General features: G+C 61.7%; 101 protein-coding genes, 1 pseudogene and 1 riboswitch (2 of these 103 only partly in view). Of the genes and pseudogenes, 56 read left to right on the top strand and 46 right to left on the bottom strand.

What is annotated here, in order from left to right:
* Positions 1-723, bottom strand: the 5' portion of a protein-coding gene (locus B0G74_RS12465; protein WP_132375055.1) for a LysR family transcriptional regulator. Its footprint begins 189 nt before the window's first position; 723 of the gene's 912 nt are visible here — the first part of the coding sequence; its start codon is at positions 721-723; its stop codon lies off the left edge, out of view.
* A 187-nt stretch (positions 724-910) separates the two neighbouring features.
* Between B0G74_RS12465 and B0G74_RS12460 the strand changes: the two genes are divergently transcribed.
* Both B0G74_RS12460 and B0G74_RS12455 read left to right on the top strand, forming a co-directional pair.
* On the top strand, positions 911-1,897 hold the full coding sequence (locus B0G74_RS12460) for an ABC transporter substrate-binding protein (RefSeq protein ID WP_243658170.1): 987 nt from the start codon (positions 911-913) through the stop codon (positions 1,895-1,897).
* A gap of 22 nt (positions 1,898-1,919) precedes the next feature.
* Positions 1,920-3,110 carry an acyl-CoA dehydrogenase family protein gene (locus tag B0G74_RS12455; RefSeq protein ID WP_132375054.1) on the top strand — a complete coding sequence of 397 codons (1,191 nt, stop codon included), beginning with the start codon at positions 1,920-1,922 and terminating at the stop codon, positions 3,108-3,110.
* Between the two features lie 181 nt (positions 3,111-3,291).
* Here the strand turns inward: B0G74_RS12455 and B0G74_RS12450 are convergent, their stop codons facing one another.
* Complete coding sequence (locus tag B0G74_RS12450) at positions 3,292-3,489, bottom strand: hypothetical protein (protein ID WP_132375053.1); 198 nt, start codon at positions 3,487-3,489, stop codon at positions 3,292-3,294.
* 166 nt (positions 3,490-3,655) lie between these two features.
* Between B0G74_RS12450 and B0G74_RS12445 the strand changes: the two genes are divergently transcribed.
* The 12 genes from B0G74_RS12445 (at position 3,656) to astE (ending at position 16,209) form a co-directional block, all read left to right on the top strand.
* Complete coding sequence (locus tag B0G74_RS12445) at positions 3,656-4,207, top strand: hypothetical protein (RefSeq protein ID WP_132375052.1); 552 nt, start codon at positions 3,656-3,658, stop codon at positions 4,205-4,207.
* A gap of 28 nt (positions 4,208-4,235) precedes the next feature.
* Positions 4,236-5,189: a patatin-like phospholipase family protein gene (locus B0G74_RS12440; RefSeq protein ID WP_132375051.1), complete on the top strand. Its 954-nt coding sequence runs from the start codon at positions 4,236-4,238 to the stop codon at positions 5,187-5,189.
* A 269-nt stretch (positions 5,190-5,458) separates the two neighbouring features.
* A complete protein-coding gene (hisQ, locus tag B0G74_RS12435; protein ID WP_132375050.1) occupies positions 5,459-6,148 on the top strand; it encodes a histidine ABC transporter permease HisQ in 690 nt (229 codons plus the stop codon).
* A gap of 4 nt (positions 6,149-6,152) precedes the next feature.
* Positions 6,153-6,866 (top strand): ABC transporter permease, encoded by a 714-nt coding sequence (locus tag B0G74_RS12430; RefSeq protein WP_106285972.1) that lies wholly within the window; start codon positions 6,153-6,155, stop codon positions 6,864-6,866.
* Positions 6,867-6,947: 81 nt separating this feature from the next.
* Positions 6,948-7,739 carry an ABC transporter ATP-binding protein gene (locus B0G74_RS12425; RefSeq protein WP_132375049.1) on the top strand — a complete coding sequence of 264 codons (792 nt, stop codon included), beginning with the start codon at positions 6,948-6,950 and terminating at the stop codon, positions 7,737-7,739.
* A gap of 37 nt (positions 7,740-7,776) precedes the next feature.
* Positions 7,777-8,826: a GlxA family transcriptional regulator gene (locus tag B0G74_RS12420; RefSeq protein WP_132375048.1), complete on the top strand. Its 1,050-nt coding sequence runs from the start codon at positions 7,777-7,779 to the stop codon at positions 8,824-8,826.
* Between the two features lie 167 nt (positions 8,827-8,993).
* Positions 8,994-10,229, top strand: a complete 1,236-nt coding sequence (locus B0G74_RS12415; protein WP_132375047.1) for an aspartate aminotransferase family protein — start codon at positions 8,994-8,996, stop codon at positions 10,227-10,229.
* A 41-nt stretch (positions 10,230-10,270) separates the two neighbouring features.
* A complete protein-coding gene (gene aruF / locus B0G74_RS12410) occupies positions 10,271-11,329 on the top strand; it encodes an arginine/ornithine succinyltransferase subunit alpha (RefSeq protein ID WP_132375046.1) in 1,059 nt (352 codons plus the stop codon).
* Complete coding sequence (astA, locus tag B0G74_RS12405) at positions 11,326-12,357, top strand: arginine N-succinyltransferase (RefSeq protein WP_132375045.1); 1,032 nt, start codon at positions 11,326-11,328, stop codon at positions 12,355-12,357. Before aruF ends, astA begins: the two co-directional genes overlap by 4 nt.
* Before the next feature lie 2 nt (positions 12,358-12,359).
* Entirely contained in the window at positions 12,360-13,823 is a 1,464-nt protein-coding gene (astD, locus tag B0G74_RS12400; protein ID WP_132375044.1) for a succinylglutamate-semialdehyde dehydrogenase, read from the top strand.
* Positions 13,824-13,832: 9 nt separating this feature from the next.
* The gene (gene astB, locus B0G74_RS12395) at positions 13,833-15,173 is read left to right on the top strand and encodes an N-succinylarginine dihydrolase (RefSeq protein WP_132375043.1); all 1,341 of its coding nucleotides are present in this window, start codon (positions 13,833-13,835) and stop codon (positions 15,171-15,173) included.
* A complete protein-coding gene (astE, locus tag B0G74_RS12390; RefSeq protein WP_243658169.1) occupies positions 15,157-16,209 on the top strand; it encodes a succinylglutamate desuccinylase in 1,053 nt (350 codons plus the stop codon). The genes astB and astE overlap by 17 nt, the downstream gene beginning before the upstream one ends.
* A 63-nt stretch (positions 16,210-16,272) precedes the next feature.
* Here the strand turns inward: astE and gstA are convergent, their stop codons facing one another.
* Positions 16,273-16,893 (bottom strand): glutathione transferase GstA, encoded by a 621-nt coding sequence (gstA, locus tag B0G74_RS12385; RefSeq protein ID WP_132375042.1) that lies wholly within the window; start codon positions 16,891-16,893, stop codon positions 16,273-16,275.
* A gap of 127 nt (positions 16,894-17,020) precedes the next feature.
* On the opposite strand from gstA, the gene B0G74_RS12380 reads away from it, so the two are divergent.
* Both B0G74_RS12380 and B0G74_RS12375 read left to right on the top strand, forming a co-directional pair.
* Entirely contained in the window at positions 17,021-17,929 is a 909-nt protein-coding gene (locus B0G74_RS12380) for a LysR family transcriptional regulator (protein ID WP_132375041.1), read from the top strand.
* Between the two features lie 246 nt (positions 17,930-18,175).
* Positions 18,176-18,970: an ABC transporter substrate-binding protein gene (locus tag B0G74_RS12375; RefSeq protein ID WP_132375040.1), complete on the top strand. Its 795-nt coding sequence runs from the start codon at positions 18,176-18,178 to the stop codon at positions 18,968-18,970.
* Positions 18,971-19,100: 130 nt separating this feature from the next.
* On the opposite strand, the gene B0G74_RS12370 is transcribed toward B0G74_RS12375, so the two are convergent.
* Positions 19,101-19,859 carry an acetoacetate decarboxylase gene (locus B0G74_RS12370; RefSeq protein ID WP_132375039.1) on the bottom strand — a complete coding sequence of 253 codons (759 nt, stop codon included), beginning with the start codon at positions 19,857-19,859 and terminating at the stop codon, positions 19,101-19,103.
* A 261-nt stretch (positions 19,860-20,120) separates the two neighbouring features.
* Here B0G74_RS12370 and B0G74_RS12365 point away from each other — a divergent pair, with 261 nt between their 5' ends.
* Positions 20,121-21,491 (top strand): EAL domain-containing protein, encoded by a 1,371-nt coding sequence (locus tag B0G74_RS12365; RefSeq protein WP_132375038.1) that lies wholly within the window; start codon positions 20,121-20,123, stop codon positions 21,489-21,491.
* A 142-nt stretch (positions 21,492-21,633) separates the two neighbouring features.
* Here the strand turns inward: B0G74_RS12365 and B0G74_RS12360 are convergent, their stop codons facing one another.
* The 3 genes from B0G74_RS12360 to B0G74_RS46565 all read right to left on the bottom strand — a co-directional run bounded on the left by B0G74_RS12360 (position 21,634) and on the right by B0G74_RS46565 (position 25,501).
* Positions 21,634-23,091: an HDOD domain-containing protein gene (locus B0G74_RS12360; RefSeq protein ID WP_132375037.1), complete on the bottom strand. Its 1,458-nt coding sequence runs from the start codon at positions 23,089-23,091 to the stop codon at positions 21,634-21,636.
* A gap of 115 nt (positions 23,092-23,206) precedes the next feature.
* Positions 23,207-25,021 (bottom strand): sensor domain-containing phosphodiesterase, encoded by a 1,815-nt coding sequence (locus B0G74_RS12355; RefSeq protein ID WP_132375036.1) that lies wholly within the window; start codon positions 25,019-25,021, stop codon positions 23,207-23,209.
* Positions 25,022-25,228: 207 nt separating this feature from the next.
* Positions 25,229-25,501 (bottom strand): hypothetical protein, encoded by a 273-nt coding sequence (locus B0G74_RS46565; RefSeq protein ID WP_243658274.1) that lies wholly within the window; start codon positions 25,499-25,501, stop codon positions 25,229-25,231.
* On the opposite strand from B0G74_RS46565, the gene B0G74_RS12350 reads away from it, so the two are divergent.
* The 3 genes from B0G74_RS12350 to B0G74_RS12340 all read left to right on the top strand — a co-directional run bounded on the left by B0G74_RS12350 (position 25,403) and on the right by B0G74_RS12340 (position 27,998).
* Entirely contained in the window at positions 25,403-26,659 is a 1,257-nt protein-coding gene (locus B0G74_RS12350) for an EAL domain-containing protein (protein ID WP_243658264.1), read from the top strand. The two genes, B0G74_RS46565 and B0G74_RS12350, sit on opposite strands and share 99 nt — an antisense overlap.
* A 199-nt stretch (positions 26,660-26,858) precedes the next feature.
* Entirely contained in the window at positions 26,859-27,422 is a 564-nt protein-coding gene (locus B0G74_RS12345; protein WP_132375034.1) for a peroxiredoxin, read from the top strand.
* Between the two features lie 111 nt (positions 27,423-27,533).
* The gene (locus B0G74_RS12340) at positions 27,534-27,998 is read left to right on the top strand and encodes a hypothetical protein (protein ID WP_132375033.1); all 465 of its coding nucleotides are present in this window, start codon (positions 27,534-27,536) and stop codon (positions 27,996-27,998) included.
* 89 nt (positions 27,999-28,087) lie between these two features.
* On the opposite strand, the gene B0G74_RS12335 is transcribed toward B0G74_RS12340, so the two are convergent.
* From B0G74_RS12335 to tssI, 6 genes are all read right to left on the bottom strand, one after another.
* Complete coding sequence (locus B0G74_RS12335) at positions 28,088-28,339, bottom strand: PAAR domain-containing protein (RefSeq protein WP_132375032.1); 252 nt, start codon at positions 28,337-28,339, stop codon at positions 28,088-28,090.
* Positions 28,336-28,968 carry a hypothetical protein gene (locus B0G74_RS12330; RefSeq protein WP_132375031.1) on the bottom strand — a complete coding sequence of 211 codons (633 nt, stop codon included), beginning with the start codon at positions 28,966-28,968 and terminating at the stop codon, positions 28,336-28,338. The genes B0G74_RS12335 and B0G74_RS12330 overlap by 4 nt, the downstream gene beginning before the upstream one ends.
* 3 nt (positions 28,969-28,971) lie before the next feature.
* A complete protein-coding gene (locus B0G74_RS12325; protein ID WP_132375030.1) occupies positions 28,972-30,819 on the bottom strand; it encodes a hypothetical protein in 1,848 nt (615 codons plus the stop codon).
* 76 nt (positions 30,820-30,895) lie between these two features.
* Positions 30,896-31,588 carry a hypothetical protein gene (locus tag B0G74_RS12320; protein ID WP_132375029.1) on the bottom strand — a complete coding sequence of 231 codons (693 nt, stop codon included), beginning with the start codon at positions 31,586-31,588 and terminating at the stop codon, positions 30,896-30,898.
* On the bottom strand, positions 31,572-32,957 hold the full coding sequence (locus tag B0G74_RS12315) for an N-acetylmuramidase family protein (protein ID WP_243658168.1): 1,386 nt from the start codon (positions 32,955-32,957) through the stop codon (positions 31,572-31,574). The genes B0G74_RS12320 and B0G74_RS12315 overlap by 17 nt, the downstream gene beginning before the upstream one ends.
* A 38-nt stretch (positions 32,958-32,995) precedes the next feature.
* Entirely contained in the window at positions 32,996-35,728 is a 2,733-nt protein-coding gene (tssI, locus tag B0G74_RS12310; protein ID WP_243658167.1) for a type VI secretion system Vgr family protein, read from the bottom strand.
* Positions 35,729-36,305: 577 nt separating this feature from the next.
* Here tssI and B0G74_RS46560 point away from each other — a divergent pair.
* Positions 36,306-36,463: pseudogene (locus B0G74_RS46560) on the top strand (IS30 family transposase); the annotation flags it as partial.
* 178 nt (positions 36,464-36,641) lie between these two features.
* Here B0G74_RS46560 and B0G74_RS12300 read toward each other — a convergent pair.
* From B0G74_RS12300 to B0G74_RS12285, 4 genes are all read right to left on the bottom strand, one after another.
* Complete coding sequence (locus tag B0G74_RS12300) at positions 36,642-39,962, bottom strand: efflux RND transporter permease subunit (protein WP_132375025.1); 3,321 nt, start codon at positions 39,960-39,962, stop codon at positions 36,642-36,644.
* Between the two features lie 3 nt (positions 39,963-39,965).
* Positions 39,966-43,088, bottom strand: a complete 3,123-nt coding sequence (locus B0G74_RS12295) for an MdtB/MuxB family multidrug efflux RND transporter permease subunit (protein WP_132375024.1) — start codon at positions 43,086-43,088, stop codon at positions 39,966-39,968.
* An 18-nt stretch (positions 43,089-43,106) separates the two neighbouring features.
* Positions 43,107-44,507 carry an MdtA/MuxA family multidrug efflux RND transporter periplasmic adaptor subunit gene (locus B0G74_RS12290; protein WP_132375023.1) on the bottom strand — a complete coding sequence of 467 codons (1,401 nt, stop codon included), beginning with the start codon at positions 44,505-44,507 and terminating at the stop codon, positions 43,107-43,109.
* 364 nt (positions 44,508-44,871) lie between these two features.
* Positions 44,872-45,708, bottom strand: a complete 837-nt coding sequence (locus B0G74_RS12285; RefSeq protein WP_132375022.1) for an IclR family transcriptional regulator — start codon at positions 45,706-45,708, stop codon at positions 44,872-44,874.
* A 722-nt stretch (positions 45,709-46,430) separates the two neighbouring features.
* On the opposite strand from B0G74_RS12285, the gene B0G74_RS12280 reads away from it, so the two are divergent.
* Together B0G74_RS12280 and gcvA (B0G74_RS12275) are read left to right on the top strand one after the other, a co-directional pair.
* On the top strand, positions 46,431-47,177 hold the full coding sequence (locus B0G74_RS12280) for an SDR family oxidoreductase (protein WP_132375021.1): 747 nt from the start codon (positions 46,431-46,433) through the stop codon (positions 47,175-47,177).
* A gap of 238 nt (positions 47,178-47,415) precedes the next feature.
* Positions 47,416-48,330: a transcriptional regulator GcvA gene (gcvA, locus tag B0G74_RS12275; protein WP_132375020.1), complete on the top strand. Its 915-nt coding sequence runs from the start codon at positions 47,416-47,418 to the stop codon at positions 48,328-48,330.
* Between the two features lie 29 nt (positions 48,331-48,359).
* On the opposite strand, the gene catC is transcribed toward gcvA (B0G74_RS12275), so the two are convergent.
* The 3 genes from catC to B0G74_RS12260 form a co-directional block, all read right to left on the bottom strand.
* On the bottom strand, positions 48,360-48,638 hold the full coding sequence (gene catC, locus B0G74_RS12270; RefSeq protein WP_132375019.1) for a muconolactone Delta-isomerase: 279 nt from the start codon (positions 48,636-48,638) through the stop codon (positions 48,360-48,362).
* A 94-nt stretch (positions 48,639-48,732) separates the two neighbouring features.
* Complete coding sequence (locus B0G74_RS12265; protein ID WP_132376932.1) at positions 48,733-49,860, bottom strand: muconate/chloromuconate family cycloisomerase; 1,128 nt, start codon at positions 49,858-49,860, stop codon at positions 48,733-48,735.
* A gap of 105 nt (positions 49,861-49,965) precedes the next feature.
* The gene (locus B0G74_RS12260) at positions 49,966-50,889 is read right to left on the bottom strand and encodes a LysR family transcriptional regulator (RefSeq protein ID WP_132375018.1); all 924 of its coding nucleotides are present in this window, start codon (positions 50,887-50,889) and stop codon (positions 49,966-49,968) included.
* 174 nt (positions 50,890-51,063) lie between these two features.
* Between B0G74_RS12260 and catA the strand changes: the two genes are divergently transcribed.
* The 6 genes from catA (at position 51,064) to B0G74_RS12230 (ending at position 56,312) form a co-directional block, all read left to right on the top strand.
* On the top strand, positions 51,064-51,999 hold the full coding sequence (gene catA, locus B0G74_RS12255; RefSeq protein WP_132375017.1) for a catechol 1,2-dioxygenase: 936 nt from the start codon (positions 51,064-51,066) through the stop codon (positions 51,997-51,999).
* Positions 52,000-52,111: 112 nt separating this feature from the next.
* Complete coding sequence (locus B0G74_RS12250) at positions 52,112-53,470, top strand: Rieske 2Fe-2S domain-containing protein (RefSeq protein ID WP_132375016.1); 1,359 nt, start codon at positions 52,112-52,114, stop codon at positions 53,468-53,470.
* Positions 53,467-53,955, top strand: a complete 489-nt coding sequence (gene benB, locus B0G74_RS12245; protein WP_132375015.1) for a benzoate 1,2-dioxygenase small subunit — start codon at positions 53,467-53,469, stop codon at positions 53,953-53,955. Before B0G74_RS12250 ends, benB begins: the two co-directional genes overlap by 4 nt.
* A 39-nt stretch (positions 53,956-53,994) precedes the next feature.
* Positions 53,995-55,017, top strand: a complete 1,023-nt coding sequence (benC, locus tag B0G74_RS12240; RefSeq protein ID WP_132375014.1) for a benzoate 1,2-dioxygenase electron transfer component BenC — start codon at positions 53,995-53,997, stop codon at positions 55,015-55,017.
* A complete protein-coding gene (benD, locus tag B0G74_RS12235) occupies positions 55,014-55,790 on the top strand; it encodes a benzoate diol dehydrogenase BenD (protein ID WP_132375013.1) in 777 nt (258 codons plus the stop codon). The genes benC and benD overlap by 4 nt, the downstream gene beginning before the upstream one ends.
* Before the next feature lie 123 nt (positions 55,791-55,913).
* Entirely contained in the window at positions 55,914-56,312 is a 399-nt protein-coding gene (locus B0G74_RS12230; protein ID WP_132375012.1) for a RidA family protein, read from the top strand.
* 187 nt (positions 56,313-56,499) lie between these two features.
* Here B0G74_RS12230 and B0G74_RS12225 read toward each other — a convergent pair whose 3' ends face one another.
* Entirely contained in the window at positions 56,500-57,423 is a 924-nt protein-coding gene (locus B0G74_RS12225; RefSeq protein WP_132376931.1) for a carbon-nitrogen hydrolase family protein, read from the bottom strand.
* Between the two features lie 81 nt (positions 57,424-57,504).
* Here B0G74_RS12225 and B0G74_RS12220 point away from each other — a divergent pair, with 81 nt between their 5' ends.
* Positions 57,505-58,416 (top strand): LysR family transcriptional regulator, encoded by a 912-nt coding sequence (locus B0G74_RS12220; RefSeq protein WP_132376930.1) that lies wholly within the window; start codon positions 57,505-57,507, stop codon positions 58,414-58,416.
* 71 nt (positions 58,417-58,487) lie between these two features.
* On the opposite strand, the gene B0G74_RS12215 is transcribed toward B0G74_RS12220, so the two are convergent.
* Positions 58,488-60,479, bottom strand: coding sequence for an acyl CoA:acetate/3-ketoacid CoA transferase (locus B0G74_RS12215; protein ID WP_132375011.1), 1,992 nt, complete (start codon positions 60,477-60,479; stop codon positions 58,488-58,490).
* A 606-nt stretch (positions 60,480-61,085) separates the two neighbouring features.
* Between B0G74_RS12215 and B0G74_RS12210 the strand changes: the two genes are divergently transcribed.
* Positions 61,086-61,340 carry a hypothetical protein gene (locus B0G74_RS12210; protein ID WP_132375010.1) on the top strand — a complete coding sequence of 85 codons (255 nt, stop codon included), beginning with the start codon at positions 61,086-61,088 and terminating at the stop codon, positions 61,338-61,340.
* 104 nt (positions 61,341-61,444) lie between these two features.
* On the opposite strand, the gene B0G74_RS12205 is transcribed toward B0G74_RS12210, so the two are convergent.
* From B0G74_RS12205 to B0G74_RS12185, 4 genes are all read right to left on the bottom strand, one after another.
* Entirely contained in the window at positions 61,445-61,729 is a 285-nt protein-coding gene (locus B0G74_RS12205) for a hypothetical protein (RefSeq protein ID WP_132375009.1), read from the bottom strand.
* Between the two features lie 226 nt (positions 61,730-61,955).
* Positions 61,956-62,495, bottom strand: coding sequence for a fasciclin domain-containing protein (locus B0G74_RS12200; protein ID WP_207915639.1), 540 nt, complete (start codon positions 62,493-62,495; stop codon positions 61,956-61,958).
* A 682-nt stretch (positions 62,496-63,177) separates the two neighbouring features.
* Positions 63,178-63,399 carry a hypothetical protein gene (locus B0G74_RS12190; RefSeq protein WP_132375007.1) on the bottom strand — a complete coding sequence of 74 codons (222 nt, stop codon included), beginning with the start codon at positions 63,397-63,399 and terminating at the stop codon, positions 63,178-63,180.
* 350 nt (positions 63,400-63,749) lie between these two features.
* Positions 63,750-64,106 (bottom strand): hypothetical protein, encoded by a 357-nt coding sequence (locus B0G74_RS12185; RefSeq protein ID WP_132375006.1) that lies wholly within the window; start codon positions 64,104-64,106, stop codon positions 63,750-63,752.
* Between the two features lie 430 nt (positions 64,107-64,536).
* Here B0G74_RS12185 and B0G74_RS12180 point away from each other — a divergent pair, with 430 nt between their 5' ends.
* The 6 genes from B0G74_RS12180 to B0G74_RS12145 all read left to right on the top strand — a co-directional run bounded on the left by B0G74_RS12180 (position 64,537) and on the right by B0G74_RS12145 (position 71,552).
* Positions 64,537-65,025: a MarR family transcriptional regulator gene (locus B0G74_RS12180; protein WP_132375005.1), complete on the top strand. Its 489-nt coding sequence runs from the start codon at positions 64,537-64,539 to the stop codon at positions 65,023-65,025.
* 308 nt (positions 65,026-65,333) lie between these two features.
* Positions 65,334-66,113 carry an acetoacetate decarboxylase gene (locus B0G74_RS12175; RefSeq protein ID WP_132375004.1) on the top strand — a complete coding sequence of 260 codons (780 nt, stop codon included), beginning with the start codon at positions 65,334-65,336 and terminating at the stop codon, positions 66,111-66,113.
* Positions 66,114-66,131: 18 nt separating this feature from the next.
* Positions 66,132-66,914 (top strand): 3-hydroxybutyrate dehydrogenase, encoded by a 783-nt coding sequence (locus tag B0G74_RS12170; RefSeq protein WP_132375003.1) that lies wholly within the window; start codon positions 66,132-66,134, stop codon positions 66,912-66,914.
* A gap of 10 nt (positions 66,915-66,924) precedes the next feature.
* A complete protein-coding gene (locus tag B0G74_RS12165; protein ID WP_132375002.1) occupies positions 66,925-68,202 on the top strand; it encodes a patatin-like phospholipase family protein in 1,278 nt (425 codons plus the stop codon).
* A 599-nt stretch (positions 68,203-68,801) separates the two neighbouring features.
* On the top strand, positions 68,802-69,473 hold the full coding sequence (locus tag B0G74_RS12155) for a DUF429 domain-containing protein (protein WP_132375000.1): 672 nt from the start codon (positions 68,802-68,804) through the stop codon (positions 69,471-69,473).
* A 1,029-nt stretch (positions 69,474-70,502) separates the two neighbouring features.
* Entirely contained in the window at positions 70,503-71,552 is a 1,050-nt protein-coding gene (locus B0G74_RS12145; RefSeq protein WP_342960491.1) for a LysR family transcriptional regulator, read from the top strand.
* A 72-nt stretch (positions 71,553-71,624) separates the two neighbouring features.
* Here B0G74_RS12145 and B0G74_RS12140 read toward each other — a convergent pair whose 3' ends face one another.
* From B0G74_RS12140 to B0G74_RS12130, 3 genes are all read right to left on the bottom strand, one after another.
* Positions 71,625-72,596: an ornithine cyclodeaminase family protein gene (locus tag B0G74_RS12140; protein ID WP_132374998.1), complete on the bottom strand. Its 972-nt coding sequence runs from the start codon at positions 72,594-72,596 to the stop codon at positions 71,625-71,627.
* Between the two features lie 48 nt (positions 72,597-72,644).
* Positions 72,645-73,988, bottom strand: coding sequence for an MFS transporter (locus B0G74_RS12135; RefSeq protein WP_132374997.1), 1,344 nt, complete (start codon positions 73,986-73,988; stop codon positions 72,645-72,647).
* Between the two features lie 76 nt (positions 73,989-74,064).
* On the bottom strand, positions 74,065-75,621 hold the full coding sequence (locus B0G74_RS12130; RefSeq protein ID WP_132374996.1) for a M81 family metallopeptidase: 1,557 nt from the start codon (positions 75,619-75,621) through the stop codon (positions 74,065-74,067).
* Positions 75,622-76,051: 430 nt separating this feature from the next.
* Between B0G74_RS12130 and B0G74_RS12125 the strand changes: the two genes are divergently transcribed.
* Positions 76,052-76,855 (top strand): class II aldolase/adducin family protein, encoded by an 804-nt coding sequence (locus B0G74_RS12125; protein WP_132374995.1) that lies wholly within the window; start codon positions 76,052-76,054, stop codon positions 76,853-76,855.
* Positions 76,856-76,866: 11 nt separating this feature from the next.
* Here the strand turns inward: B0G74_RS12125 and B0G74_RS12120 are convergent, their stop codons facing one another.
* The 4 genes from B0G74_RS12120 to B0G74_RS12105 all read right to left on the bottom strand — a co-directional run bounded on the left by B0G74_RS12120 (position 76,867) and on the right by B0G74_RS12105 (position 81,613).
* Entirely contained in the window at positions 76,867-77,814 is a 948-nt protein-coding gene (locus tag B0G74_RS12120; protein ID WP_132374994.1) for a LysR substrate-binding domain-containing protein, read from the bottom strand.
* An 80-nt stretch (positions 77,815-77,894) separates the two neighbouring features.
* Positions 77,895-79,229 carry an MFS transporter gene (locus tag B0G74_RS12115; RefSeq protein WP_132374993.1) on the bottom strand — a complete coding sequence of 445 codons (1,335 nt, stop codon included), beginning with the start codon at positions 79,227-79,229 and terminating at the stop codon, positions 77,895-77,897.
* 231 nt (positions 79,230-79,460) lie between these two features.
* On the bottom strand, positions 79,461-80,348 hold the full coding sequence (locus B0G74_RS12110; RefSeq protein ID WP_132374992.1) for an amidohydrolase family protein: 888 nt from the start codon (positions 80,346-80,348) through the stop codon (positions 79,461-79,463).
* A gap of 11 nt (positions 80,349-80,359) precedes the next feature.
* Positions 80,360-81,613 (bottom strand): MFS transporter, encoded by a 1,254-nt coding sequence (locus B0G74_RS12105; protein ID WP_132374991.1) that lies wholly within the window; start codon positions 81,611-81,613, stop codon positions 80,360-80,362.
* Between the two features lie 172 nt (positions 81,614-81,785).
* Here B0G74_RS12105 and B0G74_RS12100 point away from each other — a divergent pair, with 172 nt between their 5' ends.
* A complete protein-coding gene (locus B0G74_RS12100) occupies positions 81,786-82,688 on the top strand; it encodes a LysR family transcriptional regulator (protein ID WP_132374990.1) in 903 nt (300 codons plus the stop codon).
* A 962-nt stretch (positions 82,689-83,650) separates the two neighbouring features.
* On the opposite strand, the gene B0G74_RS12095 is transcribed toward B0G74_RS12100, so the two are convergent.
* Positions 83,651-83,959, bottom strand: coding sequence for a DUF4148 domain-containing protein (locus B0G74_RS12095; protein WP_132374989.1), 309 nt, complete (start codon positions 83,957-83,959; stop codon positions 83,651-83,653).
* Positions 83,960-84,304: 345 nt separating this feature from the next.
* On the opposite strand from B0G74_RS12095, the gene B0G74_RS12090 reads away from it, so the two are divergent.
* The gene (locus B0G74_RS12090) at positions 84,305-84,706 is read left to right on the top strand and encodes a hypothetical protein (RefSeq protein WP_132374988.1); all 402 of its coding nucleotides are present in this window, start codon (positions 84,305-84,307) and stop codon (positions 84,704-84,706) included.
* A 97-nt stretch (positions 84,707-84,803) separates the two neighbouring features.
* On the opposite strand, the gene B0G74_RS12085 is transcribed toward B0G74_RS12090, so the two are convergent.
* Positions 84,804-85,529 carry a GNAT family N-acetyltransferase gene (locus B0G74_RS12085; RefSeq protein WP_132374987.1) on the bottom strand — a complete coding sequence of 242 codons (726 nt, stop codon included), beginning with the start codon at positions 85,527-85,529 and terminating at the stop codon, positions 84,804-84,806.
* A gap of 155 nt (positions 85,530-85,684) precedes the next feature.
* On the opposite strand from B0G74_RS12085, the gene B0G74_RS12080 reads away from it, so the two are divergent.
* The gene (locus tag B0G74_RS12080; RefSeq protein ID WP_132374986.1) at positions 85,685-86,647 is read left to right on the top strand and encodes a helix-turn-helix domain-containing protein; all 963 of its coding nucleotides are present in this window, start codon (positions 85,685-85,687) and stop codon (positions 86,645-86,647) included.
* Between the two features lie 149 nt (positions 86,648-86,796).
* Here the strand turns inward: B0G74_RS12080 and B0G74_RS12075 are convergent, their stop codons facing one another.
* Complete coding sequence (locus tag B0G74_RS12075) at positions 86,797-87,732, bottom strand: LysR family transcriptional regulator (RefSeq protein WP_132374985.1); 936 nt, start codon at positions 87,730-87,732, stop codon at positions 86,797-86,799.
* Between the two features lie 131 nt (positions 87,733-87,863).
* Here B0G74_RS12075 and B0G74_RS12070 point away from each other — a divergent pair, with 131 nt between their 5' ends.
* Together B0G74_RS12070 and B0G74_RS12065 are read left to right on the top strand one after the other, a co-directional pair.
* Positions 87,864-88,715 carry a class I SAM-dependent methyltransferase gene (locus B0G74_RS12070; RefSeq protein ID WP_132374984.1) on the top strand — a complete coding sequence of 284 codons (852 nt, stop codon included), beginning with the start codon at positions 87,864-87,866 and terminating at the stop codon, positions 88,713-88,715.
* Positions 88,715-89,545, top strand: a complete 831-nt coding sequence (locus tag B0G74_RS12065) for an MFS transporter (protein ID WP_132374983.1) — start codon at positions 88,715-88,717, stop codon at positions 89,543-89,545. Before B0G74_RS12070 ends, B0G74_RS12065 begins: the two co-directional genes overlap by 1 nt.
* A gap of 44 nt (positions 89,546-89,589) precedes the next feature.
* Here B0G74_RS12065 and B0G74_RS12060 read toward each other — a convergent pair whose 3' ends face one another.
* The 3 genes from B0G74_RS12060 to B0G74_RS12050 form a co-directional block, all read right to left on the bottom strand.
* The gene (locus B0G74_RS12060; protein ID WP_132374982.1) at positions 89,590-90,942 is read right to left on the bottom strand and encodes a dicarboxylate/amino acid:cation symporter; all 1,353 of its coding nucleotides are present in this window, start codon (positions 90,940-90,942) and stop codon (positions 89,590-89,592) included.
* Positions 90,943-91,367: 425 nt separating this feature from the next.
* Positions 91,368-91,889, bottom strand: coding sequence for a cytochrome b/b6 domain-containing protein (locus B0G74_RS12055; protein WP_132374981.1), 522 nt, complete (start codon positions 91,887-91,889; stop codon positions 91,368-91,370).
* Between the two features lie 15 nt (positions 91,890-91,904).
* A complete protein-coding gene (locus B0G74_RS12050) occupies positions 91,905-92,168 on the bottom strand; it encodes a PepSY domain-containing protein (RefSeq protein ID WP_132374980.1) in 264 nt (87 codons plus the stop codon).
* Between the two features lie 197 nt (positions 92,169-92,365).
* On the opposite strand from B0G74_RS12050, the gene B0G74_RS12045 reads away from it, so the two are divergent.
* Positions 92,366-93,091 (top strand): haloacid dehalogenase type II, encoded by a 726-nt coding sequence (locus B0G74_RS12045; protein WP_132374979.1) that lies wholly within the window; start codon positions 92,366-92,368, stop codon positions 93,089-93,091.
* A gap of 163 nt (positions 93,092-93,254) precedes the next feature.
* Here the strand turns inward: B0G74_RS12045 and gcvA (B0G74_RS12040) are convergent, their stop codons facing one another.
* A complete protein-coding gene (gcvA, locus tag B0G74_RS12040) occupies positions 93,255-94,139 on the bottom strand; it encodes a transcriptional regulator GcvA (protein ID WP_132374978.1) in 885 nt (294 codons plus the stop codon).
* 300 nt (positions 94,140-94,439) lie between these two features.
* Here gcvA (B0G74_RS12040) and B0G74_RS12035 point away from each other — a divergent pair, with 300 nt between their 5' ends.
* Both B0G74_RS12035 and B0G74_RS12030 read left to right on the top strand, forming a co-directional pair.
* Complete coding sequence (locus tag B0G74_RS12035) at positions 94,440-95,564, top strand: aminotransferase class I/II-fold pyridoxal phosphate-dependent enzyme (protein WP_132374977.1); 1,125 nt, start codon at positions 94,440-94,442, stop codon at positions 95,562-95,564.
* 15 nt (positions 95,565-95,579) lie between these two features.
* Complete coding sequence (locus B0G74_RS12030) at positions 95,580-96,002, top strand: tautomerase family protein (RefSeq protein ID WP_132374976.1); 423 nt, start codon at positions 95,580-95,582, stop codon at positions 96,000-96,002.
* A 189-nt stretch (positions 96,003-96,191) separates the two neighbouring features.
* On the opposite strand, the gene crcB is transcribed toward B0G74_RS12030, so the two are convergent.
* Positions 96,192-96,572, bottom strand: coding sequence for a fluoride efflux transporter CrcB (gene crcB, locus B0G74_RS12025; protein WP_132374975.1), 381 nt, complete (start codon positions 96,570-96,572; stop codon positions 96,192-96,194).
* 78 nt (positions 96,573-96,650) lie between these two features.
* Positions 96,651-96,712, bottom strand: a riboswitch (Fluoride riboswitch).
* Between the two features lie 147 nt (positions 96,713-96,859).
* Complete coding sequence (locus B0G74_RS12020; RefSeq protein WP_132374974.1) at positions 96,860-98,047, bottom strand: ammonium transporter; 1,188 nt, start codon at positions 98,045-98,047, stop codon at positions 96,860-96,862.
* Positions 98,048-98,448: 401 nt separating this feature from the next.
* Here B0G74_RS12020 and B0G74_RS12015 point away from each other — a divergent pair, with 401 nt between their 5' ends.
* The gene (locus tag B0G74_RS12015) at positions 98,449-100,197 is read left to right on the top strand and encodes a sensor histidine kinase (protein ID WP_132374973.1); all 1,749 of its coding nucleotides are present in this window, start codon (positions 98,449-98,451) and stop codon (positions 100,195-100,197) included.
* A gap of 3 nt (positions 100,198-100,200) precedes the next feature.
* On the opposite strand, the gene B0G74_RS12010 is transcribed toward B0G74_RS12015, so the two are convergent.
* Positions 100,201-100,524, bottom strand: a complete 324-nt coding sequence (locus B0G74_RS12010) for a hypothetical protein (RefSeq protein WP_132374972.1) — start codon at positions 100,522-100,524, stop codon at positions 100,201-100,203.
* 126 nt (positions 100,525-100,650) lie between these two features.
* The gene (locus B0G74_RS12005) at positions 100,651-101,232 is read right to left on the bottom strand and encodes a DJ-1/PfpI family protein (protein ID WP_132374971.1); all 582 of its coding nucleotides are present in this window, start codon (positions 101,230-101,232) and stop codon (positions 100,651-100,653) included.
* 120 nt (positions 101,233-101,352) lie between these two features.
* Between B0G74_RS12005 and B0G74_RS12000 the strand changes: the two genes are divergently transcribed.
* The 5 genes from B0G74_RS12000 (at position 101,353) to B0G74_RS11980 (ending at position 106,452) form a co-directional block, all read left to right on the top strand.
* Positions 101,353-101,844 carry a GNAT family N-acetyltransferase gene (locus tag B0G74_RS12000; protein WP_132374970.1) on the top strand — a complete coding sequence of 164 codons (492 nt, stop codon included), beginning with the start codon at positions 101,353-101,355 and terminating at the stop codon, positions 101,842-101,844.
* Positions 101,841-102,314 carry a hypothetical protein gene (locus B0G74_RS11995; RefSeq protein WP_132374969.1) on the top strand — a complete coding sequence of 158 codons (474 nt, stop codon included), beginning with the start codon at positions 101,841-101,843 and terminating at the stop codon, positions 102,312-102,314. Before B0G74_RS12000 ends, B0G74_RS11995 begins: the two co-directional genes overlap by 4 nt.
* 87 nt (positions 102,315-102,401) lie before the next feature.
* The gene (locus B0G74_RS11990; RefSeq protein ID WP_132374968.1) at positions 102,402-102,857 is read left to right on the top strand and encodes an Rrf2 family transcriptional regulator; all 456 of its coding nucleotides are present in this window, start codon (positions 102,402-102,404) and stop codon (positions 102,855-102,857) included.
* 144 nt (positions 102,858-103,001) lie between these two features.
* On the top strand, positions 103,002-103,649 hold the full coding sequence (locus B0G74_RS11985; protein ID WP_132374967.1) for an NAD(P)-dependent oxidoreductase: 648 nt from the start codon (positions 103,002-103,004) through the stop codon (positions 103,647-103,649).
* 178 nt (positions 103,650-103,827) lie between these two features.
* Positions 103,828-106,452 carry a mechanosensitive ion channel domain-containing protein gene (locus B0G74_RS11980; protein WP_132374966.1) on the top strand — a complete coding sequence of 875 codons (2,625 nt, stop codon included), beginning with the start codon at positions 103,828-103,830 and terminating at the stop codon, positions 106,450-106,452.
* Positions 106,453-106,555: 103 nt separating this feature from the next.
* Here B0G74_RS11980 and B0G74_RS11975 read toward each other — a convergent pair whose 3' ends face one another.
* On the bottom strand, positions 106,556-107,125 hold the full coding sequence (locus tag B0G74_RS11975) for a cysteine dioxygenase family protein (RefSeq protein WP_132376927.1): 570 nt from the start codon (positions 107,123-107,125) through the stop codon (positions 106,556-106,558).
* Between the two features lie 236 nt (positions 107,126-107,361).
* Here B0G74_RS11975 and B0G74_RS11970 point away from each other — a divergent pair, with 236 nt between their 5' ends.
* Together B0G74_RS11970 and B0G74_RS11965 are read left to right on the top strand one after the other, a co-directional pair.
* Positions 107,362-107,835, top strand: coding sequence for an Lrp/AsnC family transcriptional regulator (locus tag B0G74_RS11970; protein WP_132376926.1), 474 nt, complete (start codon positions 107,362-107,364; stop codon positions 107,833-107,835).
* Positions 107,836-108,038: 203 nt separating this feature from the next.
* Complete coding sequence (locus B0G74_RS11965; RefSeq protein ID WP_132374965.1) at positions 108,039-108,248, top strand: hypothetical protein; 210 nt, start codon at positions 108,039-108,041, stop codon at positions 108,246-108,248.
* Positions 108,249-108,381: 133 nt separating this feature from the next.
* Here B0G74_RS11965 and B0G74_RS11960 read toward each other — a convergent pair whose 3' ends face one another.
* The gene (locus tag B0G74_RS11960; protein WP_132376925.1) at positions 108,382-110,916 is read right to left on the bottom strand and encodes an FUSC family membrane protein; all 2,535 of its coding nucleotides are present in this window, start codon (positions 110,914-110,916) and stop codon (positions 108,382-108,384) included.
* Positions 110,917-111,119: 203 nt separating this feature from the next.
* Here B0G74_RS11960 and recC point away from each other — a divergent pair, with 203 nt between their 5' ends.
* Both recC and recB read left to right on the top strand, forming a co-directional pair.
* The gene (gene recC, locus B0G74_RS11955) at positions 111,120-114,503 is read left to right on the top strand and encodes an exodeoxyribonuclease V subunit gamma (protein ID WP_132374964.1); all 3,384 of its coding nucleotides are present in this window, start codon (positions 111,120-111,122) and stop codon (positions 114,501-114,503) included.
* A protein-coding gene (gene recB, locus B0G74_RS11950) for an exodeoxyribonuclease V subunit beta (protein WP_132374963.1) crosses the window boundary here: on the top strand, positions 114,500-115,343 show its start. It continues 2,849 nt past the right edge of the window; only the first 844 of its 3,693 coding nucleotides appear in the window; its start codon is at positions 114,500-114,502; its stop codon lies beyond the right edge, outside the window. Before recC ends, recB begins: the two co-directional genes overlap by 4 nt.

Below are 115,343 nucleotides of genomic sequence, written 5' to 3'. Positions count from 1 at the left end.
CGGCACGAGACCCAGACCGTTGCCGTCCGCGACGAGCTGCAATTGCAATTCGGTGCCAAGCGTTTCCAGGTTCAGCTTGAGGGCGAGCCCGAGCCCGGTGAGCGCGCGTTGCAGGCCGTCGCGGAAACCGCAGCCGTCCGGGTTCAACACCCAACCGATCGACTGGCATTCCGCCAGCGTATGCGCGCGCTTTTTCAGCAGCCCTTTCCGCGCGACCACCGCCAGTTTGATGCGACCTAGCGAGCGGGCCGACAGCGAGTCGTCGAAGGTCTTGTTGCCGGGCAGCAGGATCGCCGCCGCGTCGAGTTCGCCCTGTTCGACGCGTTGCAGCAGTTGACTGCCCCAACCGGTCGACGCGCGCGCCTGCAAGTCGGGATAGTCCGTCTTCAGAACGCGCATCGCCTCGGTCAGCGCGATATCCGCAATCGTCTGCGCGACGCCGAGCCGCAGCGTGCCGACTGGCGGTGTGTCGGTGGCGACGATCTCGCGCAGCACATCGAGTTCGCGCTGGATCACGCGACATTGTTCGTAGACGATGCGTCCCGTGGCCGTCGCGTTCAGCGGACGCGTATTGCGGTCGAGCAGTTCGACGCCGAGCGCTTCTTCGAAATTCTGCAAGCGGCGCGTGATCGCCGGTTGCGTGAGGCCGAGCGAGAGCGCTGCCTGCTGCAGCGATTGACAGCGAATCACGGTGACGTAGGCGTCGATTTCGTCGATCTTCATGATGAGCGGTGAGCGGATAGAGGCGCAAAAGAATGCGCTCGATGATACCCGCGTCGGCGCGTACCCGCATCGGCCGTGTAAGAAAATTTCGCATATTTGCTTAGCAGAATAATGCGTTTGTCTTATACAAGGGCCTGCCTTATCGTCGATGGCAAATCAACTCGCTGCCACGACACACGCGCTGCCCATGACGACTTCCCGTTTTTCTTTCGCAATCCGATCTGTTCTGCGACGTGCATGGTCTGTAACGCCCGGCGTTGCCGCGCTTGCTGCGTCAGCGTTGCTGTGCGCCGCGCCATCGTATGCCGCCGATCTGCCGGTGCTCAAGGTCGGCGATCAAGCCTTGCAAACGCGCGGCATTCTCGAAGCGTCCGGCCAGTTGAAAGACCTGCCGTACAAGATCGAATGGTTCAACTTCCCGGCAGCGCAGCCGCTTGGTGAAGCATTGAATGCGGGTGCGGTCGACGTCGGCGGTCTCGGTGACGCGCCGCTCGTCTTCGCGCTGGCCGCCGGCGCGCGGGTGAGGGCGGTCGCGGCGACGCGCTCTAATCCGCTGGATCTGGCGATCGTGGTCGGCGCACAGTCGCCGCTCAACGACGCGGCGAGTCTGAAGGGCAAGCGCATTGCCACGACGCGCGGCTCGATTGGCCACTACCTCGCGCTGGCCGCATTGAAAAAGGCCAACGTGCCGCTCACCGACGTCACCTTCGTATTCCTCGCGCCCGCCGATGCGAAAGCGGCGCTTGCCTCGGGCAGTGTCGACGCATGGTCGGTGTGGGACCCGTACACGGCGCTCGGAGAAGCGCGCGATCACGACCGCATCATCGCCAACGGCGTCGGTCTGTCGGAAGGGCTGAGCTATCAGGTCGCCACTGAACGCGCGATCACCGACAAACGCGAACAACTCGCCGACTTCCTGCGGCGCGTCGCGATCGGCCAGCGCTGGGCGCTCTCGCATCCCGACGAAGTCGCAGCGATGCAGTCGCGTGTCACGGGCCTGCCGACCGATGTGCTGAAGACCGTCTATCAGCGCGGCCAGGTGCATCCGGTAGTGATCGACGACAGCGTCGTGGCCGCACAGCAGCGCACGGCGGACACCTACGAAGCCGCCAATGTGATCCGCGCGCATCTGGACGTGCGCCCGAGCTTCGATCGCAGCTTCCCTTTGCCTTGACGAGGCCAGCCGGAGTGTCCGCATGAATGCCCCGATTGCCGACAGCGCCGTGACACGGCGTCATCCGCCGCTCGATAGCGATGCATTCGACGCATTGCTGGCGCAACTCACGAATGAGTTCGCCGCGAGCGCCGCGCACCATGACCGCACGGCTGAATTCCCGCATGCGAATCTCGCGCGCCTGCACGAGTTCGATCTGCTTTCGCTGACGGTGCCCGCAGCGTTCGGCGGCGCGGGCGCGAGCCTGCCGCAGGCCTTGAAGGTGGTGCGCGCGGTGGCGCGCGGCGAGCCGTCCACGGCGCTGGTGCTGGTGATGCAGTATCTGTTTCATCATCGCTTGCAGGGCAATCCGCACTGTCCGGTCGAACTGCGCGAACGCGTGGCGCGCGATGCGGTGCGTGAGGGCGCGTTGATCAACTCGCTGCGTGTCGAACCCGAACACGGCACGCCCGCGCGCGGTGGCTTGCCGTCGACGATCGCGAAGCGCCGCGCGGACGGCTGGGTGATCGACGGCAGCAAACTGTATTCGACCGGCAGTCCCGGTCTCACCTGGCTCGCGGTGTGGGCGCGCAGCGACGAGACGCCGCCGCGCGTCGGCGTGTGGCTGGTGCACCGCGACACGCCCGGCGTGCGAGTGGGCAACGAATGGAATCATCTTGGCATGCGCGCCACCGGCAGTCACGAACTGGTGTTCGACAACGTGTTCGTGCCGGCCGCGCAGGCAGTGGATGCGCATCCGCCGGGCGCGCCGGGCGCCGGGCTCGATGCGCTCGGCGTGGCGTGGATGAGCGTGCTGTTGTCGGCGGTCTACGACGGCGTCGCGCGGGCCGCGCGCGACTGGTTCGCGCAATGGGCCGTGGACCGCGCGCCCGGCAATCTCGGTGCGCCGCTGTCGAGCCTGCCGGCCTTCCAGCAGACGCTCGGCCGCATCGACGCGCTGCTGTTCAGCAATCGCGTGCTGCTCGACGCGAGCGCGCGTGCCGAACACGTGACGCTCGACGAGGCGCCGCTCGTCAAATACACGGTGACGAACCAGGCGATCGAGGCCGTGCAACTGGCGATCGAAGCGAGCGGCAACCCCGGTCTTTCGCGCGACAATCCACTCGAGCGTCACTATCGCGACGTGCTGTGCGCGCGGATTCACACGCCGCAAAACGACTCGGTGCTGCAGGCGGCGGGACGCGCGGGTTTTGCATCGATTTCGCGCGGTTGAAATGCCTCGTCGAAAGCTGTTGAAGGCCTCGCCGCCCAACGCAAATCATCTGCCAATTCGGTGTAAACGCGCTCTCGTCTAAACCCGCCAATCCGTTTAGATTAACTGCACTTGGAAGGCTTATCGAGGGACCAGGGCGGCCAATCAAGCAGCGGTTTGCCATTCCGGCGATGGCGCAAGGTCAGCAGCCAAGGTTGCTCACCGCTTCGTCCGGGACCAGACCGCTGCGCGTCGTCCGCGGTGCTTCGTTTTCAGGCGGCCAGTCGGCCGCTTTCACTTTCCGGTTGACCGTATCGACCGACCCGGCGACGCTTTGCACAGCGTCGCCTTTTTGCTTGTGGCACCGGTTTTTAACGTGCTTTGCCGTCTGCTTGGCCACTTTTCCTCCCGCCGTCCCAGCCTCTTGCCGCCATCACCGTGTACGACCGCGCACACCGCCGTGCCGCGTCCGCTCGCGGTTTTGCCCGTGCGCGGTTATCCTGTAGCAGACACTACACAACGGGATGCGGGCTTCGCAGCCTGCGTCCGTACAGGAAAAACTCGCTGTGAGCCTCAAACTGCTGACTGTCGCCATGCTGGCCGCGTGCATCGCGCTGACCGGTTGCGACGACCAATCGAGCGACCGAGCCGTGCAAAAACTCAAGGAATTTTTCAACGCCGTCAAACCGGATGCGTTGTTGCTTAAGGACATGACGCCGGGCGTCACGACCGAAGCGCAGATCCGCGACCAGATGGGCAAGCCGGAAACCGAGCGCACGTTCACCGACGGTTCCAAACGCTTCGAATATCCGCGCGGCCCGCAAGGCCTGAATACGTACATGGTCGACATCGATCGTGACGGCAAATTGCAGGCGATCACCCAGGTGCTGACGGCTGCCAACTTCGCGAAGATCCGCATGGGCATGAGCGAGGACGAAGTGCGCCGACTGCTCGGCAAGCCCGGCCAGGTCGCGGTGTTTCCGCTCAAGCCGGAAACCGTGTGGAGCTGGAAGTGGCGTGAAGGCGGCGTGACCGAAGAGGGCATTTTCAACGTGCATTTCGACCAGTATCAGAAGGTGTACACGACATCGCGTTCGGACGTGATCCGAGGGCGATAGAAGTTAGAAGAGAGAAGCGGGGAAGAAGATGATTCGTCGACGTCGATACAGCCGGATCGGGCTGGTGTTAGGGGGCGGCGCCGCGCGCGGCTGGGCGCATATCGGCGCGATTCGCGCGCTGCACGATGCGGGCATCAAGCCCGATGTGGTCTGCGGCACGTCGATCGGCGCGCTGGTGGGCGCGGTGTACGCAAACGGCGACCTCGACTGGCTCGAGGAGTGGGTCGCGCGGCTCACGTGGCAAACGGTGGTGCGCCTGCTCGATCTGCGTCTCTCGGGTGGGCTGCTCGGCGGGCGCAAGGTGATCCAGCTGTTCGCCGACAAATTCAATGGCCGTTCGATCGCGCAATTGAACATGCCGTTCGCGGCGGTCGCCACCGAACTCGATTCGGGCCGCGAAAGCTGGCTCCAGGACGGCAGTGTGGTCGACGCGGTGCGCGCGTCGATTGCGATTCCGGGCATTTTCACGCCGGTGTGGCACAACGGTGTCTGGCTGGTGGATGGCGGCTTGAGCAACCCGGTGCCTGTTTCGGTGGCGCGTGGCATGCGCGCGGACTGCGTGATCGCCGTCGATCTGAACAACGATATTCTGAACGGCCGCGATTTCGGCGGCGCGGTGGTCGACACACCCGCCATCGATCCGAGCGCGCCGCCGCCGCTCGCACTGCGCCGCAACGGCAAGCCGTGGCCGCGCTGGCTCGCGCCCGCGGAGGGGCGCGCCACGGACGACGTGCGCGTGCCGCCCGCGCCGAGCGCGCGCGTGCCGTCCATGCTGAGTTCGATCGCGCAAAGCATCGACATCATGCAAGTGCGGATTACGCGCAGCCGCCTCGCGGGTGAGCCGGCGGATATCCTCATCCAGCCGCGTTTGGGCGGCATGGGGATTTTCGACTTTCACCGCGCGGCGCCGGCCATCGAGGAAGGGCGCGCGGCGGTGGAACATATGCTGCCCGCGATTCGGGCAAGGTTGGGGATTGACTGACGTCTATCGAAAAAGCGACCCGAAACTTGCTAAATCGCGGCGGCGCTCGCCGCGTGTTCCCCGCCTAACAAATCCCAATTCCCCGCAAAACCAAGCCCTGCAAGCCGCACGGCACGCCAAAGCACGCTTTGCTGCGTCGCAACAAAGTGCCGGCGCGCCTTTGAGAAATTAATTTTCGCTTGCGAGACTCCGCGCCATGCTGGACGAGTGGGGCAGACACAAGCCGATACCGTCCGAGACATCCTCAAACAACCTGGATGGAGACACGCGTGTTCCTATACGGCTTTGGTCCGGTGTTGCTGGCCGGCACGATCCAGACAATCGAGCTGTCCGTCCTGTCGCTGGCGGCCGCCGTGCTGCTCGGCCTCGCGGGCGCGGCGGCGAAACTCTCGTTCAGCCGCCCGCTGCGGGCAATCGCGACCGGCTATACGACACTGATCCGCTCGGTGCCCGACCTCGTGCTGATGCTGCTGCTGTTCTACAGCATCCAGATCGCGGTCAACAATCTCACTGACGCGCTGAATCTCCCGCAATTCGATATCGATCCGTTCGTGGCCGGCGTGCTGACGCTCGGCTTCATCTACGGCGCGTACTTCACCGAGACCTTTCGCGGCGCCTTTCTGGCGGTGCCGCGCGGCCAGCTCGAAGCAGGCAGTGCGTACGGCATGAGCGGCGCGCGCGTGTTCACACGCATCCTGTTCCCGCAGATGATGCGTTTCGCGCTGCCGGGCATCGGCAACAACTGGCAGGTGCTGGTGAAGGCGACGGCGCTGGTGTCGATCATCGGTCTCGCCGACGTGGTCAAAGCCGCGCAGGACGCCGGTAAAAGCACCTTCAACATGTTCTTCTTCATCCTGGTCGCCGCGCTGATCTATCTGGCGATCACCACCGCCTCGAATCTCGTGCTGATCTGGCTGGAAAAGCGCTATTCGATCGGCGTGCGGCACGCGGAGCTCTAAGACCATGATCGACATCCTCAATCAATTCTGGCGCGCGTTCCTGTACTGGGACGGCCAGCGCATGTCCGGCCTCGCGGTCACGCTGTGGCTGCTGGTGGCGTCGATCGGCATCGGCTTCGTGCTGGCGATTCCGCTGGCAGTGGCGCGCGTGTCGAAGAAGCGCTGGCTCTCCACGCCGGTGCGTCTTTACACTTACGTGTTTCGCGGCACGCCGCTGTACGTGCAGCTGCTGCTGATCTATACCGGCATGTACAGCCTCGAATTCGTGCGCTCGCATCAAGTGCTGGACGCATTCTTCCGCAGCGGTTTTCACTGCGCGATTCTCGCCTTCGCGCTGAACACCTGCGCGTACACCACGGAGATTTTCGCCGGCGCGATCCGTTCGACCTCGCACGGCGAAGTGGAAGCGGCCCGCGCCTACGGCATGAGCTGGTTCACGATGTACCGGCGCATTGTGATACCGTCCGCGCTGCGCCGGGCCTTGCCGTTGTACAGTAACGAAGTGATCCTGATGCTGCACGCCACCACGGTCGCCTTTACGGCCACGGTGCCGGACATCCTGAAGGTGGCGCGCGACGCGAACTCGGCCACTTACCAGTCGTTCGACGCGTTCGGCCTCGCGGCGCTGATTTACCTCGTGGTGTCGTTCGCGCTGGTGGCTTTGTTCCGCCGCGCCGAGCGTCATTGGCTGGGTTACCTGGCGGTGCGCACGCATTGAAGCGCGCCGTGTTTGCAGTGGATGGCGCGTTATCCTCGCGTCGTCACGAAGATTGATCCGTATTTTCAAAGGGAGAGCATCTTGCTCCACACGACTCAAACCGAAGCTTGCAAGCTCGCCGTACAGGACATCCACAAGCGCTACGGCGACAATGAAGTGCTCAAGGGCGTGTCGCTCAATGCGAATAAGGGCGACGTGATCAGCATCATCGGCGCGAGCGGGTCGGGCAAGAGCACCTTCTTGCGCTGCATCAATTTCCTCGAGCGGCCGAACGCCGGGCAGATCGTCGTCGACGGCGAGACGGTGAAGACCAAAACCGACCGTGCCGGCAATCTCGAAGTCGCCGATCACAAGCAGCTGCAGCGCATCCGCACGAAGCTCGCCATGGTGTTCCAGCATTTCAACCTGTGGGCGCACATGAATGTGATCGAGAACATCGTCGAAGCGCCGATTCATGTGCTGGGTCTGAAGCGCAAGGAAGCCGAAGACCGCGCGCGGGAATATCTCGAGAAGGTCGGTCTCGCGCCGCGCCTCGAAAAGCAGTATCCGTCGCATCTGTCCGGCGGTCAGCAGCAGCGTGTGGCGATTGCCCGCGCGCTGGCCATGAACCCCGACGTAATGCTGTTCGACGAGCCGACTTCCGCGCTCGACCCCGAACTGGTCGGCGAAGTGCTCAAGGTTATGCAGAAGCTCGCCGAAGAAGGGCGCACCATGATCGTCGTCACGCACGAAATGGGTTTCGCGCGCAACGTGTCGAACCATGTGATGTTCCTGCATCAAGGCCGCACCGAAGAAGAAGGCTTGCCCGCGGAAGTCCTGACCTCGCCGCGCAGCGAGCGGCTCAAGCAGTTCCTCTCCGGCAGCCTGAAGTAACGCGCGGCTCGCGCCGTAGCGTTTGACTCGCTCAGCGATGGCTCGCACGTCCAGCCCGGCTCGGACCACGCAGGTCGCAATCGTCGCCTTGCCGCCCGTGTCGATGTCGGGCGTCGGGCCGATTGTGGACGCGCTCAATCTCGCCAATGAAATCGACGGCCGCGCGCTGTACCGCGTGCAGGTGTGTTCGTGGGACGGCCGCGCGGTGCCGCTCGCGGGCGGCGCGCACTGGCCGGCCGACGCCGCCTTCGGCGATGCGATCTCGTGCGACTGGCTGATCATCGTCAGCGAGCGCTTTCAGCAATTCGCCGATTATCGACTCTTTCTTGCCAGCCTCTCGCGTGTCGGCCAGCGCACGCCGCTCGTCACCGGCATTCATCACGGCGTATGGTGGCTCGCCATGGCAGGGCAGTTGTCCGGCTATCGCGTGAGCGTCAATTGGGAAACCTATCAGCAGTTCTCCGAGCAGTTCGAGCGCTCCATCGTCACGCAACAGATTTTCGAAATCGACCGCGATCGCGCGACCTGTGCGGGCGGCCAGGCGACCGTCGACTTCATGCTGGCGATGATCGGCCGCGAGCACGGTCCTGAACTCGCGGACCGGATTGCCGATACGCTCGGCGTCGGCGTGCTGCGCGCGGGTGAGGAACGTCAGCGCATTCCGTTCGTGACCGCGCCGGGCGAACGCCATCCGCGCCTGAACGACGCGTTGCTGCTGATGGAAGCGAATATCGAAGACCCGCTCACCACCGACGAGATCGCGGGTCTGGTCGGCGTATCGCGGCGGCAGTTGGAGCGCCTCTTTCGCCAGTATCTCGGCTCGATGCCGTCCAAATACTATCTGGGACTGCGGCTTTCGAAAGCGCGCACGCAATTGCAGCGCACCAGCAAGTCGGTGGTGCAGATCAGTCTTGCTTGCGGTTTTTCGTCGGCGGCGCACTTTTCGAATGCGTACCGCGAACGCTTTGGTGTCACACCGCGCGAGGATCGTCGGAACTGGATCGACAAGCAGACCGGCGCGAGCGGCGCCGCGGCCAGCGAGCCGCGGCCGGGCGCGCTGATCGAACCGCCGGATCAGGCGGATTGAAGCTGACTGAGACGCGGACTGAATCGCGGACAGAAACGCGCTGGCCAGGCGCTAAACCCGTCCCGTTCGCGTGGAACCTCATAGAAAGCGTCGCGTATGCGCAAGACGGATCGCGTGCGGTTTCCTACACTACCTGTATTACCTCTCACCTGTAACGAGGATTTGCCATGAACGACCTGACAGTGACACGCCAGACCTTCGACGAAGTCATGGTGCCGGTGTTTTCGCCCGCCGCCTTCGTGCCGGATCGCGGTCTCGGCTCGCGCGTCTGGGATACGCAAGGCCGCGACTACATCGACTTCGCCGGCGGCATCGCCGTCACCGCCCTGGGTCATGCGCATCCCGAACTGCTGAACGTGCTGCACGAGCAGGGCGGCAAGCTGTGGCACATCGGCAATGGTTACACCAACGAGCCGGTGCTGCGCCTCGCCAAACGCCTCGAAGACCTGACGTTCGCCGACCGCGCGTTCTTCGCCAACTCGGGCGCGGAAGCGAACGAAGCCGCGTTGAAGCTGGCACGCCGCGTCGCGTTCGACCGCCACGGCGCGGACAAATTCGAAATCATCTCGTTCACCCAGTCGTTCCATGGCCGCACGTTCTTCACGGTCAGCGTCGGTGGCCAGCCGAAGTATTCGGAAGGCTTCGGCCCGGTGCCGGCCGGCATTACCCACTCGCCGTACAACGACATCGAAGCCGCGAAGAAAGCCATCGGCGCGCAAACCTGCGCGGTGATCGTCGAGCCGATTCAGGGAGAAGGCGGCGTGATCCCGGCGGATCCGGCGTTCCTGAAGGCGCTGCGCGAAGCCTGCGATCAGCACGGCGCACTGCTGATTTTTGACGAGGTACAAACGGGTGTGGGCCGCAGCGGCTATTTCTACGCGTACGAGGAAACCGGCGTGACGCCGGACATCCTGACCACCGCCAAGGCGCTCGGCAACGGTTTCCCGATCGGCGCGATGCTGACCACCAACGAACTGGCCGCGCATTTCAAGGTCGGCGTGCATGGCACGACGTACGGCGGCAATCCGCTCGGCGCGGCGATCGCTGAAAAGGTGGTCGAGTTGGTCAGCGATCCGAAACTGCTCGAAGGTGTGCGTTCGCGCAGTGAAGCGTTGAAGGGCCACCTCGCCAAGCTGAACGAACGCTTCGGTCTGTTCACGGAAGTGCGCGGCCGGGGTCTTCTGATCGGTGCGGAATTGACCGACGCATTCAAGGGCCGCGCGAAAGACTTCGTCACGGCGGCAGGCCAGCATGGCGTGATCATGCTGATGGCCGGTCCTGACGTGCTGCGTTTCGTGCCGTCGCTGATCATGCCGCTCGACGACATGAACGAAGGCTTCGAGCGACTCGCGAAGGCCATCGAAACGATCGTCGGCGCGAAGGCTGAAGCGGCGTCGCATTGATTCACGGCATTGATCACGCGTCACATTCAACAGGAACGATGATGCTCTTCGTACGCCCAGGCCGCCTCGCCGATCTCGACGCGCTCGAACACATGGCGCGCACCGCGCAACCGGTGCTGCATTCCCTGCCGCACGACCGGCGTGCGCTCGAAGCGCGCGTCGCGTTGTCGGAAGACTCGTTTCGCGCGGAAGTCGATTTCCCGGGCGAGGAGTTCTATCTGTTCGTGCTCGAAGATGCGCTGAGCGGCAAGCTGATGGGCACGGCGAGCATCGTCGCCGCGGCCGGTTACTCGGACCCGTTCTACGCGTTTCGCAACGACGCGCTGATTCATGCGTCGCGCGAACTGCACGTGAACCGCAAGATTCACGCGCTGACCATGTCGCATGAGCTGACCGGCAAGAGCCGCCTCGCGGGCTATTACATCGACCCGTCGCTGCGTGGCGACGCCGCCGCGCATCTGATGTCGCGCGCGCGGATGATGTACATCGCCGCCAATCGCAAGCGCTTCACGCCCGAGGTGTTTTCGCTGTTGCTCGGCGTCACCGACGAGAACGGCGTGTCGCCGTTCTGGGAAGCGGTGGGGCGCAAGTTCTTCGGCCGCAACTTCGCCGACATCGAGATCGAATCGGGCGGCCGTAGCCGCACGTTCATCGCCGAAGTGATGCCGACGTATCCCGTGTATGTGCCGTTGCTGCCAGAGGCGGCGCAGCGCGTGCTCGGCGAGCCGGATTCGAAGGCTTTGCTCGCATACGACATTCATCTCGAGGAAGGCTTCGAGACGGATCGGTATATCGACATATTCGACGCGGGTCCGGTGTTGACCGCGCAAGTGGATCGCAGCGCCTGCGTCACGCGCAACGAAACGCGTGTGGTGCACGAGAACCATGCGGCCGCTGACGGTTCGACGTATCTGATCGCGCATAACGGCGCCGATGGCGAATTCCGCTGCGTGCTCGGCGAATTGCCGGCAGGTAAAGAAGCGGGCGCGTCGTTGCCGCACGCGGCGCGTGCCGCGCTCGGCGTGGAAGAGGGCGACACGGTGCGCTGCGTGCCGCTGCACCAGCCGCATCAGGAAGAACAATCGGGAGAGGCACGATGATCGTCGTTCGCGTTGTGCAACGAGGCGATGTGGACGCGCTCATGCGGCTCGCGCAGGAAACCGGCCCGGGTCTCACCACCTTCAAGCCGGACCGTGAGGCGCTCGCGGCACGCGTGGAACGCGCGCGCCGCACGATGGAAGACAAGGCCGAGCCGCATGAAGCCGGCTACTTCTTCGTGATGGAAGACACCGACACGGGCGACGTCGCCGGCGTGTGCGGAATTGAAACCTCGGTCGGCCTGCAGCAGCCGTTCTACAACTATCGCGTGAGCACGGTGGTGCACGCGAGCCAGGACCTCGGCATCTGGACGCGCATGCGCGCGCTGAACATCTCGCACGACCTGACGGGTTATGCCGAAGTGTGCTCGCTGTTCCTCAGCCCGCGTTATCGCACGAGCGGCGTGGGCGGCCTGCTGTCGCGTTCGCGCTTCATGTTTCTCGCGCAGTTTCGCGAGCGCTTTCCGCAGCGTCTGTGCGCGGAATTGCGCGGCCATTTCGACGCCGAAGGCACCTCGCCGTTCTGGCGCGCGGTGGGCTCACATTTCTACCAGATCGATTTCAACGCGGCGGACTACCTGAGTTCGCACGGCCGCAAGGCGTTTCTCGCCGAGCTGATGCCGCGCTATCCGGTGTATGTCGAGTTGTTGCCGGAAGAGGCGCAGCAATGCGTCGGCCTCACGCACAACGACACGATTCCGGCGCGCCGCATGCTCGAATCGGAAGGGCTGCGTTACGAGAACCACGTCGATATCTTCGACGCGGGGCCGGTGCTCGAATGCCATATCGCCGACTTGCGCACGGTGCGCGAGAGCGTGGTGGTGCCGGTCGAGATCGGCGCGTCGAGTGCGCCGCAGGATGGACCGAAATCGATGGTGTCGAATACGTCGTTGAGCGATTTTCGCGTCGGCGTCGTGGCGGGCGTGCCGCAGGACGGCGTATTCCGCCTGAGCGCGCTTGAAGCCGCGGCACTCGACCTCAAGGCGGGCGACCTCGTGCGCGTGCTGCCGCAGAAACACAAACAGGGATGATCATGAGCGAGCTTTTCATAGACGGCGAATGGGCCGCCGGCACAGGACCCGCATTCGCGTCGCACAACCCAGGCACGGGCGCGACGGTGTGGGAAGGCAACAGCGCCTCGGCGGACGACGTCGATCGCGCGGTGCGCAGCGCACGCCGCGCGTTCGCCGCGTGGTCGGCGTTGAGCCTCGACGAGCGTTGCGGCGTGGTGCGCCGCTTCGCCGCGCTCGTGACCGAGCGCAAGGAAGCGCTGGCTGAAGCGATCGGCCGCGAAACCGGCAAACCGCTGTGGGAAGCGCGCACCGAAGTGGCGTCGATGGCGGCCAAGGTCGAGATCTCGATTCAGGCCTATAACGAACGCACCGGCGAGAAGCGCTCCGCGATGGCGGACGGCACAGCGGTGCTTCGGCACCGTCCGCATGGTGTGGTGGCCGTGTTCGGGCCGTACAACTTTCCCGGTCATTTGCCGAACGGGCATATCGTGCCGGCGCTGATCGCGGGCAATGCAGTCGTGTTCAAGCCGTCGGAACTCGCGCCCGGTGTGGCCGCGCTCACCGTGCAGATCTGGCGCGATGCCGGTTTGCCGGCAGGCGTGCTGAATCTCGTGCAAGGCGAGAAGGACACCGGCATCGCGCTCGCGAACCATCGGCAGATCGACGGCCTGTTCTTCACGGGTAGTTCGGATACCGGAACATTGCTGCACAAGCAATTCGGCGGTCGCCCGGAGATCGTGCTGGCGCTGGAAATGGGCGGCAACAATCCGCTCGTGATCGGACCGGTGGCCGATGTCGACGCCGCCGTGCATCACACGATTCAATCGGCGTTTCTGTCGGCGGGTCAACGCTGCACCTGCGCGCGCCGCATTTTCGTGCCGAACGATGCATTCGGCGACCGCTTCATGGAACGCCTCACCGAGGTTACCTCGCGCATCACCGTTGGTGAATACAACGCCGATCCGCAGCCGTTCATGGGTGCCGTTATCTCGGCACGTGCTGCGTCGCGCCTGGTCGCGGCGCAGGAACGTCTGCTGGCCGATGGCGCCAAGGCGCTGCTGAAGATGGAACAACGCGACCCGAAGCTCGGGTTCGTGACGCCCGCGATTCTGGACGTCACAAGCGTGAAGAACCTGCCGGACGAAGAACACTTCGGGCCTTTGGCGCAAATCATCCGCTACGGCAGCTTCAACGAGGCGCTGGAACAGGCCAACGACACCGAGTTCGGCCTCTCCGCCGGCCTGCTCGCCGACGACGAAGCGCTCTGGACGCATTTCCAGCGCACCATCCGCGCGGGCATCGTCAACTGGAACCGGCCGACCAACGGCGCATCGTCGGGCGCGCCGTTCGGCGGGCCGGGCCGCTCGGGCAATCACCGGCCGAGCGCTTACTATGCCGCCGACTACTGCGCGTTCCCGATGGCATCCGTCGAAAGCGCGCAACTGCAAATGCCCGCGAGCGTCTCGCCGGGCCTTCAATTCTAAGGATCGACGATGCAAGCCACTGAAGCCAATTTCGACGGCCTGGTCGGCCCGACCCACAACTACGCGGGGCTCTCGTTCGGCAACGTCGCGTCGCAGAACAACGAGAAGTCGGTTGCGAATCCGAAGGCGGCCGCGCGGCAAGGCCTGCGCAAGATGAAGCAACTCGCCGATCTCGGCTTTCATCAAGGCGTGTTGCCGCCGCAGGAGCGTCCGTCGATGCGTCTGTTGCGCGAGCTCGGTTTCTCCGGCGACGACGCGACCGTGATCGCGCGCGTGGCCAAGGACGCGCCCGAGTTGCTGGCCGCGGCGAGTTCGGCTTCGGCGATGTGGACCGCGAATGCGGCGACGGTGAGTCCGTCCGCGGATACGCACGACGGCCGCGTGCATTTCACGCCGGCCAATCTGTGCAGCAAGCTGCATCGCGCGATCGAACATGAATCGACGCGCCGCACGCTGCGCGCGATTTTCAACGACGCCGACCGTTTCGCGGTGCACGAGGCACTGCCCGGCACGCCGGCGCTCGGCGACGAAGGCGCGGCGAATCACACGCGCTTTTGCGCGGAATATGCGGCACGTGGCGTCGAATTCTTCGTGTATGGCCGCAGCGAGTATCGTCGCGGGCCGGAGCCTAAGCGCTTCCCGGCGCGTCAAACCTTCGAGGCGAGCCGCGCGGTCGCGCATCGTCACGGCCTCGCCGATGCGGCCACGGTGTATGCGCAGCAGAACCCCGACGTGATCGACGCGGGCGTGTTCCATAACGACGTGATCGCGGTCGGCAATCGCAATACGCTGTTCTGTCATCAATTGGCGTTCGTCGAACAGAACGCGGTGTACGACGAATTGCGCGCGAAGCTCTCCGGTCTGAAGGCGGACTTCAACGTGATCGAAGTGCCCGACGCGCAGGTGAGCGTGGCCGACGCCGTCACCTCGTATCTGTTCAACAGCCAGTTGCTGACGCGCCCGGATGGCCAGCAGGTGCTGGTGGTGCCGCAGGAATGCCGCGAAAACCCGCGCGTGGCTGCTTACCTCGACGAACTGACATCACGCTCGGGCCCGATCGACGACGTGCTGGTGTTCGATCTGCGCGAAAGCATGAAGAACGGTGGCGGGCCGGCTTGCCTGCGCCTGCGGGTCGTGCTCGACGACGCGGAGCGCGCGGCGGTGACGCAAGGCGTGTGGATCAACGACACGTTGTTCGGCCGTCTGGATGCGTGGATCGAAAAACACTATCGCGACCGTCTCGCACCGGCCGATCTGACCGATCCGCAATTGCTCGCCGAATCGCGCACCGCGCTCGACGAACTGACGCAGATTCTCGGTTTGGGTTCGCTGTATGACTTCCAGCGCTGAGCGCGATATGCCGGTTTCGATGCTCGACGATTTCCTCGCCTACACGCTGGCGGGCACGCGGCCGGCCGCTGGTGAAGCACAAGGTACGTGTGCCGGCGGCGTGCGCTGGTCGTGGCTGGACGACGGCGTGCTGTTGATGGAACCGGCAACGCAGGAAGAGGGCGTGCGCAGCGTGCTCGTCTCTGCAGGCGTGCATGGCGACGAGACCGCGCCGATCGAACTGCTGGGGTTTCTGGTGCGCGATATCGCGAAGGGCACCGCCGCGTTGACTTGCCGCCTGCTGGTGATTCTCGGCAACGTCGACGCAATGCGCGACGCCTGCCGCTATCGCGATGACGATTTGAACCGCCTCTTCAGCGGCCGTCATCTGCAGGTGCCGCAGAGCTACGAGGCGCCGCGTGCCGCCGCGCTGGAGCAGGTCGCGACGCAATTCTTCGCGGCAGCGCCGGATCAACCCGGCGCGCGCTGGCATATCGACATGCACACCGCGATCCGCGCGTCCGCCTTCGAGCAGTTCGCGTTGCTGCCGCACACCGGCAAGCCGTTTTCACGCGCGATGTTCGAGTGGCTCGGCGAGGCGCGTATCAGTGTGGTGCTGTTGCACACCACCAAGGGCAACACGTATTCGCATTTCACCGCGCAGGTATGCGGCGCCGAAGCGTGCACGCTGGAACTCGGCAAGGTGCGTCCGTTCGGCCAGAACGATCTGACGCGTTTCGCCGGTGCCGATCACGCGGTGCGTCATCTGCTGGCCGGCATGCGTGGTGAGGCGCAGGGGAATCTGCCGCGGGCGTTCACGGTCATCGATCAGATCACCAAGCAAAGCGATGCGTTCGAATTGCTGGTCGCCGCCGATGTGGCGAATTTCACGCCGTTCGCGAAAGACACCGTGCTCGCGCGCGATGGCGAGTATCGCTATGTCGTGCAGCACGACGAGGAGCGGCTCGTGTTTCCGAACGCGACGGTCAAGCCCGGTTTGCGCGCCGGCTTGATGGTCGTCGAGACGACGCAGGACACGCTGTCGAAACTCGCGTAGGCCACCACGCAAGACCCAAACGTTGCGCGCCGAGGCGCGCAACGTTTTCCCTCAGGCCGCCGCCTAGGCCGCGTTCGCGCGGATCAAGCCTTCGGCCACCATCGCTTCACGCACCTTCGGGCGCGCCGCTACGCGCTCCAGATACGCACCCAGCTTCGGATAAGCACCGAGATCGATCGACAGCATGCGCGCCCAACTCAGCACCGTGAACGCATAGGCATCGGCGACCGAGAACTGTCCCGTCAGATAATCGCGTGTCGCCAGCACACGCTCCAGTTCGCCAAAACGCGTCGCGAGTTTCGCGCGGCATTCGGTCTTCGTCGATTCGGCGGTCTCCTGATGCCACAGCCAAGGACTGAACGTCTTGTGCAATTCCGTACTGATATACGTGAGCCAGCCGAGCGCTTCGAGCCGTTGCGGCGAACTCGCGGGCGGCAGCAAGCCCGCCTCGGGCACGAGATCGGCGACGTATTGCAGCAACGCGGCGCCTTCCGTGTGGCGCGAGCCATCGGCGAATTCGAGCAGGGGCACATAGCCGCGCGGCGAGATTGCGTAATAGTCGTCGCCGTTGGCGAGCTTGTGCGTTTGCAGATTGACCTTGACGCCTTCGAAGTCGAGATCCGCTTCGCGCAGTGCAATGTGAACCGCCAGCGAACAGGCGCCCGGTGAATAATAGAGTTTCATGATGGTTTCGCTATGAACGGGAGTGAAGTGGCCGGCAGGTGCCGGTGGCGAGGCTCGTCGGCCGACAAGTCCATGTGGTAAAAGTAGCCCGGATCGGATTCCGAATAAACAGGCGGCTTGCCAAACCATGCGTGCAAAAACGCAATACGAACTGACGTCGGCGGATACGCAGACCATTCTCGCGCTGGTGCGCGCCGGCACGCTGGCGGAAGCCGCGCAGCGTTTGGGTATCGACGCGTCGACGATTTTTCGCTCGGTGCAGCGGATCGAACGCGGGCTGGGACAGCGTCTGTTCGAGCGCTCGCGCAGCGGTTATCGCGCCACGCCGCTCGGCGCGCAACTGGCGCGACATGCCGAGCGTATCGAAAGCGAACTCGCGGCGGCGCGCTCCACGGTGCAGGCAAGCAGCGACCGCGTGTCCGGCAGCGTCCACGTGACGACCACCGATACCGTGCTCTACGGTCTCGTGCTGCCCGCGCTGCGTGATTTCGCGGCGTTGCATCCGGCGTTGTCGTTCGAACTGACGGCAGCCAACAGTCTCGCAAGCCTTACCAAACGCGATGCCGATATCGCCGTGCGTGCCACGCGCCGCGCGCCGGATCATCTGGTGGGCAAGCACGTGGGCCCGCTGCGTATCGCGGTGTTCGCCGCCAGGAGCAGCGGCATCCACGCGAGCGATGTGGATGCGCTGGCGCGCTGCGACTGGGCCGCTCCTGACGCCTCGCTCGGCGATCACCCCTCCGTGTTATGGCGCAAGCGTCATTGCCCGATTGTCGAGCCGCGCTACAAGACCAACAGCGTGATGGCCGTGTTCGAACTCGTGGCGCGCGGTTTCGGCGTGGGCATCTTCCCGACTTTTCTCGCGCGCGGCCGCGACGATCTCGTGCAATTGACGCCGCCGCTCGACGAAGCCGAGTCGCAAGTCTGGGTGCTCGCGCATCCGGAGTCGCGGCATTTGCCGCATGTGGCTGCCGTCTATACGCATCTGTCGCAACAACTCAGTGGCGATTTCGCAGCCGGCGACGGCGCGCGCTGACGTGTTTGTCTTTGCCTGCACGCGACAGCTATTTACACCTTTACGCGTAAGCCCAAAGCGCGTGCCCAGCAACGCGCCACGCGGCGCGCCCGCAGGCGCGGCAAACGAAGCCTGTACAATCGCGGCCTCGCGGCTGTTGCGCTGCACCACACCGGCCGCACGAGTTTGAATCGCATTTTTGGCGCGGCAATCATGCTTGCCCGGATTCGGCTCCGTCTTATTCAATACCGTAGAGGAACACCCGTAATGAAGATGAATTGGCGAAACATGGCTGCGCTCGCGCTGTTCGCGGCGGCAACGGTTACGGCCGGCACCGCATCGGCTGCCGATATCAAGGAAGTGCATTTCGGCGTCGAGGCATCGTATGCGCCGTTCGAATCGAAGTCGCCGTCGGGCGATCTACAGGGTTTCGACATCGACGTCGGCAATGCCGTGTGCGCGAAGCTGAAGGCCAAATGCGTGTGGGTCGAGAACTCGTTCGACGGTCTGATCCCGGCCTTGCAGGCGCGCAAGTTCAACGCCATCAACTCGGACATGACGATCACGGATCAGCGCCGCCAGGCGATCGACTTCACCGATCCGATCTACACGATCCCGAATCAGATGATCGCGAAGAAGGGCAGCGGTCTCTTGCCGACGCCGGCTTCGCTCAAGGGTAAGCATGTCGGCGTGCTGCAGGGCACGATCCAGGAAACCTACGCGAAGGCGCGCTGGGCGCCGGCCGGCGTGGACGTCGTGCCGTATCAGACGCAGGACCAGATTTACGCCGACCTCGCTTCGGGTCGTCTGGACGCCGCGTTCCAGGACGCGGAAGCCGCCTCGAAGGGCTTCCTGAAGAAGCCGCAAGGCGCGGGCTTCGAGTTCGCCGGTCCGGCCGTCAGCGACGAGAAGCTGCTCGGCGCGGGCGTCGGCTTCGGCATCCGCAAGGGCGACAAGGCCTTGAAGGACGCGCTGAACCAGGCGCTCAAGGAACTCAAGGCGGACGGCACGATCGACCGATTCGCGGCCAAGTACTTCGACGTGAAGGTGGTGTTGAAGTAACGCGCTACGCGTCTTTCGCGATTTGTTGTATGTGATGCAAACGGCCGCTATTGCGGCCGTTTGCATTTGCGCGGTGGCACGACATTGATGTCGAGAGAAGCCTCACCACGACGATCAACCGATCAACCGTTCAACGCACGTTCGCTTCCGGCTGATCGAGATAATCGAACACAACTTCGCCGAGACCGAGCGTCAAATCGGCAATCAGATGACGCGCCTCGACGATCTCCAGCACCGGCAACTCGGCAACCGGCGCGAGCGCGTGCGGCGCCAGTTCGAGCGCGGCCGGGCCGGTCCATGCGCCTTTCAGATCGATGTCCTGCAGGTAGTAGCGCACCAGTTCGCAGATGCGCGGGGTGCCGTCCACATGCGGAATCACCTTGAGCAGGAAGTTCGGCGTTTCTAGGCGTTTCTTCTGCTGCGCCAGATCGAGTTGACGATGCTTGTAGCCCATCGTGCCGGTGGCGATGCGCACCGGACCGTAGTCGAGCGTGCCGACGAGCGTGTCGGTATGAACGGCGAGCACCGGGTTCGCGAGCTTCTTCGGAAAGCCCCACAGTTCGCGGCCGCCGGCGATCGGCGGATGGTCGTCCAGATACATGGCCAGCGTGTAGCCGCCCGCCACGCCTTTGTACGACACCGGAATCACCTGGCCGCTTTCCGTGTAATCGCCGAAGCCCGTCGAGTCCGGCATGCGGATGAACTCGTAATGCACCAGCGGCTCTCCGATTTCGAGCGGCTCGGGCACGACGGCGCGCAGTTTGTCCGGATCGGTGCGGTAGGTGATGATCAGGAATTCGCGGTCGATGAACCGGTACGGGCCCATGGGAAATGCCGGGCTCGTGATCGGCATGGCGAAGGCATTTGACAGCACGCTTTTGACGTCCATGTTTTTCCTTGGTGGTTAAACGCGGTTGGAACGCGTCTGCACTGCACAAGAGTATCGGCGATTTTGCGCCGGATCGCTTTCAGACTCATCTCCAATTATTTCGAGATATTGCTTCACGGACGTGTCCGCGCATGGCGGCCTGAGCTAAAATCGGCAGACGCACCGCGGGCCACGGGCTTCACACCTTGGGCCGTGCTGACGGTGCAGCGAAAATCAAAATACAGCAGTAAGCGCCGGGGCGGCGCTTAGCGGGGGAGTGCAATGACCACCATCGCAATCGAGAATCCGGGCCACACGGGTGCAACGGACGATGCGCAATTGAATGCCAGCTTCGCGCGACAGCCGATTCTGAATCGGGACGGCATGCTGTGCGGCTACGAGATCAAGGTGCGCGCACCGGAATTGACCGCGGACATGCTGGAGGCCGCACGAGCCCCCGCGGACGCGAACAGTGGTGCCGACGCCTCGTCGTACCGCGCGCCCGATCCGGCGCAACGCGTGGCGCGAGCCATCATTCACGGCCTGCTTCAGGGCAATGTGCGCGGCGCGCTGACCGGGCATCCGGCTTATGTCGACGTCAGCCGCGAGATGCTATTCGACGACGCGATCCTGCGGCTGCCCGCCGAGCGCTTCATGCTCGAACTGGCGCCGGCGATCGAGTTCGACGAAGCGCTGGTGGCGCGCATCGTCAAGTTGCACGGCCGCCGCTATCGCTTCGTGCTCGACGAGGTGACCCAGCCCAACGAAACCTTCGCCAAACTGCTGCCTTATGCGGAAGTCGTCAAGATCGATTTCACGGGCGTGCCGCGCGTGCTGCTGCCGAAACTGGCGAGCGTGCTCAAGTCGGCGGGCAAGCTGCTGGTCGCCTCGGGAATCGACGCGCAAGCCGATTTCGAAACGGCCCATGGACTCGGCTTCGATCGCTTCCAGGGTTACTTCTTCGCGCGCGCACAGACCTCGGCTTCGCGCCGCGTCAGCGCGCCGCGCCATGCGTTGCTGAACCTGCTGCAACTCCTCTCGGGCGATCCGACCGTCGCGCAGCTCGAAGCCGAACTCAAGCTGAATCCGGTGCTGGTGATGCACCTGATGAAGCTCGCCAATTCGAGTGGCCTCGCCGTCGGCCACAAAGTCACGACGTTGCGCGAAGCGATCAACGCGACCGGCACCAACCGCATCGCGCGCTGGACGCAACTGCTGCTCTATGCCGACGGCCGCAAAGTCGCCCTCGAGGACGATCCCTTGCTGCAACTCGCGGCGACCCGCGCGCGTTTCATGGAACTGGCGATCGAGCGCTTGCCCGAAGCCGGCCGCGACGAAGCCGATGCGGCGTTCCTGACCGGCGTGTTTTCATTCGTCGACGCGGTGTTCGGCGGCTCGCTCGAAAGCACCTTGAACGTGCTGACGTTGTCGCGTCCGATCCAGGCAGGCATCCTGCATCGACAGGGTGCGCTGGGGTTGCTGCTGAGCGCGGTCGAAGCGCTCGAACGCGGCGCATGGGATGAGATCGAAACGCTGTGCGCGCGCTTGCAGCCGTTGACGGTGGAAGAGGTCGCGGAACTGGGGCTAGCGGCGGGCGCGTGGGCCGGTGTCGCGGACCGCAGCGCGGAAGGGCTGGAAAGAATCGAAGATTGAGAAAAGTGACTCGTCCGGAGGCCGCGGCATGCCATACATGGCGGCCTCGGCGAGCCTGACTCGACTTCAACTTCAACGTGGCGTCGGGCAAATACAGAACAGGTGAGAGTGAAGCGCCGTGATCAACGATCACGCCAGGTCTTCACATCGTCTCCATTTCCCGCATCTGCCCCAAGCCGAAAAAACGGCCTAACTCCTTGGCCAGTTCATTCAACACGCTCATCTCTTTCTGTGAGATGCGCCGTGGTTCCTGACTATGCGACCAGTCGCCGTAGAGCAGCGCCACGGTCGTGTCGCTTTCATCGACGACCGGCAGCAGCACGAAGGCGCGGGCGTCGTCGAATGAGCGGCGGAACCATTCGGGCAGACGCGCGACCATCTTCGGGTCGCGTGCGTTCTCGATGAAAATGCCCACCGAGTTCGCGATCGCCAGATGAAACACGTCGGGCTCGAAGGCGGTATTGAAGGTTAGCTTGGGCAACGCCGCGTCGATCTTCGGTCCGAGACCGAGGCGCGCCTTGAAGGTGCCGTTGCTGTGCTTGACGAACACCACGGTGCGCGCAAAGCCGAGGCCCGCGAGCAGCGTTTCCGCGGCCATCGCCAGCGCCGGCTGGAGCGGGCTACCGTCGGGCAGGCCGCGCAGATCTTCGACGCCCACCGCGATGCGGGCCTCGGGATTGAGCGCCTCGCGCGCGATCGCATCCGCATTGGCGCGCAACTCGACGATTTCGCGCATCACGCCGTCGCCGCCTTCCTCGCGGGCGAGCGCCACGCTCATTTCGAGCAGCACTTCCGGATCGGTGTTGAGCGCGCCGCTATATTCCTGCGCCAGTTCGGCGATGCGTTGCTCGCGCTCCCAGTCCGGCATGTTCTGCTGGGTGAGCACGTCGGCGACCGCCGTCGAGTAATTGGTGATGGCGCGCAGCCACTGCACCTGGCGCGGCTGCGTGACGTCTTGCGGGTCGAACTCGCCCATGCCGGAGCGGATCATGTCGGGCAGACGCCAGCGCACGGCGGCTTCGGCGCCGATTTCGTCGAAGGTCACGCCAAGCACCAGCACACAGGCATCGGCTTCGAGCGTGCCGTCGTCCATATGGCGGCGAATCTGATCCCATTCGGCGTCGAGATAGAACACCACCAGCAGCTTGCCGATCTGCCGCATCAGCGTGCAGACCACGGCTTCTTCACCCGCGCGCAGATCGCCGCGTTCGGTCAGCTTGCGCGCGACGCAGCCCGACAGCAGCGTGCGGTTCAGTTCGAGTTTTGCGTCGATGCGGCGCGGCGCGCTGTGATGGAAGTGATCGACGATCTTCAGGCCGACCACGAGATGGCCGACCGCGTCCATGCCGAGGACCATCAGCGCGCGCGACACGGTCGTGATGTTGCCGCCGAACGCCATGTACATGGCCGAGTTGGCGAGCCGCAGCACTTTTTGCGTCAGCGCGAAGTCGGACAGCACCACCTGCACGAGGCCAGTGAAGTCGAGGTCGTCATTGTTCATCGCCGCCATGGTGGAGCGCAGCGATTGCGACAGCATGGGGAAATCGCCGCGCTCGCTCATTCGCGTCCAGAGCCGGTCGAGCACCGCCGCCTTTACCATGTGAGTCCCGCCAAAGCCATACATGTTCCAATGAGTGCCACGCCGGCCAGAGGCCGGCTTGTTCCGCTGCATGAGCCGGCAGATGAGCCGCTACATGAGTGCTTTGCCTGCATTGCTATGCGCTGTGCAAGTGAAGCGTGCGCGCTTCGAAACGCTGCGCGAGTTCGTCGGAGGGCAACGCCTTGCAGACGAGCCATCCCTGAATGTGGTCGCATCCCATCTCGGTGAGCAGGGTGCGCTGCGCTTCCGTTTCGACGCCCTCGGCCACCAGTTCGAGATCCAGTGTCTGAGCGAGGCCCACGACAGCGCTAACGATTGCCTGATCGTTCCGGGAGGTTAGCAGATTCTCGACGAAACTCCTGTCGATCTTGAGCTTGGCCAGCGGGAAGCGTTGCAGGTAAGCCAGGCTCGAATAGCCGGTGCCGAAGTCGTCGACCGCAAAGCGGATGCCCATTGCCGTCAGGTCTTCGAGCAGGCCCTTGGCATGCGCCGGGTCGTGCATCAGCAGGCTTTCGGTAATCTCGAACACGAGGCGGCGCGGATCGATGCCGGTCAACTCGATCGCCTCGCGCACGGAGTCCTTGAAGCGCGGATCGCGGAACTGCTGCGGCGACACGTTCACGGCCACGTATTGCAACGCGATGCCTTTCGCGTCCCACTGGATCAGCTGCATGCAGGCCACCTTCAACACCCAGTTGCCGAGGAAGTTGATCAGGCCGATCGACTCAGCAAGTGGGATGAACATGGACGGCGGCACCAGTCCGTGCACCGGATGCAACCAGCGGATCAGCGCTTCCACGCCGACCACGCCGTGCGTGCGGCTGCTCGTGATCGGCTGGAAGTGTAGCGAGAACTCGCCGTTGCGCACACCGTCGTAGAGGTCGGCCTCCAGCTTCAGGCGTTCGGCGTCGGCGGGGTTGTCGTCGGGGACGTAGAAGGCGAGCGTGTTGCCGCCGGCTGCCTTGGCCTGCAAGAGGGCGTGGTCGGCCCAGCGCAGCAGGTGGGTGTCGTGGGCTGCGGTGTCGTTGGCGTGGCGCACGTCGGGATAGAGCGCGATGCCGATGCTCGCCGACAGATGCACCTGCTGGCCGTTGAACACATACGGCTGCTGGATCGCGGTCAGGAGGCGCCGCGCCAGCGTTTCGGCGGCGGCCGCCGCGTCGGTGCGGCTGGCGGCGGGCTTCACGAGGATCGCGAACTCGTCGCTCGCCACGCGCGCCACGGTTTCGCTCGGGCTCGTCATATTCAGTATGCGGCGCGAGGTGTCGCGCAGCATTTCGTCGCCGGCGTCGTAGCCGAGCGCGCGATTCACGCGCTGATAGTCGTCGAGGTCGAGCAGCAGCAGCGCGGCCGGCGTGCCGTGCGCGTCGGCTTGCTGCTGGGCGTCGAGCAGCGCCGGAATCAGCGCCGACTGGTTGGCCAGATTGGTCAGGCGGTCAAGATGCAGCGCCTGGGTCAGGCGTTCCTCGGTGGCGCGCCAGGCCGACACGTCGAAACCGGCGATCGCATAACCTTCGGTGCCGTCGTGGCTGCTGCGCACCACGCGCAGTTCGACGGTGATCGGGTAAGTGAGCGACTTGATCAGGCCGAGCGTGGCCTTCTCGACGTTGCCCGAGACGGCGGCGCGCGTCAGCAGGGTGTCCAGGCGTGGCACGTCGGCCGGCGCCACCAGGTCGTGCAGCGTGATGGTCTCGAGATACTCGCGGTGATAGCCGATGAAGCGCAGGCTGGCCTCGGACACATAGATGAAGCGCAGTTCGTCGTCGACGTGCGCCAACAGGTCGACGGCGCCGACCACCTGTTCCAGTTGCGCATCGCGGCTTGCGGCCGTCTGCGGTTTGCCGTCCACGCGCCGGCCGAACGCACGAAGCCGGTCGATGACCGTGCGCAAGGAGCCCCGGCGGGGCGCGGTGATCCTGTTCGCTTCCATGTTTATCGCTGGCAACCTGTATTCGTCTGCAGGCGGGGCGGCTCACTGCCCGCCGTTTAAGGGCGGTTAAGAGGTATCAGGCCGCCCCATCAGAACGAGATAACGACCCCTGCGGGGAAATCTTTAGCGCCTGGTGTAAAAAACACGTGGTAAGGAAGCGCTTGCGCGGCCTGGCGGCGGCCCGGGACCGATTCAGTTAAAGTGCGGCTACTCGATGTCCGTTAATAGGACAAACCTTTGTTGTGCAGTGCCGGCTGAGACGTCGCTGCTGCGTAGCTTACCGAACACTTGCCCCGATGCTCCATGTCTGAACGCCATCAAGCCAAGGCCACTGCCCGGCACATCGAGGTGCTCGACGCAACCGCCGAAGGCGCTGAACCGCTGCCCGCCACGCAATTCGTCTATCTGGGCCGCCAGCCGATCCTCGATCGCGACGGCGCGCTCAATGCTTACGAATTGTTGTTTCGAGCCGGTGCGCATAACTACGCCGAAGTCACCGACGACGCCCAGGCGACGGCGCAGGTGGTGGCGCGCGCGATCGGCGGGATCGGCGTGCCGACGGTGCTGGGCCAGCATCGCGGCTTCGTCAATATCGACCGTGCGCTGCTCTTTAACGACATCGTCCATCTGATGCCGCCCGAGCGCTTCGTGCTCGAAATCCTCGAGACCGTGAAATTCGACGCGCAACTGGTTCGCCGTCTGGGCGAGCTGCGCCGCGCCGGCTTTCAGGTGGCGCTCGACGACGTGAGCGAAGTGTCCGACGAGCTGATCGGCGCGCTGCCGCACGCCGACATCGTCAAGATCGACTTTCTGCAGACCGACCGCGCCGTGCTGCCGGACCTGGCGGCGCTGGTGCGCGGGCAGGGCAAGACGCTGATCGCCGAAAAGGTCGAGACGCGCGAGGACTTCGCGCTCGCGCGTGAGCTTCGCTTCGATCTGTTCCAGGGCTACTTTTTCGCGCGGCCGCAGGTGCTGGCCGCGCCGCGCAACCGCTCGCCGCGGCCGGGCCTGCTGCGCCTGCTGGCGTTGCTGTCGCGCGATGCCGGCATCGTCGAGCTCGAAGCGGAGCTCAAGCTGAACCCGAGCGTGGTGGTGCAGCTGCTGCGCCTCGTCAATTCGAGCGCATTCGGGCTGGGGCGCAATATCGCGTCGTTGCGCGAGGCGATCATTGCCACTGGCACGCGGCAGATCGCGCGCTGGGCGCAACTGCTGCTCTACGCCGACACCGGTGACCTGCCGTGGCGCGCCGATCCGCTGGTGCAACTGGCGGGGACGCGCTCGCGCTTCATGGAGCTGGCCGCAGCCTGGCTGCGCCCCGCCGACGACGGATTCGCCGATGCCGCGTTCATGACCGGAATTTTTTCCCTGATTCACGTGGTGCTCGGCAGTTCGCCGGGCGCGGCGCTGGAGAAACTCGGCCTCGCGCCGCAGATTCGCGAAGCGATCGTGTCGCGGCGCGGCGAGCTGGGCACGTTGCTGCGCCTCGCCGAGGCAGCCGGCGAGGGCGTCGATGCGGCATCGATCGCGCTGGGCCCCGACGCGCCGGGCGGTTTCGTGGCCTTTACCCCCGAGGTGCTGGCCGAGCTGAATCTGTCGGCCGCGGCCTGGTTCGGCGCGCATACCGAAGCGGCCGCCTGACGGGCGGACTGGCCGATCGCGCGCTTTCCCTGCGTTCGCGGTGGCCGCGTTCACGGCAACGACTTCCGCATCCTTCAGGCTGGTTCTGACGTACCTTGTGAGTACGTGGTCCAATAGCGAAGTTGGCCGGCGTTCTCCTGAACGCATCGGCCTTGGGTTCATTTAACGAACCGTGTGCATCCACGCCTGGAGAAAGCAGATGAAGAAGAAATTCATATCGGCGGCACTGGTCGCGGCCGTGTCGGTCGGATTCGCCATGCATTCGCTGACGGCCTCGGCGACCCTCAAGCCGGGCGACGTGGCGCCGGCATTCACCGCGCAGGCTTCGCTGGGCGGCAAGACCTACACCTATTCGCTGGCCGACGAACTGAAGAAAGGGCCGGTGGTGGTGTATTTCTATCCGGCGGCCTTCACCAAGGGCTGCACGATCGAGGCCCACGAGTTTGCCGAAGCCGTCGATGAGTACAAGAAATATGGCGCGACGGTGATCGGCGTGTCACACGACAACATCGACACCCTGACGAAGTTTTCGGTGAGCGAGTGCCGCAGCAAATTCCCGGTCGCGGCCGATGCCGATTCGAAGGTGATCGGCGAGTATGACGCGGGCTTGCCGATGCACGCGTCGATGGCCAATCGCGTGTCGTATGTGATCGCGCCGGATGGCAAGATCATCTATGAGTACACGAGCCTGTCGCCGGAGAAGCATGTCGAGAATACGCTGAAGGCGGTGAAGGATTGGGCTGCGACGCATAAGCAGCCTTAATGCTCAAGCTGGGCGCCGCGTGATTTTCGCAATGGTTTCTTGCTGTGCTCTTGCGGTGAGAGGTGGGCGTCGCTCGTGCTAGGCTGAGTTTTTTTGCCTTGTGAGCTTGCGATGCCGATTATCGTTGCATTGATTGCGCTTATCGCGCTGGTGTATGGCGCGGTGCGGGCGTTTTATGCCTTGCAGGCGGCTTTTGGGCTGGGTGTTGCTGCTGGCGTTGCGGTGCTGGCTGCCCTGCTCGTGGTAGCCGCCCTGGCTTATTGGTGGCGTCGTCGGAAAGAAGTCGCAGCGAATGTTCGGGATGGAGACTGGACTCACGAACTCAAGGGGAGTTGGGGGGCGGTGCGGCTCGCTGCCGACAAGCGGCTTTGTGAGATTCGTTTGGGCGAAGGGCAGGGTGCTTATATTTTTGCTGACTTGCTTGGGACAGAGGTGCAGCGGCCCGGTGCCCAGTGGCAGGTTGTTTTGAAGGTCAAGGATCCTAAGCATCAGGTTTGGGTTTTGCCTATGCGGGATGAGCGGCAGGCTAAACAATGGGCGCGGATTTTGGTGCTTGCTACGGAGCAGAGGCTTTAGGGTTGCCCACGGGAGCGAGGCAGCAATGAGAACGCGAACGGTCTTCTGCGACAGTTGTCGTTGATGGCAACCGGCGCATGGCTCGCCATTCATACCAGACTCGAAATCAGGCTGCATCCACACTTTGCGCGATGCCCTTGTCGCGCGACGGGAATACCGCGATCCGTGATCCTCCTGTCGCCTTCGATAATGATATTCGGCTGGACTTCAGGATGCAGCAGGCACTCGACGAGGTCACCCTCGCGGGCCACGCGCCGCCCGGCGTAGCGCATGGTTTGGGAGGCGGTGATGACGCCGCCGCCGTGGTCGGTGGTGTCGGCGAGTCGGATAAGGTCAATCATGGGTTTGTAGTTTTGTCAGTTGCGGCAGGAGTGTCTGTGAATTCGACGCTTCGGAGAATGCGTAATGCGTAGGGAAGCATGTCACTTTTGGCGTCAACAAGTCGCTTTACTTGGCCGTATCCGCAGACGGCGTTTGTTTCGTGGAATAAGCAGTAGGAGATATGTCGTACCCGACGAGACGGCTCTCCGTCCAGATCATCCTGAATTGTATAGAAGCCGTGGCCGTTCCTTGAATCAAGAGAAAATGTCTTTGTTACTTTCTCCAGCTCCAAGATGTCATTTTCTGACGCGTCGCCAAAGTCCGGAATCCATTTTTTTTCGTTTTTATTAAAACGTCCTCCGAAACGGGTTGAAACTTCGTTTTCGTTGTGAAATTTCGCATGGCATGTGATATCGAATCCGAATGATTTTTCTGATCCATTCACATGTATTTTTGCCGCATACGCAGCAGATTTGAACTCGTTCTCCACTCGCGGTTCGATGATCGAGCCGCGAAAAAAATCTCTAAACGAAAATTTGCATGATTCAATTTGCACGGGAACAATCGCAGCATTAGCGTTGATATTCTGAGCTTTGCAAGGGGCTAGAGCCATGACCATGCATACGGCAAAAACGGACTTAACCATCATTTATTAATCTCGTCTCGGCTGATAGCCGTCAGGAAAAACCAGCAGCGCGCCATGCGCATCTGGAAAAAAATGTTCGCTCACTACTGCCAACGCCTGTCCGAACCCTACGCAGCGTGCGACATACCCATTGAACGGATGATTCGGATGTCCAACGGCGGCAGGAAGATTTACGGCCGCCGATGCATCCCGAAAATTTTCACTGTGATAGTAGATCTTTGTTACTGGGGTTGCGTTATTTGCCGGATGATGAGGGTTGGGCGGAGGCGTTGCGGAAACTTCTCTGCGCTCCAACCTGATATCACGGTCAGCATATTGGGCCATACTCATCTTAGACCAGTAGAAACCGGCGCTGTCCGCAGGAGATATGGGATCACGGCTAAAGGCTCCGTTGTCTCCGACGTCATCTCGCCAGCGAGTTACGATTGGGGTTGCCCCGTTTACGCCGTCCGCGTTGTACTGTTGTGCTTGCGGGCGATGCGCGTCAGCCATTGCATGTGCATGCAAGACCGTGTTACGGGTCTCTTGGGATATCTGATTTCTACGCCCTTTGAAGTCCCAATAATCGAAGTAATTATTGGGGTGTGTAAGCTGAAGAAATCCCCTTCCATCCCATGGGTAATACCACATATTATGGTTGTCCTCGTGCAGAGAACTCAGCCAAGTTGTTTCCTGCAAAGAATTTCCAAAGAGAACGGCAATTCTCTGTGGAGAATTGATCTTATATTTCCGAAGTGTCTTGTTTAGCGGAACCCGGTGAATTGCCATAACATCTTGCCTGGCCCCGGACATTGCCACATTCTCGTAATAGACAGCGTGATGAGGACCTTCGCGCAAAACCTGTTGTGGGAGCAATTGTCTGAATTCACTTGCACTGAACCATCCGCAAGTTCTGAACTGCCGGATAAACGCCGTCGGCGGAAAATGCCAAACCTCATTGGCATGGGGCAGATCGGGATCGCTAATGTCCTCCCAGAAAGCCAGATCACGCGCATGGTCCATCAGCTTGCCGAAATCGGCTTCCGACAACGGACTGGACAATGCCTCATGGGGACTCTTGAGCCAGTGATAGCGAGCCTCCAGGCCGCTTCGGCTCCACTCGGATGGGAACTTGCACACGGCACGCGCGAGGCGCTGCCGGATCGCATCCACGCCCAATGCCCCCACGGCGTCAGCATGGCTCACATGTCCGGAATGATTGACGTCCAGCCAGTGCCTTACCGTTGGTGAATCGCACAGGCTGTCGGGCGTCGGATCGTCATTGACGAAACTCCAGCCGGCCCATTCGGGGAAATCGGCATCGCTATACACGCGCACTCCGGCCTTCGACAGGTTGATCCACCCGTCGCCGTCCGGCGTGTTTACCTTGCGCCAGTGATTGAAGCGCGCACCGCTCGCGAGCTGGTCGTCGATGCAACGCCCGAAACGGATCATCTCGAAGATGGCACTCGGTGAAGGCAGCGCGATCCCAGCGGTGATGCTCGCCAGGCTGCTGTCCGTATAGCGCCGACTGAGGGCGGTTGCCCGCGAGAACAGGTTGTATTCTGCCTCGCTTTCCGCAGGCATTGCGCCGCTAACGGACCAGCTCAAATCCATATTCTGCTGGTAGGTCGTCAGCGTGCAGTCCTTCTCGTAATGCATGCGGATAACCAGATCGCGACTGGTTCCAGCCGGAACGAGAGGCGCCTGGGGATGCAGCGTCGCAATAGCCGGAAAGCTATCGTCCTCACGATACGGGTGAGGCTCATTCGCAAAGAGCTTTGTGCCGCGAGGAACGAAGAACCACACGTCGCCGTAGACCGCGTCCGTGCGCGCGGGACTGTTGCCCAGCGATCCAGGGGCGCGCCCGATCATCTTCCTCACCATCATCCGTAAAGGTCGATCATAAAGTTGATCCTTGCTTAAATATCGAATGCACGATACTTTGCGACTAGCGGTCGAGGGGCGGGAGAGGGTTTTTCAGATCGGCTGATCGTATCCATCCGGTAATAACAGGATCGCGGGTCGACGAAACGGTATTGGGGTTCGCAAACCGGACATAGGTATAGTCCCCGTGCTTCGAAATTATTAGCGCAATATCTCCTCTCAACAGAAATCGATTCTCTTTTCCTGCACCTGGCTTGCGATAGAAAAAGGTTTTTTTACTCGCAATTCCAATCCCGATAACGTCAATTTGCTTCTCGACTGAGAATTGCGTCACAGCGGGATCGTCGGGAGCTTTCCCGAAATCGGCTCCGATGCCGTTGCATGCACCCTGAGGCTTTTTCGTTCTAATAACCCATTTTCCAGACCTAATAAATAAATCTCCCGATACATCGAACAGCTTGTCCCTGTCCTTGTAAGAGAAAGAGGTTCGCTGAAAGTCGAAGCTATATGTTTCAATATCTATTTGGTTAGAAAATTTTTCATTTATTTTTTTGATTTTACCAATTCCTGAAAAAAGAAATGAACACGAAAATCTTTCATCCCGGGAGTCATAGTATCCATAGATACTATTTCCAGAGTGCATTGCCACCAAGAAAGGGTTGTCGAAAATAAATGCCTCGGCAGATATAGCCGAACTGCAAGCAAGTGCAGCCAATGCCACCGAGCACAGGCGTCCAAATTTACTTATATTTGTCATAATTTTTCTTCATGGTTGCAGCGTAAGACGGGGGGCAGTCCGCGCCATTATAGGCTTGCGCGAAACTTTGCCAATTCTTGTGTTTGAGCGCGTCTAAAGCTATTGGGCTGACATATGAAACATAAGCAAAGAATAAATCCAACTGTTCGTTGATGCCGGTCATTACGCTATTTGCGAGAGCTTCCGGCGAAGAGTACCCGCACTCCTTGTAGAAGTATCCCATTGCCTGAAATGCCCCCCACGAACATGCCATTAATGCGGCGTCGGAATTGAGATTCGCGGCTCTTATCATGCGCTCGTACTGATACATAACGTCTCTGTCGCTATGTGTCCAAGTCCCATCGTCTAAGGGTTCGCCGACGCTGTAGCCTCCTGATTTGGGCCAGGATAAATCAGGCACTTTTGGGAAAGGATTTTTTTGCTTCTGCCAAACGCCACTCGCCCTTTTATTCTCAGGCAACGACGCTCTTAAAAAGTAATGACGCTCGAATCGAATTTTTGGCAACCCATTATCGCAAAATCCTGATCCCGACGATTCAGTCTCGGCGACAGCCCTAACAGCAGCAACTTCACAATTTATTTTCCTCGCAATCTCGGCGTACTTCGCATCGGAAATATCCAAGGACTTTGGGAAGTTTAACCTGGATGCAAGCAGATTTATGGCAATGGTGCGCGGCATTCCTGTATCGACTACGCGATAATGATGCTCAATCGTGATTGAGGTTTTGGGTCTCTCGGTCGCGGGATCGGTCTGTACTTCCTTTTTTTTCGTCGGAAAGTCCTTTTTCACCTTTCCCTGCTCCGTGACCTTTTGAGCGGACCCTATGTAAGGGCCGAACTCGTTAACCAGTCGATGCATCGTCATGATTTCGCCGTCTTTCATTACCGGAATTGTCAGGTCCTGTTCGAATGCATCCTTGGGCGTAAGTTGCGTTACTGCGTCCAGGTGATATTCGGGACTATTGATCGCGTAGGCCACTATGTCCTTCGTCGGCGTTACCGTGGCCTTGAGTACATATTGCCCGTGTCGGTTCCTGACCAGCACATCAAGCGGCTGGTCGCGCGCGGCGTTATGGATTGTTATCGCGTATCCGTCCCTGTCCGTCACTGCGTCGGTACTGTTGTTCACTGTAGCCACGGGTGCAGGGGTATCTGACTCAGGCGCGAACGGGACCGCCGGCTCGTCTGCTTCGGGTCCAATTGTCCAGGCTGCAGCCGGCGGTGCGCCGGTTCCGGCTGCAACCCGAACGGCCAGTCCCTCGATAGGGTGATTCAGTGCATCCCGGAAAACAATAGTCACTTCGACAAACGGACTTGGCGGAGCTTTCGGATGCGTCGGCGCATTCCCTTTATGATGCGGTTTATTCACAGATTCCCTCCAGCGCATTCAACGTTATCGCCCGATAGTTACGCTTCGTCCTGGTCGTTCAGTTCGATGCCGTCATAACCCTGCTCGGCAACCCCCCAATCACCCGCGCCAATCTCGCATTTGACTCTTGTGGGCTTGGACGTCTGGACGGCTACCGTAGCGCCTTCCTTCAACATGCCCTGCTGCTGGATCGTGCCGTCTGACAGGTAGATGCGATAAGGCTGGCTCTCCAGCGACGAGCCGATGCTGGTGGCCGGAACGAGCGTGCTGATATCAAAGACCTGCTTATATTGATGATCAGCGGCTTGTGGCAAGGCGCTGAGCGGAAGGGGCGGCAATGGCATCCTCATCGTTGCAGGCCCGGGCACATCCCACGACGCGGCTTTCTCAAGAATCTGGCCAGGCGTGCCATTCTCGATACCATCCGCCGCAATCCGTATGTAAGAGCCGCCAGCGCCGATCAACACTTCCTTCGCCGCCGTGATGACGACCCGGCCGTCTGTGCTGCTGATGGCGAGGTCTTTCAACGCTGCAAGCGCTATCTGGTCGCTTTGCGCCTGAATCTCCACCTTGCCCTTTGCCGCAATCAGCCTCATGCCAAGCTGATACGCAAACAGCGAAACGGCACCGCGCACGGCAGCGAACAACGAACGGCCCGATGCAATGCTCACGTCGCGCCCAGTCGTCACGGCCAGGTCATACCTGCTTGCAAGATGGGTGCTCTGCGCCGCCGTCATACCGATCCCCGCCGCGCTCGCGAGCACCATGTCGGGCCGCGCCAGTTCCGGGAATGGATTGCCGTCCGTTATCGCGCTGCCACGGATGGCATCGTTCTGCGCCTTGATCTCGCCAATGGCGTCGCGCTGGTCAGCGCCGTCCTGCTGGGCGTTGTGCTGCCGTGCAACCTCCGCCATATCCTCATGCAGTTCGCGCGCCTGTGTGAGCCGCTGCACCGTCTCGCCCATGTCCTTGACGGGAGCCGCTGCACCCGCACGCGTTTCGGTACTGATCAGCATGCCCTGATTGGCGCGCAGCACGCCCCATGCGTCCGTCGCCAGTTCCCAGCCTTCGCCCCGCGCTTCCTTGCGCCCCTTGTTGCCGTCGATGCGCGTGTTGTAGCCGACGATCAGCCGCGACTGCGCGTAATCGCTGCTGACCTGTACCTGAAGTTTGCCGGGCGTGTCGTCTGCGACGATCTGGTTGGCCTGGAACCCTTTCAGTTCCTGCGTCCGCGTGCCGCTCAGTGCGTAGTTGGCTGGCAGTAACCACGGTGGCTGCCTGAACCGGTTGACCATTCGGTCGGCAATATAGGGCTTGTCGGGGTCGCCCTCGTGGTAGTTGATCGTCACTTCCTGGCCGATGCGGGGCACGTAGATCGAGCCGAACGAATTGCCCTGCCACGGCGAGGACACGCGTACCCAGCAGCTCGCGTTCTCGTCCTTCGGCCTGTCCACGTCCCACAGGTAGCAGATCTTGACCCGGCCGTACGCATCGACCCAGGTCGTCTGGTCCTTGGGACCGACCACCACGGCTGTCTCGGCGTAACAGCGCGGCTTTTTCTTCAGCCTGTTCCTGAAGAACCGGTTCGGCGACTGCAGCACGAAGTCGGTCACGCACTGGTACTGGTCTGCGCCTGGCGTTCTGGCCGATGTTCTGCCCGATATCGTCGTCTCGCTCACGTTGCGGATATCGAGCGTGGTCGACACCACCAGGTACTCGGCATTGACATCCGACTCCGGGTGATCCGTGAGAAAGAATGTCCTGCCCGTCTTCAGGCCGAGCAGGTTGCCCCGCCCCCTGAGACGTTCGTTGCGCGAGAAAAGCGCATGGGCGCGCACACCCGCGAGATAGTGTGCCTCCTCCAGATAGTTGTTCGGCTGGCCCGACAGACCCGTTGCGCCGGCAAGGGGCTGCGAGTAGTCACCCCAGTGGCGTTCCTCGGCCTTGTGCAGTTCTCCGAACGCATCATGTTCCTCGACGAACTTCTGCGCTCCACGCGTATAGTCGTAATCGACAACAGTCACCCTGGCCGCCGTGATCCTGCGCGACGCCTTCAGCTTGTGGATATGTTCTTCGTCGATACGCGCACCGTCGGGCGCGTGATAACGGATCGAGTCATAGGCATTCCGGTGCGGCTCGTGGACACCGGGCCCGTCGCACAGCACCAGCCTGTTGTTATCCTCAAAGTAATAAATTCCCCATTCGCGCCAAAGCCTGGTCAGGAAATGGAAGTCAGACTCCCACATCTGGCGGACGAAGTCGCGTTCCGGATAGCCGTCTTTCAGTCCGCGTGCCGACACCTTCACATCAAACAGGACCGGGTGCTCGCGCAGCACGTCCCGCGTGATATCCAGTACGCTCCTGTTCTGGAATATGCGACTGCGCGAGGTCTTTGTGGTCAGCCACAGGGCAGGACGCACGACAAGGCGGTAGTACGTGTGGCGATCATCGACGCCAGTCATCTCGACTCTGGCGATGATCCCCGTAATCGTCCTGACGCCCGCTCCGACATTACCGGCGCCGCTATCGCCGGGCATCCCCGGAATGAATGTTCCCTTCCCGTCGAACTCGATCGAGATGGTGATGTCCTTGCCGACCAGCCTGGCGGGGACGATCTGAAATTTAGTGTTGTACTGGGAAAGCCCCGGCGTGTACGTTGTCGCCATGTCCAGCGTGTACCTGTACAGCTTGCCAAGCGCCTCCGTACCCCGTAGCCGCACGGGAGACAGGACCGGCACACCGCGATCAATCGGGAACGCCTCGCACGACACGCTCAGGGTACGTGACTGGCTGGGGCTATACATGGCCCCTCCCTGAACTGACTTGCACCAATAGGTCTTCGCGCTTCTTCATACGCTTTAGCCCGCTCAAATTTGAAATTTTCATTATCAAATTGGATTTTGCTAGGCGTATATAGGACAACTGTCAAAATTGGTCAACGCGATAAAGTAGATAGGTACTTCGCATAATCAGGTGACTGGTTGACGGACAGCACGAGTATGGAGAACTATTTAATGTATGACGCGGCGCATACTGACCGGCTGGCGCGGCGGATTCAAGAAAGCATTGGATGAGCGCAGAACAGAAAAACGAAATCTGGAAGATGTGGCGCGAGGGTGAGACGCTGCGTGCCATTGCGCGCATGCTCGAGCACCAGCCGGGTTCGGCTTATCGTGCTGCGAATAGGAAGCGGCATTGCCCGGCTACCCGCACGATCTGCTGACGGGCTCGGACAACACCTACATTGCCACGCTGATGGAGCGGCACTCGCGCTATGCGATGCTGGTCAAGGTGGCGCGCAAGGACACGGCAAGCGTGGTGCCCGCGCTGATAAAGCAGGTCAACAGACTGCCGGCAAAACTACTTCGGTCGTGACATGGGCCGCGGCCGAGATGGCGAGCCACAGGAACTTCTCGATTGCCACGGACGTGCAGGTGTATTTCTGTGATCCGCACAGCCCACGGCAGCGAGTCAGCAATGAGAACAAGAATGGCCTTCTGCGACGGCCCGCGTCAGACCTTACAATTTACGAACCCGCCGAAAAACTGGCGGAAACTTTGGGTGTTGCATCGACTGGTTAAATCCATTGGCGCTGCCCCACACAGGGGCGACGCTAATAGACCATTATGATCTCAAGGAAAGGCCAACCTCACACCCAAAAAAACCAGCCGCGTAAAAAAACCATCAAGTAGCAGCCGGGCCTGCACGGCGAGCCTTCCTCGACTCCCACCTCACCCGAATCCGATCCATATAAAGATACACAACCGGCGTCGTATAAAGCGTGAGCATCTGACTGACAATCAACCCACCAACAATCGCAATCCCCAGCGGCGCCCGAAGCTCAGCCCCTTCACCCCGCCCAAACGCCAGCGGCAGCGCCCCCAGCAACGCGGCAAAAGTCGTCATCATGATCGGCCGGAATCGCAGCAAACAGGCCTGATGAATCGCATCCCGCGACGACAAACCGTGCCGTGACGCTTCAATTGCGAAATCCACCATCATGATCGCGTTCTTCTTCACGATACCGATCAGCAAAATCACGCCGATCAACGCGATGATGCTGAACTCCGTCTTGAACAGCAGCAACGCCAGCAACGCGCCCACACCCGCCGAAGGCAGCGTCGACAGAATCGTCAGCGGATGGATATAGCTCTCGTACAGCATCCCCAGCACGATATACACGGCGGCCAGAGCGGCCAGAATCAAAATCGGCTGATCGGACATCGACTGCTGGAACGCCTGCGCCGTCCCCTGGAAACTGCCGTGGATAGTCCCCGGCATGCCGATCTGCGCCATCGTGTCGTAAATCGCCTGAGTCGCCGTCGACAGCGAAACGCCCGGCGGCAGATTGAACGAAATCGTCGAGGCCACGAACTGGCTCTGGTGATTCACGGAGAGCGGGGTACTGCCCGGTCCGAAGCTCGCGATCGCCGACAGCGGCACCATGGTTTCCTTCGCCGTCGACACCGCCGCGCCCGACGAAGCGCTCGACTTGCCGCTCGCCGCGATCGAATTGATCGCCTGGTTGCGCGCGGAGTCGGCGGCAATGCTCGCCGCGCTCGATGCGGTCGTGCCCGCCGTGCCGCCAGTCGTTGCGCTCGTGGACGAGGTCGTCGCGGCGGCGGTCGCCGCTGTCACGGTGCCCGCCGGCGCGTTGGTGGTCTGCGCGCCGCTCGCGCTGCCGCCCGACGTGCTGATGTAAATCTGCTTCAGCATGTCCGGACTCTGCCAGTACTTCGGCGCGACTTCCATCACAACGTGATACTGATTCAACGGGTTATAGATCGTCGATACCTGGCGTTGACCGAACGCGTCGTACAAGGTGTTGTCGATCTGCGCCGGCTTGATGCCGAGGCGCGCGGCGGTGGCGCGGTCGATCGTCACCATCGCTTCGAGGCCGCCTTGCTGCTGGTCGGAATTCACGTCCGCGAGTTCGGGGCGTGCCTGCAGCGCCTCGGTGAGTTTGGGTCCCCACAGGTACAGGTCGGGCGTCGAATCGGCCAGCAGCGTGAACTGGTACTGTGCATTCGATTGCCGTCCGCCGACGCGAATGTCTTGCACCGCCTGTAGAAAAGTCCGCGCGCCGGCGACGTCGCCGAGCGGCGCGCGCAGTTGCTGGATCACCTGATCTGCGGATGCCTTGCGCTCGGACTTCGACTTCAATGTCACGAACATGAAGCCGGAATTGGTCTGCCGCCCGCCGGTGAAACCGGCCACACTCTCCACCGCCGGATTCTTGCCGACGATCTCCATCATCTGCGCGAACTTGCCTTTCATGGACTGGAACGAGGTAGCCTGATCAGCCTGAATGCCGCCAATCAGCCGCCCCGTGTCCTGCTGCGGAAAGAAGCCCTTCGGCACGATGATGTACAGCCACACGTTCAGGCCGATGGTCAGCAGCAGAATCGTCACGATCAGGCGCGGATGCAGCAGCGCCCAGCCGAGCGTGCGCTCATAACCGCGCTGCATCGAAGCGAAGCCGCGTTCCAGCCAGCGGCCGAAACGTCCTTCTTCTTTTTGTTCGTGCGGCTCGCGCAGAAGGCGCGAGCACATCATCGGCGTGAGCGTGAGGGAGACGATCAGCGACACGCCGATCGCCAGCGAAAGCGTCAGCGCGAATTCACGGAACAGGCGCCCGACAATGCCGCCCATCAGCAGAATCGGCAGGAACACGGCGACCAGCGAAATACTGATGGACAGCACGGTAAAGCCGACTTCGCGCGCGCCGAGAAAGGCCGCCTTCATGCGCGGCACGCCGTTCTCGATATGTCTCGAGATGTTCTCCAGCACCACGATCGCGTCGTCGACCACGAAGCCGGTCGCGATGGTCAAGGCCATCAGCGAGAGGTTGTCGATCGAGAAACCGAGCAGGTACATCGCGCCGAACGTGCCGATGATGGAGATCGGCACGGCCACGCTCGGAATCAGCGTGGCGCGCCAGTTGCGCAGGAACAGAAACACCACCATCACCACCAGCGCAACCGCGACCACCAGCGTGCGCTCGGTGTCTTTCAGCGACGCGCGGATCGTGGTGGAGCGGTCGGCGGCCGGCGCGATGTCGACGTCCGCGGGCAGCGACGCGTGCAGTTGCGGCAGCATCGCCGTCACACGGTCGATGGTGTCGATGATGTTCGCGCCCGGCTGGCGATACAGAATCACCAGCACCGAACGCTTGCCGTTGAAGAGGCCGAGGTTGCGCAGATCTTCGACCGAATCGACCACCTCGGCCACGTCGGAGAGCTTCACCGCCGCGCCGTTGCGATAGGCAATGACCAGGTCCCTGTATTGCGACGCCTTGCTGGCCTGGTCGTTGGTATAGATCTGCACGCGGTTCGGGCCGAATTCGATCGAGCCTTTCGGGCTGTTCGCGTTGGCCGCGGCGAGCGCCGCGCGCACGTCTTCGAGACCGATGCCGTAGTGCGAGAGCGCATTCGGCTCGAGTTCGACACGCACGGCCGGGTTGGCGGAGCCGCTCACATCCACTTCGCCGACGCCGTCCACCTGCGACAGAGACTGTTGCAGCACGGTGGCCGCGGAGTCGTACAACTGGCCGGCGGTGAGCGTTTTCGACGTGAGCGCCAGAATCAGGATCGGCGCATCGGCCGGATTGACCTTGTGGTACGTCGGATTGCTGCGCAAGCTTGCCGGCAGATCGGCGCGCGCCGCATTGATGGCGGCCTGCACGTCGCGCGCGGCGCCGTCGATGTCGCGGTTCAGGCCGAACTGCATGGTGATGCGCGTCGAGCCGACCGAGCTCGACGAGGTCATTTCGGTCACGTCGGCGATCGAGCCGAGATGCCGTTCGAGCGGACTGGCGACGCTGGTCGCCACGGTATCCGGACTCGCGCCCGGCAGCGTGGCCTGCACTGAAATGGTCGGGAAATCGACTTGCGGCAACGGCGCCACCGGCAGCTTCGTGAACGCGAAGATACCGGCCAGCGCGATGCCGATCGCCAGCAGCGTGGTGGCGACCGGGCGGGAGATAAACGGGCGCGACAGATTCATCGCTCAGTTCCCTGCATCGGTGACGGGCGGCGTAGGCTTGCCCCGATTGAAGCGCTCACGCGCGCGACGGCCGAGCGAGTCGAACGCGAGGTAGATCACCGGCGTGGTGAACAGCGTCAGCAACTGGCTGACGATCAATCCGCCCGCAATCGCGATACCGAGAGGACGGCGCAATTCCGAACCGGCGCCGGTGCCGAGCATCAGCGGCAGCGCGCCGAGCAGGGCGGCGAGCGTGGTCATCAGAATCGGCCGGAAGCGCAACAGGCACGCTTGGTAAATCGCTTCGCGCGGCGGCTTGCCTTCCTCGCGCTCGGCGTAGAGCGCGAAGTCGATCATCATGATCGCGTTCTTCTTCACGATACCGATCAGCAGCACGATACCGATGATGCCGATGATGTCGAGATCGTGCCCCGTGATCAGCAGCGCGAGCAACGCGCCGACACCGGCCGAGGGCAGCGTCGAGAGAATCGTGATCGGGTGGATGAAGCTCTCGTACAGCACGCCCAGCACGATGTACATCGTGACGATCGCCGCGAGAATCAGGAACAGCTCGTTCGACAGCGACGCCTGGAACGCCAGCGCCGCGCCCTGATAGCGGGTCTGGAACGACGCGGGCAAGCCGACGTCCTTCTCCGCCTGGTCGATCGCCTTGACCGCCGCGCCGAGCGACGAGCCCGGCGCGAGGTTGAACGACACCGTGGTGGCCGGGAACTGGCTCAGGTGCGTGACCAGCAGCGGCGCGGGCTTCTCGATGAAGCGCGCGATCGACGACAGCGGCACCTGGCCGCCCGTGGACGTGGAAGAGGGCAGATAGATCGACTTTAGCGACTCGGTGTAGTGCTGCATCTCCGGCTGCGCTTCCAGGATCACGCGGTACTGGTTCGATTGCGTGAAGATGGTCGAGATGATGCGCTGGCCGAACGCGTCGTACAGCGCGCTGTCCACGGTGGCCGGCGTGATGCCGTAGCGCGACGCGGTGGCGCGGTCGATTTCGATGTAGACCGACTGGCCGTTGTCCTGCAGATCGGTGGCGACGTCGGCGAGTTCGGGCGACTGCCTCAATCGGTCGATCAGCTTCGGCACCCACGTGGTGAATTCGCTGATGTTCGGATCGGTCAGCATGAACTGATACTGCGTCGGGCTCACGGTCGAGTCGATCGTCAGATCCTGCACCGGCTGCATGTACAGCGACGCGCCGGCAATGTGCGCCACGTCCCGCTGCAACTGGCGGATCACTTCGCTCGCGGTGTTGCTGCGGTCGTCGCGCGGCTTCAGGTTGATCAGCATGCGGCCGCTGTTCAGCGTGATATTGCTGCCGTCCACGCCGATGAACGAGGTCAGGCTCTCCACGTCCGGGTTCTTCAGGATCTGCGCGGCGAGTTCCTGCTGGCGCTCGGCCATCGACGCATACGACACGGACTGCGGCGCCTGCGTGATCGCCTGGATCACGCCGGTGTCCTGCACCGGAAAGAAGCCCTTCGGAATGAACACGTACAGCACGCCGGTCAACACCAGCGTGAGCACCGCAACGACCAGCGTGGAGCGTTGCCGGTTCAGCACCCACGTGAGCGCGACCGCGTAACGCGCGATCACCCAGTCGATCGCGCGGTGCGCCTTGGCTTCGAAACGATGGCTCTCGTGCGGTGGCGTGTGGCGCAGCAGTTTGGCGCACATCATCGGCACGAGCGTGAGCGACACGACCGCCGAAATCACGATCGTCACGGCAAGCGTAATGGCGAATTCGTGGAACAGGCGGCCGACCACGTCGCCCATGAAGAGCAGCGGAATCAGCACGGCGATCAGCGACACCGTCAGCGAAATGATCGTAAAGCCGATCTGTTTCGAGCCTTTCAACGCGGCTTCGAGCGGCGCTTCGCCTTCCTCCACGTAACGCGCGATGTTCTCGATCATCACGATCGCGTCGTCCACCACGAAGCCGGTCGCGATGGTCAGCGCCATCAACGATAAGTTGTCGAGCGAAAAGCCGCACAGGTACATCACGGCGAGCGTGCCGATCAGCGACAGCGGCACCGAGAGACTCGGAATGATGGTCGCGTAGACGTTGGCGAGGAACAGGTACATGACCAGCACCACCAGCACGACCGACATGGCCAGTTCGAACTGTACGTCGCGCACGGAAGCGCGGATCGTGGTGGTGCGGTCGGTGACGATCTGCACCTCGAGCGCGGCGGGCAGCGCCTGCTGCAATTGCGGCAGCAGCTTCTTGATGCTGTCCACCACCTGGATCACGTTCGCGCCCGGCTGGCGCTGCACGTTCAGAATGATCGCGGGCGTGCCGTCGACCCACGCGCCGAGCTTGGTGTTCTCCGCGCCCTGCACGATGGTGGCGACGTCGGTCAACATCACCGCGCGGCCGTTCTTGTACGCGACCACCGCGCTCTTGTAGGCGTCGGCGTCGGTCAACTGGTCGTTCGCGTTGATCGTGTAGTTGCGCGTGGGACCGTCGAAGTTGCCCTTCGGCGTGTTGACGTTCAGGTTCGAGATGGTGGTGCGCAAGTCGTCCAGATTCAGGCCGTACGCGGCGAGCGCGCGCGGGTTCGCCTGAATCCGCACGGCCGGACGCTGGCCGCCCGACAGGCTCACCAGACCCACGCCCGCCACCTGCGAGATTTTTTGCGCGAGACGCGTGTCGGCCAGATCCTGCACCTGCGTGAGCGGCAGCGTCTTCGAGGTGATCGCGAGCGTGATGATCGGCGCGTCGGCCGGATTGACCTTGGCGTAGATCGGCGGCGCGGGCAGGTCCGACGGCAGCAGGTTGCCGGCCGCGTTGATGGCGGCCTGGACTTCCTGCTCGGCGATGTCGAGCGGCAGGTCGAGGCTGAACTGCAGCGTGATGATCGACGAGCCGGCCGAGCTTTGCGACGACATCTGATTGAGCGACGGCATCTGCCCGAACTGGCGCTCGAGCGGCGCGGTGACCGACGACGTCATCACGTCCGGGCTCGCGCCCGGATAGAAGGTCTGCACCTGGATGGTCGGATAGTCGACTTCGGGCAGCGCCGAGAGCGGCAAAAAGCGCAGCGCGACGAGACCGACCAGCATGATCGCCGCCATCAGCAGCGCGGTGCCGACGGGACGCAGAATAAAGGCGCGGGATGGATTCATGCGGTAAGTGCCGTGCCTTTATTGCGAGGCTTGCGCCGCGTGTTTGCCATGATGCGCGTGAGCGCCGGAGGCGCCCGACGCGGCGGCCGCACCGCGGGCACCCGAGGCGCCGCGCGGCTTGTCGGCCGGAATCGTGATTTTCGCGCCTTCCTTGAGCCGGTCCGAACCGTCGATCACGACGCGCTCGCCCACGGTCAGGCCGGACTGGATGCTGGTGCGCTCGCCATCCACGGGGCCGACCTTGACCGGCCGCACGGTCACGGTGTTGTCCGCCTTCACGACGTACACGAACGGGCCCATCGAGCCGTTGAGCACGGCCGGTGTCGGCACGATCACGGCGTCCTTGATCGTATCGACCAGCAGGCGCGTGTTCACGAACTGATTCGGGAACAGCAGATTCTTGCTGTTCTGGAAGATCGCGCGCAGCTTGACCGTGCCGGTGGTGGTGTCGATCTGGTTGTCCAGTGTTTCGAGCATGCCGCCTTCGAGCGACGTGGTGTTGCTGCGGTCATACGCGGTGACCGAGAGCTTGGCGCCCGACTGGGTCTGCTGGATGATCTGCTGCAGATTGTCTTCGGAGGTGGTGAAGATCACGCTGATCGGCTGCAGTTGCGTAATCACGACGAGGCCGTTGGTCAAGCTCGGTGTCACGTAGTTGCCCGGATCGACCTGGCGCAGACCGACGCGTCCCGACACCGGCGCGGTGATGCGCGCATACACGAGGTCGAGCTTGAAGGTGTCGATATTGGCCTTGTCGGACTTCACCGTGCCTTCGTATTGCCGCACCAGCGAGGCTTGCGTATCCACCTGCTGGCTGGCGATGGAGTCCTGCGAGAGCAGCGTCTGATAGCGCTTCAGGTCGAGGCGGGCGGTTTGCAGCAGGGCCTCGTCGCGCGCGAGCGTGCCTTGCGCGTTGTCGAGCGAGATCTGATAGGGACGCGGGTCGATCTGGGCCAGCACGTCGCCCTTCTTGACCATCTGGCCCTCCTTGAAATACACGTCCTGCAACACGCCGCTCAACTGCGGCAGCACGGTGACGTTGGCAAGCGGCGTGACCGTGCCGAGCGCGGTGATCACCACCGGCATTTCGCCCTGCGTCGCGGCCGCCACGTGAACCGGCTGCGAGATATTGGCCATGGCACCGCCGCGGCCCGCGCGCCCGGCCCGCGCGCCGCTCGCGTCGCTGGCGCCGGCCGCGCCGCTCGCGCCGCCGCCGGGACCGCCCCACGGGTGCCAGCGCCACAGCACCACCCCGAGGATGACCAGCGCCGCGATGATCAACGCGATATTGCGGCCGCGGTGCCGCTTCACCATGCCTGGCGGCTGGTTCGGTATGCCGGCGGGGCCGCCGCTGGAGGACGGTTGGGAAGCCGGAGGAACAGGGCGTGTGGTTTCCGAATGCTTTTGTTGTTCGTCCATCGGTTCGGTCAGGTGACTGGCTTGGATGTGAGCCGCTCGCGCGTTCGTGCCGTTTCGACAGTTCGGCGGACCGGCACGCGAATGGCATGACAGGCGGTTTCGACAACGGGTGCCCCGCGCTCGTTCAGCGCGATGCTACCCGAGGCGCGGGACAGAGATGTTAACGCAATGCGGCATCGAAACAGGCGGCCGGAACGTTATCAAAGGGGAAAACGGCAGGCCGGGCGTGCGTCCCGCGACAGGAAGGCATGATCCTACGTCGCGGGCTCTGTAACAGTCCACCCGCGTATTTTTCTTTTGATTACGAAGGTTACAGGATGCCTTGCAATAACCTTGGCCGCCGACCGGCGAAACCGCCGCCGGTTCAGGTATCCAGGCGGCGCCCCGGGGTGCCGCCGATTTCCAGCACGATTTTGGCGACGCACTCGAGCAGCGCCGGCGCCGCGCGCGAGATCAGCCAGTCGCGCGGGCACTGGTCGGCGGAGCCGCCGCAATTGACCGCATAGCGTTCGCCCGACGGTCCTGTGAAACCCAGCGCGATCGCGTTGAGTCCGTCGTACCATTCGCCCGTGGCAATCGCGAAGCCGCGCTCGATGGTTTCCTGTAACGCGCTCTCGAGCCGGCTGCTGACGTGGCCCCAGTCGTCGCCTTCAGCCGCTTGCAAGCCGATCAGCAATTTTTCCCGCTCCGGCGCTTCGAGCGCGGCCAGATAGGCGCGGCCGATGGCGGTGCGGCTCAGATTCATGCGCGAGCCGATCTCGAGGCGCGACACCAGCACCGCCGAACGCGGCCGGATCGCGTCGATCACCACCATATCGAGCCGGTCGCGCACGGCCAGATGCACAGACAGCGCCGTGCGTTCGGCGAGTTCGATCAGGAACGGCCGCGCGCGAGCGCGGATGTCGAAGTTGCGCAGAAAGCCGTTGCTCAGTTCCAACACCGACGAGGTCAGCACGAAACGCTCGCTGTCGGGCAGGCGGAACAGGAAACCCGCGCTGACCAGCGTGGCGGTGATCCGCGACACGGTGGGCTTGGGAATGCCGGTGAGCTCGGTCAGTTCGCGGTTGCTGAGCGGCGCGTCGGCGGCGGCGATGGAGCGCAGCACGGTCAGGCCGCGCGCGAGGGCGGTCACTTCGTCGCCGGAGCCGTCTTTGTCTTTGGCCGGGTCTGCGGCGGTTCGGGAGGGCGTGGGTCGGTTCATGTGTTTTTCTGGAACTTTATTTCAATATTTTTCTTCGCAGCCTTGCTGGTACCGTCTCTCAAAGCGCCAGCGGCGGCCCCAAAATGGGGCATCAAAGTCATTTTTCATCAGAACATTCATTGTATCGGAATATTTTGCCGCAACGAATGGAGCCTCTTTAGATTTTGCTTGACTTAGTCAGCATAACCATAAAAAATGGAATCTCATTTCGAAAGACGGTTTCAGGTTCTGCATTTTGAAGTTTTCGAACCTGCCGTGGCCCGCACAATGTCTGTGTCGAGTGTCTTCTCATAGTCCACCGTAACAGTCCATGTCGCGCACCGTACAGGCGCCGCATCGCAGGCCAAACTTTCGAATACCGTCTCTCAGGTTCTAGCACGGCCCTCGGAATGGCTAGAACTTTTTAAGGCGTCACGGCAACGTGACGCCTTTTTTTTTCGGCTAATCAAGCACAACAAAGTTTGCTCCATACGGAAATGCCGGGATTTCCGCCCGCGACTTTCCCTCAGTCCTGGCTCTCCACAGACGCCGCCACGAGCACGGTCAACTGTGCATCAAGCTGTCGCAATCCAGGCCTGGCAACGATTTTCCTGGCCCCACGCTAGTTTTTCTACTCCACTGCACGAGTTCTTCTCATTTGTCCGACGTCGTTCCAAAAGCCATATTGCATCCATCGAGGACGCACAACGGTTCTCGTCACCTAACCCTCGAAGGAGAACGACATGAAGCTGCAAAACAAGGTTGCTTTTATCACCGGTGGCACCTCGGGCATTGGCCTGGAAACCGCGAAGCTTTTCCAGGCTGAAGGCGCGAAAGTCATTGTCACGGGCACCAACCCGGGACGCCTTGAGGCTGCAGGAAAGGCTTTGGGCGACAATGCGCTCGTGCTCTCGGTCGACCTGCGCAAGCCCGCTGAAATCGAGCGTGCGGTCGAAGAGGTGCGTGCCAGATACGGTCGCATCGATGTCGTCTTCGCGAACGCCGGTGCTGGAACAGCCGCGCCGCTGGAATCCGTCACGCCGGCACAGATTGACGAGCAGTTTTCCCTGAATGTCAGTGGGCTCTTTTTCACGATTCAGAAGGCCGCGCCTCTCATTCCGAAAGGAGGCAGCATCGTGGTGACAACGTCGTTCCTCAATGCTGTCGGCACACCGGGGCTGTCGATTCTGTCAGCGACAAAGGCAGCGATTCGCTCCCTCGTGCGTTCCATCGGCGCTGAACTCGCGCCGCGCGGCATTCGGGTGAACGCTGTTAGCCCGGGCCCGATTGCGACTGCGTTCCACACCAAACTCGGGCTGACGGACGCGCAATTGACGGAAACGGCGACAGCTATTCAGGCTCGGGTACCGCTGCAACGATTCGGCGAAGCCGTCGAAATCGCCAGGACGGCATTGTTCCTCGCGAGCGACGATTCGTCCTTCACGACGGGCGCAGAAATCGTGGTCGATGGAGGCTTAACGCAATTCTGATGTCATCAAAGCGCCAGGCTGTGCGAGCCCTCGAAGCTGAAAACGGTGGTTACGAACTGGCGCTAACGCACACTTCCAGAAACGACGAAGCTTGGACTGTTTGCGTTCAGGAGCGCATGTTGATACGCCCACGTTCGAGCGGTGATATCGCGCGGCTTTAGTCCAAGCCGCCGCAGTGTTGACGATAAATTGCAGCGCTGGGAAGATGGGCCAACCAGACTTGGGCCCATCAAGCAACATGCGTGCACCGAACAACCTGAATGCACTCCGTGCCTTTGAAGCGGTATCGCGTCATCTGAGCTATCCGTCGGCCGCCGAGGAGCTCAACGTTACGCCTGCGGCCGTTGGCCATCTGATACGCGGGCTCGAAGATACCCTCGACGTCGAGCTGTTTCATCGCGCGACGTCGGGGCCAACCCGGCTGACCCTGACCGACGCTGCACGGTCAGTCCTGCCAGCATTGCAGGCGGGATTTGACCTGTTGTCCGAAGCCGTTGAGCAATTGAAAGCGAGCAAATCGCGCATCGCTTTCACCGTGACGATACCCGGCGCATTCGCTGACAAGTGGTTGTTGAGACGCGTCGAGCGGTTTCAACAGAGGCATCCGTATTACGACCTTCGCATAGACACCAGCAACCGGCTTCTCGACTTCACCGCTGACAGAATCGATGTCGGCATTCGCTATGGCTCGGGCGTATGGCCAGGCCTGGTATCGACCTTTCTCATGCGAGACGAGTTCTTCCCGGTATGCAGTCCCGCGCTTCTAATGGGCAAACATCCGCTCAGGACGCCTGCCGACCTGGAGCATCATCTGCTCATTCATGATGTGTCGATGCAAACATCCGGTGTCTTCCCGACATGGCGCTCCTGGTTGCAAAAAGCCGGCTGTCGCAACGAAGTCGATTGCAATCGCGGCATCCAGATTGACGACTCCGCGGCAGCACTCCAAACAGCCATTTCAGGGAACGGTATTGCGCTCGGCAGGACCACGCTGGTCGAACATGACCTCGAAGAGGGGCGGCTTGTGCGTCCATTCCAGGTATCACAAAGCTGCGAACTAGCGTACTACCTCGTCCACAAAAAAGAAGGCGAGAACTCTGCGCCAGTAGTCGCTTTCAAAGAATGGCTGATTTCAGAGGCAGGCGCCCGCTAGGGCTCACACGCGAACGCCTGTCTCAGGCTTCAGCGGATGGACGACGGGTGGCGCGCGAGCGCTTCCACCTTCATCGTCATATACGGAAACAGCGGCAGACCTGAGAGGATGGTGTGCAGTTCGTCGTGCGAGTCGACGTCGAAGACACTGTAGTTCGCATACTCGCCGACAACGCGATGTAGTTGTTGCCACTTGCCTTGGCGCTGAAGCTCTTGTGAGTACGCCTTTTCTCGTGCCTTGATTTCGTCAGCCTGAGGTGCCGGCATGTCGTGTGGCAGGTGTACATCCATTCTTACGAGATATAGCATGTGTTTCTCATTCGAAAAAGTTAGGGGTCTCTCAGGTTCGCCAGCACAATAGTTGGAGTGGGTCGATATGCCCGGTGCCGGATTGACTGTGCGCTCAGCTATTTTTGTCGCGACGATAGAAAGCGAGCTTGTCCTCATCGATATGCAGGCCCAGGCCCGGCCCTTCCGGCAGGTGAAGGTCGAAGTCCTGATATTGGGGGCGAGCAGTGACGATGTCGTCTTTCAACAGAAGTGGTCCGAACAACTCCGTACCCCAGGCAAGTTGCGGGAGCGCGGCGAATCCGTGTGCCGATGCAATCGACCCGATGCTGCCTTCAAGCATCGTGCCGCCATAGAGGGACACGCCGGCTGCATCCGCAATGGCGGCCGTACGCATCATTCCGTAGATTCCGCCGGACTTCGCGATCTTCAGCGCAAAGACGTCCGCGCATGCGCCGCGCACAAGTTCGAGGGCATCTTCCGGGCCTGTCACTGCTTCGTCGGCCATGATGGGTACGATGAAACGCGATGCAAGCCTGGCGAGTGCTCCGCGCTGCTCTCGCGGAGTGGGTTGCTCGACGAGGTCAATGCCAGCAGCTTCAAGCGCTTCGATTCCCAATGCGGCGTCAGCCTCGTTCCAGGCCTGATTCACGTCGACGGTGACTTTGGCGCGCTCGCCGAGTGCGGCTTTGATTTTCGATACGTGCGCTACGTCATCGCGAACGCTACGCCGGCCAATCTTCAGCTTGAAAGTATTGTGGCGACGTTCGGCGAGCAGCGTTTCTGCTTCATCGATGTCGCGTTGGGTGTCGCCACTTGCGAGCGTCCACAGGACCGGAAGCGTCTTGCGCACAGCGCCGCCAAGAAGCGTCGAAACCGGAACGCCCAGGCGCTTGCCCTGAGCGTCCAGCAAAGCCGTCTCGATTGCGCACTTGGCAAACCGGTTCCCGCGAGCAACCTTGCTCAGCTTGAGCATTGCGTCGTTGATGTTGGTTGCGTCCTGCCCAACGATCGCAGGTGCAAGATAAGTATCGATGGTCAGCTTGATGCCTTCGGGGCTTTCGTCGCCGTACGACAGACCGCCAATCGTAGTCGCTTCGCCAATGCCTTCGATGCCATCGCTCGAGCGCAGACGGACGATCACTAAGGTTTGCTGCTGCATCGTCGCCATGGCTAGCTGATGCGCGCGAATGGTTGGGAGGTCAACCAGAATCGCTTCGACGGAGGTGATTTGGGCGTTCATACCTGGCATGTTGGAGTTAAGGGGTTGCTGAAGTATTGCGTGCCCAATAAGCCCCTGTCCAACACCGTCGACGTCTAGCCCCATACCCCATGGGTATAGCGAATGTCACCGCCCAAAATCGTTGGGAGGTGCATGGGGTATTTTTTCCTCCTCGTACAGCCGATAGATGAGTTCGAGCATTTCCCGAATGTCGCGCGACTCGTCGAGCGCACGCATGCTCATGATGATTGGCGAAACCAGAGTAGGGTCGTCCAGTTCCTTGTAACTCACATCGTCTCGCTTCAGGCCGTACACACTACTCGGAACGACAGAAATCCCTTCTCCCGCTGCTACGAGGCCCAGCGCGATCTGCAACTCCCGTACTTCATATATCCGGCGAGGCTTGAGACCGCGGTCTTCGAATGCCGACAGCACTTGGTCTGCATAACTGGGGCGTGGCGACTTAGGAAAAATAATCAGGGTCTCGTTGACCAGATCGCTGAGAGCGAGGACGGGCTTGGCCATCGAGAGCGGATGGCCCTCCGGGAATGCAACGATCATCTTCTCCTCGCGAAGAATCACCCGACGGATGTTCGCGTCCTCATGCCGGATGCGACCGAACCCGACATCGATCTGACCGTCCTTCAGCGCGCGAATCTGGTCCATCGTCGACATCTCGTGGAGGCTGAGTTCGACTGTCGTGTTCTCATCGCGGAAGCGCCGGATGATTTTGGGCAGCATGCCGTACAACGTCGAGCCCACGAAACCGACAGAGAGGCTGCGCTCGATGTTGCCCACGCGCCGCGTCATGGATTCGAGTTCCGACGTTTGAGCCAGCAACTGGACGGCATGAGCGTAGAAGAACTTACCCGTCTCGGTGAGCTTTAACGGGCGCGAGTCGCGCTGGAATAGCTGCACCTCAAGAATCTCTTCGAGCTGCTGGATCTGACGGCTCAAAGGCGGTTGCGCCATGTTCAGCCGCTGGGCCGCGCGCGTGAAATTGCGTTCCTCGGCTACGGCGACGAAATAGCGAAGATGCCGCAGTTCCATTTCAATACCTCGTGGATATAGACCGATACTAAATCAGTGTTGGACGAGGCCTTCTGACGTCCATTATTCTGCATTCACACTCTGTTTCAGCACCCATTATACCTCTCAGGCATATTCGAACGGGCGCTAAACCAAGGGTTTACCCCATCAGAAAATAGAGATTCAGGAGCAGACATGAGCGTCAAAGTGTTCGATACGAAGGAAGTGCAAGACCTGCTGAAGGCTGCGGCTAACGTGGGTAGCCAGGACGGCAATGCTCGCGCAAAGCAGATCGTCAATCGCCTTTTGGGCGACCTGTTCAAGGCGATCGACGACCTCGACATGACGCCCGATGAAATCTGGGCTGGCGTCCACTACTTCAACAAGCTCGGCCAGGACGGCGAAGCTGCGCTGCTTGCTGCTGGTCTCGGTCTGGAGAAATACCTCGACATTCGCATGGATGCCGAAGACAAGGCGGCTGAAATCACCGGCGGCACGCCGCGCACCATCGAAGGTCCGCTCTATGTCGCTGGCGTGCCCGTGCGCGATGGCGTTTCGAAGATCGATATCAACCCGGACGAGGATGCCGGCCCGTTGGTCATCCGCGGCACGGTATCCGGTCCAGATGGCAAGCCGGTTGCAGGGGCGCTGGTCGAATGCTGGCACGCCAATTCGAAAGGCTTCTATTCGCACTTCGACCCGACTGGCGCGCAGAGCGAGTTCAATCTTCGGGGCGCGGTCAGCACCGATGTCGATGGCAAGTACGAGTTCCGTACGCTCATGCCGGTCGGCTATGGCTGTCCGCCGCATGGTGCGACCCAACAGTTGTTGAATGTGCTTGCCCGCCATGGCAACCGTCCGGCGCACGTGCACTTCTTCGTCACCACCGACAAGTACCGCAAGCTGACGACGCAAATCAACATCGAGGGCGACCCGTTGATTTGGGACGACTTTGCCTATGCCACCCGCGAGGATCTGATTCCTCGTGTGGTCGAAAAGACCGGCGGCACTGCGCTGGGAATGAAGGCCGACGCGTATAAGGAAATCGAGTTCGACATCGAGTTGACTCCGCTGATTCAGGGCAAGGATAACCAGGTCGTCCATCGCCTGCGTGCATCTGCTACCGCCTGACCGCTAAACGCGGCCGCTGCGTCGTACCCCTGCTGCCGCTCAATCCTTCGCAAGAATCTTTCGACACCGATGCGCGTGCCCCATAACCTGGAGCACGCGTAGGAGAGCACTCATGTCTGCAACTATCGACAAAGCCTCGCAACTTGATGAACTGCTGCACACGGCCGTTCAGGACGACAAGCAAAACGGTGTATTCCGTTGCCGCCGCGACATCTTCACGAACACGGATCTGTTCGAGCTCGAAATGAAGCACATTTTCGAGAGCAACTGGGTCTACCTCGCGCATGAAAGCCAGATTCCCGACAACAACGACTACTACACCACCTGGATTGGCCGCCAGCCTATCGTGATCACTCGCGACAAAAGCGGTGAACTGCATGCGGTCATCAATGCCTGCGCGCACAAGGGCGCGATGCTGTGCCGTAAAAAACACGGCAATAAAGGCACTTTCACGTGTCCTTTCCACGGCTGGAGCTTCGCCAACACCGGCAAGCTGCTGAAAGTGAAAGACGTGAAGACCACCGAATACCCGGTGCAATTCAATACCAACGGCTCGCATGACCTGAAGAAGGTCGCACGCTTCCAGAGCTATCGCGGCTTTCTGTTCGGCAGCCTCAACGCGGACGCGATCGCACTGGAGGACTACCTCGGCGAGACCAAGGTCATCATCGACCAGATCGTCGACCAGGCCCCGGACGGGCTGGAAGTGTTGCGCGGCAATTCATCGTACATCTACGACGGTAACTGGAAGATGCAGATGGAGAACGGCTGCGACGGCTACCACGTCAGCACCGTGCACTGGAACTACGCTGCGACGATGGACCGGCGCAAGGTCGAGGGCACCAAGGCCGTGGATGCGAACAGCTGGAGCAAGTCGGTGGCCGGCGTGTACGGCTTCGACCACGGCCACATCCTGCTGTGGACCAAGACGATGAACCCGGAGGTACGACCGGTCTATCAATACCGCGACGAAATCAAGGCACGCGTTGGCGAGGTGAAGGCGGACTTCATCGTCAACCAGACGCGCAATCTTTGTCTGTACCCGAACGTGTTCCTGATGGACCAGTTCAGCACGCAGATTCGCGTGGTACGTCCAATCAGCGTGGACAAGACCGAAGTCAGCATCTTCTGTTTCGCTCCGAAGGGCGAGAGCGCCGCCGACCGGGCTACCCGCATCCGCCAGTACGAAGACTTCTTTAACGTCTCGGGTATGGGCACCGCGGATGACCTCGAAGAGTTTCGCGCTTGCCAGGCTGGCTATGCCGGCACCACTGCGTTGTGGAACGACCTTTCGCGCGGAGCGCCGTTGTGGGTCGAAGGTCCCGACGCAAACGCGAAAAGTATGGGCCTGAAGCCGCGCATCTCAGGCGAGCGCAGCGAAGACGAAGGCCTGTTTGTGTGTCAGCACGAGTACTGGGTGCACCAGATGCGCGACGCACTCAAAAAGGAACAAGGGGAGGCCCTGGCATGAGCTTCGATTACCAGAAAATTTGCGCGGCGCTGTTCCGCGAAGCGCGCCTGCTCGACGACCGAACATGGGACGAGTGGCTTGCCTGCTATACCGAGGACGTCACTTACTGGATGCCGGCGTGGGACGACGACGACCGGCTCACCGACGACCACGAGAGTCAGATCTCGCTGATGTACTACCCGGACCGTGGCGGCCTCGAAGACCGTGTGTTCCGCATCAAGACCGAACGCAGTAGTGCGTCGATGCCTGAGCCGCGAACCAGTCACAACGTCACCAATGTAGAAGTGCTGGCCGAGCGCGAGAACGAAGTGGACGTGCGCTACAACTTCAACACGCTCAGCCACCGTTACAAAACCACCGACCAGTTTTTCGGCACGATGTTCGTCACTCTGCGCAAAGTCAACGATGAACTGTTGATTTGCTATAAGCGCATCGTCTTGAAGGACGACTACATCCGCCAGGTGCTCGACGTCTATCACGTTTGAGCGCAACCATCCGCTGAAATGAGAAGTACAGGAGGCAAGATGTCCAGCTACAACATTGCACTGAATTTTGAAGACGGCGTGACCCGCTTCGTGACATGCAAGGCGGGCGAGAAAGTACTCGACGCCGCCTTTCGCGCAAAAATCAACCTGCCGATGGATTGCTCCGACGGCGTGTGCGGTACCTGCAAGTGCCGAGCCGAGAGCGGCAGCTACGACCTGGGCGACGACTACATCGAAGATGCGCTGACCGAAGATGAGAAGGACGGCGGTCTCGTACTCACCTGCCAGATGGTGCCGGAAAGCGATTGCGTCATTGCGGTGCCGGCATCTTCCACTGCATGCAAGACTGAGCAAAGCAAGTTCGCCGCGACCGTAACCAAGGTCGAAGCGCACAACGATGCGGCCATCGTGCTCGAACTGAACGTGGAGGCGAGCGCGCCGGTATTCCTGCCGGGCCAGTATGTCAACATCGACGTTCCTGGCAGCGGTCAGCACCGTTCATATTCGTTTTCGTCAGCACCGGGCGAATCGAAAATCAGTTTTCTGATCAAGAAGATTTCTGGCGGCGTGATGAGCACGTGGCTCGAATCGGCACAGGCCGGCAACAAGGTGGAACTGACCGGACCACTCGGCAGCTTCTATCTGCGCGCTGTTGAGCGGCCGTTGCTGTTCCTCGCCGGCGGTACGGGCCTGGCGCCGTTCCTGTCGATGCTTGAAGTGCTGGCTCGTGCGAATTCGCAGCAAAAAGTTCATCTGATTTACGGCGTAACGCGCGACCTCGACCTCGTGCAGGTCGATGCAATCGAAGCCTATGTGGCGAAGTTGCCGAATTTCACCTACAGCACCGTCGTGGCCGACACGGATTCGACCCATCCTCGCAAGGGTTGGGTGACGCAGCACATGCCGGTGGAGGCCGTCAACGATGGTGGAGTGGACGTATACCTGTGCGGGCCGCCGCCGATGGTCGATGCGGTGCGTAAGCATTTCGACGACAACGGTGTGAAGCCAAACAGTTTCCACTACGAGAAGTTCACACCTAACGCAGCGCCGAGGACGGCATGAGCACGCAACGATTCGCTGGCAAGGTCATGGTGGTCACCGGCGCCGCGCAGGGCATCGGTCGCGCGGTAGCGCTTCGCGCAGCCGCAGAAGGCGGCAGGGTGCTGTTCGTAGACCGCGCCGACTTCGTGTCGGAAGTCGCCGCCGAAGCGCACGGTGCGGACACAGCGGGGTTTGTCGCCGACCTCGAGACGTACGATGGCGCTGCGTCGGCGATGGCCTTCGCCGCGCGCACTTTTGGCGGCATCGACATTCTGGTCAATGGCGTGGGTGGCGCGATTCGCATGCGTCCCTTCGCCGAGTTCGAGCCTGCACAGATCGATGCGGAAATCCGCCGCTCTCTCATGCCGACGCTGTACGCCTGCCATGCAGTCTTGCCGTACCTGCTCAAGCGCGGAGGCGGGACTATCGTGAACGTCTCCTCGAATGCCACTCGCGGCATTCGCCGCGTTCCGTATTCGGCGGCGAAGGGCGGGGTCAACGCGATTACGCAGTCGTTGGCGATGGAATACGCAGAGCACAACATCCGCGTGGTCGCCACCGCGCCGGGTGGGACCGATGCGCCGCCGCGACGCGTGCCGCGTAACTCTGTCGGCGATAGCGAGCAGGAAAAAGTCTGGATGGGTGAAGCGGTGAAGCAGGTCACTGAATCGACTTTCTTCAAACGCTACGGCAGCATCGACGAGCAGGCGGCGCCGATTCTGTTCCTCGCTTCAGACGAGGCAGGTTATATCACTGGCACTGTATTGCCGGTAGCCGGCGGTGACACGGGCTGATTCGTAACGTTCTCCGGCCCCTGGTCACAAACCTAAGAAGACCGGTGGCACGAAGAACCTCTCCACGCTATGCACCGGCGTGGGCAACCTATTGAGCTTTCGTCTTTTGTAGGAGACATATGCATGAGCAAACGCGAAGCCATCATCCCTGCGGGGATGGAAGCGGTGTACGAGAAGATTCATTACGCTCCAGCGGTGAAGGTCGGCAACACGATTTACGTGTCCGGCCAGATTGGTCGAGATATGGCCATGCAACTGGTCGAAGGCCGCGAAGCGCAAATAGTCCAGGCATTCGAAAACCTCAAGCTGGTTCTGGCGGCTGCGGGTGCATCATTGAGCGATGTGGTTGACGTGACCACGTACCACACTGACATGCGAGACCTGCCATTGTTCATGAAGGTGCGTGACCAATACCTGAATACGCATCCATTGCCGGCCTGGACGGCGGTCGGCGCGCACATGCTTGGCGGTGCGGCGGGTTACGTTGTTGAAATCAAGGCGGTCGCTGTATTGCCTGATTAACTTTTGAAAAATCGACTAACGCTGACGGCGGATGGATGCGGCGCGGCCCGGCGACTGTCGAATGTCAAACTTCGCTTAGCGTTCGTGTAATCGTGTCGCAGAACCATTGCTGAGCCGTTCGGACCGCTACCTCCACCGAATATCTGAATGACGCGATTAGGCCCCCGATCGCCTGGGGGCATTTCGACTACGACTTGAACTCGACAGTTCGCTTGGCGCGCTCGTCGACGGACAGCGAGAATACGTCGGGCCGCGAGTAATGGCCCACCACGTCGAAGTCATATCGTGCTCGAACGAGTTCATCGGTGTCGATTTCAGCGACCACCAATCCGGTCTCGCCGCGGAGCGGACCAGCCAGAACTTCACCCAAAGGGCCCACGATGAGGCTGCCACCGTTGATGAGCGGCCGGTTTTCATCCCACCCCGGCACTTCTATGCCGAGTTGTGCCGGCGAAGGTTGTACCTGACATGCGCTGATAACGAAGCACCTACCTTCGTGAGCGATATGCCGCATCGAGCACTGCCAGATGTCCCGCTCGTCCACCGTTGGCGCACACCAGACCTGCACACCCTTTGCATACATGGCCGTGCGCAGGAGCGGCATGTGATTTTCCCAGCAGATTGCCGTGCCCGCCACGCCGGCTTCGGTCTTCACGGCAGGCAAGGTCGAGCCGTCGCCTTGTCCCCAGATGAGTCGCTCCGTACCCGTCGGCATCAGCTTGCGGTGTTTTGCCACCAGCCCGTCGTCAGGGTCGAAGAACAACGCCGTGCAGTACAGGGTATTGCCCGCTCGTTCGATAACACCGATGACGATTGAAGCGCCGCACTTAGCCGAGAGGTCAGCGAGCGCTTGGGTTTCCTCGCCCGGCACGTCAATGGCGTTGTCGTAGTACCGCGCGAAAGCCTCGCGACCTTCCGGCAACCGGTAGCCAAGACGGGTGCCGAAAATTTCGCCCTTAGGGTAGCCGCCCAGCAACGCCTCAGGCATGACCACGAGCTTGGCGCCGGACGCGCGAATCTGCTCTTCGAAAGAGAGGATGTGCTGCAGGGTCTGGGCTTTTCCTGCTGCAGAGGAACCGATTTGCAGCGCGGCGACTGTTGACTTGGACATGGCGTTTTCCTCGAGGAACGTTTGAGCCTGCATCTTTACCCGGATGTAAAATCGTGTGAATGCATATCGCCACTATTTGATATGAACAAGATTGATATCGATGCCGTCGACCTGAATCTCTTCAAGGTCTTTGAAGCTTTGTTCGAGGAAGGGGGAGCAAGCCGAGCTGCCATTCGGCTCAATCTGACCCAATCCGCGGTGAGCGCGGCGCTCGGACGGCTGCGCGAAGTGTTTTCCGACACCCTGTTCGTACGCACTGGACGAGGTCTTGCGCCGACATCGCGTGCAAAAGAGTTGAAACCGCTGGTGAGCGAAGCGCTCGGCAAATGCCGTCAGACCGTCGCTATCGCCTGGCCCGATGCAACCTCGTTTCACGGCCGCTCGGTGTCGGTTGGGCTGTCCGATGACTTTGAGATTGCCGTGGGACGACAGTTGATTGAACGCCTCGGGCAGAGCGCGCCGGGACTGAGGCTCATATTCCGGCAAACCCATAGTCAGATTGCCGGCGACGCGCTGGCAAATCGCGAAATGGACCTCGCATTGTTTGCGGGTGCGCCGTCCGGTCGAGGGCTCAACCATCGGGTTGTGGGTGAAGGCGATTACGCATGCCTGCTGGATGAGAAGCGCCGCGCGGCGTCTACTTTGACGCTCGATGAATACGTGTCTCGCGGACACATTCTGGTCTCTTCGGGCGGGGTCGTGGGGATAGTGGATGAGGGGCTGTCGGCACTCGGTCGACGGCGTAACGTCATAGCCTCAACAACACATTTTGCTTCCTTGCCGCATCTGCTGAAGGGCTCGCGTGCAGTCGCGACCATTCCGAGGCATGCAGCGCTGGCGATTTCCAGACTGACCGGGCTGATGCTTATCGAGTGCCCTGTAAAACTCCCGATTTACCCCATCGTACTTGCATGGCGGACCAGCTCGATGCGCGATTCCGCGGTGGTCAAGGTCCAGTCCGCGATTCAGGAAAGCTTTCCTCTCATCGTCTGATGGCAAGACGCGGCCAGAGTATTCGTCGAAGCCCGCGTCCTGGTTCCATCGGCATAAGCGCATCCGTCGGGCTAACGTGACTCGTGAGACGACGCCTCCTCCGGGCTCTCATAAATGTACGTGGCGACACTGCGCCGCTGCAGCGCGTCCCCCAGTTTCATTCGAAGGAAGCTGCTTGTCGTGTATCGAGTCACGTCCGAGTAATATCGGGCGACCAGGCCAGTCACCATTTCGGAATAGGCATCGATGACTTCGGGCGCTATCGAGAAATTGTCGTAGTTGACGATTGCGTGAGGCCGGACCTTGAGGCCGGACACCGCCCGTTCGACCTCGGCTCTGACTGCTTCAACGTCGTCAACAGTCGTGACCTTGTGGCCTTCGAAGTTGATAAACAACATGTTTTTATCGGCGTCGTAGCTGAATCGCTCACTGAGTGTCAGCCTCAACAGCATTGCTCGCAAGCCCATCGGCTTATTGTCGAAAATGCGGGCGTCCATCAGGCGCGGCGGCGATTTGATGACAGGAGCGAAGCCCATCTGGGAAACGATGTCTCGCTGGAGATCGATCCCCGGTGCGATCTCGACGAGTTCGAGTCCGTCAGGCGTCAGGGTAAAGACGCAGCGCTCCGTAATGTAGAGCACGGGTTGCTGCCGTTCGTTGGCGTAGCGACCGCCGAAGGTGCGATGTTCCACTGCGTCCACGAATTTTTGACTGACGCCATCCTGAAGAATTTGCAGGCGCCCATCTTTGATATTCACTTCCAGCTTGCCGGCGTTGAACGTTCCGACAAACACAACCCTCTTCGCCGCCTGCGAGATGTTGATAAACCCACCCGCGCCCGCCAGCTTTGGCCCGAACTTGCTCACGTTGAGGTTGCCTTCCCGGTCGACTTGCGCGAGCCCGAGAAATGCAATGTCCAGGCCACCGCCGTCGTAAAAGTCGAACTGGTAGGGCTGGTCGATGATGGCGTCGGTATTGGTCGCGGCGCCGAAATTCAAGCCCCCGGCAGGGATACCGCCGATGACGCCCGGCTCGGTTGTCATCGTGAAGAGGTCGCAGACATTTTCTTCGTTCGCGACGCTGGCAATCCCTTCCGGCATGCCAATCCCAAGGTTGACGACGCTATTGGCCATCAGCTCGAACGAAGCGCGCCGTGCAATGACTTTCCGCTCAGTCAATGCCATGGTCGGAATCGAACTTGTTGCAATGCGAAGCTCGCTCGCAAAGCCGGGGCTGTACGACTCGGCGAAGGTTTGCCAGTGGTTTTCCTGTTTTGCGACCACGACGCAATCGACCAGAATCCCAGGTATCTTGACCTGTCGTGGATTCAAAGTCCCTGACTCGGCAATGCGCTCGACCTGAACGATCACGATGCCACCCGAGTTGCGTGCGGCCATTGCAATGGCAAGCGACTCGAGGGTCAGCGCTTCCTTTTCCATCGTCACATTACCGTTTGCATCGGCAGTGGTACCACGCACGATGGCTACGTCGACCGGAAATGTCTTGTACAGAAGGCAGTCAGCGCCGTTGACCGATATCAGGCTAACCAGGTCCTCGGTCGTGCGGGCGTTGAGCTTGCCGCCGCCGTTGCGCGGGTCGACGAACGTATCGAGTCCAACTGTGGACAAGTGACCTGGCCGATGCGCGGCGATGTCCCGAAACAGCTGGGAGATAACGCCTTGCGGGAGGTTATAAGCTTCGATGAGACCCTCAACGGCCAGACGTTGAAGGCCCGGAACGAGTCCCCAATGACCACCAATGACCCGCCGAACCAGACCTTCGTGAGCCAGGTGATTCAGGCCCTTGCGGGCGCCGTCGCCCTGACCGCCCGCGTAGACTAGCGTCAGATTTCGGGGCGCGTCGCTATCCTCAGCCGTTGAATCGAGGAACAACTGTTCAAGTGCGACGGCGATTTCCTCCGCAAAGCCAATGCCGACGAAGCCGCCCGTTGCCACCGTGTTGCCCGGACGAATCAGCCTGACGGCCTGCTGGGCACTGACGATTTTGCCTCGCTCGACGCTGTTCGCAGTGGCGAGAAACGGGTGTTGAAAGCCTGCGCTCATGATGTCTCCAAACCGCACCGTGGAGCCGGGCTCCGGCGCTATGTAGTTATTCGGACCTGCTGCAACTCGACTACGGGTTCTATGCGTTGGGTAGTGTGAAGGAGATTCATCGCCGGTGGGGAGCCGGCTTCGGGAATGAATTTGTGGCTCAATCGTAAGGGTACACGCCTCGCGCCGTCTATTTCGAACGTTGACGGAGGTACTGCGCGATGTACGCGTTAATCGTTGCCATCAAAGTCATCGATATCAAACCTGGCGTTTATGGAGCCAGCCGAAGCGCTGGTAGAGGAATTACAGAAGCGGCAGACGTTGGCACGCGGCGCAGCACAGAACGGGTGCCGCGTTGTTCATTTTCGTGCATCCGGCCCGCGCAACTGCCCCCGCCCAGAACCAATAGCAAATGCAAAAATGATCAAAAGCCCGATTATCGGTCGTTTGCTCATCCGGCATGCAATTTGCCTCTCAATATGCGGTGTCGTCAGTAACCCTAGTTTTCGCCGCCGGCTCGACGGGTTGATGCAAACGTCCGGGCCATGTTCGTTTTCTTCGGGAGAGCTAGCACACGAGCATCCACTTTTAGGCAGTCGGAAACCGCAGGAGGGCTTTATGTTTCGATCCACGCCAGTAGTTGCCAGCAAAACTGTCGGCGGCGAAAAGATTCACGCTGAATTCCTCTGCGATACGGGACGACTGCGAATTATCGGCGGCGTAACAGTGCGGGCAGAATGGTTTCCGCCGCATTCCTGGTTTGCCATTGCATCTGTTGCGGGATACAGCCGTTGGGGCACGCGGCCGGACGAGACGGACTTGCTGCGGCTCATCGAGAACTTCATGCGCTTACCAGGACGGTCGGCTCTATGAGCAGACGGGCCGCAGACTTCCGTGCCTGACGTAGCGAGCGCTTGCGAACCTGTTGCCGGGCGCGCAGACCATGAGTCTTCTGGCGCCGGCAAACTTTCAAGCAGTTACTGCCCAGTTTTTTTAGACATACTGCTGCCGTCGGGCGTCATGCCGGGCATATCTCTATGAGCCGTGTCCGCGCTCTTGCTCATGTCGCCAGGAACCCGATTCCAGGGGCTCGAGATGGGTTCGCTGTGATACGTCATCCCGGCGGTTGCGGCACCGTGAGCGCCGCCGCTGCCATTTCCACCGTTGCCATTCCCGCCGGCCTGCGCAAGCGTCGCGGCGCACGCGCAGAGTGACGCGACAGCGACACGCGTGAACAGAGCTTTTGTCGTCAGCTTTTCCATGGTATTTCTCCTTTGATGCAGGCGCGTGCGTCAGCCACGCCAAAGTCTCGTAAGCCGCTAAACACTGACTGGTTGCGCAGCGGCGAATCGCGAGCAGCCACTCCAATGCAAACAGGGCAGACATTTGCTGCGCCCAGATGCGAGGCATGCGAGTGAGTCGGAGCCCGGCACCGAAAATGACAGCGTTACGCTGAATTCCAGCGTCTGACGCTGAGCGCTTCTCTTATTACTTCGGCATCAGAACCTTGTCTACGACCATGATGACGCCATTGCTCTGGGTGACGTCATAGGTGGAAATGTCGGCCGTGTGGCCACTGCCATCCATTACTACGATGTTGTGCGGACCGTTCTCCGTGAATGTCAGTTCTTCTCCATTGACTGTCTTCAGTTCCGCCTTGCCGCCGCCCGCCTTGATGGCCTGATCGAGCTTGCGGAAGTCATAGCGCCCCGGAATGACGTGGTACGTCAGGATGCTGGTCAGCGTCGTCTTGTTTTCAGGCTTGACGAGCGTATCGACCGTACCGGCGGGCAACGCAGCAAAGGCCTCGTTCGTCGGTGCAAACACCGTGAACGGGCCCGCACTCTTTAACGTCTCGACGAGACCTGCGGCTTTGACCGCGGCAACGAGCGTGGTGTGGTCGGCCGAGTTGACCGCGTTGTCCACGATGTCTTTGCTCGGGTACATGGCCTGACCGCCGACCATGACCGTGTCACTGGCGGCGAAGGCGCCTGATACCGCTGCAGAAAGCGCGATAGCGACGAACATAGTCCTGTATTTCATGGTGTACTCCTCCAGAGTCGCCACGCGTAATTGCGTGGGTCTGACCGCATATACGGGGAATACTCGCGACTGGATTCGTAAACGGGATGCTCGCGACGACGCAGCCTGATGTGTCCCAGCCTTGATGCTGTCGGAAGGTCGGGCGCTGTTACTTCAACAAATCACGTCCAGTTGCAATCGGGGCGCGTCGCACCCGGAGCGTCCACGCGAGCCGAGTCGCATCATTGAATGGACAACGCGATGCATTGTCACAATCAGTTGATATACAGGACAGGCGATCCGCGAAGGAGATTGATTTGAACGTCCGAAAGTCAGCGTTACACGTCGAGAGCGCAACGAAACATCCATTTGAGAGCTGCTTCGTCGACCTTGGTGGGCACTCCGCGGAGCGAGCCCTCACTGTGCTCACTGCAGCGGTGCATGCTGCTCAACGTGAAATGAATGCCTTTGATTGGATTACAAGCGCACTTCCGGGTGCGACTCTCAAACCAGCTTTGGCATTCGGCACGGTGGGCGAACTGTATCGGTCATACACGAGACCCGCTGAGCTGGGACGCTTGAAATTAGTGCTGCGCTCCTGACCGCTGTCTGGCATCGGAGTCGCGGTAGCTCGCACGGACTGAGCGGTGCATGTCGCCGGTTTCTCGCTTGTTTTGTGGCTGACGGTTCAATCCATGGCTGCGACACGCTTCACATAAGCGTCGATTTGCATGTCAATTAACGGTGTCACAGTCACTGCGACGGCTACGTCGTCCGACGCAGGCAGTAACCCGGCAAATGCTGCGATGCCGGTCCCGCAGATCACCGCAACAGCGATAGAAGCGACGGCGACAAGTGAAGACGCACGCGCTGGAATGGAATTAGCGAAACCCTGCAAGCAGCTGATCATGGCAATCTCCCGTTGAGGCAGCCATAGTTGCAACGACCGTGCCGACGGAGAGGAAGTTTTCGAACTGCCAATCCAGCCGGGCTGCCCGCCTTGTTGATGCCCGGCGTGAGCGTGCGAGCGGACGACTCGATGTTGGGTTCAGACAAACATTTCAGCTTATATGCTGTCTCCAAAGCCAACACTTGCGCGAAGCGCGGGCTGGGTGAGGTCAGTAATCGCCATTCATGCAGCGTGGAACTACGATTTCGGGGACGTATGCAGGTCGGGTAGGGAAGAAAGGTTCGCTACGAGCGACCTGTGCACGCATTTCGAATGCGCTGGAGTTGTGCGGAGACAGTCACTCGTGCGCTCTAGCGTCGCCACCCCGGATGCCCGTAGTAGCCACGTCCATAATAACCACGTCCATAGTACCCATGGCCGTAGTACCCACGCCCATAGTAACCAGGGCCGTAGTAACCGCGGCCGTAATAGCCTCGATATCCGCCGTACCAATAGGGATAACGATAGTATCCGGGCCAGGGGCGCGGTCCAAATATCACCGGCGGACCGTAGATGACGGGCGGCGGCGCATAGATAACCGGCGGACCGGCATACACGGGGCCCGCCACACCAATGCCGACGCCTACAGACACACCGCCCGCCTGCGCGAAGCCGGCCGCACCCGCGCCTAGCCCGACAGCGACCAGAAAACGAACGAACCTGTTCATTTGCGTTCTCCTCGCCTCGAGGCCCGTTCGAACGACTAGCGACGGCGCAACGAGGCATGGACAAATAGCGCTGAGTCCGCTTTCTATGGAGTTCAACACGCAGAGGCTCATACGTGAGGCCGGGTGGCCCCTTGTCTTTAGAGTCGACAGTTCCAAAGTCGTTCAAGGAGGACCGCAATGCGCGATTTTCCCCGATCGATGCGCGCATCACGTCGAAACGCCTGCGATGCTGCGCCCGGGCAAATCGGGAACGGCGCCGTTCGCGACGCCGGCCAGGTAAGTTACCGATGACGTTGTGCGAAGGCGTCCCAGTGACATCCCCGCGACATCCCGCGAGGTCACAACATAAACATGTAATTACGGCGTCGGCCCCGCCTTGCTACCATCGCCCCTCCGAAGAGCAATGTTCAACGCAATCAGGGCTGCATGAATGCCAGTCACGACAACCGAATCGAGCCCTGCCTTGAATGGGGCGCGTCCTCACGGGGCCTCCGCCGATGTCGATTTTTCTTTGGTTCGCAACGTAGAATCGCGCCTTGTCAGAGCGCGCGCTGCCTTGCTGAGGGAGTTGAATCAGGCTTTCAGCGGCCTCGACCTCAGCGCAAATGAAGCGACCGTCCTGATGGCAATCGGTGAAAGTGTCGCCGACACACCTACGGGATTGTCTGAGGTGCTAGGCGTCGACTCGGGATTCATGAGCCGGTTGTTGGGCCGATTGGAGAAGAGGCTGTTGCTGCAGCGTTCCCGAGGCGTGGAAGACCGAAGAGTAGTAAGAGTCGCGCTGACGGAAGTGGGCGCCAGCATGTACACCCGCCTCGAGCAGATGACGCCCAGTCTATTGAGCGGACGATTCGCCAGACTCTCGCTTGCAGAACTGGTCGAATTGCATGGTCTGCTTGGAAAACTTATCGGCGAATAGAAAAGCGGCCACGGCGCAACCTGTGCACCGACTCAGCCGCCACATCGCCACTACGCGATGTCGGCGTGCGACTCCCGGTCGTATGCGCGGGTTCCCTTCGACGCCGAAATCCATCCTGCAACAATGTATTGCGAAGTTGCAACATGTGGCATCGAGGCAAGCATAAACACAGCTCAAACCTAAGCGGGATGGGCACTCGACGCCTGACACGTCAGTCATGGAATCGCCGTCCGCCATGTGCGCTTCGCTGAAACCCCCTATGACTTGCCTCTATGATGCTGCCTTCGTTATCCAAAGGAAGAATTGCTGTGACACTCGATGAAATCCGCGCAAATGCCTTCGCAATGCCAGTGCACAACCCGGCTTATCCGCGTCCACCATTTCGATTCCTCAACCGCGAATACTTCATCATTTCGTACGAGACCGACATCGATGCGGTTCGCGCGGTCGTGCCGGAGCCTTTGACGGTCGACAATGGTCTGGTCCACTACGAGTTCATCCGGATGCCGGATTCATCCGGTTTTGGCGATTACACAGAGAGTGGTCAAGTCATTTCGGTCCTGGATGAATCCGGCCGGAAAGCCAGCTATACGCACGCGATGTATCTCGATGACGAAGGTCCGATCGCCGGCGGCCGGGAGATTTGGGGTTTCCCGAAGAAGCTCGCTTCACCCCGTTTATCCGTCGACGGAAAAGATACGTTGCTGGGCACACTCGACTATGGGACGCAACGGGTCGCTACCGGCACGATGGGCTACAAGTACCGCCCGCTCGATATCGAATCTGAACGCAAGAAACTCGCGGACACACCCAATTATCTGTTGAAGGTCATCCCCCATGTCGATGGCTCACCGCGGATTTGTGAACTCGTACGTTTCTACTTGCGCGACGTTTCTGTGCTCGGTGCATGGGAAGGCCCCGCTGCGCTCGATCTGCACGCACATGCGTTGGCGCCGGTTGCTGACCTGCCCGTCAAAAGGGTGGTGGCCGCCAGGCACGTCATTGCAAATCTCACTCTCGATGTGGGCGAAGTCGCTTACGACTACCTCGCCCCGGCGGAAGCGCTGAAGCTCGCCGTGAACCAATAAATCAACAAGGAGCAAATTATGTCGTTGCAAGGAAAAGTCGCGCTCGTGACGGGCGCCGCAAGCGGTATCGGTGAGCAATGCGCGCGCAAGCTGGCTTCGGACGGCGCGGCCGTCGTCATTGGGGACCTGAATCTGGCAAACGCGCAGCAGGTCGCGGACAGTATCGTCGCCGCAGGCGGGAAAGCACTGGCCGTGTCGATGGACGTGACGAGCGAAGAAGCGGTCAACGCCGGTATCGAAGAAGCCGTCGGCAAACTCGGCAGCATCGACGTGCTGGTGTCGAACGCCGGTATTCAGATCGTCAACCCGATTGAAGACTACGAGTACTCCGACTGGAAGAAGATGCTGGCCATTCACCTGGATGGCGCATTTCTGACCACGAAGGCCGCTATCAGGCACATGTACGCATCCGGCAAGGGCGGCTCCATCATCTACATGGGCTCGGTCCATTCACACGAAGCCTCGAAGCTGAAGTCGGCTTACGTCACCGCCAAGCACGGCCTGCTGGGTCTTGCGCGCGTGGTCGCGAAAGAAGGTGGCTCGCGCGGCGTGAGAGCGAATGTCGTATGTCCGGGCTTTGTTCGTACTCCATTGGTCGACAAGCAGATTCCGGAGCAGGCGAAAGCGCTCGGTATTTCGGAAGCCCAGGTCGTTAAGGACGTGATGCTGAAGGAAACTGTCGACGGCGAATTCACCACCGTAGCCGACGTTGCCAAAACAGTCGCCTTCCTGGCGGGATTTGAATCAGCAGCACTGACGGGACAATCGATTGTGGTCAGCCACGGTTGGTTCATGCAATAAGGAGCCGACAATGCGCCGCAGTCAACGCAATACATTAAAGCAACCGAATCATCTTGAGCTACCTTCCTACGACGAAATCGGTTTGGTCCTGCAGGGCGGTGGCGCGTTGGGTTCCTATCAGGCCGGCGTGTATGAGGGGCTTGCTGAAGTGGGTGTCGAACCCACCTGGATTTCGGGCATCTCGATTGGCGCCCTGAACACCGCCATCATCGCCGGCAATGCACCGGAGGACCGCGTAGAAGCATTGCGCGGCTTCTGGAGCACCATCTGTCAACCAGCGGACTTGCTGGGGCATGTCGGCGCTTTGGTGCCGACAGCGTTCGGGTTTCCAGACGTTGCCCGAAAATGGTCGAGCATGTGGGCTGCCGCTCGCGCTTTGACCGAAGGTCAGAAGGGCTTTTTCTCACCGCGCTTTTCCGCACACATCGCCAGCATTGCAAAGAAGCCGCCGACCGAAGTGAGCTTTTACGATACGACGGCGTTGCGCGCGACGCTCCTCAAGTACGCCAATTTCGACCGTATCAACGACGGTGACGTTCGCGTCTCCGTCGGAGCGGTCAATGTTCGCACGGGCAATCTGGTGTACTTCGACAACACGCAGACTCGCCTCGAGCCGGAGCACTTCATGGCGTCTGGCGCGTTGCCGCCAGGCTTTCCAGCGGTGGAAATCGACGGAGAATATTACTGGGACGGAGGTCTGGTCTCGAATACGCCGCTTACGGAAATCGTTCGGGAATGCCAGCACAAGGACGCGCTGGTTTTCCAGGTCGACCTGTGGAGCGCAGGAGGAACGCAGCCCGGCGATTTCCTCGATGTCGCCGAAAGGGCCAAGGACATTCAATACTCGAGCCGGACCCGCGCCATCACGGCCTTCGTGTCGCAGAGCCAGAAGCATGCTCGCCTGATAAAGGAACTGCTTGAACACATTCCGGAGAAAGTGCGGCGGACACACCCGCTAGTCAAGCAGGCACAGAAAGTGGCCGACGGTGGTGCGGTCAATGTCGTGCACCTCATCTACAAGAACAAGTTTTTTGAAGGTCACTACAAGGACTACGAATTCAGCAACGACACCATGGGAGAACACTGGGCGAGCGGCCTCGAGGACATCCGCCGCTCGTTCGGCAACCCCGACTGGTTCGAGATTCCAAGTCATGACATAGGCTTCGTTACGCATGATGTCCATCGCCACGAGACTGGCCCGGTTCCAGTTTCCGATGCGTCCCAATCCGCGCCGCAAACGCCGGAGTTAGTTGACACGGCGACGAACGAACCGTCAGACGCCCACTAGAGTCGGCAAATGAGCGTCACGGGTGACGATGCAGGCGGTTTTAAGCTGCTCGACGCACACGGAGACGCTCCTGTTTGCTGCGGATATAGCGGGCGCCGACCCAGGCAATTCCGCGATGACGATTGTTTTCGGCCAGGTATGGCCGAACATGCCGCAACCCTCTGGGCGCTAGAGGCGGCACGGTGAGATAGACTATCTGCCGGCGGCTATCGTGCTGCCTTCGATTTCAATCAGGTTCTCTGACTCATGGGGCAAGTGTCATGGACCGCACTAAATTCCTCCAAGCCACGCGACAGCTGGCGGCAGCCGCCGAGATTCTAGCCAGGTCCGGTCCTAAGGACTCGCGATTCGATGCGTCCCAAATGCTCGCATTTTTTCGCCAATACGACCGTCCTGGTCTCGACGTGAGTGTCGTCGCGACATCTGATGACGAGCTGTTCGAGCGCACAGGACAAGCCGCACTGACTATGGCTGGACGCAATGAGTTTGCCGCGTCACACGCTCTGCTTGAACAGGCGAGGTCGCTTCTGCTTTTTTCGACGGATTAAGCATCAGCTATTGCTACCGAGGTAAGCGTGCTCGGTTGAGAGTAGGGAACTATGAGGTCACGACGAGCTGTAGCTGGAATCGATATTGGCGGCGACCGGAAAGGAAATCATCTGGTTATCCTGCGTGACACCCAGATTGTGTGCAACCTCCGGTCGCAGGCGCCGGAACAAATGGTCGAAAAGTGCCTCCAATTCGAGGTAGGAGCGGTGGGCATCGATGCTCCCTGTCTGTGGCGAGTCGGCGAAGCCGGAAGGCAAGCCGAGAAGGAGCTCGCGCGGCAGCGAATCTTTTCGTTCGCCACACCGACTCGCGCAACGGCCATGGCCAGTAAAAGCGGATTCTACGAGTGGATGTTCAACGGCGAGCTTGTCTATCTGGCATTCGCACCGCATTTTCCCCTCTTCAACAATGGCGGAGAACTCGGTGATCGAGTCTGCTTTGAGACGTTCCCCCACGCTATCACCAGCGCTTTTCTAGGGACCGCGGTCGCGTCCGCGAAACAGAAACGAACTCAGCGCCGAGAAATTCTTCAGAATGCGGGAATTGACGCGACGTCGCTGAAATCTATCGACGAAGTGGATGCGGCGCTGTGTGCCTTGACAGCACATTGCTTGCTTGACGAGAGATTCGTGGCGTACGGCGATGAACTCGGCGGGTTCATTGTTGTGCCGGCTCCTGCAGGCACACTCAAACGATCCAGCGAATACCGTTTTCGCGGTTAGCGTGGCACGCCTCGTGCGACGGCACGATCGGGGTCTCGTGATCCCGTTGTAGGTACATAGGATTTCGCTCACGAGCGACCGTAGTCTTAGCAAAGCAACCATCTTCAAGGAGGGCCGGTGCATCTAAAGCGATTTTGGCCAGTGCTGCTATCAGTGGCGGCTTTTGGTTCAACCGGAGCATGGGCAAGCGAAATTCAATGCGCCACCACGCGACAACCGGCTGAACGCGTCATCTGCGACCACGCCATCCTGAACAATGAATACGACGATATCTCCGGGCAACAACAGGCTCTCCTGAGCAGTGGAAAGCTTTCACCCGAACGACTCGCTCAGTGGAGGCAAGCGCGGAACGCCTGCACCGACGTTCACTGCATCGATACGGTATTCGCCAAGTGGAAGGCGTTGGCCAGGTCTGCCGAAGCCAGTCCTGCCGCTGCACAGGCTCCGGCAATGGCTTCATCCACTGACATGGCTCCCGTCGGTCCGATGCCGGACGTAGTTCCCTCTATCGCATCTCAGGCCTCCCCAACGTCGGAGGCTTCTCTTGTTCGCCAGGGGAGTGCCGCTGGCGTAGCGCTCCCGAAGCCGGTTGAAACGCAGAGCTCTTCACCTGCTGTGGCTTCCGCTGCGTCCGGTCCGGTTGACAAGCGCGGCACGACGGGCATGAGCGCCGTTCTGATGGTGGCCTTGCTTGTCGCGATTGGATTCGGCGTACTCTTCAAGCGGCGAACGAAGGGTGGTGGAGGACCGAGCAACCACTAAAGAACATTGACTAATGCGCAAGTCCGGAGCGGCCCCAACGGTAGGCGAGGGACGCAAATTTATGATGACAGGGACCGGCCTTACTCTGACCATCGATTGGTTGCCTGACCGCTCGTAATACTCTGAAAATAGCGACGGGCCTTGGATTCAGCCCTGCGTGGGCGCGCCGGCTTTTAATCTCCGCCATCGTCGTGGGTTCTGCCACCTCCGTTGCGCGCACGCGAAGACGGATGGGCAGGAATCGCTCACGTCAGGCGTAAAAAAATAATGGCGATCGCTAACGCCACGGAATACCATCGTCGGATCGCCGCGCCCATACCCAAGTCAATGATTTCGACCGAGGACCTGCATTTTTTCATTACGCTTGCGAGCGCTTTGTCGCTAGCGGATGCCGCACGCAAGCTCGATGTCACGCCGCCAGCGGTTACGCAGCGGCTGCGTCTTCTGGAAAACCGGTTGGGCATGCGGTTGATCGATCGATCGGGCCGGCGCATGGTGCTCACCGACGAAGGCGAGCTGCTTGCGGTCCACGCGCGCCGGATCTGCGATGACATTGGCAATTTGTCAGACACGCTGGCATCGCGGCGCGGCACGGTGGCCGGCCATCTGCGCGTGATTGCGCCGCTCGGTTTCGGGCAGCGTTACGTCGCGCCTGTCATTGCGCAATTTCGTGCCCTCTACCCGGAGGTGAGCGCAAGTCTGATGCTGTCCGATCGCCCCGCGCGAATCTCGGATGACATGTGGGACCTGATGGTGCATATCGGCGAGTTGCGCGATTCGTCGCTCGTCAGCCGGCGTCTCGCACCTAATCGCCGCATCCTGTGCGCGGCGCCGAGCTATCTGGCGCGTCGCGGTGAACCAAAGCATCCGGAGGAACTGCTCACGCATGACTGTATCGCGCTGCGCGAGAACGATGAAGACGTGACCATGTGGCGTTTCACGCCGAGAGACCAGGGCACACCGGCGAACGTCAGAATCGAGCCGATGCTAACGAGCAATGACGGCGGCACGGTGCGTGATTGGGCGCTTGCCGGGCTTGGCATAATTTCGCGCTCGGAATGGGATGTGGCCGAGCATCTGCACGCGGGGCGGCTCGTCCCGCTGCTCGAAGCGTGGACGCAGCCGGACGCGGATATCGTCGCGCTGATCAACTCGCGGCATGGACGCTCACTGCGCGCTCAGCGTTTTCTCGACCTTCTGCATGCGTCGACGTTGCAACAACCCTGGTTGCCGGGCGACAGCGAACAATCCAGGAGCGGCAAACGTGCACAGGGCTCTGGTGCTGCCGGATCGACGGCTCGCGCGAGCGCCGGCTGACCGGATGTGGCCGCGAACCCGCACCGATCAGAGCGGCGCGGGCCTGGTCTGACTACCGGTGAAGCGGCGATACTACCAAGGCCACGACAACGAGGTCGCCGTATCCGTTTCGCAGGCACGCTCGTAAAGCAATCGCGCGACTGTCAGGTCCTGCAGGGCGATACCGGTCATGTCGAACAGGGTGATGTCGTCAGGATGCCGATCGATCCGAACCTGGCCGGTGATCAGATCGCCGATCTCGATACATGGCGTGTCGGGCGCCCATTGTGTTTCGCCGATTTCGCGTGCCTGGGTTCGATCGTCGACAAAAAGGCGGACGCGCGGCAGCAAATCTTCCGGAAGTTCGCGTTTGCCTTTGGTGTCCGCGCCGACGCAGTTGAGATGAGTGCCGGGTTGCACTGCATGCGCGTCGAAGAGTGGCCCTTTGCCCGGCGTGGCCGTGACGACCACATCGCTGTCAGCCACCGCGGCGTTACGGTCGGTCGCATGCAGGACTTCGCAACGTCCGGCGAACTGGGCTTCAAATGAAACGTCGCGCTCACCGTCCACGGTGATATAGCGAACGCAGGAAAGCTGTTCGAGCACACGCATCGCGAATCCGACCTGAACTTGTGCTTGTACGCCCGTGCCAAATACGCATAGACGAGCACTGTCCGTACGCGCGAGGAGGGTCAAACCCAAGCCGCCGGCAGCGCCCGTGCGCATGGTCGTGATTGCATTGCCGTCGATCACGCACACGGGCCGGCCGGTTTTCGGATCGATCAGGAGAATGGTGGCCTGGTGCGGTTCGCCGCCCAAGCCGCGGTTTGAAGGCCAAAACCCCGCGGCCTTGAATCCGAGCAGGCCTTGCGACTGCACGTCGCCCGATTTGATTCCGAACACGCCCCCTGTCACGAGTGGCTCTCGGACAACAGGAAACACACGGCCCTCGCCCCGGCTGTGAAGAGCGAATGCTTCCCGTACTGCGTCGACTACATCGTCAGGCTTCAGCAAGGCCTCGACCTGGTGTTTGTCGATCAGGATCAGCTTGGCATCATTGCGCATGGTGGTACACCTTGATTCTTGAGAATGGCAAACGCAGTGTGTCCGGCGTCAGGAGGCACTACCTTGCGGTGCGCGCGCTGGCTGCAATGCCGCACGGTTTGCGCGTTCTACGAACAGCACCATCATCGCGGACAGGCACATGAGTCCCGCAACACCGAGCATCGGCACGCGATACGAGCCGGTAACATCGTGCAGCCAGCCGGTCGCGTAGGGGCCGAGAAATCCGGCCAGCGTGCCGATCGTATTGATGAGGCCGATGCCCGACGCGGCCGCGGCGTTGCTGAGATAGCGCGGAGGCAGCTGCCAGAACGAGGCATGCGGGGTGTAGACGCCGACCGCGCCGAGCGTAAACGCAGCCATGGCCTCGTATGGCGACGAAAGGAACAGCGCAGCGGCGAACGACAAACCGCCGATCGCCGTTGGAATCGCAACGTGCCAGGCGCTGAGCGCGGTACGTCGAGCATAGTGTCCCCACAACAGGATGGTCACCGCCGACACCGCGAATGGCACAGCGGTAATCAGTCCAACCTGGAAGACCGAATATTTGACAGCGTACAGGTGGGAGAACTCCGCGACCATCTGCGGCAAGAAAAACGACAGTGCGACGACGCCGATATTGATCCCGAAGTAGATCAGTCCGAATGCGAGAACTCGCCGGTCGAGCAACGCAAGCCATGCGCTTTTCGGCGACACCCGTTGGGCTTCCTGCCTCTCCACCGCGAGCGCATGGCTCAGTTCGGCGCGCTCTTCGACGGTCAACCACCGGGCGTCGTCGGGCCGGTCCTTCATGACGATGAACGTGACGACACCGAGCGCGATCGCCGGCAATCCTTCTATGAAGAACATCGAGCGCCAGCCGGACCAGCCGAACAGATGCGTATGCTCCATGACGAAAGTTGAAATCGGTGCACCCAGCATGTTCGACAGCGGAATGGCGAGAAACAGCAGCGACATCAGCCACACCCGCTCCTGCCGCGGCAGCCAGAACGTGACATACAGAATCATCCCCGGAAAGAAGCCTGACTCTGCAATGCCGAGGAGAAAGCGCAGCGCGTACAGCATGTGAGGGCTGTTGACGAATGCGGTCAGCGAAGCGATCAATCCCCAGGTGACGAGAATACGCGTCATCCACAGCCGTGCGCCGAATCGCGCGAGCAGCAGATTGCTCGGCACCGCAACGAGAATGTACCCAGCGTAGAAGAGACCGGCGGCCAACCCGAACTGGGAGACCGACATGCCGAGTTCGCGATTCATCGTCAACGCCGCGTAGCCGACGTTCGCCCGGTCCATCTGGTTGACCATGTAGAGCAATATCAGCAGCGGCGCCAGACGCCAGATGACCTTCCGGGCGGTCTGTGGTCTGACTCGCGTCACGTCTAGCGTATCGTTCATTGGGAATATCCTCTGTTGCAATGGTGCGTGCCTTGCGCGTGCTGTGAAGACAGCAAGTCTTCGCGGGGTAATTCGGTCATCGCGGGTCGCTCCTTGGCAGAACGGTGCGGACCGTCGGACTCCACGTGGAAATGTCGTCCAGCGGTATGACGGGCCGCGGCAGCTTCTTGAAATCGAATCGCGCGAGGATCGGGGAAGTCAGACCTGGCGCATCGACGCTGACGATCTGTGCGTCGGAAAAGAACTCGTCGAATGCCGCCCTGAAATGGCCGCGCGACTTCAATACGACGACGCGCGCACGTGCAATGTCGATGCCGAACATCTCGAAGAACATCGGCTCGTGACACTGATGTCGCTTGCTGATGACGATGACCGTCACGCCGCCGATCTGCAGCGCGGCGCACGGTCCAAGGTCGAAGCTGCAGCCCGCCAGTTGTCCGCGTCGGCCGACACCTTTGCCGTTGTGCAGTTTCAGCACGCGGGCCGGCGCGTTGAACGGCTCCGAATACACAGTGGTTTCAGCACGATTGAAGCGCGCAACGAGCGCTTGCCCGGTGCCCGCCACGTGGGCGTCGGCCACCAGATCCGGATCGGTGACGACACCGAGGATCGCCCCTTGCACCTCGTGCTGGAGCAGCGCCTTGAGCACGAACGGCGTGTTGCCGCGCCCGCCGCCGCCCGGGTTGTCAGCCACGTCGGCGAGTAGCAGGGGCGCTAACGCAGGATCGTCGCTCGTCGCTTTGGCGAGGCGCACCGCGTCGTCGAGGGGCGTCAGCGTCGGCGTGAATGCGGCACGCTCTTGCCACGCATACGACACAAGATCGATGGCCACTTGATGTGCGAGCGGTGCATCTCCGCGCGTGGTCACGAGTACCGTCAAGCCGTTCTTCGGCGTGTCCGCGAACGCAAAGCCGCCGACAATCGAGACATTCACGATCCGCGGGTCGTCCAGCGCTTCCGCGCGCCGGATCATTTCCGCATACGGTCCGGTTCCCGGGGCGGTCAGCAACTGGGTGGGTGGCGCGCAGACGGGCATGCGTACATGCGCGACAGTCGTGCGCATGCCATTCAACAATTCGCTCAGGATGCGGGCGGCCTCGGCGCCGCGCTCGGCCATGTCGGTGTGAGGATTGCGGCGGTATGAGACCAACGCGTCGACGGTGTTCACCATCCGGTCGGACACGTTCGCATGCAGGTCGACGGTGGCGACGATCGGCACCACGGGTCCGACGATATTGCGTACGAGCGTGAAAACCGCGCCGTCGGGATCGTCTTCTTCGGTCGTGATGGCGGCGCCATGCTCACAGATATAGACAGCGTCGAGCGGCAGTGCCGCACGCAACCGCTGTTCGAATTCGCCCAGCGTGTCGGCAAAGAATGCGTGTTCGACCGGGCCGCCCGACTCTGCGTTGGCAAAGAGGATCGGGACAGGTGTCCACTCAGAGGTCGCATCCATCGTTCGAACGAATGCGGGAATTTCCGGCGTCATCACCGGCGCTTCCTTGCGTGCGTCGTCCAGGAGCGCGGTAGCTTGCAAGTAGGCGCGCGATACGAAATCGGCGCGCGTGGACACCGGCGCAAACCGGTTCGATTCGATCGCGAAGCCAAGAATGGCAATGCGCGGTTTTTTCATCAGTCACTCCTCAGCGCCGGCGTCACCCGGATCGGCATCGCACGTGGGGGGTCCCGGCGGATCATTGCGTTGCTTTCGACGACGCGGCGATTGACCGCGAGCATGCAAGCGTCGATATCTGAATTCGCATGCTCGTGAAAAGTATTGGTTGCCAAAATGCCATGCGGGTTAACGTCGACTGATTGCTTCATTCACATTGGAGTTAACCGTCTCGCACGAAAGCAGTGGACGCGATCGGTCGCGGGCATGCATGCGGGACGTTCGAAGAGCCATGGGCACCGCAAGCGTGAGTGGCGCCGGTCTCGGCAAGCCATGGGGAAGTGGGCTGCGCCTTGTGAGCGCAAGAAGCAAACTTGTGACAAATCGTCGATGGACCGTGCGGTCCGTGCGGCCTGAGAATGAATGCTTCAATCGCACGAAGGAGCATGTCATGGGTCACGCGGAAGTCCGCGAGTTGCAGATTCCGAAGCCAATTGGCGGACGCTTGCCGGAGCCGCCTGTATTCGCCAGCCTCGACGAAGAGCGGCAACATCGCAAGCTCAAACTCGCTGCCGCATTTCGCATCTTCGCGCGATTCGGGCTCGCCGAAGGCATAGCCGGACATATCACGGTACGCGACCCGGAGTTTCACGATCGGTTTTGGGTCAACCCGTACGCACAGCATTTTTCGTCGATTCATCCCGACGATCTCGTTTGCATCGACGAGGATGCCAACGTTTATCACGGGACCGGACCGGTCAACGCCGCGGCGGCCGCGATTCACTGCGGCATCCACGGCGCGAACCCCGATGTCGTTGCAGCAGCCCATACACACACGACTTTCGGTCGCGCATTTTCTGCGCGCGCACGGCTGCTTGCTCCGCTCAATCAGGAAGCCTGTCTCTTCCACGAGGATCACGTGCTATTTCGTGGCGACGTAGTGGTGCTCGCCACTGAAGAGGGTCGCCGGATCGCGCAGACGATGGGCACGAAGCGCGCCGCGATTCTGCTCAATCATGGGCTGCTGACGGTCGGCTCATCCGTCGATGCCGCAGCGTATCGTTTCATCGCGATGGAGCGTTGCTGCCAGGTGCAGTTACTGGCCGAGGCGGCCGGCCCGATCGAGCCGCTCTCCGACGAGGAGGCGCAGGCCACGCGCGCGCAACTGGGATCCGACTATGTAGCATGGCTTGGATTCCAGGGACTCTATCAGCAACTCCTGCGCGAAAATCCCGATCTGCGCGAACTCGCCTGACGCGGATGTTGCTAGTGTGACGCAAGCGTCGCTTCGATAGCTGCCGCGCGGTCGCGGCGGCCGTCACGATAGTCGCGAACCGCGGCGTCTAGCCATTGATCGAAGCGTTTGAGCGGCTCCCACTCCCGTTTCTGCTCTGGAAACGAGTAGTAGACGGTCTCCGGATTCGGGATCGAATGAGGGTGGATCTGGACGAGTGCACCGCTGCGCAATTCCCGTTCGATCAGGATGTGCGGAAGCAAGGCCACACCCAGTCCGGAAATCGCGGCGTTAATCGCCATGATGAACATGTCGTAGTGCTGGTTCGACGTGCTGGGTTCGATGACCTGGGCGCACGCCGTTTCGGACCATGCAAGCCATGCGCGCGGTAGATCGCGGGTGTGGATCCAGGGCAGCGCGCTGATCCTTGCGCCGCTCAACGTACCGCGCGTACCGATCAACGAGGGCGCGCAGACAGCAAGAATTTCATCGTCGCTGACGAGCGGCTGTCCTGGCATTGCAGGCCACAAGCTCTGCGCAAAATAGATCGCGGCATCGAAACTCGAATCGTCGAAGAAAGTCGGCTGGTCGCGACCCATGATGTGGAGTTGCAGATCGGGATTGGACTCGTAGAAATCATGCAGACGTGGAATCAGCCATTGAGATGCAAATGTGACGCCGACGGCTAGCTGGAGCTTCACTTCGCTTTGCTTGCGGACCAGTTCGAGCGTATCGCGTCGAATCTGGTCGAGATGGACGCGGATCCGCCGTGCGTACTCCGCGCCCGCCGCGGACAATACCAGCCGCTGACGGACTCGCTCGAAGAGCGTGATGCCCAGATGCGCCTCGAGTTCGTTGACCTTCTTGCAGACCGCGCCGTGCGTCTGCGACAGCTCGGCCGCGGCCTTCGAAAAACTTTCATGACGCGCCGCTGCTTCAAAAGCTTGCAGGGCGCTGAGACTGGGAACACCGCGGCGCATCGATAATCCTTGCTGGCGAAAAGGAGTGGGCAATGGATACGCCGATGATAGCCCTTCGTGCGGCGAGGCGCAGGCGACGCCTATTCGCTCGCCAGCCGGCGCAGGCCGACCTCGCGCCAGCGCGTTTCGAGCAGCATGACCACGATGGAAGCGAGCACCATCGTCGCTGCAATGCCGACGAACGCAAGCACGAACGTGCCGGTCGTATCCTTGACCCACCCGATAAAATACGGCAGCAAAAATCCTGACGATACGCCGATACTCGTGATCAGCGCGATGCCGGCCGCCGCAGCCCGATCCGTGAGTATGCGGCTGGGCAACTGCCAAAAAGTCGTGATGCTGCAAAAGCAGGCCGACGCGCCAATCGAAAGCGCAACGATCGACTGGTAGGGAGACTTCAGCAGTAGCGCCACCGAGAGCGCGGCTGCGCACACCAGCAGCGGGCCGGCCACATGCCAGGCCCCGACATTGTGGCGGCTCACCAGACGGCCCCAGATCAGCATCGCGATGACAGCGACGCCGAATGGAATCGCCGTGATCAGCCCGACGTCCGTGAGGCTGTACTTCACCCCGAATGTGCTTTCAAACGTCTTGATGACTTGCGGCAGGAAATAGAGCAAGCCGATGATGCCGGCGTTGGTGCCGAAATAGACGATGCCGAGGGCCCAGACTTTCGGATTTCGAAGCGCTCGCGAGACGTCGGACGACGAGGTGGCGGTTGCTGCCTGAGCCCGTTCGGCAGCCAGCGCGGCGGCGATTTCGCCCTTTTCAGCGGCGGAAAGCCACCGCGAGCGGGAAGGGTCGTCCGTCAGCCAGAAATAGGCGACCACGCCGAGAATGATCGCGGGCAATCCCTCCAGCAGAATCATCGCGCGCCAGCCGCTCACGCCGAACACGGTGGCGTGTGCCATCAGCCACGTGGAGACGGGCGCGCCGAGCACACCGGTCAGTGGGATAGCGGTGACGAACAGCGACATCATCCAGACGCGATTGCGCGCGGGCATCCACAGCGTGAGGTAGTACACCATGCCCGGAAACAGACCCGCCTCGAATGCGCCAAGAAAGAAGCGGGCGATGTAGAGCCAACGGGAGTCGGGAACGAAGCTCGTCAGCGAGGAGAGCAGACCCCAGCTCAGCAGGATGCGCGTCATCCACAGCCGGGCGCCAAACCGATGCATGCACAGGTTGCTCGGTACTTCGAAGAGAATATAGCCAAGGAAAAACAGGCTTGCCGCGAAACCGTATTGCGCCGCTGTCATGTGCAGTTCGGCGTTCATGGTCAGCGCTGCATAGCCGATGTTTGCGCGGTCAAGCTGGTTCGCAATGTACATCAGGATCATCAGCGGCGCGAGCCGCCAGGCGATCCGTTTCATCAACCGATCGGAAATCGCGGGTTTGAGCGCCTCAAGGTCCATGGTTTTCCCCAGATCTACGCGTTGCGGATTGCTCTCAAGGGAGATTAAGCGCCGTGACCGGTGGGAGGACAATGCACGAAAAATATTGACTTTGTGAGCAAACGTCACAGGGTGGAACTGGCGCCTTTTTGCAATCGCGTTTCCGGCCGATCCCGAAAGATCGGCGACATGGCTGAAATCGCTGCCGTTGTGATGTGCCGCTCCGGCGGATTGGCCGCCGCGGTCGAGCGCTTATTCGAATCGATAAAGCGTGCGCGCCGAGCTGGTCAAAATAGACTCGCGCTGCGCCGCGTCCGGAACCCACAGATCGAGCGCACGACGGGTCGCGGTGTAATCGACGAGTTGCTGATGCTGCGTATGCGGCCAGTCGCTGCCCCACACCAGTCGCGCGGGTGTGTAAGCGTCGAGAAGCTGGCTCGCGAGAGCGGTGCCCAATGCTGTGCCGTCGTCGTTCACCGCGCTCCGGTAAGCCGCCGACAGCTTCACCCAGACGCGTCCGGTAGCGGCAAGCGACAGCAGATACGTGAAGCCTGGATCGTCGGCAGCAGTGCGCGGATCGGGCCGGCCGAAGTGATCCACGACCACCGTGCAGCCCTGCTCGAGCAGCGGCCCGACAACGGCATGTAAATCCACGGCTTGACGGTGAACCTCGACATGCCAGCCGAGCGCGTTGACACGCGCGAACAGGCGCCGCCAGTCGGGTGCGGTCAGTTGAGGAAGCTTCAGGCCGACGAGATTCAACCGGATACCCACCACGCCTGTGCTATCGAGCAGCGCGAGCTCGTGATCGGTGACTGCGCAATCCACGACCGCCACCCCACGAAAACGCCGCGGATAGCGCTTCGCCACATCGAGGAAAAAGGAGTTGTCGGTACCGAGAAAACTGGGTTGCACGAGCACGGCGTGCGAGACGCCGTTTAACAGCAAGTGACCCGCGTAGGCGTCCACCGTTGCGTCGTAATCCGGCGCATGGCGACGCTGCCGCGCCAGCGGCAAGCCGCGTACGAACACGTGGGCATGCGCGTCGATTGCGACGATTCGCTGATCCTTGGTGTGATACCACTGGTCCGCCACCGCAGTGTCTTGCGTCTGCCTCGTTTGAATCTGTTCGTCGATCATGTGTTTCCCCGTTATGCGCGGCTCGCGGCGTTGGCCGTTACCGTCGCGATCCGGCGGTTCTTCGTTTCCGGCAGCATGAGCGCGGCCACGACCACGAGTCCGTAGGCAATGCCGGCATCGATGCCGAGCGCCGAGCCGAGCGGCATCGAGTTGCCCATGTGTCCGACGAGCACCGGAAAACCCGCCGAGACGATCCGTCCGAAGTTGTAGCAAAAGCCCACGCCGGTACCGCGAATGCCTTGCGGATAAAGTTCGTTGAACAGTGCGCCGAGCGTGGCGGGGATGCCGGCTGCAAAGAGGCCCAGCGGAAAGCTGAGGAACAGCATGGCGGTGTCGCCCATCGGCAGGAAGACATAGAGATTGACCGTCGCGATGCAGCACACGGCGAACAGAATCACGTTGAGCCGGCGGCCGATGCGGTCCTGCAGCCACGCGCTCACGAAGCAGCCGCAGATGAACGCCGTAATGATGACGGCAAGATACCCACCGGTGCCGAGCACTGACAGATGCCGTTCGGTCTTGAGATAAGTGGGCAGCCATGTCGTGATCGCGTGATAGCCGCCGTGCGCCCCGACACCGATCAGCGCGCCCACGATCGTCGTGCGAATCACCGACCGGTCGAAGATATTCCGTGCGGCGGGGAGCGCCTGCCTCGGCGACGCGACCGGCGCGGCGGCGCGTGGCGGTTCGACCACGTTGCGGCGCAGATAAAGCACGAGGCCGGCCGGAATCACGCCGATGCCGAACAGCAACCGCCACGCCCAATCCGGCGGTACGAACGAGAAAACCAGCGTGTACAGAAGCACTGCGCCCGCCCAGCCAAAACCCCACGCGCTTTGCACGATGCCCATCGCCTTGCCGCGATGCTCCGCGCGCATGGTCTCGCTCAACAGCACGGCGCCAGCGGTCCATTCGCCGCCAAAGCCCACGCCTTGCAAAGCCTTGAGAACAAGCAACTGTTCGAAGTTCTGCGCGAAGGCGCTGAGAAAGGTGAAGAGCGAGAACCAGATCACGGTGATCTGCAACGCGCGCACGCGGCCGTACCGGTCCGACAGCATGCCCGCAAGCAGTCCGCCCAACGCGCCGGCGACTAACGTTGCGCCGCCGATCAAGCCCGCCTGGCCTTTGCCGATGCCCCAGGTCACTAGCAAGGTCGGGATCACGAGGCTGAACAGCTGCGTGTCCACGCCGTCGAGCGCCCATCCGGCAAAGCAGCTCCACAGCGTGCGTTTTTCCAGCGTCGATATTTCGCGGTACCAGTTCATCTTTGTCTCCTGTCGACCCGAGTTGGCGCTTTGGCGCCTGACTCTGGTCCCATCCAAGGCTGTCGATATTTTCGTGGCGACGCTCTGCTTGCTCATCGCACGTGGAGGCATTCTAGTGAGCGGGTGGATAAAGATATATGATGCAAATGATCATTTTTCATATCGTTTTAATATGGACATGCGCAACCTGAAGTACTTCCTTTGCGTCGCCGATGCAGGCAGCGTCACGCGCGCCGCTGAACGGCTGAACATCGCGCAACCCGCGCTCAGTCAGGCGCTCACTCGCATGGAGAAGGACCTGGGCGTCAAGCTGTTTAACCGGACGCGGCGTGGTGCGGACCTTACCGCCGCCGGGCTGGCGATTGTCGAGGACGTGCGGATGAGCGTCGCGAGAATCGACGCCGCCTCGCACCGCGCTCGCGAAATCGGCGCGCAACGGGCAGGGCGTCTGACGGTGGGCTTCGCGTCCGCGGCGCTGTTCGAGGTGCTGCCGCGCGCTATTGCGGCGTTGCGCGCATCGGTGCCGGATGTCGAGTTGGTGCTGCGCGAGATGAGCAACGCGGAGCAGGCAAGCGCGCTCGAGAAAGGGGAAATCGATATCGGCTTGCTGCATACGCCGGTGGCGGTCGCGGGCAAGATGCGGGAGAAGCTGATCGCGCGGGAGCAATTGGTCGCGGTGTTGCCGGCGACGTTTCCGTTGCAGGCCGGCGCCACTGTGTCGTTACGCGAGCTCGCGCAGCACGGGCTCGTATGGTTCCCGCAGGGCCAGTTACCCAACATTCGCGCCGGCATCCTGAGCGCGTTCCGGCAGGCGGATTGCGAGGTGGAGATCGTGCAGGACGCGAACCGGTCGCTGACCGTGCTCGCGTGCGTCGCCGCGGGGTGCGGTGTGTCGCTGCTGCCGCGTTCGGTGCGGGCGCTGCAATTTAGCGGAGTAAGGCTGTGCGAGATCGTCGACGGCGCCGCGCTGCCGCGTTTCGAACTCAGCGCGATCTGGCCGGCGCGTGCAAGGCAGACGCTTGCAGACCGTTTCGCTGAATTGATTGAGCCTTACCCTGCAAGCTCGCTGGCGTAGACGGAAAGCCAATGGGTTCATGCGGTGGCACTGCGACTGAAAGTCTTTGGCAGGCAAACGGTTTCAGAAGTGCGTGCATTGGCATGCGGCTGTGCCGTTGCTGAGAGTGGGTTCTTTTAGCGATTGGCCGATTCGGCGAGCAACATGCCGTCGACCTCGATGCGGGGCGCCGCGCCGAGCGGATGTAGCGTCTTCACACGACGATCGATTCGACCGCTGGCCGGGCACAATGCGACCAGACACGGCTGGTCGACTCGTATGCGGTGGTATTTTAGGCGCTGATATTGATAACCGAGCCGACCGCTGTCGTACCGGAACCGGTAGTGGCTTGCGCTGACGATGGCGACCGATCCGCCAATGCGCTTACTGCGCCATGCGCGTGAAGGTGATGGACGCTTTTGCCTGAACTGCTCGGTGACGTTGCCGCCTTCAGATGTGCTGCAAAACTCGGCTGGCTCGATTCACTCGTGGAGCTTTGGCCTGTCAGCTTCGACAGCCCGGAACCGATGGCGCTGCTCACGCCGCTGAGTACTGAGGCTGCTACACCGATTGGAATCATATCGACATCCTTCAGAATGGGGCAACCGAAATGCCCGCGCTTTCGAACTATACCGAGTTTCCCCACGTCACGGGCATGTCGGCCTCGATATGTTATCGAAATAACGGCTATGGCTGACGCTGGAGGCATCCGGCGATCGGACTTGACGGCTCTTCGGGTGGCCTGAGGGAACGCAATCACCTGTTGCAGAGTGACCCGCGTCAGGCGGTTCGATGCACTGCTTGGAAAGGTGCTTGAAAAATCGTCGACCGCGAGTCGCCTATCGCCAACCCGTAAGTTTCACGCGGTGTATGCAGATTGCATCGAGCAGCACAGCGTCACATCCGGCGGTGTGGGCGATCAGGTTACGGGTGCCTTGCAATTTTTCGACCTTCTCGATGGCCTTCAACGCTAGAGTTTGGCGTCAAGCGGGCGGCGCCTGCTGGCACTCCGCCTGGAACCAGCTGTCGACCCGGCGCTGCGCCGCCTGTAGATCATCCGGGTAGTACGGGTCGAACCACCTGGATGGATCGTAGCCAGCTTTCCTTAGAGCCGCCAGTTCGCTGCGGTTTCGCTCCGGAGTTAAAGGGGCGTTGTTCCTGAGCGCGGCCAGGTCGCGGCACTGCGACGTGCTCAAGTGCGTCGTGCTTTGCGGGCTGCCGCCCGCCGCGCAGCCAGCGAGCAATAAAACCAACGCGCAAAGTGTCGGCCACTTGTTCGATGGGTTCTCCATATCGCGTCTCCTTCCATTCAATCGACACTGTACAACGGCGACCCGAATGACGGCATGGGCCGGCTAGTCCGGACGCTCACTTCACGAGCAAGCGCTCGTTCGCTGCCTGTCGTCGATGGAGTCGCAGCGATAAACGCAAGTGCTGAATACCGGTTCCGGACAAGACGGCGGCCGCCCAATCGCGGTGTAGTATTCGACCATGTACGCGTTCTTACCCGGCCTCGACGGCGTGCAGATTCGACGCATCCTTGGCGTTGACGGCAATGCGGTCAAACGGCCTGGAAACCGCGCCAACGAAACGCGTGGTGGCGTCGGCTGTGGCAACGGCATTGTTGGGAATACATCATGTCAACCGAGTGGAAACGCCGCGCCAGGCTGTTCATCCAGCGTTTCTGGCAGCCGACCAGCGCGTGCATGACTTGCATGCCGGGAAGTTGGGGCAATGTCATGAGCCTTGCCCACTGGACGATTGCATTCCATACCGGTCTGCTTACCGGACTCCTGGCCGTACTTTTGACCTTCACACCTGTGCAGAAACTCTACGCGCATCGATACGGCAATGCGCTTGTCGTCGGCGTCCTGACGACGGTAGGCGACGCCTATTCGCACGCGAGTCACTACCGCATCCCGTATCTCGAGCACATCGTGACGGGTGCTATTTCAGGCCTCCTGGCGTTGATTGCGTCATATCTCTTCGAAAACCGCGCGCGTCGCCTTCGGGCGGCATGGGCTCGAGTTTTCGGATAGCCTCCGGCTGGTAGACCTGCTGTAGAGAAGACAGCTTCGCTTCTGTCGACCAACGTGGTGGCCGAATAACCGATGGTTAGCCCATTTCGACCTTTTTCTAGGACGTAGGAACTGAAGTCGAAAGCGAATCTGCATGTCCGACGCGGGTAAGATGGAACGTGCGGCGCAATTCGAAGCCGAGACGCTCATACAACCCAATCGCGGAAATGTTGTTACTGAACACATGGAGAAACGGCGTTTCCCCGCGTTGCTCGATTTCTCTACGCAGGATATTTACGAGCCGGCCAGCAAGGCCTTTTCCCCGATAGTCTTCATCGACGCAAACGGCGCTGATCTCGACGTATCCGTCGACGCACATCCGTTCGCCAGCCATCGCAATTAGACGCCCGCGCTCGCGAATCCCAATGTAGTTGCCCATCTCGCGAGTTCGCTTGCCGAAGGGGCCGGGCTTGGTCTTCTGGACCAGGTCGTGCATGTCGTTCGCATCCGCGTCACCCATCCGGCTTACCGCGCGGTCGTCCGTGCCGCTTGCTTCGCGGTGCCGGGCGATCATTTGATGGATCACTCCCACGCGCGTCATTTGAAGCCCGTCGATTGGACCGATCGGTTCATCGGATTGCAGGACAGCTACCTGCTCGTGAGGCAACAGAAGCTGAAGGAGCGCCTGGTATGCCGCAGGGGTTTCGAATGCCAGGGCAGCGAAGGGCGCCACATCGGGGTGGTATCGACGGGCAAGCGTGTCTCCGTATCCAAGGTGCGCCTGCTTCGTTGCGAGGGCCGTCCAGATCGGACGGTCGAGGTCAGCTTGTATCAAACCACTCATATCTTCTCCTTTTGCAAGCGCAGCTATGTGCCAGCGGATTGCTTGAATGTTCAACCGGCGCAAGCGCACTACCGCGGCCGCATGGCTATGCAGTCTAGACGTCCGATCGGAGCGGGGCTATAGTCGCAAATGACATTAATAGAGTTATTTGCGACATGAGACTCGTCATCTTCGCGCTTGACGGCCTGTTCGACACCGGGCTCACGGTACTGCTGGATACTTTCGCGACGGCCAACGAACTGGCCGCCGCCCAGGGGTTCGCCGCACCGCCCTTCGATGTGAGGCTCGTTGGCGTACGCAGACGCATTCGTACCGCGCATGGATTGTCGACTCCAGTCGAACCGGCAAGCAACGTTCCCCGCCCGGATTGGGTGGTGGTGCCTGCGCCGAATGTCAGGCAACCGGAGCGCCTGATCGAGGCGCTGGGGCGTCCGGACGTGCGCGAGGCGATGGCGTACCTGCGTACCTGGCATGCTGACGGCGTCGGCATCGCGGCCGCCTGCATCGGTACTTTCCTGCTGGCCGAAGCCGGGCTTCTGGATAATCGCGAAGCGACGACCACCTGGTCATTGGCGCCTTTCTTCCGCCAACGCTATCCGGCCGTCAATCTGGATGATTCACGCATGGTCGTCGCCTCGGATCGCGTGGTGACGGCGGGTTCCGCGATGGGCCATCTCGACCTTGCGCTATGGTTGTTGCGTCAGGCAAGCCCCGAACTCGCGACGCTCGTTGCCCGCTTCATGCTCATCGACAAGCGTTCCTCCCAGGCCGAATACATCATTCCCGATCACCTCGCCCACGCCGATCCATTGGTCGCGCGATTCGAGCGATGGGCTCGCGACAATCTTTCCTCGGGGTTTTCGCTTCAGGCGGCAGCGGCTGCATTGTCCGTCGGACCCCGCACGTTGCAACGCCGCACCGAGGCAGTGCTGGGTAAGTCGCCACTGGCGTTCTTCCAGGACCTGCGAATCGAGCGGGCGCAAAACCTCGTTTCGATTGGCTACGACCTCGAGAAAATTGCGAGCGAGGTTGGCTACGCCGACTCGGCGACATTGCGGACTCTGCTGCGTCGGAGGCTCGGCCGTGGGGTACGCGAGCTTCGCGCCGAAATGCGCTAGCGTCCCGAGCGGATCACAGCGGGCATATGTCGACCAGCCGCGAGCGGTGCAAGCGGGTCGACCTGAGACGGCCGTCATCCGTCAGAGCGCGACCATCTAGGGTCGCTCTGCTGGACCTTCCTATGTGCAACCCGGCACGCCAATAGTCATCATGTACCCGAGCCTTCGCTATCGCCGGCTGGGTGGCTCTTCACATGATCGATGAAGGCGCGCAGCTTCGGCATGATCTGCCGGCGGCTTGGATAGTAGAGAAACACGCCGGGTATCATCGGCGCGAACGGTTCCAGCACGTGCACCAGTTTCCCCGTTCTCAACCCTTCAGCCGCCATCGGCTCAGGGAGTTGCGCAAGGCCTACGCCTTCGACTGCCGCGCCGAGCAAGGTGGGAAAATCGTGGGCGATGAGCGGGCCGGATACGGCGATCTCGATCGGCTGGCCGTTGCCGTTGAAAGACCATAGCGCGAGCGCGCCGCTGGATCGCCGCCATCGCAAACATGCGTGTTGACGCAGGTCGTCCGTGTGCATGGGCCGGCTGCGCGCCGCAAAGTAGGCAGGGCTGCCGACGACGATCAGGCGTAACGGTGGCGTCAACGGTACCGCGATCATGTCGGCGTCGACGAACTGACCCAGCCGGATACCGGCGTCAAATCCTTCCGCCGCAAGATCGATCAACTCCTTGCTTGCGGCGATCTCCACTTCGACCTCGGGATAAGCGTGGCAGAAGGAGGCAATCAGCGGTTCCAGCAGGATTGGCACCACCGCGCGCGGCACGGAAAGGCGTAACAACCCGGCGGGCCGCTCGCCAAGTCCGCGCGCAACTTCACTAGCGGCGACAAGCGCCTCGAAGGCGGGCTGTGCGTGCGAAAGAAATCGTTCGCCCGCTTCGGTCAGGCCGACGCTACGCGTGGTGCGTATGAAGAGGGCGGCGCCAATGCGTGCTTCAAGTACACGCACCGTCTGGCTGACGGCCGACGGCGTCACTCCGAGTTCAGCGGCCGCCCGGCGAAAACTGCGATGCTGGGCAACACTCAGAAACACCTCCACGCCATCGAGCGCGCCCTGTCTGACTGTGAAGTTCTGCTTCATAGCCCGTCAACATTGTGAGGAATAGTTGCTCGCGAGAGGCCATGGTACACCTACGCCTGCAGATGAGGACTCGGGCCGGTGTCGGCTCGCGAGCCCTGAACAATCCGCTGAGATCGTGGAGGAACCTTGCAATGACTGATGCACTTGATGGCGTACGAGATCACTATCACGCGACCGACCTGACCGACCGGTTGAAGATCGCGCTCGCAGTTTTTGGGCCGGAGGATCAGCAACTCACGCCGCAGCAACTAGGCGCCCTTGACCAGTTTCACACCCGTGGGCTTGCGGCCACCGCCGAACTTGCCAAACTCGCCGGGATCACCGCCGACATGGCCGTGCTGGACGTCGGTTCCGGCGTTGGCGGGCCGGCCCGTTTTCTGGCTGCAACCTATGGCTGCCGGGTGACGGGTATCGACCTGAGCGAACCGTTCGTGGATGCAGCACGCTATCTCACCCGACGCACAGGGCAGAGCGAACAGGTGTCGTTCCATGCCGCCAGCGCGCTGGACCTTCCCTTCGACGGCAGCCGCTTCGACGCCGTATTGTTGCAGCACGTCGCGATGAACATCGCCGAGCGCGCACGGCTTTACCGGGAGATTCGACGCGTGCTGAAGCCATCCGGCCGGTTCGCGACGTTCGATGTCGTCGCAAACGGCAGCGAACCGTACTACCCGGTTCCCTGGGCGCGCACGTCGACAACAAGCTTTCTCCTGACAGCCGATGCAACGCGCGAGGCGATTGAACAGGCGGGCTTCCGCACGCTGGCATCGCAAAACGACACCGAGGCCGCAAAGGCCTGGTTCACCCAGTTGCGTGCGTCAGGACCACCGCCCTCGCCAAATCTCGGCGTGGTGATGGGGCCGGACTTCGCGCAGCTTTCCACCAACCTGGCGCGAAATCTCCTGGAAGGCCGACTCGGCATTCTCACCGCGGTGTTCGAGGCTGCATTGACCAAGACCCGAATCAACCTGGAGAACCAGTGATGACCGCCGCCTCTATTCCCGCCGGCATCGTCCTGCCGCGTCCCGCCTGGCGCAGCCTGCTTTGGCTGGTTCCGTTGACCGTGCTGTGGATTGCGTTGATCTACTGGAAGCCCATAATCCCAACCAGCGGCGTTGCGATCACCGCTCATCAGTTGATGGTCCATGGGCTTATTGCAGTCGGTTTGTGGCTCGGCCTCGAAAACGCGGAACTGACGCCGCGCCAACGCCGCGCGACCTGGCTAGCGGTCATGATTCCAGACACGCTGTGGTTCGCTGTCGTCTGGAGCGCGGCGATCAATGGCGTCTTTCGCACGAGCGCCTCGGCGTTGCCGTTGTTGCCGTTGGCGATCTTCCTGCCCGTTATGATCGGCGCGCCGCTGCTGCTGTTGTCGAGGCGGGTAGGGCAGGTGCTCGATGGAATGCCGGCGACCTGGCTTGTCGCTCTTCAGCTTTATCGGGTATTTGGCGGTTGGGCTCTCGCCGCCTGGCTGCATGGGGCGCTGCCCGGCGTGTTCGCGTTGCCGGCGGGCGTCGGCGATGTCTTGACCGGCCTGTTCGCCGCGCCGGCGGCAATCGCCGTGGCGAGCGGCACAGCTCAAGGCCGGAAGGCGGCGATCGCCTGGAACATCTTCGGCCTCGCCGACTTCGCCGTCGCGATTACCTTGGGGATGATCACTTCGCCTGGGCCCTTCCAGTTGCTCGTTCCGAGCGTGACGAGCATCGGCGCCGGCACTTATCCGGATGTGCTGACCCCTGCTTTCGTGGTCCCAGTTTCGATCCTGCTGCACGCGCTGTCGCTGCGGCAGTTGGTCCGACGACGCGTCGGCTGAGCTCCCGCCTGTCAGGTCGATAGTGCGGCAACTTGCCGGGCTCTCTAGATGTTGTGCGAGCCCGGTCCTGCTGTAGCAATGGGCATCCGTTCGTCCGTACGGTCAAACACCTTTTCCGGCTCGTCCGCCTCTTCCGGAGTCTCTTTATCCAGGACCCGGCGCATTCTGGGTTCGTCCAGTTCATGGGTCCACTTGGCGACCACCAACGTAGCCACAGCATTGCCGATGAAATTCGTCAACGCGCGCGCTTCGGACATGAAGCGGTCGATGCCGAGGATCAGCGCAAGGCCTGCAACGGGTACATGTCCGACCGCGGACAGCGTTGCCGCCAGCACGATGAACCCGCTGCCCGTAACGCCCGCAGCGCCTTTGGAGGTCAGCAGCAAGACGGCCAGCAAAGTGATCTGATGCGTGAGGTCAAGCGGCGTATTCGTCGCCTGGGCGATGAAGACGGCAGCCAGGGTGAGGTAGATCGACGTGCCATCGAGATTGAAAGAGTACCCGGTTGGAATGACTAGTCCGACCACGGACTTCTTCGCGCCGAGATTCTCCAGCTTCACCATGACACGAGGCAACGCTGCTTCCGACGAGGAGGTTCCAAGAACGATAAACAGTTCTTCCTTGAGGTACTTGATCAATTTCCACACGCTGAAGCCATGGAACCGGGCAATCAGTCCTAGCACGACGAAGATGAAGAACAGGCAGGTCGCATAGAACGTGAGCATCAGCATTCCAAGCGAGACCATGCTGCCGATGCCGTATTTGCCGATGGTAAAGGCCATCGCGCCAAAGGCGCCGATCGGCGCCGCTTTCATGATGAAGCCGACGATGCGGAAGAACACGTGGGAGATCTTCTCGACAAAGTCGAATATCAATGTGCCTCTACCGCCGAACGAGTGCAACGCGAAGCCGAACATGAGCGCGAACAACAGAACCTGAAGTATCTCGCCCTTGGCGAACGCGTCGACCACGGTCGAGGGGATGATGTTCATCAGGAAGTCGGTCGTGCTCTCCATCTTCCGCCCGCTGGTGATCGTAGCCACGGCCTTCGCGTCCAGCGTCTTCGGGTCCACGTTCATGCCGGCGCCGGGCTGTACCAGGTTGACGATCACCAATCCGACCACCAGCGCGAGAGCGCTGACGATCTCGAAGTAGAGCAACGCCAATCCCCCGGTCTTGCCCACCTTCTTCATGTCTTCCATGCCGGCGATGCCGACGACCACCGTGCAGAAGATGATGGGGGCGATGATCATCTTGATCAGTTTGATGAAGGCGTCGCCGAGCGGCTTCATCGCCTCGCCAGTGTGCGGGGCGAAAATTCCCAACACAACGCCGGCGATGATCGCGACGATTACCTGAAAATAAAGTGATCGGTAAAGCGGTTTGTGCGAAGCCATTTGAGCTCCAAAACAATCACTTCAGTCGTCAATCAGAGCATTGTTTGATACGCCAGCGTGACCCGTATGACGGCGGGGAAGTATCCCGGCGCCGAACTGTGCGGCGCGGTCGTGACACCTGTGCATCCTGCGCAGATCGCGGAAACGGCTGGCTTATCCGGCAACCTGCGAATAACACTTACCAAAGTATTACAAAGCCTATGCTTCGCATCCGTCCGCGGCAACCGGGCAAACCCGAGCGTGCAGCGCAGCAAACCGTTTTGTGATCGAACGCTGTGACTGCGCCGGGTTTGATACGGGGCGAGGTTGCGAACCTCTGATTCGCGATTCAGCGCGCCATCGGAACGGGCCGGGGGTGAATGGCCGTATCCGGCGTTCGTAGTGGCCCGCAAGCGGTCGTTAGCGGCGGAGCGCGCTCGCAGCCGTCAGCGCTTGTCGGCGGGATCGCGTTTGAAGCCGGACAGCATCGCGCCGATCAGATTGTCACGTGTCCAGATGCTCATGACGACGGCCGCGAAGATATGGACGCACACGCAGACTTGCAGTGCGATTGACAAATACGTGTGAAGCTCATGCGGCCAGTCTTCACCCCAGAAGGCGTCGAGGCGCATCAGCCAGCCGCTTGCCGCCAGTGCGAGAATCAGCAGCCAGAGTGCGATCGCCATCAGGCCGCCTAGCGGATTGTGCGACAGATGACGCAGTGGCTTGCCGGCGCCCAGCGAGCGCACGTAGTCTTTCACATGCGCCGGCGTCGGCCACCAGGCGGAGAATCGCGCGTACGGCGTGCCGATAAACCCCCACACGATGCGACACGCAACGAGACCCGCAGCGATATATCCCAGTACCCGATGTGTCTGATCAGTCGGCCCGAACAGATTCCACACGACGATGCCCGCAACGGTCCAATGCGTGAATCGCACGCCCATGTCCCAGGTTTTGACGGGCATCGCGCGCGCCAGAGCTTAGTCGATCTCGGACTTCACGACGGCAAGCGTCTTGGTGTCGTAGTAGATCTCGACCTTTTTGCCCTCTTTGTTGTGGCCGTAGATTTCGTAGCAGTTGCCGTCGACCTTGAACTTCTTGATCTTATAGCCCTCTGCTTCGAGTTGAGCGCGCGCATCCGATTCCTTCATCCACTCGCTCTTCGGATGGGCCGGGCAATCGGCTTTAGCGAACGCCGTGCCGGAAACACCCAATGCGACACATAACGCCAGGAACTTAAGCATCCATCACCTCATCTGCTGATTTGTCGAGCGCTCACTTTACGTCCAGCCAGATCGGATCGCAAGCTTATTGTAGGCTTCGAATGGGAGCTAACTAGCGTGGATCAAGGAAGCGCGGGGGTAGCGGGAAACACAAGTAACGGCTGCTGCTCACGCCCAATAGACTATGTCTAGCTCACCAACCAACAGGAGGATTGACTATGAAACTGACCGACTTCGATACGCTGACTTTCGACTGCTATGGCACGCTGATCGACTGGGAAACGGGCATCTTCGAAGGCTTGCGTCCTCTGCTCGAGCGCGTGAGTCCGCCGCTGACGCGGGATCAGGTTCTCGAAGCGCACGCGCGCCACGAGTCGTCGCAGCAGGCCTACACGCCCGCCAAGCGTTACCAGGAACTGCTTCCTATCGTGTACAAGCGACTGGCCGAAGAATGGCAGGTGCCTTTCACGCACGAGGAGTGCGTCGCCTACGGCAAGTCCATACGTAACTGGCCGGCATTCGAGGACTCGGCGGCTGCGCTGCAGTACCTGAAGAAGTACTACAAGCTGGTGATCCTGTCGAACATCGACAATGAGAGCTTCACGCACAGCAACGCGAAGCTCCGGGTCGAATTCGACGCGATCATCACAGCGGAGGACGTCGGCTCCTATAAGCCGTCGCCGCGTAACTTCGAGTACATGCTGGACAAGCTGGGCGCCCGCGGTATCGGGAAGGAGACGATTCTCCATACCGCGGAAAGTCTGTTTCACGACCACAAGCCCGCGAACGCGTTCGGGCTGGCATCGTGCTGGATCTATCGCCGCCATTCGCAGACCGGTTTCGGCGCGACGATGAACCCGGGCGAACAACCTGCCGTGAACTTCCGCTTCAACAGCATGGCAGACCTCGTGAAGGCTCACCAGGAAGCGCTGCTGCAGAAGTAAGCGGCCTCCGTCATGCACCGGCGTTCATGTCGGTTTGATACGCCGCGCCGGTGGCGGCGATCTTCATTGCTCGCGATTTCACACTCGAAGAGATTCAGGGCGCCGCTTCGACGTTCGAGTTGGCGTGGCGCGTTTTACGCAGCGAGCGATGCTCAGATATCCTCTATGAGTTGGCAATCTCTCCGATTATCCACTCGCGAAAAGCAGCCACCAGGGGTCCATAGTCTCCATCGGGCAAGACCAGATGATAGGCATAGTCCTCGGGCCAATCAAAATCCCAAACCTTGACTATCCTGTTGTCGCCGAGGGCCGGCGCTGCCATCGCTGCGGGGACGAGACCAGCCCCTTGTCCAGCAACAATCGCGGTTAGCATCATGCCGCAGTCATCGAACGCGGTTCCGCTTGGCAGGCTCATACCTTGCACGGATTGCGACTGAAACCAGAGATGCCAGTTCATTCGCTCGACTTCATGTAGGAGGGGCCAGCGCGTCAGATCCGAAGCCGTTTCGGGCATTCCGAACTGCGCGATCAAGGTCGGACTGGCGACCGGAATGAGATCCACCGCGCACAGCCGCTCGCGGTAGAACTTCCCGTGCTGCGCGGTGCCATGACGGATCGCTACGTCCATCACGTCGTGGGCAAAGTCGAGGGGTTCCTTGCCGGTCATCACCCGAAGGTCGATGTTGCGATGTTTGTCGTGAAAGCTTTGGAGACGAGGAATCAGCCAGTAGGAGGCGAACGACGGGGTCACGCTGACTGTGAGCGTCCCCGTTTCCGCAATTTTGGCGATGCGGCGAGTTGCATCGCCAATCTGTTTGAACGCGTTTCGAATTGCCGGTAGATAGTCGACGCCCGCTTGGGTCAAACGAATACCCCGGTTGGCACGGACGAACAGCGCGACTCCAAGATAGCTCTCGAGGCCCTTCACCAGTTGGCTGACCGCTGCGGGAGTCACACACAGTTCGTCGGCTGCCAGCTTGAGTGACAGATTACGCGCTGCTGCTTCAAACGCGCGAAGCCCATTCAATGGCGGTAGCCGCTTTTCCATAGATAAGAATTTCTAATCATTAACCTTCAGAAATGGTAACGCGTGACGGTTTCTGCCGCGAGTACAATTTCACCACGAAATCGGGAAAATTTCTGCTTCAAACGCATGGTGAGACGTAGGCGCTATTACGCCGGCGTTGGATCAGATTTTCTAATGAAAAAGAGAAGTTTGCCGAAACCACTTGCGGAGCGGGTCATCGGCGCAAATGAGGGTGCCCATGATCGGGTGTGGACGTCGCAAATCCAGGCGGCTTAACTGAAGAGGTAGGCGCAGCGTTTAGTGCCGGAGGATGAAATTTTCATGTCGTTGAGAGTGATACAAAGTCCCATATCGGGGAGTGCTCGGATAGATGGTAAGAAGATCATCGTGCTCGGCTCCAACAACTACCGGGGTTTGGCAAACCACCCCGTTGTGCTGGCCGCGTTTCATGAGGGCTTGCGGCAATATGGCGCCGGCACCGGAATGAACCCGCCGCTTGCAACCACGAACGCGCATCGGCGACTCGAAGAGGCTTTGGCCGAATTTCATCAGGCCGAGGCGGCGATGGTATTCAATTCCTGTACGGCAGCGAATTTCGCTCTACTCGACACCGTTACAACCGCGGGTGATCTGATTTTCAGTGATGAGTTGAACCACGCGAGCATCATCGACGGGTGTCGATTAAGTCGGGCGCGAGTCGTGAGAGTGAAACACCGTAGCGTGGCGAGTTTTTCGCAGGCATTGGAACAATCGTCTTCAGGTGAGCCGCAGCAACGCAAACTCTTTATTACCGATGGTGTTTTTAGCATGGAGGGATACACCGCGCCGCTACCTGAGTTTCTTGAAGCGACGACCCGTTCCAACACCATGTTCGCCCTCGATGAGAGTCACGCGGCGGGAGTGGTGGGCAACACGGGCCGAGGCAGTGCCGAACTCCATGACTGCATGGACAAAATTGACTATGTCACAGGGACGCTCTCGAAGGCGTTTGGCGCCGTCGGGGGAGGCTATATCTGCGCGAGCAATGAGCGCATCGCGGAACTCAAAGGGAAAGCGCGCTTGGCGCTTTTCAGCAGTTCGATAAGTCCGGCAGCGGCAGAAGCGGCGGCGGTCGCTGTTTCGCTGGCACGCTCGGATCTGGAGTCGCTGGAACGTATGCGCTACGTTGCCGAGAAATTTCGCAGCGGCGTAGCGCAACTCGGATTCAAGACGGTGAACAGCGAAAGCCCGATCACTCCGGTGCTGATCGGAGACGCCGAAATGACACAGGTGTTCTCGCAGTTGCTTGAGCAAGGGGGCGTCTACGTTCCGGCTTTGGCGTTTCCCGTCGTGCCCGAGGGTACGGCTCGCCTGCGCGCGCAGACATCCGCGGCACACACGGACGACGATATTGACTTTGCGCTGAGCGTTTTCGAGCGCGTCGGCCGCGATCTGCGCCTCATCTAGCCGTAGAGGAATTCGATGCCCATTCAGACCATATCTTTATACAAAGGTCGTACTCCAGCGGAAAAGCGGCTTATTGCCGACTGTATTCAGGACGCGCTTTCTTTCGCTGGCTATCCCAGCAATGATCGCTTTCAGAAAATCCACGAGTACGAAGACGACGACTTCATTGTTGATCCCGTTTTCCCGAACTTCTCCGCGACACCCCGGACTCGCGACTTCGTGCTGGTTCAAATCTGGATTAGCACGGGTCGTCCTGACTCGATGAAGCACGACATGATCGAACAAATTCAGCACAACCTCGGCACTCGCGTTGGCTTGAACGCGGCCGACGTCATGGTCGTTCTCCAGGAAACGGCACGGGAGAATTCATCGCTGTATCGAGGAGTACCGCCGGAACTGTTGCCGCGTATTGTGCCGAGGGCCGGTAACGCACAGTAGTGGACTGTGTGCTGCGTCGAGTTGATCGACGACATCAATACGGCGCTAGAAGGCGCGGAGCGCGCGCTGTAAGCGGCGAAACGCGCCGGCAGGAACCGCGTCGTCTCGCGCGGCCAAGGTGGCATGCCTGAGCTTCGCGACGCGTAGCGAGGCGCGCGTGCGCCTCTAGCGCCGCCGCTCGCCGCGATTTCAGCGCGACAGCAGCGACACCGTCGCGATGCCGAGAATGGTCATCAGAAGCGAGGCGGCCACGTGAATCACGATCTCGCCCGCCGCCCAGCCGAGCCGGCCGTCCTGCAGGCGCTGCACCACTTCCGCTGAAAAAGTCGAGAAAGTCGACAGTCCACCCATCAGGCCGGTGATGACGAAGAGCCGCCATTCGGGCGCGATCTGCGGCGCCCGCGCGAAACCGGCGACCGCGACGCCGATGACGTAGCCGGCAATGACGTTGGCGGCGAATGTGCCGAGCGGCAAGCCGCTGAAGATGCCGTTCAGGCGGATGCCCAGAAACCAGCGGAACAACGAACCGAGCGCGCCGCCGATGCCGACAGCGAGAATGGACCAATACATGAGAGGAGGCCTGGCAAAACCGGCGTGTCGACAAACCGGACAGAGCGAGGAGCGCGATGCCGCCTCCGCGTTCATCCGGACGAAGCAGGCATCATCAGCCACGAGGGCGGTTAAAGGAGAATGCCATCTCCAGCGCAGAAGTCTAACATCGGCAGTGCATGTGGGGACAGGTCGGCGCGGTCACGGACGGGGCGCTGGCACGTGCTGACCGAAGCGATGCCACAAGTTCGGCGCCGGCGAGATTCGTGCGGCGGATCTCGCGCGCCGCCGGCGCTCCCCGTCGAACCTCACTCCGACGTCGCCGAAATCTTGTGAATCGACAGATCGGCGCCGTTGTACTCGTCTTCCTGATCGAGCCTCAGCCCGACCGTCAGCCGGATCGCACCGTACACGAGTGTGCCGCCGAGCGTCGCCACGACGATTCCGCCCAGCGTGCCCACCAGTTGCGCGCCGAACGAAACGCCGCCCAGGCCGCCGAGCGCGCGCAGGCCGAAGATGCCTGCCGCGATACCACCCCACGCGCCGCACAAACCGTGCAGCGGCCATACGCCCAGTACGTCGTCGATGCGCCAGCGGTTCTGCACGCAGGTGAACATATGAACGAACAGCACCCCGGCGATGCCGCCCGTCACCAGCGCGCCGAGCGGATGCATCACGTCGGAGCCGGCGCAAACCGCCACCAGTCCGGCAAGCGGCCCGTTGTACGTGAAGCCGGGGTCGTTGCGGCCTGCGAGCCACGCGCTCAGCGTGCCACCGACCATCGCCATCAGCGAATTGACGGCGACGAGGCCGCTGATCTTGTCGATGGTCTGCGCGCTCATCACGTTAAAGCCGAACCAGCCGACCGCCAGCACCCAGGCGCCCAGCGCGAGGAACGGAATATTCGACGGCGGATGCGCGGCAATGCCGCCGTCGCGGTGATAACGGCCATGGCGCGCGCCCAGCAGCAGCACGGCCGGCAACGCGACCCAACCGCCGAACGCATGCACGACGACCGAGCCGGCAAAGTCGTGGAAGGGCACGCCGAACACGTGGGCGAGCAGGTCCTGGATGCCGAAGCGGTCGTTCCACGCGATCCCTTCGAAGAACGGATAGATGAAGCCGACCAGCACGAACGTCGCGAAGAGTTGCGGGTTGAACTTCGAGCGCTCGGCGATACCGCCGGACACGATCGCCGGAATCGCGGCGGCGAACGTCAGCAGGAAGAAGAATCGCACCAGCGCGTACCCGTTATGAGCTGCCAGCGACTCGGCGCTGCCGAAGAACTGCACGCCGTACGCAATCGTGTAGCCGATAAAGAAATACGCGATCGTCGAGACCGAGAAGTCCACCAGAATCTTGACCAGCGCATTGACCTGATTCTTTTTGCGTACCGTGCCGAGTTCGAGAAACGCGAACCCTGCATGCATGGCCAGCACCATCGCGGCGCCGAGCAGAAGGAAGAGGGTATCGGTGCCGGTTTTCAGACTTTCCATCGATGTGTCCTGCTTGTGCCAAAAAAGCGGGCAGTGAATGCAAGAAGTGGGCCAAACTTGTGCCGAAACGCGTCTATACGGTGCAAGCCGGCACCGGGATGGAATTTGGCGTGTATTTTGAGCAACGAGCCGTTAACCCGTCTGCACCTGAAACCGCACGAGAACGCACAAATAATGTGCATGAATTTTTCGTCGCGAACTGCGCGACCCAAAGCGGGGCGAATTATTCGATTTGATTTACGTTTAATTCAAAAGCCTGACGTTTTACGTGCGCCCGTTGTGCACGTTGGCGGCGCATGCCTGGCCGATGGCGTGCCCTCTTTGTTTTCCTGCACAATCGCCGACATAATGTCCCGTCCCCGCGCATGATCTGCCGGGCCACCGACCTCCAATGCGCACGCATGAGACTGACCACTAAAGGGCTGTTGCTGATCGCGATTCCGGCCCTCTTCGAGTTGGCGCTATTGTCCGGACTGGTCAAGGCGCAAGCAGATGCGACACAGGCGGAGCGCTGGGCTATCCACAGCGAAGAGGTGCTGCGCCAGACCACCGCGATCCTCGACCCGGTGCTGGGCGAGTCGGTGGCGCTGCGCGGCGCGGTGCTCGCTAACGACGCCCGTTTCTCCACGCCGGTGACCGTTTGGATGGACGTCGACCGGCGCATTGATCAACTGGCCGAACTGGTCGCCGACAATCCGGCCCAAGTCGAACGCGTGGTTCAGGTGCGCCAGGCGGTGCAGGCTTACCGGCAATGGTCGGATCGAATTCAGGACATGCTGCATTCGGGCCGGCGGCGCGACGTGCTCGCGCGCTTCCGCGACCTCGCGCCGTCCGACGTGCTCGACCGGTTTCGTCAGCAACTCGCGGCGTTCCAGGCGGAAGAGCGGCGTCTCGACACACTGCGTTCGAATGCCGCCGACGCCGCCCGCGAACGGCAGCAGACCCTCGTGGTCGCGGCCGTGTTCGGCTCCCTGCTGTTCGTGGCGCTGGCGGTCTGGTTGTTCACGCGCGGCGTGCGCGGGCGGCTCGCGGTCCTCGCCGACAACGCCGGGCGCCTCGCGGGCAATGAGCCGCTGGCGCCAATCGGCCCCGGACGCGACGAAATCGCGCGCCTCGATCTGACCTTGCACGAGACCAGCCGGCGCCTGCTCGAAGCCGAGCGCATCCAGGCGCGCTTCCGGGCCGACCTTGCGCGCCGTACCGGCGAACTGGCGCGGATCAACGAGACCTTGCGTCAGCAGACCCAGGAAAACGAAATGTTCATTTACAGCGTGTCGCACGATCTGCGTGCGCCGCTGGTGAACCTGCAAGGCTTCTCGAAGGAACTGATTCGCTCGTGCGACGAACTGCGCGCCGCGGTGCGCGAGTCGTCGCTCGCGGCCGAGACGCGGCAGCGCATCGAACGGGTGGTCGACGAGGACATCGGCGAAGCGCTGCACTATCTGCAGACGGCGGTGCTGCGCGCTTCGCACATCATCGACGCGCTGTTGCGGCTGTCGCGCGTGGGCCGCGTGGAGTATCGACAGCAGAAGGTCGAGGTGCGCGATATCGTGCCGCGCGTAGTCGATGCGATGCAAGGCTCGATCCGCGCGCGCCGTGCTCATGTCAGCGTGGATGAATTGCCCGCGGTGTGGGGCGACCCCACCGCGCTGGAACAGGTGTTCGCGAACCTGATCGGCAACGCGGTGAATTATCTGGACCCGTCTCGGGAAGGCAGGATCGAGATCGGTACGACGCCGGCGCCGCCGGGCGTGCACTCGCTGCGGATTTTCTACGTGAGGGACAACGGTCTGGGTATTCCGGCGGTCGCCTTGCCGCGGCTATTCAATGCATTCCAGCGCTTGCACGGCAATGTGGCGGCGGGCGAGGGCATCGGCCTCGCGCTCGTGCGCCGCGTAGTGGAGCGGCATGGCGGACGTGTGTGGGCGGAGTCGAGAGAAGGCGTGGGCACGACGTTCTACCTGTCGCTGCCTGAAGCCGAAGCGCGGATCGCGCAACAGGCTGTCGGCACGCAAGCGCCACTGGAGGTGGCGAGTGTTCAAGCCATTCGGGATGCCCGCCCGGGCCTGGAAGATCGCGATCGAAAGAGTGGCAGTGGCGGCGCCGCCGCGCATGCCGCGGATGCCCAGCCCGGCATCACTGCGCCGTAGCCGTTACGCCGTAAAGAGACGGCGTGGTTTGAGCATTCTGCTGCCGCGAATCGACCAGTAGCAGCCGAAGGCTATCAGGATCGCGACGCCCGTCAGGGCTTCCAGCGGCGCCGGGCGCAGACCGAGCAGGCCGTCCAGCGCAAAGAGGCCGCGCGCGGCGATCAGCAGCGCGGCCCATACCGAACACGCGGCTTGTGCCAGCATGCGCGTGCCTGCCAGACGACGCGCGCGGTTTTCGCGCGACCAGCTGGCCGGCGTGCGTCCGCAGAAAAAGGCAATTGCCATCAACACGACGGCGAGAATGACGATCCAGTCGGTCAGTTGCATTGAAAAACTCTCCCAAGTCAGCCGGCGACTATAGGAAAGCCTTCCGCTACGTACTATCGGACTAGTCTCAAATAAGGGGAGCGTCGGCGAGCGCGAAGGCGCTCGCCGATGGATCAGCCAGACGGATCAGAGTTCGATGCGCGTGCCGAGCAGCACGAGGAATTGGCGCAGCCACTCGGGATGCGCGGGCCACGCCGGCGCGGTGACGAAATTGGCGTCGGTGATCGCGGCGTCGACGGGAATGTCGGCGTATTCACCGCCTGCCAGCTTCACTTCGGGCGCGCAGGCCGGGTAGGCGGAAATGCGCTTGCCGCGGATCACGTCGGCGGCGGCCAGCAGTTGCGCGGCGTGACAAATAGCCGCGATCGGCTTGCCCGCTTCGGCGAATTGCCGCACGAGCTCGATTACCTTGTGATTGAGCCGCAGATACTCCGGGGCGCGGCCACCGGCGATCGCGAGCGCGTCGTATTGGCGCGGGTCGGCGTCGTCGAAGGTGGCGTTGAGCGTGAATTGATGACCGGGCTTTTCAGTGTAGGTCTGATCGCCTTCGAAATCGTGAATCGCGGTCTTGATCCGGTCGCCGGCCTTCTTGTTCGGACAGACCGCGTCGACCACGTGGCCGACTGCCTGCAGCGCCTGAAACGGCACCATCGTTTCGTAATCCTCGGCGAAGTCGCCGGTCAGAAACAGAATCTTCTTTGCCGCCATCGTATGCCTCCAATTGATCAACGGAACACAGCGAATGCTCTTTGACGCTCACGTCATTGACGTTCATAAGCTCAGGCAGTCTACTCCACTACGTTTGACAGAACCGCGACGGCTCACGCAATGGACACATTCGAATGGCGCGCGTTTCGCGCCGAAGATGCAGCAGCGCTCGCCGTGCTGTTTCGCGCTGCGATCTACGCGCTTGCCGCGCCTGACTACGACGCGGCGGCGCGCGACGCATGGGAGTCGGCCGCCGCCGACGTGCCGGCTTTTGCCGCGAGGCTCGCACGCGGCGTGACGCTGGTGGCCTGGCGCGAAGGCAGGCCGGCTGCGTTCGCACAGCTTTATCCAGCCGACCATGTCGAGATGCTGTATGTGGCGCCGGCTCATGCGCGGCAAGGCCTCGCGGCAGGCTTGCTGATGCGTCTCGAAGCCGCGGCGCGCGCGTCCGGTGCCATGCAACTCAGCGCCGACGTAAGCCTCAGCGCGCGCCGCAGCTTCGAGCGAGCGGGCTTCGAGATGCTCATTGAGGAGCGCTTGCAGCGCAACGGCGTATCATTGGCGCGTTTTCGCATGCGGAAGCCGCTCGACGCGGCTCATACTCAATCATGATTTCATCGATACGTTCATCTTTGCTGCGCCGTGCCGCGTTCGTGGCAATCGTGTTCGGCGGGCTCGCAGCCTGTCAGAAGAATGACGCGTCCGCCGGGCAGGTTGCCGGCAAGCTCAACGACGCAGCCCAGGTCGCCGGTCAGAAGCTCGATCAGGCCGCCAGCTACGTCGGCCAGCAGGTCGACGCGACCAAGTCCGCCGCGCAGCAGAACCTCGATTCCGCCTCGGCGCCCACGATCAATATCGACCCCAACGCACTGGCTTCGACCGCGCAGGCCAATCTGCAGAGCGCGGCGAGCGCCACCAATGCGCAACTCGGCAAGGCCGCGTCGCTGACCGGGCAAAGCCTCGAGTCGGCGGGGCGCAAGCTCCAGGAATGGTCGGCGCAGAGTTCGGCATCGTCGACGAATGCTGCGGCTTCGTCGTCATCGGGCGAGTCGAGCGATGCGCAGAAGCAGATGGATAAGTGATATGCCGGCCGGAGTGCGTCGTCGTTTGACAGTCGGATTAAATGTAATTACTATGGTTACACATTGTCGTCGCCGGGCGGGTTTGCTGTGAACACGAGTAGCCGGTTTGCATTCGCGGTGCATGTGCTCGCGCTGCTGTCGTTGCAGGAGGGCGCGCCGCTCTCGTCGGACATGATCGCGGGCAGCGTGAATACGAATCCCGCGTTGATCCGGCGTCTTCTGAGCATGCTGGCGGAGGCGGGGCTCACTACCTCGCAGCTCGGCGCGGGCGGCGGCGCGCTGCTGGCTCGCGCGCCTGACGAGATCACGTTGCTCGAGGTGTACCGTGCGGTAGACGACGCGCAGTTATTCGCGTTGCATCGCGAGGAGCCGAATCCGGCGTGCATGGTCGGGCGCAACATCCAGGGCGTACTGCGCGGCATCATCGACGAAGCGCAGCAGGCCATGGAGGCCGCGCTCGGTGCGCGCACGCTGGCCGACGCCACAGCTGACGTGGTGCGTGCCGAGAAGCAGCGCGAACGCAAGAAGCGCTCGCACGGGTGACGTAGCAAAATAGCAGTACGGAAGGGCGCGTGGTGGTCGATCGAAGCACGCGCCTCGCAACGAACGGGGGCTCAAGCCCCTCTTTTTTCCGCGTTATATGTAATCGATGTAGTTACATATATGCCAACGACAGGAGCATTGAAAATGAGCAAACAGTTGAAGATCGCGTTGTTCGGCGCCACCGGCATGATTGGTTCGCGGATTGCCGCCGAAGCCACCCGCCGCGGGCATCAGGTGACAGCGCTGGCGCGCAATCCGGCGCGCGTGCCGACCGATGTGGCGAACCTGAAAGCGGCGCAAGCCGATCTGCTCGACGCCGCGAGCGTCGGCGCCGCAGTGCGCGGCCACGACGTGGTGGCGAGCGCCTATGCGCCGCCGCCAGACGATCTCGCGGCGCTCGACAAGGCGACTCGTGCGCTCGTCGAAGGCGTGCGCGCGGCGGGCCTGAAGCGCCTCGTCGTGGTGGGCGGCGCGGGTTCGCTCGAAGTGGCGCCGGGCAAGCAACTGGTCGATACGGAAGGCTTTCCGGACGCCTACAAGCCGATCGCGCTCGCGCATCGGAAGGTATTCGACTATTACCGCGGCGTGACCGACCTCGATTGGACTTGCTTCGCGCCGGCCGCGATCATCGCGCCGGGCGAGCGCACGGGCAAATTCCGCACGGGCGCGAACACGCTGCTGGCCGACGCCGAGGGCAATAGCCGCATTTCCGCCGAAGATTACGCGATTGCCTTCGTTGATGAACTGGAGCAGGGCCATTTCATCCGTCAGATCGCGACCGTCGCCTATTGAGCGTGAAACGAGGCTGAACCGGCCGCGCGCGGGCGTTACAAGCGCGACGCCAGGACCCACGCGCGGTCCTCACAACGTTTGAGCGCGCGCAAGCGTCCTAACATTCGGTTACGCAAGTTCGGTCGCTCCCGATAAAACTGCGGATACACTGGCGTCTCCCGTTTTCTTACGGATTGCCATGCAGTCATGCCCGTTGCGGCGTGAGTCCGAGGCTGCGCCGTCCAACGGCGGGCAGCCGGCGACCCACGCCGTCTTTCATTTTTCTTCCGACCGTGCCGCAGGCGACGCCCGTCGCGGCGCGCGTCCGCAACTCGGCGCGCGGCTCGGTGCATGGGCGGCCGCGGTCTTTGTCGCGCTGATCCTGTGTGTCGGCTGGCTGCCTGCGAAGGCGCTTGCCGCCGGCGCTGCCACCGGCACGCCCGTCATTCCGGCCTTGCAGAGCCTGATCAACAGTGCGACGGTGACGGCGACGCCCGCGTCTTCGGCCTCGGGCGCTTCGGCGGCGGAGGCGGCGTCCGCGCCGTCGCCGGCGAGTCAGGCGGAACTGGCGCGCTCGCTCGACAGCGTGATCTCCACGCTCGACAACGACCGCCAGCGCACCGCGCTCGTCGCCCAGCTCAAAAAATTGCGCGACGTCTCGCAAACGGTCGCGCCGCCCGTGCCCGCACAGCCGAGCCCGGGCTTGCTCGGCGCGATCGCGTCCGGCATCGCGTCGTTCGAATCCGACGTGCATCAGGGCCGCACGCCGGTCCGCTATTGGGGCGGCCGCTTCAACGCGGCCGGCAATGAGCTCTACACGATCATCTCGGGGCAGGGGCACGAGAGCTTCGGCCGCATTCTGTTTTCCATGTTCGCGATGCTGGCCGGCTGGGGCGCATGCGCCGGCGCGCTGATCTATGTGCAGCACCGGCTGTACCGGCGCTTCGGCATCGTCATGGGACTCCAGCCGAATCCCACCACGCGCGAACTGTTGATCTTCGCGCTGCGCCGTGTCGGCCCCTGGATCATCGCCTTCCTGGCCGCGCTATTGTTCGTGCGCGCCATGCCCGATGCGCTTGGTCGCACGCTCGGCATGGTGGTCGCGTATGCGATCGTCGCGGGGGCGGTGTTTTCGGCGATCTGTCTGATCATGTTTTCGCTGTTCGGCTCGGGGCATCGGCGGATCGCGGTGCGTCTGCTGATCGACCATGCGCGGCGCGTGCTGTTCGTGGTCGGCGTGTGTGGTGCGCTCGGCGACGCCGCCGTCAACTACGATGTCGCGCATCAGCTCGGCTCGAACCTCGCCGCGTTGATTTCGACGGCGGCCAACATGACGGCCGCCGTTCTCACCGGCTATTTCGCGCTCGCGTTTCGCCGGCCGGTCGCGCATCTGATTCGCAACCGGCCTTACGAACAGCGCACCAATCACAAGGCCGCGACCGACGCCTTCGAAGTGCTCGCCGCGTTGTGGCACGTGCCCGTGCTGGTGCTCGCTACCGCGTCGGTGGTCGCCACGCTCGGCGGTTCGGGTTCGAGCGAAAACGTGCTGCAGATTTCGGTGGTGACCGCGGCTCTGCTGGTGCTGGCGTTCTTCCTGTCGGCTATCGTGTTGCGCCTGACGCGTCCGCGCAGTGCGCGCGCGCGTCGCCGCTCGCCGTATCTCACGCGCTTGCTGCGCTTTTTCGGCACGCTGGTGACGCTCTTCATCTGGCTGTTTTTCTTCGAACTCGCGGCGCGTTTGTGGGGTGTGTCACTCGCCGCGGTGATCGAGGAAAACGTCGCGGCGCGCGGTATCGCGCACGCGGTGACGGCGATCGTCGCCACCGTATTCATTGCCTGGCTGCTGTGGATTCTGGTCGACACGGCGATCACCGAGGCACTCAATCCGGCCGGGCCGCGCAACAAGGCGCGCGCGCCGAGCATGCGCGCCCGCACGATGCTGCCGCTGGTGCGCAACGTGCTGCTGGTCTCGATCATGACGATCGCCGGCATCGTCACGGCGGCGAATCTCGGCATCAATGTCACGCCGCTGCTGGCGGGCGCCGGCGTGATCGGCCTCGCAATCGGCTTCGGCGCGCAGTCGCTCGTGACCGACCTGATCACGGGGCTGTTCATCATCATCGAGGATACGATTTCGGTGGGCGACTGGATCGACGTGGACGGCGGCCATGCGGGCACGGTCGAGCATCTGTCGATCCGTACGGTGCGGTTGCGCGACGGCCAGGGCGCGATTCACGCGATTCCGTTTTCGCAGATCAAGATCGTCAAGAACCTGTCGCGCGACTTCGCCTATGCGGTGTTCGAAGTGCGCATGTCGTTCTCCACCGACGTCGATCAGATCACGCAACTGATTCGCGAGGTCGGCGCCGATCTGATGGCCGACTTCCGTTACCGCCGTGAGATGCTCGGACCGATCGAGGTGTGGGGGCTGGACCGTTTCGATCCGAACTGGATGGTCGTGAAAGGGCAGATCAAGACGCGGCCGTTGCAGCAGTGGAGTGTGGCGCGCGCCTTCAATCTGCGTCTGAAGCGCAAGATGGACGAAGCCGGCATCGAGATTCCGGTGCCGCAGATGCGTGTGTACACGTCGTCGAAGGACAGCGAAGGGCAGCCTTTGCAGGACGACGAGGTGTCAGGATTCGCTCCGCACCCGCATGAGCATGCGCAGACCGGAGCGGCGTCGGCGGCGCGGGCCGTGCATGCACCGCTCGCCGTGGCGCGCGATGTGTCGCATGAACCGCGGCCGGCGCCGCCGCCGACCGGGCAAACCGCGCCGATTCCGCCGCAGATTCCGACGGCAGGCGAGGTGAGCGGGAAGACTTGATGGCGCACGCGGTGCGTGGCTCTTGCGGGAGGGCGCGAGGCGTCGGCCTCGCGCGTCACTGGATCGTCAGGTGTGGAGTGCGGGGCAGCCGCGCCGCGTCGTTTCAGGTCAGCGCCGGCACATCCGCCGCGCGCACGATGTCGTTGACGTGCGTCGCGATCTGCGCGCCCGCGACGCCGTAAATATGCAGCGAGACGGCTGGCGCATCGCTGCGATTACCCAACTGATGAATCCCGCCGCGGCCGCCTCGCACGAACGACACCGCGCCGGCGTTGCGCGCTTGCGTACGCGTGGCGCTCGCGCAATGCTGCGCGCCGTTCCATTCGAATACCGTCTCGCTCAGCGCGCCATCCACCACCGCGTAACCGCACCACGTGTGATGCGCGTGCACGGGGCTCGCCTGTTGCGGCAGCCACACCAGCGCCGCGATCGCATAACGGCCGTGCGGATCGGCAGCCAGCAGATGGCGCCGGTACTTCTCGAGCGAGCCCTCGCGTTGCGTCGCCGTGAGCAAATCGGGGTTTGCCGCGGCGTCGGCGAGCGCGATACGCATGTTGCGGGCGAAAAATGGCGAATCGGACGGTTCGGGAGAATGGGCGCAGGCGTCGAAGATCGCATCTAGGGCACCGCACAGACGCGTGAGCGGCGCGTTGCGCCCGGCGCGCAACAGCATGTCCACCGGCTCACGCGAACCCGCCTGAGCCGTTTTAACAGGTTGCACGCGTTGGGCTGGGAGGCCTTCGAGGGACGCAGAGCGGAGGTCTTGACTCATGATCGTTGGGCAGCGGCAGGCTGCTTATCGGTTATTTTCGGATAGCGATATTTATACCGGTTTGCCCGGAGAAAGAGTTTCCATATAATTCCCCCTGGAATCTGAAAAGTAGAATAATTTCCTATGGGGGTGTCATGATGGGAATGGATATCATCGACCGGAAGCTGCTGGAGTTGCTGCAGGAGGACGCGACCATGCCGATCGCCGAACTGGCGCAACGCGTGAATCTGTCGCAAACGCCTTGCTGGAAGCGGCTGCAGCGTCTGAAAGAGGCGGGCGTGATCCGCGCGCAGGTCGCGCTTTGCGACGCGCGCAAACTCGGCGTGGGCACGACGGTGTTCGTCGCGGTACGCACCAACCAGCACACGGAGGAGTGGGCGCGAACCTTTACGCACGCCGTGCAGGAGATTCCGGAAGTGGTGGAGGTGTACCGGATGAGCGGCGAAACCGATTACCTGCTGCGCGTGGTGGTGTCCGATATCGACGACTACGACCGCGTCTACAAGCTGCTGATCGCCGCCGTGCCGCTCTACGACGTGAGTTCGAGTTTTGCGATGGAGCAGATCAAGTATTCGACGGCGCTGCCGGTCAGGCCCGCCGTGGTGAGATAGGGGGAAAGGCGGCGGGTGCAACGTTTGCCGTTCGTCAGACAGCGAACCGTACGGCACGCCTGGTCAGCCGTTGAAGCTTCCAGCAAGCTCGCGCGCCCATGCCGCCGAGCATGCCCACTGCAAGCCGTGTGCAAGCTCAGTGGGCGTAGAATGCCGCCTTCCCAGACACCATCCGCGACTGCCTCGCGAACCGAGCCCGCCTCATGAACAAACCGCCGCGCAAGAAGAACCCGACCTTAGGCATTGCCGTCTTCATCGTGGTCGCGGTATTGCTGGTGATCGCCACACTCTTCTATAACGCCATCAAGGAAAAGCACGATTTCGAGAGCCAGAACGCACCGGCGCCGTCGATTTCGTCCGAAGCGGCGGCAGCGGCCACCGCCGCGAAGCCGGCAAGCGGCGTGGCTCAGTAAGACAGCGCGTACATCGGTTGGAGCGTCGCGCTCAATGTGCCGGCGAGACGCTCGCCGTCATGCAGACGGCCAATCCATCCAAAAAGCCAAAGACACGCCGACCGCACGAGGCGCAATGTCGGCCCACGCGGTTTCACTCGTCCGGCAGGCGAATCACGCTCGCATCCTTGCGAATCTGCGCTGCCGCCGACAGCATCTGCTTGCATTGATGCGCGAGCAACTTCATGTCATGCACGGCATCCGCCGAATAGCCCGGCGACTTCTCCGTTTCGACCACCATCGCATCGAGTTCGCGGCCCAGCAGTTTGATCTGCTCGTTCTGATCGGCGGCCGGCGCGGTGCCGGTTTCAGCTTCGGTAAGATTGTCGCGCACGACACTCAGCGCACGTTGCAGCGGCTGTAGCGAGACGCCTTCGACCTGCTGTTGCGCCGAGGTGCGCAAGAGCGGCGCGGCCGCGGTGATCTGCGAGGCGAGCACATGGCTGCGCACCAGCAGGCCGTTCAGTTCCGGTACGAACTTCTGCGCGGACTTCGGTTCGAGCATCATGCGCTGAAAGGCCTGGCCCAGATTGGCGAACGCGACGTGAACATTCTTGCGGGCGAGCCGGTAGCGATAATCGCGATCGAGCGCGGTCGCCGCCGCTGCAGCTGCAGCGGAGGCGCCGGCGGCCGGCTTCGCGGTCGGGTTGCTGACCGTGGTCGTGCCCGCACTGGCGCCGGCGTCGGCAATGGGTTTGGTTGTTGCATCGGTAGCCACGGAGGTCGCGGCGTTTGCGCTGCCGCTCGCAACGCTGCTTGTGCCACCGCTTGCACCTCCGCTTGCACCTCCGCTTGCACCTCCATTAACCGTCGCCAGCACCGGCTTGCCAAAGTCAATCGCCGGATCGGCCATCGCCGCCGCCGGGGCACGCGCGCCGGCTTCGGTCACGGTGGCGACCACGGCGGCGGCCGGCTTGCCGCTCCACCACCAGCTTGCTTCCAGATACTGGCGCGTCGCGTTGATCATGTTGTTGACGAGCTTGCCCATCAAACGATATTCCCAGTACGGGAACAGGTGGCTCGCCGCGATCGCGATCGCGCAACCCACCACGGTGTCGATCGCGCGTTCGCCGATGATGCGCATGCTCCCCGGCGCCAGCAGATGAAACATGAGCAGCACATACGACGAGGTGAACACCACGCTCGCCGTGTAATTGAACAGCAGCAGGCTGTAGCTCATCACCATCGACGCGAACATCACGACCAGCAGGATGTGCGGTTCCTTGACGAAAATCATCAGCGCGATGCTCGCCGCGCAGCCGATCAGAGTGCCGACGATCCGCTGCCCGTTACGCTGTTTGGTCAGCGAATAGCCCGGCTTCAGAATGATGACGGTGGTCATCACGATCCAGTAGGCGTTGGTGAGCGGCAGCAGGCGCCCGAGCCAGAAGCCCACGGCGACGGCGATCGTCACGCGCAACGCATGGCGGAAGCTCGGCGAGGCCATCGTCAGGTTCGAGAAGATCTGCCCGAACGGTACGCGCCGGCTCGACACGAATCGTGTGAGCGCCTGGTCGAGGCGCAATTCGGTCTCGGTCGTGCTGGGTTCGCTCGAGAGACTCTTGCGCATCTTGTCGATCAGACGCGTGGCGCTCCAGACGCGCCGGAAAGTCGATGAGATGGCCGAATAAGCCTCGTGGTTTTTTGCCGGCAGATCCTGCTTGCGCATCAGGTCGATTTCGAATTCGATGGCGCGCAATTCCGCCTTGACGTTCACGCGCCCACGCGGCGCATGGTTTTGCAGCACCGCAAGCCCGATCTCCTCGAGATCGGCTGCCGCCTTGCGGATCAGATCACGGTAGAACACCAGCAGATCGGAGCCGCCGAACGTATTGCGCACCAATGGGTAATCCGTATGCGCGCCGACGAACAGTTCGTGCAGATCGACCGTATTGATGAACAGATTGAACAGCATGGCGCGGCGCGGTTCGAGCTTGCCGCTCTTGAACTTGGGCAGATTGCGCAGCACGATATCGCGCGCGGCGTCCTGGCGATCCACCGCGGTGATCTGCTTGTCGACCAGATTGCGATAACACTCGTCAAGATCGTTATCGAGGTCATAGAACTCGGCGCGCGCCAGCAGATAGTCGGCGCACGCGAACACGCTTTCGGCCAGCGCCTGCTGCTCGATGCGATGCATCATCCAGCGGCTCACAAAGGTCGACCAGTAGGTGTACCAGAGGCCGCCAACCAGAATCCACGACGCATTGACGAGCGCCTGCATCGGCGTGAAGCGCTCTTCCAGCGTCATGATCATCATGAACAGCGTGGCAAAGCTGATCTGCGGCCAGCGGTTGCCGTACACGACGATCAAGGACAGCAGGAAGGTGAGCGGCACGACCGTGCACCACAACGCCACCGCGTTCACCGTGGCGAGCCCGGTGGCGAGCGCGGACAGGAAGCCGATCACCGTGCACGCCAGCATTTCGTTGTGCTTGTACTTGAGCGGGCCCGGCATGTCGACGACACAGGCGCCGAGCGCGCCGGTCGCGATGGTGAAGCCGAGTTCGCGATCGTGAAACACGATCAGACACAGTACCGCCGGTAACGACACGCCGACTGCGATGCGCAGGCCGCCATAAAAGTACTGGCTGTAGAGGAATTTTTTTATTTCAACCGAATAGCGCATCGACTGCCTGGATTCCATTCACTGAGAAAACCGCGGTTGAAGGGGCAGACCCAAACTGCCGTCGAGTCTAACTGATTTTATGGCTGATCTGACCTCGTCCGTTCGGCCAGGTTCTGCCCTGGGGATGCGTTTGTTATGCTGTCGCTTCAATGTCAGTCGCGGCCTGGGCGTTCCGCCCGCGCCGCCCGCAAGCCCCGGGATCCATGCTCCAGCTCTTCTACTCGAATCGCTACGAAACCCTTGTCGGCGCGCTGCTTGACGACCTGGCACAAGCGCCGTCCGATCCCTGGACCGCGCAGCCCGTGATCGTCCCGAGCGCGGCGGTGCGGCGCCGGCTCGAGCTCGATATCGCCGCGCGCCACGGCATCTGCGCGAATGTCGACTTTGGTTATCTCGCGCAATGGCTGTGGGCGCAGATCGGCGGCGTGATCACGGTGCCGAAGCATTCGCCGTTCGCGCCGGACCGGCTCGTGTGGCGCTGCTACCGGCTGCTGGGCCAAGTGGACGATGTGGACGAAGCGCTGCCCTGGAATGCGTCGCCGCGTCTGCGCACGTATCTCGATGCGGCGGACGCTTCGATGCGCTACGAACTCGCGCGGCGCGTGGCGACCGTATTCGACCACTATCTGACCTATCGCCCGGAGTGGTTGCTGCAATGGCAGAAGGGCGGCTCGATCTTCGCGAGCGGCGCGGCTGACGATACCGGTCCGCGCCTTGTCGGCGCGAGCGAAGCGGCGCGCGAGGACGAGCGCTGGCAAGCGGCGTTGTGGCGCGCGGTGCTCACTGAACTGTCGGGCGACGCGCAGACTCCCGCGGCCGCCTTGCCGCCTGCCTACCGTTTTCTCGACGAAATCGGCACGCTCGATCTCGAGGCGATCTCGAACGCACAGTGGCCCGAAGCGGTCAGCGTGTTCGCGCTGCCGACCATGCCGCCGTTGCACGTGGCGCTGCTGCGCGCGCTCTCGCGCTGGGTCGACGTGCGGCTATACGTGATGAATCCGTGCCGCGAGTTCTGGTTCGACGTCGTCAGCGCGGGGCGCGTCGAAGCGCTCGACGCCGCCGGCCAGCTCGACTATCAGGAAGTCGGCCATCCGTTGCTTGCCGAGTGGGGCCGCCAGACTCAGGCGCAGTTGCACATGCTGCACGAGTTGACCGAGAGCGCCGCTTCCGGCGAGACCGGCGATTTCACCGGGAATCCGCAACCGAGCTGGCTTGCCGCCGTGCAGAACGGCATTCTCGATCTGCGCGACGAGACCGATGCCGACGAACCGCCGATCGAGCGCGGCATCGAAGTGCACGTCTGCCACAGTCTGTCGCGGCAACTCGAAGTGCTGCACGATCGCCTGCTCGGCTGGTTCGATGAGTTCGACGATCTGCAGCCGTCCGACGTACTGGTCGCCGTGTCCGATCTCGCGGCGGCCGGCCCCTTGATCGACGCCGTGTTCGGCACCACGCCGCCTGGCGACACGCGCCGCATTCCGTATCGGATCACCGGCTTGCCGCCGTCGCAGGCCAATCCGGTTGCGCGTTTGCTGCTCGATTGGCTGGCCTTGCCCGAGCGCAGCGTGGGTGCGCCGGATCTGATCGAATGGCTGCGCGTCGACGCGATCGCCGTGCGTTATGGGATCGACGCCAGCTCGCTCGAAGCCGCGCAGGAGTGGTTGGCGGCGGCCGGCGCGCGTCGCGGGCTCACCCCGGTCGAGCCGACGGGCGAACACGTGCCGATCGCCCGTCATACGTTCGCGGATGCGCTCACGCGCCTGTATCTCGGCTATGCGATGCCGGAGGGCGGCGAACCCGTGGACGCCTGGCTGCCAATCGAAGGCGCCGGCGGCTCGGATGCGGAATTGCTCGGCCGCCTGTCGCGTTTCGTCGATGACATCGACAGCTTCGCGGCGAATTGCGCAATCGAGCGCACGCCTGCCGAGTGGACCCAACTGCTGCTCGAAACGCTCGCGCAATGTTTCGACGGCGGCGTCGAGTTCGCCGATTCGCTCGCCGCCGTGCGCGACGCGATCGACAAGATGGGCGACGCGATGCAAGCCGGCGCGCACGAGGTCGCGCTGCCCGCCGCGGTGGTGCGCGGCGCGCTCACCGAAGCGCTCGACGACCCCGCGCGCGGCGGCGTGCCCTGGGGCAGCGTGACGTTTTCGTCGCTGACCAGTTTGCGCGGCTTGCCATATCGCGTCGTCTGCCTGCTCGGAATGGACGACGGCGTGTTGCCGAGTCTCGCGCGCGCCGACGAGTTCGATCTGATGGCCGCGTTCGGCAAGGCTGGCGACCGTCAGCGCCGCGACGACGAACGCAATCTGTTCCTCGATCTGCTGCTCGCGGCGCGCGATCGTCTCTTCATCGCTTATACGGGTCGCAGCATTCGCGACAACGCGCCGTTGCCGCCCGCCGCACTGGTCGATGAATTGCTCGACCATCTCGCGCAGGTGTCGGCGGGCGAGGGCGCTAGCCCCGCCGAAGTCGAGAGCGCGCGGCATGCGTTCGTTGTCGATCATCCGTTGCAGGCGTTTGCGTCGGACTATTTCTCGTCGCAATCCGAGCTGTTCAGCTACGACGCGGATCGCGCCGAGCTGGCCACGTTGCTGGCTGCGCCCACGCATGCCGCTGCGGCTCCGTTCTTCGATCGACCGCTGCCGCCGGAAGAGCCGGCACCGATTGCCTTTGACGAATTCGTGCGTTTCTGGCGTCATCCGGCGCGGGCGCTGTTGCGCGACCGCCTGGGCATCGTGTTGTCGGAAGCACAAGGCGAATTGCTCGATACCGAGCCGTTCGACCTGGATTACGCGGGGCGCGATGCATTGGCGGACCGCCTTTTGCCCGTGCTGCTCGACGTGGATACGGACGACGACGTCGTGTTCGAGCGCGTGCGCCGTGTGGCGGCGGCGAGCCCGGAATTGCCGGGCGGCGCGACTGGCGCGGTGTGGCGCGCGCGCGAGCTCGGTGCGTTGCGTCAGCTCGCCGACAGCGTGCGTCGCGAGGTGGCTTCGGGTGTCGAGCGTTTGCCGTTCGTGCTCGACATCGCGCCGCGCTGGCCCGCGAGCGAGGAGCTTGCCGGTGCGCTGTTCGGCCCGCATGACGCGCTGCTTCGGCAAGGCGCCGAAACGCCGTTGCAACTGCACGGCAGTCTGAACCTGCTCACCGAAACAGGACAAGTGATCTTCCGCTACGCCAAACCTACCGCACGCGACTATCTGTCGGCATGGCTCGCGCATCTGGTCTATTGCGCCGCGCAGCCGGACGGCCCGCGCCGCACCGTATGGCATGGCAGCGGCGAGAGTTTCGAACTCACGCCGGTCGCTGCGCCGCTCGACGAACTGGCGCCGCTTGCCGCGTTGTTCAAGGCAGGCCGCATGCTGCCGCTGCGCTTTTTCCCGAAGAGCGCGTGGACCAAAGTCAGCGAAAGCGATTCGGCCGCGCAGGGCGTCTGGATCAACGACCGCGTGCGCGGCGAGTCCGACGATCCCGCCTTGCGCATCGCATTGCGCGGCACGCCGCTGACGCTCGACGAGCCGTTCGGCAGCCTCGCCGCGATCGTGTTCAAACCACTCATGCAACATCTGCGGAGCGCGTCATGAGCGGCGCCACGAAGCATTACGCACTGGTCGCCGAAGAACTCGACGTGTTCGCCTGTTCGCTCGACGGCGTGAATCAGATCGAGGCTTCGGCGGGCACCGGCAAGACCTGGAATATCTGCGCGTTGTACGTGCGCCTGCTGCTCGAAAAGAACCTGAACGCGGACCAGATTCTCGTCGTCACGTTCACTAAGGCGGCGACAGCGGAATTGCATGAACGCATTCGCGGGCGTCTGGCCGAACTGCACCGCGCCATCGAAATGGATGACGACGGCGGCGATCCGTTCGTCCGCCGTCTCTTTGAAACGACGCTGGGGCCGGAGCGGGGCATCGAGCGCGAGGACGCCTTGAAGGTGGTGAGGCGTGCGTTGCGCACCTTCGACCAGGCGGCGATCCATACCATCCACGCATTCTGTCAGCGCGCGTTGCAGGAGGCGCCGTTTGCCGCCGCCATGCCGTTCGCCTTCGAAATGGAAGCCGACGACGCGGCGTTGCGCTTCGAAATGGCGGCTGACTTCTGGCGTGAGCAGGTGGAACCGGTAGCGCATGCGCATCCTGCGTTCGCCGCGTGGCTGGTGGCCAAACGCGCCGGTCCCGCTTCACTCGATGAACAACTCGCGCGGCGTCTGAAGAAACCCTTGGCGCAGTTGCGCTGGGGCAAGGTCGACGCGAGCGGCAATGGCACCGATCCGCAAGCTGGTTTCGAAGCTGCTTGCGACCTCTGGCAAGCGGAGCGCGATGCGATTGTGAGTTTGCTGACTCAGGCGCAAGACCGTCTGAGCAAGACCTCGCATAAGCCCGATCATGTGAGCGCCGCGATCGCTGCATGGACTGAGTACTTCG

The sequence above is a fragment of the Paraburkholderia sp. BL9I2N2 genome (genome assembly GCF_004339745.1).
Taxonomy (GTDB): Bacteria; Pseudomonadota; Gammaproteobacteria; order Burkholderiales; family Burkholderiaceae; genus Paraburkholderia.
This window is presented reverse-complemented; position numbering and strand designations above follow the sequence as displayed.

Bases quoted from the DNA above. Each gene is read 5' to 3' on its own strand.
- B0G74_RS12000 (WP_132374970.1), top strand. From the start codon at position 101,353: ATGGACACATTCGAATGGCGCGCGTTTCGCGCCGAAGATGCAGCAGCG.
- B0G74_RS12365 (WP_132375038.1), top strand. From the start codon at position 20,121: ATGACCACCATCGCAATCGAGAATCCGGGCCACACGGGTGCAACGGAC.
- gcvA (WP_132374978.1), bottom strand. From the start codon at position 94,139: ATGGAAAAGCGGCTACCGCCATTGAATGGGCTTCGCGCGTTTGAAGCA.
- B0G74_RS12035 (WP_132374977.1), top strand. From the start codon at position 94,440: ATGTCGTTGAGAGTGATACAAAGTCCCATATCGGGGAGTGCTCGGATA.
- B0G74_RS12345 (WP_132375034.1), top strand. From the start codon at position 26,859: ATGAAGAAGAAATTCATATCGGCGGCACTGGTCGCGGCCGTGTCGGTC.
- B0G74_RS12135 (WP_132374997.1), bottom strand. From the start codon at position 73,988: ATGAACGATACGCTAGACGTGACGCGAGTCAGACCACAGACCGCCCGG.
- B0G74_RS12290 (WP_132375023.1), bottom strand. From the start codon at position 44,507: ATGGACGAACAACAAAAGCATTCGGAAACCACACGCCCTGTTCCTCCG.
- B0G74_RS12120 (WP_132374994.1), bottom strand. From the start codon at position 77,814: ATGCGCCGCGGTGTTCCCAGTCTCAGCGCCCTGCAAGCTTTTGAAGCA.
- B0G74_RS12110 (WP_132374992.1), bottom strand. From the start codon at position 80,348: ATGATCGACGAACAGATTCAAACGAGGCAGACGCAAGACACTGCGGTG.
- B0G74_RS46565 (WP_243658274.1), bottom strand. From the start codon at position 25,501: ATGCGCACCGGCTCGAAACAACAATTCGTAAGCATTGAGCGCGCCGTC.
- B0G74_RS12140 (WP_132374998.1), bottom strand. From the start codon at position 72,596: ATGCGCAATGATGCCAAGCTGATCCTGATCGACAAACACCAGGTCGAG.
- B0G74_RS12320 (WP_132375029.1), bottom strand. From the start codon at position 31,588: ATGACAAATATAAGTAAATTTGGACGCCTGTGCTCGGTGGCATTGGCT.
- B0G74_RS12075 (WP_132374985.1), bottom strand. From the start codon at position 87,732: ATGAAGCAGAACTTCACAGTCAGACAGGGCGCGCTCGATGGCGTGGAG.
- B0G74_RS11965 (WP_132374965.1), top strand. From the start codon at position 108,039: ATGAACAAACCGCCGCGCAAGAAGAACCCGACCTTAGGCATTGCCGTC.
- B0G74_RS12185 (WP_132375006.1), bottom strand. From the start codon at position 64,106: ATGAACAGGTTCGTTCGTTTTCTGGTCGCTGTCGGGCTAGGCGCGGGT.
- B0G74_RS12210 (WP_132375010.1), top strand. From the start codon at position 61,086: ATGTTTCGATCCACGCCAGTAGTTGCCAGCAAAACTGTCGGCGGCGAA.
- B0G74_RS11960 (WP_132376925.1), bottom strand. From the start codon at position 110,916: ATGCGCTATTCGGTTGAAATAAAAAAATTCCTCTACAGCCAGTACTTT.
- B0G74_RS12050 (WP_132374980.1), bottom strand. From the start codon at position 92,168: ATGCTTAAGTTCCTGGCGTTATGTGTCGCATTGGGTGTTTCCGGCACG.
- B0G74_RS12455 (WP_132375054.1), top strand. From the start codon at position 1,920: ATGAATGCCCCGATTGCCGACAGCGCCGTGACACGGCGTCATCCGCCG.
- B0G74_RS12070 (WP_132374984.1), top strand. From the start codon at position 87,864: ATGACTGATGCACTTGATGGCGTACGAGATCACTATCACGCGACCGAC.
- B0G74_RS12080 (WP_132374986.1), top strand. From the start codon at position 85,685: ATGAGACTCGTCATCTTCGCGCTTGACGGCCTGTTCGACACCGGGCTC.
- B0G74_RS12225 (WP_132376931.1), bottom strand. From the start codon at position 57,423: ATGTCCAAGTCAACAGTCGCCGCGCTGCAAATCGGTTCCTCTGCAGCA.
- B0G74_RS12190 (WP_132375007.1), bottom strand. From the start codon at position 63,399: ATGATCAGCTGCTTGCAGGGTTTCGCTAATTCCATTCCAGCGCGTGCG.
- B0G74_RS12055 (WP_132374981.1), bottom strand. From the start codon at position 91,889: ATGCCCGTCAAAACCTGGGACATGGGCGTGCGATTCACGCATTGGACC.
- B0G74_RS12380 (WP_132375041.1), top strand. From the start codon at position 17,021: ATGCGTGCAAAAACGCAATACGAACTGACGTCGGCGGATACGCAGACC.
- B0G74_RS11985 (WP_132374967.1), top strand. From the start codon at position 103,002: ATGAGCAAACAGTTGAAGATCGCGTTGTTCGGCGCCACCGGCATGATT.
- benD (WP_132375013.1), top strand. From the start codon at position 55,014: ATGAGCACGCAACGATTCGCTGGCAAGGTCATGGTGGTCACCGGCGCC.
- crcB (WP_132374975.1), bottom strand. From the start codon at position 96,572: ATGTATTGGTCCATTCTCGCTGTCGGCATCGGCGGCGCGCTCGGTTCG.
- B0G74_RS12005 (WP_132374971.1), bottom strand. From the start codon at position 101,232: ATGGCGGCAAAGAAGATTCTGTTTCTGACCGGCGACTTCGCCGAGGAT.
- B0G74_RS12165 (WP_132375002.1), top strand. From the start codon at position 66,925: ATGCGCCGCAGTCAACGCAATACATTAAAGCAACCGAATCATCTTGAG.
- catA (WP_132375017.1), top strand. From the start codon at position 51,064: ATGAGCGTCAAAGTGTTCGATACGAAGGAAGTGCAAGACCTGCTGAAG.
- B0G74_RS12325 (WP_132375030.1), bottom strand. From the start codon at position 30,819: ATGATCGGGCGCGCCCCTGGATCGCTGGGCAACAGTCCCGCGCGCACG.
- B0G74_RS12370 (WP_132375039.1), bottom strand. From the start codon at position 19,859: ATGGACGTCAAAAGCGTGCTGTCAAATGCCTTCGCCATGCCGATCACG.
- B0G74_RS12440 (WP_132375051.1), top strand. From the start codon at position 4,236: ATGATTCGTCGACGTCGATACAGCCGGATCGGGCTGGTGTTAGGGGGC.
- B0G74_RS12280 (WP_132375021.1), top strand. From the start codon at position 46,431: ATGAAGCTGCAAAACAAGGTTGCTTTTATCACCGGTGGCACCTCGGGC.
- B0G74_RS12085 (WP_132374987.1), bottom strand. From the start codon at position 85,529: ATGAGTGGTTTGATACAAGCTGACCTCGACCGTCCGATCTGGACGGCC.
- B0G74_RS11975 (WP_132376927.1), bottom strand. From the start codon at position 107,125: ATGCTGTTGCGCGCCGGGCGCAACGCGCCGCTCACGCGTCTGTGCGGT.
- B0G74_RS12215 (WP_132375011.1), bottom strand. From the start codon at position 60,479: ATGAGCGCAGGCTTTCAACACCCGTTTCTCGCCACTGCGAACAGCGTC.
- B0G74_RS12095 (WP_132374989.1), bottom strand. From the start codon at position 83,959: ATGGAGAACCCATCGAACAAGTGGCCGACACTTTGCGCGTTGGTTTTA.
- B0G74_RS12125 (WP_132374995.1), top strand. From the start codon at position 76,052: ATGGGTCACGCGGAAGTCCGCGAGTTGCAGATTCCGAAGCCAATTGGC.
- B0G74_RS12340 (WP_132375033.1), top strand. From the start codon at position 27,534: ATGCCGATTATCGTTGCATTGATTGCGCTTATCGCGCTGGTGTATGGC.
- B0G74_RS12020 (WP_132374974.1), bottom strand. From the start codon at position 98,047: ATGGAAAGTCTGAAAACCGGCACCGATACCCTCTTCCTTCTGCTCGGC.
- B0G74_RS12335 (WP_132375032.1), bottom strand. From the start codon at position 28,339: ATGATTGACCTTATCCGACTCGCCGACACCACCGACCACGGCGGCGGC.
- B0G74_RS12030 (WP_132374976.1), top strand. From the start codon at position 95,580: ATGCCCATTCAGACCATATCTTTATACAAAGGTCGTACTCCAGCGGAA.
- B0G74_RS12115 (WP_132374993.1), bottom strand. From the start codon at position 79,229: ATGGACCTTGAGGCGCTCAAACCCGCGATTTCCGATCGGTTGATGAAA.
- B0G74_RS12010 (WP_132374972.1), bottom strand. From the start codon at position 100,524: ATGCAACTGACCGACTGGATCGTCATTCTCGCCGTCGTGTTGATGGCA.
- B0G74_RS12265 (WP_132376932.1), bottom strand. From the start codon at position 49,860: ATGAACGCCCAAATCACCTCCGTCGAAGCGATTCTGGTTGACCTCCCA.
- B0G74_RS12170 (WP_132375003.1), top strand. From the start codon at position 66,132: ATGTCGTTGCAAGGAAAAGTCGCGCTCGTGACGGGCGCCGCAAGCGGT.
- aruF (WP_132375046.1), top strand. From the start codon at position 10,271: ATGCTCTTCGTACGCCCAGGCCGCCTCGCCGATCTCGACGCGCTCGAA.
- B0G74_RS11980 (WP_132374966.1), top strand. From the start codon at position 103,828: ATGCAGTCATGCCCGTTGCGGCGTGAGTCCGAGGCTGCGCCGTCCAAC.
- astD (WP_132375044.1), top strand. From the start codon at position 12,360: ATGAGCGAGCTTTTCATAGACGGCGAATGGGCCGCCGGCACAGGACCC.
- benC (WP_132375014.1), top strand. From the start codon at position 53,995: ATGTCCAGCTACAACATTGCACTGAATTTTGAAGACGGCGTGACCCGC.
- astA (WP_132375045.1), top strand. From the start codon at position 11,326: ATGATCGTCGTTCGCGTTGTGCAACGAGGCGATGTGGACGCGCTCATG.
- B0G74_RS12105 (WP_132374991.1), bottom strand. From the start codon at position 81,613: ATGAACTGGTACCGCGAAATATCGACGCTGGAAAAACGCACGCTGTGG.
- astB (WP_132375043.1), top strand. From the start codon at position 13,833: ATGCAAGCCACTGAAGCCAATTTCGACGGCCTGGTCGGCCCGACCCAC.
- recC (WP_132374964.1), top strand. From the start codon at position 111,120: ATGCTCCAGCTCTTCTACTCGAATCGCTACGAAACCCTTGTCGGCGCG.
- B0G74_RS12065 (WP_132374983.1), top strand. From the start codon at position 88,715: ATGACCGCCGCCTCTATTCCCGCCGGCATCGTCCTGCCGCGTCCCGCC.
- catC (WP_132375019.1), bottom strand. From the start codon at position 48,638: ATGCTATATCTCGTAAGAATGGATGTACACCTGCCACACGACATGCCG.
- B0G74_RS12460 (WP_243658170.1), top strand. From the start codon at position 911: ATGACGACTTCCCGTTTTTCTTTCGCAATCCGATCTGTTCTGCGACGT.
- B0G74_RS12045 (WP_132374979.1), top strand. From the start codon at position 92,366: ATGAAACTGACCGACTTCGATACGCTGACTTTCGACTGCTATGGCACG.
- B0G74_RS12060 (WP_132374982.1), bottom strand. From the start codon at position 90,942: ATGGCTTCGCACAAACCGCTTTACCGATCACTTTATTTTCAGGTAATC.
- B0G74_RS12090 (WP_132374988.1), top strand. From the start codon at position 84,305: ATGTCAACCGAGTGGAAACGCCGCGCCAGGCTGTTCATCCAGCGTTTC.
- B0G74_RS12220 (WP_132376930.1), top strand. From the start codon at position 57,505: ATGAACAAGATTGATATCGATGCCGTCGACCTGAATCTCTTCAAGGTC.
- B0G74_RS12205 (WP_132375009.1), bottom strand. From the start codon at position 61,729: ATGGAAAAGCTGACGACAAAAGCTCTGTTCACGCGTGTCGCTGTCGCG.
- B0G74_RS12300 (WP_132375025.1), bottom strand. From the start codon at position 39,962: ATGAATCTGTCGCGCCCGTTTATCTCCCGCCCGGTCGCCACCACGCTG.
- benB (WP_132375015.1), top strand. From the start codon at position 53,467: ATGAGCTTCGATTACCAGAAAATTTGCGCGGCGCTGTTCCGCGAAGCG.
- B0G74_RS11970 (WP_132376926.1), top strand. From the start codon at position 107,362: ATGGGAATGGATATCATCGACCGGAAGCTGCTGGAGTTGCTGCAGGAG.
- gstA (WP_132375042.1), bottom strand. From the start codon at position 16,893: ATGAAACTCTATTATTCACCGGGCGCCTGTTCGCTGGCGGTTCACATT.
- B0G74_RS11995 (WP_132374969.1), top strand. From the start codon at position 101,841: ATGATTTCATCGATACGTTCATCTTTGCTGCGCCGTGCCGCGTTCGTG.
- B0G74_RS12430 (WP_106285972.1), top strand. From the start codon at position 6,153: ATGATCGACATCCTCAATCAATTCTGGCGCGCGTTCCTGTACTGGGAC.
- B0G74_RS12260 (WP_132375018.1), bottom strand. From the start codon at position 50,889: ATGGAACTGCGGCATCTTCGCTATTTCGTCGCCGTAGCCGAGGAACGC.
- B0G74_RS12200 (WP_207915639.1), bottom strand. From the start codon at position 62,495: ATGTTCGTCGCTATCGCGCTTTCTGCAGCGGTATCAGGCGCCTTCGCC.
- B0G74_RS12155 (WP_132375000.1), top strand. From the start codon at position 68,802: ATGAGGTCACGACGAGCTGTAGCTGGAATCGATATTGGCGGCGACCGG.
- B0G74_RS12415 (WP_132375047.1), top strand. From the start codon at position 8,994: ATGAACGACCTGACAGTGACACGCCAGACCTTCGACGAAGTCATGGTG.
- B0G74_RS12180 (WP_132375005.1), top strand. From the start codon at position 64,537: ATGCCAGTCACGACAACCGAATCGAGCCCTGCCTTGAATGGGGCGCGT.
- B0G74_RS12375 (WP_132375040.1), top strand. From the start codon at position 18,176: ATGAAGATGAATTGGCGAAACATGGCTGCGCTCGCGCTGTTCGCGGCG.
- B0G74_RS12130 (WP_132374996.1), bottom strand. From the start codon at position 75,621: ATGAAAAAACCGCGCATTGCCATTCTTGGCTTCGCGATCGAATCGAAC.
- B0G74_RS12100 (WP_132374990.1), top strand. From the start codon at position 81,786: ATGGACATGCGCAACCTGAAGTACTTCCTTTGCGTCGCCGATGCAGGC.
- B0G74_RS12330 (WP_132375031.1), bottom strand. From the start codon at position 28,968: ATGATGGTTAAGTCCGTTTTTGCCGTATGCATGGTCATGGCTCTAGCC.
- B0G74_RS12015 (WP_132374973.1), top strand. From the start codon at position 98,449: ATGAGACTGACCACTAAAGGGCTGTTGCTGATCGCGATTCCGGCCCTC.
- B0G74_RS12285 (WP_132375022.1), bottom strand. From the start codon at position 45,708: ATGAACCGACCCACGCCCTCCCGAACCGCCGCAGACCCGGCCAAAGAC.
- B0G74_RS12145 (WP_342960491.1), top strand. From the start codon at position 70,503: ATGGCGATCGCTAACGCCACGGAATACCATCGTCGGATCGCCGCGCCC.
- gcvA (WP_132375020.1), top strand. From the start codon at position 47,416: ATGCGTGCACCGAACAACCTGAATGCACTCCGTGCCTTTGAAGCGGTA.
- B0G74_RS12360 (WP_132375037.1), bottom strand. From the start codon at position 23,091: ATGGTAAAGGCGGCGGTGCTCGACCGGCTCTGGACGCGAATGAGCGAG.
- B0G74_RS12250 (WP_132375016.1), top strand. From the start codon at position 52,112: ATGTCTGCAACTATCGACAAAGCCTCGCAACTTGATGAACTGCTGCAC.
- astE (WP_243658169.1), top strand. From the start codon at position 15,157: ATGACTTCCAGCGCTGAGCGCGATATGCCGGTTTCGATGCTCGACGAT.
- B0G74_RS12420 (WP_132375048.1), top strand. From the start codon at position 7,777: ATGGCTCGCACGTCCAGCCCGGCTCGGACCACGCAGGTCGCAATCGTC.
- B0G74_RS12230 (WP_132375012.1), top strand. From the start codon at position 55,914: ATGAGCAAACGCGAAGCCATCATCCCTGCGGGGATGGAAGCGGTGTAC.
- B0G74_RS12295 (WP_132375024.1), bottom strand. From the start codon at position 43,088: ATGAATCCATCCCGCGCCTTTATTCTGCGTCCCGTCGGCACCGCGCTG.
- B0G74_RS12355 (WP_132375036.1), bottom strand. From the start codon at position 25,021: ATGGAAGCGAACAGGATCACCGCGCCCCGCCGGGGCTCCTTGCGCACG.